This window comes from Methylorubrum sp. B1-46 (assembly GCF_021117295.1).
Lineage (GTDB): Bacteria > Pseudomonadota > Alphaproteobacteria > Rhizobiales > Beijerinckiaceae > Methylobacterium.
Genome location: NZ_CP088247.1, coordinates 1,902,338 through 2,014,566, shown reverse-complemented (window position 1 = coordinate 2,014,566; position 112,229 = coordinate 1,902,338). Strand labels below are relative to the sequence as shown.

Annotated in this window: 106 protein-coding genes (2 of these 106 running past the window's edge); 59 read left to right on the top strand and 47 right to left on the bottom strand. The window is 69.5% G+C overall.

All coding sequences use genetic code 11. The annotated features are described in order from the left end of the window. Together LPC10_RS09420 and LPC10_RS09415 are read left to right on the top strand one after the other, a co-directional pair. Window positions 1-729, top strand: the 3' portion of a protein-coding gene (locus tag LPC10_RS09420) for a glycosyltransferase family 1 protein (RefSeq protein ID WP_231346442.1). It extends 336 nt beyond the left edge of the window; only the last 729 of its 1,065 coding nucleotides appear in the window; the start codon falls outside the window, past its left edge; its stop codon occupies window positions 727-729. Window positions 730-814: 85 nt separating this feature from the next. Continuing rightward, window positions 815-1,465, top strand: a complete 651-nt coding sequence (locus LPC10_RS09415) for a ribonuclease HII (protein ID WP_231346441.1) — start codon at window positions 815-817, stop codon at window positions 1,463-1,465. 89 nt (window positions 1,466-1,554) lie between these two features. Here LPC10_RS09415 and LPC10_RS09410 read toward each other — a convergent pair whose 3' ends face one another. After that, the gene (locus LPC10_RS09410) at window positions 1,555-2,691 is read right to left on the bottom strand and encodes a PA0069 family radical SAM protein (protein ID WP_231346440.1); all 1,137 of its coding nucleotides are present in this window, start codon (window positions 2,689-2,691) and stop codon (window positions 1,555-1,557) included. A gap of 172 nt (window positions 2,692-2,863) precedes the next feature. Between LPC10_RS09410 and LPC10_RS09405 the strand changes: the two genes are divergently transcribed. Continuing rightward, window positions 2,864-3,385, top strand: coding sequence for a hypothetical protein (locus LPC10_RS09405; RefSeq protein ID WP_231346439.1), 522 nt, complete (start codon window positions 2,864-2,866; stop codon window positions 3,383-3,385). 33 nt (window positions 3,386-3,418) lie between these two features. On the opposite strand, the gene LPC10_RS09400 is transcribed toward LPC10_RS09405, so the two are convergent. Both LPC10_RS09400 and rpmG read right to left on the bottom strand, forming a co-directional pair. Further along, a complete protein-coding gene (locus tag LPC10_RS09400; RefSeq protein ID WP_108939791.1) occupies window positions 3,419-3,601 on the bottom strand; it encodes a hypothetical protein in 183 nt (60 codons plus the stop codon). A 162-nt stretch (window positions 3,602-3,763) separates the two neighbouring features. Further along, window positions 3,764-3,931: a 50S ribosomal protein L33 gene (rpmG, locus tag LPC10_RS09395; RefSeq protein ID WP_003602581.1), complete on the bottom strand. Its 168-nt coding sequence runs from the start codon at window positions 3,929-3,931 to the stop codon at window positions 3,764-3,766. Between the two features lie 270 nt (window positions 3,932-4,201). Here rpmG and LPC10_RS09390 point away from each other — a divergent pair, with 270 nt between their 5' ends. Further along, a complete protein-coding gene (locus LPC10_RS09390; protein WP_231346438.1) occupies window positions 4,202-4,798 on the top strand; it encodes a hypothetical protein in 597 nt (198 codons plus the stop codon). A 125-nt stretch (window positions 4,799-4,923) separates the two neighbouring features. Here LPC10_RS09390 and panB read toward each other — a convergent pair whose 3' ends face one another. The 5 genes from panB to LPC10_RS09365 form a co-directional block, all read right to left on the bottom strand. Further along, window positions 4,924-5,748, bottom strand: a complete 825-nt coding sequence (gene panB / locus LPC10_RS09385; RefSeq protein WP_231346437.1) for a 3-methyl-2-oxobutanoate hydroxymethyltransferase — start codon at window positions 5,746-5,748, stop codon at window positions 4,924-4,926. Between the two features lie 413 nt (window positions 5,749-6,161). Then, window positions 6,162-6,557 (bottom strand): thioredoxin family protein, encoded by a 396-nt coding sequence (locus LPC10_RS09380; protein ID WP_231347008.1) that lies wholly within the window; start codon window positions 6,555-6,557, stop codon window positions 6,162-6,164. A gap of 47 nt (window positions 6,558-6,604) precedes the next feature. Then, window positions 6,605-7,195 carry a rhodanese-like domain-containing protein gene (locus LPC10_RS09375; protein WP_231347007.1) on the bottom strand — a complete coding sequence of 197 codons (591 nt, stop codon included), beginning with the start codon at window positions 7,193-7,195 and terminating at the stop codon, window positions 6,605-6,607. A 17-nt stretch (window positions 7,196-7,212) separates the two neighbouring features. Then, window positions 7,213-8,028 carry a quinoprotein dehydrogenase-associated SoxYZ-like carrier gene (locus LPC10_RS09370; protein WP_231346436.1) on the bottom strand — a complete coding sequence of 272 codons (816 nt, stop codon included), beginning with the start codon at window positions 8,026-8,028 and terminating at the stop codon, window positions 7,213-7,215. A 35-nt stretch (window positions 8,029-8,063) separates the two neighbouring features. Beyond that, window positions 8,064-9,008: a quinoprotein relay system zinc metallohydrolase 2 gene (locus LPC10_RS09365; RefSeq protein ID WP_370644689.1), complete on the bottom strand. Its 945-nt coding sequence runs from the start codon at window positions 9,006-9,008 to the stop codon at window positions 8,064-8,066. Between the two features lie 186 nt (window positions 9,009-9,194). Here LPC10_RS09365 and LPC10_RS09360 point away from each other — a divergent pair, with 186 nt between their 5' ends. The 4 genes from LPC10_RS09360 to LPC10_RS09345 are packed head-to-tail and all read left to right on the top strand — an operon-like array spanning window position 9,195 to window position 11,502. Further along, a complete protein-coding gene (locus tag LPC10_RS09360; protein WP_231346435.1) occupies window positions 9,195-9,770 on the top strand; it encodes a TetR/AcrR family transcriptional regulator in 576 nt (191 codons plus the stop codon). A 29-nt stretch (window positions 9,771-9,799) separates the two neighbouring features. Further along, window positions 9,800-10,096, top strand: a complete 297-nt coding sequence (locus LPC10_RS09355) for a nucleotidyltransferase family protein (protein WP_231346434.1) — start codon at window positions 9,800-9,802, stop codon at window positions 10,094-10,096. Beyond that, the gene (locus tag LPC10_RS09350) at window positions 10,096-10,470 is read left to right on the top strand and encodes a DUF86 domain-containing protein (RefSeq protein ID WP_231346433.1); all 375 of its coding nucleotides are present in this window, start codon (window positions 10,096-10,098) and stop codon (window positions 10,468-10,470) included. Before LPC10_RS09355 ends, LPC10_RS09350 begins: the two co-directional genes overlap by 1 nt. Window positions 10,471-10,512: 42 nt before the next feature. After that, complete coding sequence (locus tag LPC10_RS09345) at window positions 10,513-11,502, top strand: GTP-binding protein (RefSeq protein ID WP_231346432.1); 990 nt, start codon at window positions 10,513-10,515, stop codon at window positions 11,500-11,502. Between the two features lie 310 nt (window positions 11,503-11,812). Here the strand turns inward: LPC10_RS09345 and LPC10_RS09340 are convergent, their stop codons facing one another. Next, a complete protein-coding gene (locus LPC10_RS09340; protein ID WP_231346431.1) occupies window positions 11,813-12,064 on the bottom strand; it encodes a hypothetical protein in 252 nt (83 codons plus the stop codon). A 442-nt stretch (window positions 12,065-12,506) separates the two neighbouring features. Between LPC10_RS09340 and LPC10_RS09335 the strand changes: the two genes are divergently transcribed. The 4 genes from LPC10_RS09335 (at window position 12,507) to LPC10_RS09320 (ending at window position 19,840) form a co-directional block, all read left to right on the top strand. After that, a complete protein-coding gene (locus LPC10_RS09335; protein ID WP_231346430.1) occupies window positions 12,507-13,898 on the top strand; it encodes an O-antigen ligase in 1,392 nt (463 codons plus the stop codon). Continuing rightward, window positions 13,895-17,266 carry a PAS domain-containing protein gene (locus tag LPC10_RS09330; RefSeq protein ID WP_231346429.1) on the top strand — a complete coding sequence of 1,124 codons (3,372 nt, stop codon included), beginning with the start codon at window positions 13,895-13,897 and terminating at the stop codon, window positions 17,264-17,266. The genes LPC10_RS09335 and LPC10_RS09330 overlap by 4 nt, the downstream gene beginning before the upstream one ends. A 100-nt stretch (window positions 17,267-17,366) precedes the next feature. After that, on the top strand, window positions 17,367-18,815 hold the full coding sequence (locus LPC10_RS09325) for a YcjX family protein (RefSeq protein WP_231346428.1): 1,449 nt from the start codon (window positions 17,367-17,369) through the stop codon (window positions 18,813-18,815). Further along, a complete protein-coding gene (locus LPC10_RS09320; RefSeq protein ID WP_231346427.1) occupies window positions 18,812-19,840 on the top strand; it encodes a YcjF family protein in 1,029 nt (342 codons plus the stop codon). Before LPC10_RS09325 ends, LPC10_RS09320 begins: the two co-directional genes overlap by 4 nt. A gap of 113 nt (window positions 19,841-19,953) precedes the next feature. Here LPC10_RS09320 and LPC10_RS09315 read toward each other — a convergent pair whose 3' ends face one another. The 8 genes from LPC10_RS09315 to LPC10_RS09280 form a co-directional block, all read right to left on the bottom strand. Next, the gene (locus tag LPC10_RS09315; protein WP_108939778.1) at window positions 19,954-20,340 is read right to left on the bottom strand and encodes an exopolysaccharide production protein YjbE; all 387 of its coding nucleotides are present in this window, start codon (window positions 20,338-20,340) and stop codon (window positions 19,954-19,956) included. A 208-nt stretch (window positions 20,341-20,548) separates the two neighbouring features. After that, on the bottom strand, window positions 20,549-21,100 hold the full coding sequence (locus LPC10_RS09310) for an alpha/beta hydrolase (protein ID WP_108939777.1): 552 nt from the start codon (window positions 21,098-21,100) through the stop codon (window positions 20,549-20,551). A 59-nt stretch (window positions 21,101-21,159) separates the two neighbouring features. After that, window positions 21,160-22,428: a diaminopimelate decarboxylase gene (gene lysA / locus LPC10_RS09305; protein ID WP_231346426.1), complete on the bottom strand. Its 1,269-nt coding sequence runs from the start codon at window positions 22,426-22,428 to the stop codon at window positions 21,160-21,162. 117 nt (window positions 22,429-22,545) lie between these two features. Beyond that, window positions 22,546-22,899, bottom strand: a complete 354-nt coding sequence (locus tag LPC10_RS09300) for a hypothetical protein (RefSeq protein ID WP_231346425.1) — start codon at window positions 22,897-22,899, stop codon at window positions 22,546-22,548. Between the two features lie 155 nt (window positions 22,900-23,054). Further along, the gene (locus tag LPC10_RS09295; protein ID WP_108939774.1) at window positions 23,055-23,333 is read right to left on the bottom strand and encodes a 3',5'-cyclic-nucleotide phosphodiesterase; all 279 of its coding nucleotides are present in this window, start codon (window positions 23,331-23,333) and stop codon (window positions 23,055-23,057) included. A gap of 188 nt (window positions 23,334-23,521) precedes the next feature. Beyond that, window positions 23,522-24,226 (bottom strand): hypothetical protein, encoded by a 705-nt coding sequence (locus LPC10_RS09290; RefSeq protein ID WP_231347005.1) that lies wholly within the window; start codon window positions 24,224-24,226, stop codon window positions 23,522-23,524. 127 nt (window positions 24,227-24,353) lie between these two features. After that, window positions 24,354-24,956 (bottom strand): DUF1134 domain-containing protein, encoded by a 603-nt coding sequence (locus tag LPC10_RS09285; protein WP_108939773.1) that lies wholly within the window; start codon window positions 24,954-24,956, stop codon window positions 24,354-24,356. A gap of 153 nt (window positions 24,957-25,109) precedes the next feature. Next, window positions 25,110-26,042: a 3'(2'),5'-bisphosphate nucleotidase CysQ gene (locus LPC10_RS09280; RefSeq protein ID WP_231346424.1), complete on the bottom strand. Its 933-nt coding sequence runs from the start codon at window positions 26,040-26,042 to the stop codon at window positions 25,110-25,112. A gap of 371 nt (window positions 26,043-26,413) precedes the next feature. Between LPC10_RS09280 and chpT the strand changes: the two genes are divergently transcribed. From chpT to LPC10_RS09225, 11 genes are all read left to right on the top strand, one after another. After that, a complete protein-coding gene (gene chpT, locus LPC10_RS09275; RefSeq protein ID WP_231347004.1) occupies window positions 26,414-27,154 on the top strand; it encodes a histidine phosphotransferase ChpT in 741 nt (246 codons plus the stop codon). Between the two features lie 169 nt (window positions 27,155-27,323). Further along, on the top strand, window positions 27,324-30,056 hold the full coding sequence (locus tag LPC10_RS09270) for a hybrid sensor histidine kinase/response regulator (protein WP_231346423.1): 2,733 nt from the start codon (window positions 27,324-27,326) through the stop codon (window positions 30,054-30,056). Between the two features lie 32 nt (window positions 30,057-30,088). Beyond that, complete coding sequence (locus tag LPC10_RS09265; RefSeq protein WP_108939769.1) at window positions 30,089-30,568, top strand: chemotaxis protein CheW; 480 nt, start codon at window positions 30,089-30,091, stop codon at window positions 30,566-30,568. A 19-nt stretch (window positions 30,569-30,587) separates the two neighbouring features. Continuing rightward, entirely contained in the window at window positions 30,588-31,025 is a 438-nt protein-coding gene (locus LPC10_RS09260) for a PleD family two-component system response regulator (protein ID WP_370644688.1), read from the top strand. A gap of 255 nt (window positions 31,026-31,280) precedes the next feature. After that, the gene (locus LPC10_RS09255) at window positions 31,281-32,435 is read left to right on the top strand and encodes a chemotaxis response regulator protein-glutamate methylesterase (RefSeq protein WP_231346422.1); all 1,155 of its coding nucleotides are present in this window, start codon (window positions 31,281-31,283) and stop codon (window positions 32,433-32,435) included. After that, complete coding sequence (locus tag LPC10_RS09250; protein WP_231346421.1) at window positions 32,435-33,292, top strand: protein-glutamate O-methyltransferase CheR; 858 nt, start codon at window positions 32,435-32,437, stop codon at window positions 33,290-33,292. Before LPC10_RS09255 ends, LPC10_RS09250 begins: the two co-directional genes overlap by 1 nt. Before the next feature lie 202 nt (window positions 33,293-33,494). Next, window positions 33,495-34,235, top strand: a complete 741-nt coding sequence (pxpB, locus tag LPC10_RS09245) for a 5-oxoprolinase subunit PxpB (RefSeq protein WP_231346420.1) — start codon at window positions 33,495-33,497, stop codon at window positions 34,233-34,235. Further along, a complete protein-coding gene (locus LPC10_RS09240) occupies window positions 34,232-35,251 on the top strand; it encodes a biotin-dependent carboxyltransferase family protein (RefSeq protein ID WP_231346419.1) in 1,020 nt (339 codons plus the stop codon). Before pxpB ends, LPC10_RS09240 begins: the two co-directional genes overlap by 4 nt. A 46-nt stretch (window positions 35,252-35,297) precedes the next feature. Next, window positions 35,298-36,392: a UV damage endonuclease UvsE gene (locus LPC10_RS09235; RefSeq protein WP_231346418.1), complete on the top strand. Its 1,095-nt coding sequence runs from the start codon at window positions 35,298-35,300 to the stop codon at window positions 36,390-36,392. Between the two features lie 120 nt (window positions 36,393-36,512). Continuing rightward, complete coding sequence (locus LPC10_RS09230) at window positions 36,513-39,200, top strand: TIGR02302 family protein (protein WP_231346417.1); 2,688 nt, start codon at window positions 36,513-36,515, stop codon at window positions 39,198-39,200. A 65-nt stretch (window positions 39,201-39,265) separates the two neighbouring features. After that, window positions 39,266-39,451, top strand: coding sequence for a twin transmembrane helix small protein (locus LPC10_RS09225; protein ID WP_017485169.1), 186 nt, complete (start codon window positions 39,266-39,268; stop codon window positions 39,449-39,451). Between the two features lie 111 nt (window positions 39,452-39,562). Here LPC10_RS09225 and LPC10_RS09220 read toward each other — a convergent pair whose 3' ends face one another. Next, window positions 39,563-40,054: a lipocalin-like domain-containing protein gene (locus LPC10_RS09220; RefSeq protein WP_231346416.1), complete on the bottom strand. Its 492-nt coding sequence runs from the start codon at window positions 40,052-40,054 to the stop codon at window positions 39,563-39,565. 267 nt (window positions 40,055-40,321) lie between these two features. Between LPC10_RS09220 and LPC10_RS09215 the strand changes: the two genes are divergently transcribed. The 5 genes from LPC10_RS09215 to LPC10_RS09195 all read left to right on the top strand — a co-directional run bounded on the left by LPC10_RS09215 (window position 40,322) and on the right by LPC10_RS09195 (window position 44,626). Continuing rightward, window positions 40,322-40,960, top strand: coding sequence for an acyloxyacyl hydrolase (locus LPC10_RS09215; protein ID WP_231346415.1), 639 nt, complete (start codon window positions 40,322-40,324; stop codon window positions 40,958-40,960). A 117-nt stretch (window positions 40,961-41,077) separates the two neighbouring features. After that, the gene (locus tag LPC10_RS09210) at window positions 41,078-41,650 is read left to right on the top strand and encodes a cob(I)yrinic acid a,c-diamide adenosyltransferase (protein WP_231346414.1); all 573 of its coding nucleotides are present in this window, start codon (window positions 41,078-41,080) and stop codon (window positions 41,648-41,650) included. A gap of 162 nt (window positions 41,651-41,812) precedes the next feature. Further along, on the top strand, window positions 41,813-42,562 hold the full coding sequence (locus LPC10_RS09205; RefSeq protein WP_231346413.1) for an electron transfer flavoprotein subunit beta/FixA family protein: 750 nt from the start codon (window positions 41,813-41,815) through the stop codon (window positions 42,560-42,562). A gap of 70 nt (window positions 42,563-42,632) precedes the next feature. Further along, window positions 42,633-43,586 carry an electron transfer flavoprotein subunit alpha/FixB family protein gene (locus tag LPC10_RS09200; RefSeq protein WP_231346412.1) on the top strand — a complete coding sequence of 318 codons (954 nt, stop codon included), beginning with the start codon at window positions 42,633-42,635 and terminating at the stop codon, window positions 43,584-43,586. 158 nt (window positions 43,587-43,744) lie between these two features. Then, a complete protein-coding gene (locus tag LPC10_RS09195; RefSeq protein WP_108939758.1) occupies window positions 43,745-44,626 on the top strand; it encodes a 3-hydroxybutyryl-CoA dehydrogenase in 882 nt (293 codons plus the stop codon). Between the two features lie 78 nt (window positions 44,627-44,704). On the opposite strand, the gene LPC10_RS09190 is transcribed toward LPC10_RS09195, so the two are convergent. Then, window positions 44,705-44,983 carry a hypothetical protein gene (locus LPC10_RS09190; protein WP_108939757.1) on the bottom strand — a complete coding sequence of 93 codons (279 nt, stop codon included), beginning with the start codon at window positions 44,981-44,983 and terminating at the stop codon, window positions 44,705-44,707. 101 nt (window positions 44,984-45,084) lie between these two features. After that, on the bottom strand, window positions 45,085-46,095 hold the full coding sequence (locus LPC10_RS09185; protein WP_231346411.1) for an NAD(P)H-quinone oxidoreductase: 1,011 nt from the start codon (window positions 46,093-46,095) through the stop codon (window positions 45,085-45,087). A 113-nt stretch (window positions 46,096-46,208) separates the two neighbouring features. Between LPC10_RS09185 and LPC10_RS09180 the strand changes: the two genes are divergently transcribed. Beyond that, window positions 46,209-46,433, top strand: a complete 225-nt coding sequence (locus LPC10_RS09180; protein WP_231346410.1) for a hypothetical protein — start codon at window positions 46,209-46,211, stop codon at window positions 46,431-46,433. After that, window positions 46,430-46,711 carry a type II toxin-antitoxin system RelE/ParE family toxin gene (locus tag LPC10_RS09175; RefSeq protein ID WP_231346409.1) on the top strand — a complete coding sequence of 94 codons (282 nt, stop codon included), beginning with the start codon at window positions 46,430-46,432 and terminating at the stop codon, window positions 46,709-46,711. Before LPC10_RS09180 ends, LPC10_RS09175 begins: the two co-directional genes overlap by 4 nt. Window positions 46,712-46,720: 9 nt before the next feature. Here LPC10_RS09175 and upp read toward each other — a convergent pair whose 3' ends face one another. From upp to LPC10_RS09160, 3 genes are all read right to left on the bottom strand, one after another. Further along, complete coding sequence (gene upp, locus LPC10_RS09170; RefSeq protein ID WP_133088112.1) at window positions 46,721-47,371, bottom strand: uracil phosphoribosyltransferase; 651 nt, start codon at window positions 47,369-47,371, stop codon at window positions 46,721-46,723. 148 nt (window positions 47,372-47,519) lie between these two features. Beyond that, the gene (gene glgX, locus LPC10_RS09165; protein WP_231346408.1) at window positions 47,520-49,613 is read right to left on the bottom strand and encodes a glycogen debranching protein GlgX; all 2,094 of its coding nucleotides are present in this window, start codon (window positions 49,611-49,613) and stop codon (window positions 47,520-47,522) included. Window positions 49,614-49,776: 163 nt separating this feature from the next. Next, entirely contained in the window at window positions 49,777-51,201 is a 1,425-nt protein-coding gene (locus tag LPC10_RS09160) for a trehalose-6-phosphate synthase (protein WP_231346407.1), read from the bottom strand. 515 nt (window positions 51,202-51,716) lie between these two features. Here LPC10_RS09160 and LPC10_RS09155 point away from each other — a divergent pair. From LPC10_RS09155 to LPC10_RS09140, 4 genes are read left to right on the top strand one after another with little or no spacing between them, the layout of a single operon-like run. Beyond that, window positions 51,717-52,232: a hypothetical protein gene (locus tag LPC10_RS09155; RefSeq protein ID WP_231346406.1), complete on the top strand. Its 516-nt coding sequence runs from the start codon at window positions 51,717-51,719 to the stop codon at window positions 52,230-52,232. Window positions 52,233-52,244: 12 nt separating this feature from the next. Next, on the top strand, window positions 52,245-52,667 hold the full coding sequence (locus tag LPC10_RS09150) for a phage holin family protein (protein WP_231346405.1): 423 nt from the start codon (window positions 52,245-52,247) through the stop codon (window positions 52,665-52,667). Beyond that, the gene (locus LPC10_RS09145) at window positions 52,664-53,047 is read left to right on the top strand and encodes a DUF3618 domain-containing protein (protein WP_231346404.1); all 384 of its coding nucleotides are present in this window, start codon (window positions 52,664-52,666) and stop codon (window positions 53,045-53,047) included. Before LPC10_RS09150 ends, LPC10_RS09145 begins: the two co-directional genes overlap by 4 nt. Window positions 53,048-53,105: 58 nt before the next feature. Further along, entirely contained in the window at window positions 53,106-53,906 is an 801-nt protein-coding gene (locus tag LPC10_RS09140) for an apolipoprotein A1/A4/E family protein (protein WP_231346403.1), read from the top strand. Window positions 53,907-54,158: 252 nt separating this feature from the next. On the opposite strand, the gene hisS is transcribed toward LPC10_RS09140, so the two are convergent. The 5 genes from hisS to secB all read right to left on the bottom strand — a co-directional run bounded on the left by hisS (window position 54,159) and on the right by secB (window position 58,769). After that, a complete protein-coding gene (gene hisS, locus LPC10_RS09135; protein WP_231346402.1) occupies window positions 54,159-55,670 on the bottom strand; it encodes a histidine--tRNA ligase in 1,512 nt (503 codons plus the stop codon). A gap of 81 nt (window positions 55,671-55,751) precedes the next feature. Further along, the gene (locus LPC10_RS09130; protein ID WP_231346401.1) at window positions 55,752-56,123 is read right to left on the bottom strand and encodes a tRNA-binding protein; all 372 of its coding nucleotides are present in this window, start codon (window positions 56,121-56,123) and stop codon (window positions 55,752-55,754) included. A 40-nt stretch (window positions 56,124-56,163) separates the two neighbouring features. Next, a complete protein-coding gene (locus LPC10_RS09125) occupies window positions 56,164-56,667 on the bottom strand; it encodes a DUF3429 domain-containing protein (protein WP_231346400.1) in 504 nt (167 codons plus the stop codon). Between the two features lie 76 nt (window positions 56,668-56,743). Further along, complete coding sequence (locus LPC10_RS09120; protein WP_231346399.1) at window positions 56,744-57,997, bottom strand: MFS transporter; 1,254 nt, start codon at window positions 57,995-57,997, stop codon at window positions 56,744-56,746. A gap of 265 nt (window positions 57,998-58,262) precedes the next feature. Next, entirely contained in the window at window positions 58,263-58,769 is a 507-nt protein-coding gene (gene secB / locus LPC10_RS09115) for a protein-export chaperone SecB (RefSeq protein ID WP_108939744.1), read from the bottom strand. Between the two features lie 497 nt (window positions 58,770-59,266). On the opposite strand from secB, the gene LPC10_RS09110 reads away from it, so the two are divergent. The 7 genes from LPC10_RS09110 to fhuF all read left to right on the top strand — a co-directional run bounded on the left by LPC10_RS09110 (window position 59,267) and on the right by fhuF (window position 66,897). Next, window positions 59,267-59,983 carry a Tim44/TimA family putative adaptor protein gene (locus LPC10_RS09110; RefSeq protein WP_108939743.1) on the top strand — a complete coding sequence of 239 codons (717 nt, stop codon included), beginning with the start codon at window positions 59,267-59,269 and terminating at the stop codon, window positions 59,981-59,983. 12 nt (window positions 59,984-59,995) lie between these two features. Further along, window positions 59,996-61,258 (top strand): murein transglycosylase A, encoded by a 1,263-nt coding sequence (locus LPC10_RS09105; RefSeq protein ID WP_231346398.1) that lies wholly within the window; start codon window positions 59,996-59,998, stop codon window positions 61,256-61,258. Further along, complete coding sequence (locus tag LPC10_RS09100; protein ID WP_231346397.1) at window positions 61,255-62,004, top strand: Smr/MutS family protein; 750 nt, start codon at window positions 61,255-61,257, stop codon at window positions 62,002-62,004. Before LPC10_RS09105 ends, LPC10_RS09100 begins: the two co-directional genes overlap by 4 nt. Window positions 62,005-62,280: 276 nt before the next feature. Further along, a complete protein-coding gene (rho, locus tag LPC10_RS09095) occupies window positions 62,281-63,624 on the top strand; it encodes a transcription termination factor Rho (protein WP_108939741.1) in 1,344 nt (447 codons plus the stop codon). A 311-nt stretch (window positions 63,625-63,935) separates the two neighbouring features. After that, complete coding sequence (gene poxB, locus LPC10_RS09090) at window positions 63,936-65,669, top strand: ubiquinone-dependent pyruvate dehydrogenase (protein WP_231346396.1); 1,734 nt, start codon at window positions 63,936-63,938, stop codon at window positions 65,667-65,669. 253 nt (window positions 65,670-65,922) lie between these two features. Continuing rightward, a complete protein-coding gene (locus LPC10_RS09085) occupies window positions 65,923-66,159 on the top strand; it encodes a hypothetical protein (RefSeq protein WP_231346395.1) in 237 nt (78 codons plus the stop codon). Between the two features lie 219 nt (window positions 66,160-66,378). Continuing rightward, complete coding sequence (fhuF, locus tag LPC10_RS09080; RefSeq protein WP_231346394.1) at window positions 66,379-66,897, top strand: siderophore-iron reductase FhuF; 519 nt, start codon at window positions 66,379-66,381, stop codon at window positions 66,895-66,897. A gap of 173 nt (window positions 66,898-67,070) precedes the next feature. Here the strand turns inward: fhuF and LPC10_RS09075 are convergent, their stop codons facing one another. The 3 genes from LPC10_RS09075 to LPC10_RS09065 form a co-directional block, all read right to left on the bottom strand. Next, complete coding sequence (locus LPC10_RS09075; RefSeq protein WP_231346393.1) at window positions 67,071-68,048, bottom strand: hypothetical protein; 978 nt, start codon at window positions 68,046-68,048, stop codon at window positions 67,071-67,073. Window positions 68,049-68,333: 285 nt separating this feature from the next. After that, window positions 68,334-69,080 carry a TerC family protein gene (locus LPC10_RS09070; protein ID WP_231347002.1) on the bottom strand — a complete coding sequence of 249 codons (747 nt, stop codon included), beginning with the start codon at window positions 69,078-69,080 and terminating at the stop codon, window positions 68,334-68,336. Between the two features lie 27 nt (window positions 69,081-69,107). Continuing rightward, window positions 69,108-70,037 carry a lipid kinase gene (locus LPC10_RS09065; RefSeq protein WP_231346392.1) on the bottom strand — a complete coding sequence of 310 codons (930 nt, stop codon included), beginning with the start codon at window positions 70,035-70,037 and terminating at the stop codon, window positions 69,108-69,110. 601 nt (window positions 70,038-70,638) lie between these two features. On the opposite strand from LPC10_RS09065, the gene LPC10_RS09060 reads away from it, so the two are divergent. After that, a complete protein-coding gene (locus LPC10_RS09060) occupies window positions 70,639-71,442 on the top strand; it encodes a hypothetical protein (protein ID WP_231346391.1) in 804 nt (267 codons plus the stop codon). 222 nt (window positions 71,443-71,664) lie between these two features. Further along, on the top strand, window positions 71,665-72,975 hold the full coding sequence (locus LPC10_RS09055) for a thermonuclease family protein (protein WP_231346390.1): 1,311 nt from the start codon (window positions 71,665-71,667) through the stop codon (window positions 72,973-72,975). Between the two features lie 137 nt (window positions 72,976-73,112). Here LPC10_RS09055 and LPC10_RS09050 read toward each other — a convergent pair whose 3' ends face one another. The 5 genes from LPC10_RS09050 to LPC10_RS09030 all read right to left on the bottom strand — a co-directional run bounded on the left by LPC10_RS09050 (window position 73,113) and on the right by LPC10_RS09030 (window position 77,385). Beyond that, complete coding sequence (locus LPC10_RS09050; protein ID WP_231346389.1) at window positions 73,113-73,991, bottom strand: phosphatase PAP2 family protein; 879 nt, start codon at window positions 73,989-73,991, stop codon at window positions 73,113-73,115. A 225-nt stretch (window positions 73,992-74,216) separates the two neighbouring features. After that, window positions 74,217-75,095 carry an alpha/beta fold hydrolase gene (locus LPC10_RS09045; RefSeq protein WP_231346388.1) on the bottom strand — a complete coding sequence of 293 codons (879 nt, stop codon included), beginning with the start codon at window positions 75,093-75,095 and terminating at the stop codon, window positions 74,217-74,219. Next, window positions 75,095-75,937, bottom strand: coding sequence for a 2,3,4,5-tetrahydropyridine-2,6-dicarboxylate N-succinyltransferase (gene dapD / locus LPC10_RS09040; RefSeq protein ID WP_231346387.1), 843 nt, complete (start codon window positions 75,935-75,937; stop codon window positions 75,095-75,097). The genes LPC10_RS09045 and dapD overlap by 1 nt, the downstream gene beginning before the upstream one ends. Window positions 75,938-76,099: 162 nt before the next feature. After that, a complete protein-coding gene (locus LPC10_RS09035) occupies window positions 76,100-76,567 on the bottom strand; it encodes a Crp/Fnr family transcriptional regulator (RefSeq protein ID WP_133088096.1) in 468 nt (155 codons plus the stop codon). A gap of 131 nt (window positions 76,568-76,698) precedes the next feature. Beyond that, the gene (locus LPC10_RS09030; RefSeq protein WP_108939729.1) at window positions 76,699-77,385 is read right to left on the bottom strand and encodes a response regulator transcription factor; all 687 of its coding nucleotides are present in this window, start codon (window positions 77,383-77,385) and stop codon (window positions 76,699-76,701) included. A gap of 290 nt (window positions 77,386-77,675) precedes the next feature. Here LPC10_RS09030 and LPC10_RS09025 point away from each other — a divergent pair, with 290 nt between their 5' ends. Further along, on the top strand, window positions 77,676-78,266 hold the full coding sequence (locus LPC10_RS09025; RefSeq protein WP_231346386.1) for a L,D-transpeptidase: 591 nt from the start codon (window positions 77,676-77,678) through the stop codon (window positions 78,264-78,266). Window positions 78,267-78,288: 22 nt separating this feature from the next. On the opposite strand, the gene LPC10_RS09020 is transcribed toward LPC10_RS09025, so the two are convergent. Further along, on the bottom strand, window positions 78,289-79,053 hold the full coding sequence (locus LPC10_RS09020; RefSeq protein WP_231346385.1) for a YggS family pyridoxal phosphate-dependent enzyme: 765 nt from the start codon (window positions 79,051-79,053) through the stop codon (window positions 78,289-78,291). A 111-nt stretch (window positions 79,054-79,164) separates the two neighbouring features. Here LPC10_RS09020 and LPC10_RS09015 point away from each other — a divergent pair, with 111 nt between their 5' ends. The 8 genes from LPC10_RS09015 to LPC10_RS08980 all read left to right on the top strand — a co-directional run bounded on the left by LPC10_RS09015 (window position 79,165) and on the right by LPC10_RS08980 (window position 89,831). After that, on the top strand, window positions 79,165-80,232 hold the full coding sequence (locus LPC10_RS09015) for a DUF1963 domain-containing protein (protein ID WP_231346384.1): 1,068 nt from the start codon (window positions 79,165-79,167) through the stop codon (window positions 80,230-80,232). 112 nt (window positions 80,233-80,344) lie between these two features. After that, on the top strand, window positions 80,345-82,960 hold the full coding sequence (leuS, locus tag LPC10_RS09010) for a leucine--tRNA ligase (RefSeq protein WP_231346383.1): 2,616 nt from the start codon (window positions 80,345-80,347) through the stop codon (window positions 82,958-82,960). Between the two features lie 79 nt (window positions 82,961-83,039). After that, window positions 83,040-84,374 (top strand): tRNA uridine-5-carboxymethylaminomethyl(34) synthesis GTPase MnmE, encoded by a 1,335-nt coding sequence (gene mnmE / locus LPC10_RS09005; protein ID WP_231346382.1) that lies wholly within the window; start codon window positions 83,040-83,042, stop codon window positions 84,372-84,374. Window positions 84,375-84,998: 624 nt separating this feature from the next. Continuing rightward, on the top strand, window positions 84,999-85,298 hold the full coding sequence (locus tag LPC10_RS09000) for a hypothetical protein (RefSeq protein WP_231346381.1): 300 nt from the start codon (window positions 84,999-85,001) through the stop codon (window positions 85,296-85,298). Between the two features lie 202 nt (window positions 85,299-85,500). Then, window positions 85,501-87,375, top strand: coding sequence for a tRNA uridine-5-carboxymethylaminomethyl(34) synthesis enzyme MnmG (gene mnmG, locus LPC10_RS08995; RefSeq protein WP_231346380.1), 1,875 nt, complete (start codon window positions 85,501-85,503; stop codon window positions 87,373-87,375). Window positions 87,376-87,393: 18 nt separating this feature from the next. Continuing rightward, a complete protein-coding gene (gene rsmG / locus LPC10_RS08990; RefSeq protein WP_231346379.1) occupies window positions 87,394-88,029 on the top strand; it encodes a 16S rRNA (guanine(527)-N(7))-methyltransferase RsmG in 636 nt (211 codons plus the stop codon). Beyond that, entirely contained in the window at window positions 88,026-88,901 is an 876-nt protein-coding gene (locus tag LPC10_RS08985; RefSeq protein WP_231346378.1) for a ParA family protein, read from the top strand. The genes rsmG and LPC10_RS08985 overlap by 4 nt, the downstream gene beginning before the upstream one ends. Before the next feature lie 33 nt (window positions 88,902-88,934). Beyond that, on the top strand, window positions 88,935-89,831 hold the full coding sequence (locus LPC10_RS08980) for a ParB/RepB/Spo0J family partition protein (RefSeq protein ID WP_231347001.1): 897 nt from the start codon (window positions 88,935-88,937) through the stop codon (window positions 89,829-89,831). Between the two features lie 58 nt (window positions 89,832-89,889). On the opposite strand, the gene holA is transcribed toward LPC10_RS08980, so the two are convergent. Then, window positions 89,890-90,921 carry a DNA polymerase III subunit delta gene (holA, locus tag LPC10_RS08975; RefSeq protein ID WP_231346377.1) on the bottom strand — a complete coding sequence of 344 codons (1,032 nt, stop codon included), beginning with the start codon at window positions 90,919-90,921 and terminating at the stop codon, window positions 89,890-89,892. A 10-nt stretch (window positions 90,922-90,931) separates the two neighbouring features. Beyond that, a complete protein-coding gene (gene lptE, locus LPC10_RS08970; RefSeq protein WP_231347000.1) occupies window positions 90,932-91,486 on the bottom strand; it encodes an LPS assembly lipoprotein LptE in 555 nt (184 codons plus the stop codon). 432 nt (window positions 91,487-91,918) lie between these two features. On the opposite strand from lptE, the gene LPC10_RS08965 reads away from it, so the two are divergent. Further along, on the top strand, window positions 91,919-92,260 hold the full coding sequence (locus LPC10_RS08965; RefSeq protein WP_231346376.1) for a hypothetical protein: 342 nt from the start codon (window positions 91,919-91,921) through the stop codon (window positions 92,258-92,260). A 145-nt stretch (window positions 92,261-92,405) separates the two neighbouring features. Further along, window positions 92,406-93,509 (top strand): DUF2125 domain-containing protein, encoded by a 1,104-nt coding sequence (locus LPC10_RS08960; protein ID WP_231346375.1) that lies wholly within the window; start codon window positions 92,406-92,408, stop codon window positions 93,507-93,509. 519 nt (window positions 93,510-94,028) lie between these two features. On the opposite strand, the gene LPC10_RS08955 is transcribed toward LPC10_RS08960, so the two are convergent. The 7 genes from LPC10_RS08955 to ispG form a co-directional block, all read right to left on the bottom strand. Beyond that, window positions 94,029-94,967: a glycosyltransferase family 2 protein gene (locus LPC10_RS08955; RefSeq protein WP_231346374.1), complete on the bottom strand. Its 939-nt coding sequence runs from the start codon at window positions 94,965-94,967 to the stop codon at window positions 94,029-94,031. Window positions 94,968-94,984: 17 nt separating this feature from the next. Next, a complete protein-coding gene (locus LPC10_RS08950) occupies window positions 94,985-95,923 on the bottom strand; it encodes a prephenate/arogenate dehydrogenase family protein (RefSeq protein WP_231346373.1) in 939 nt (312 codons plus the stop codon). Then, window positions 95,920-97,050, bottom strand: a complete 1,131-nt coding sequence (locus LPC10_RS08945; RefSeq protein ID WP_231346372.1) for a histidinol-phosphate transaminase — start codon at window positions 97,048-97,050, stop codon at window positions 95,920-95,922. Before LPC10_RS08945 ends, LPC10_RS08950 begins: the two co-directional genes overlap by 4 nt. Before the next feature lie 146 nt (window positions 97,051-97,196). Continuing rightward, window positions 97,197-97,673 carry a hypothetical protein gene (locus LPC10_RS08940; protein ID WP_231346371.1) on the bottom strand — a complete coding sequence of 159 codons (477 nt, stop codon included), beginning with the start codon at window positions 97,671-97,673 and terminating at the stop codon, window positions 97,197-97,199. 119 nt (window positions 97,674-97,792) lie between these two features. Next, window positions 97,793-100,024, bottom strand: a complete 2,232-nt coding sequence (locus LPC10_RS08935; protein WP_231346370.1) for a TonB-dependent siderophore receptor — start codon at window positions 100,022-100,024, stop codon at window positions 97,793-97,795. 285 nt (window positions 100,025-100,309) lie between these two features. Next, window positions 100,310-102,352 carry a potassium transporter Kup gene (locus LPC10_RS08930; protein ID WP_231346369.1) on the bottom strand — a complete coding sequence of 681 codons (2,043 nt, stop codon included), beginning with the start codon at window positions 102,350-102,352 and terminating at the stop codon, window positions 100,310-100,312. Window positions 102,353-102,641: 289 nt separating this feature from the next. After that, entirely contained in the window at window positions 102,642-103,970 is a 1,329-nt protein-coding gene (gene ispG / locus LPC10_RS08925; RefSeq protein WP_108939711.1) for a flavodoxin-dependent (E)-4-hydroxy-3-methylbut-2-enyl-diphosphate synthase, read from the bottom strand. Between the two features lie 326 nt (window positions 103,971-104,296). On the opposite strand from ispG, the gene LPC10_RS08920 reads away from it, so the two are divergent. The 5 genes from LPC10_RS08920 (at window position 104,297) to LPC10_RS08900 (ending at window position 112,054) form a co-directional block, all read left to right on the top strand. Further along, window positions 104,297-105,445 (top strand): patatin-like phospholipase family protein, encoded by a 1,149-nt coding sequence (locus tag LPC10_RS08920; protein ID WP_231346367.1) that lies wholly within the window; start codon window positions 104,297-104,299, stop codon window positions 105,443-105,445. A gap of 277 nt (window positions 105,446-105,722) precedes the next feature. Then, window positions 105,723-106,751: a metalloregulator ArsR/SmtB family transcription factor gene (locus LPC10_RS08915; RefSeq protein ID WP_231346366.1), complete on the top strand. Its 1,029-nt coding sequence runs from the start codon at window positions 105,723-105,725 to the stop codon at window positions 106,749-106,751. 45 nt (window positions 106,752-106,796) lie between these two features. Then, the gene (gene metF / locus LPC10_RS08910; protein WP_231346365.1) at window positions 106,797-107,717 is read left to right on the top strand and encodes a methylenetetrahydrofolate reductase [NAD(P)H]; all 921 of its coding nucleotides are present in this window, start codon (window positions 106,797-106,799) and stop codon (window positions 107,715-107,717) included. A gap of 222 nt (window positions 107,718-107,939) precedes the next feature. Beyond that, window positions 107,940-111,692 carry a methionine synthase gene (metH, locus tag LPC10_RS08905; RefSeq protein WP_231346364.1) on the top strand — a complete coding sequence of 1,251 codons (3,753 nt, stop codon included), beginning with the start codon at window positions 107,940-107,942 and terminating at the stop codon, window positions 111,690-111,692. A gap of 146 nt (window positions 111,693-111,838) precedes the next feature. Further along, window positions 111,839-112,054, top strand: coding sequence for a hypothetical protein (locus tag LPC10_RS08900; RefSeq protein ID WP_231346363.1), 216 nt, complete (start codon window positions 111,839-111,841; stop codon window positions 112,052-112,054). Between the two features lie 12 nt (window positions 112,055-112,066). Here the strand turns inward: LPC10_RS08900 and LPC10_RS08895 are convergent, their stop codons facing one another. Beyond that, a protein-coding gene (locus tag LPC10_RS08895; RefSeq protein WP_231346362.1) for a GNAT family N-acetyltransferase crosses the window boundary here: on the bottom strand, window positions 112,067-112,229 show its 3' end. 1,028 nt of this gene lie beyond the right edge of the window; 163 of the gene's 1,191 nt are visible here — the last part of the coding sequence; its start codon lies off the right edge, out of view — the gene reads right to left on this strand; the stop codon is at window positions 112,067-112,069.

Sequence of the window (112,229 nt, the reverse complement as noted above, 5' to 3'; positions counted from 1 at the left end):
GCCCGCGCGCCGGTGCCGGAAGCCTGGAGCTACGCGTGGCTGCGCCGCTTCCACGCGGCGGCGAGCGGCACCATGGTCAGCACGCCCTCGCTGGAGCGCGAGCTTTCGGGGCGCGGCTTCACCCACCTGATGCGCTGGACGCGGGGCGTCGATACCGAGCTGTTTCGGCCTCGCGACCTCGACGCCTTCCCCGATCTGCCGCACCCGATCTTTCTCTCGGTCGGGCGGCTTGCGGTCGAGAAAAACCTTGCCGCCTTCCTCGCCCTCGACCTGCCGGGCTCCAAGGTGGTGGTCGGCGACGGGCCGGACCGGGCCCGGCTCCAGGCCCTGGCGCCCGACGCGCATTTCCTCGGCGCGCTGACCGGCGAGGCGCTGGCGCGGGTCTATGCCGGCGCCGACGTCTTCGTCTTCCCGAGCGTGACCGACACCTTCGGCATCGTGCTGCTCGAAGCCCTGGCCTCCGGCCTGCCGGTGGCGGCCTTCCCCGTCACCGGCCCCCTCGACGTCATCGGCGGCACCGATGCAGGCGTCCTCGATGCCGATCTGCGCACCGCCGCGCTCGCCGCACTCACGATCCCGCGGGAGCGCTGCCGGGCGGAGGCCCTCCGCTACACCTGGGCCGAGAGCGCGCGTCAGTTCTACGACAACATCGCGACCGCGCACGCGCTCGGGCCGATGCAGCGCCCCGACCGCCGTCCGAGCGCGGCCGCGCTGCCCCGCCCCGGCTGATTTTACGATCATCGGGCGCCTTGTCCGCAGGGCTTTCGCCGGCCTCGGGATGACGGAGGCGCGCGGGAATGCGAGGGTCGGCGCCATGCCCCCCCGCTCGAAACCCGCCAAAGCCGCGCGCCCCTTCGACCCTGCCCTCGCCGCGACCTATCCGGCGGTGATCGGCTGTGACGAGGTCGGGCGCGGCGCGCTGTGCGGGCCGGTGATGGTGGCCGCCGTCTGGTTCGATCCCCTCGCCTTTCCCCCCGAGATCCTGGCCCGCCTCGACGACAGCAAGCGCCTCGACCGCGCGACGCGCGAGGCCCTGACGCCGCTGATCCGGGCGCATGCGCGGGTCTCGCTCGCGGGCGGCTCGCGGGCGCTGGTAGACCGGGTGAACGTGCGCGGGGCGACCCTCGACGCCATGCGCCGGGCGGTCGCCGGCCTGAGGCTCGATGCGACCGTGCTGGTGGACGGGCGCGACGCGATCCCCGGCCTGACGCAAGCCTGCCGCGCGGTGGTCGGCGGCGACCGCCTCGTGCCGCAGATCGCCGCCGCCTCCATCGTCGCCAAGACCTTTCGCGACGAGATCATGCGCCGGCTCGCGCTGCGCCACCCGGCCTATGCTTGGGAGCGCAACGCCGGCTACGGCACCGCTGCCCACCTCGCCGGGCTGCTGGCGCAGGGGCGCTCCCCGCATCACCGGGTGAGCTTTACGGGGCGGTTCGAGGCCGCGGGCGCCGTCTCAGGGACATGACGCGGTGCTGCCGGCTCGATCGCGGCGGGCGCCGTTGAGTCGCCTTCTCCCGCAGACGAAGCGAGGGATGCGCTCTCCGTACGCCCCCCTCAGAACAACGCGAGTTGATCCCCGGCGCGCGGCGGCACGCGGAAAAGCTCCGTCGTCTGGCGGACCGGCTCCTCCGGAAAGCCGAGGCGGCGCTTGGCGAGCGCGAAGCGGCGGCGGATCAGGTCGGCGTAGGGGCCCTGGCCGATCATGCGGGTGCCGAAGGCGGCATCGTAGGTCTTGCCGCCGCGGGCCGCGCTCAGCAGGGAAAACACGTGCGCCTTGCGCCCCGGATAATGCTCCGTGAACCAGTCGCCGACGAGGTCGTCGAGTTCGTGCGGCAGGCGCAGCAGCACGTAGTTCGCCTCCCGCGCGCCGGCCGAACGGGCGGCTTCGAGGATGGCCTCGATTTCGTGGTCGTTGAGCGAGGGAATGACGGGGGCGGCGATCACCATCACCGGTACCCCCGCCTCGCTCAAAGCCCGGATCGCCTCCAGGCGCTTGCGGGGATGCGGCGCGCGCGGCTCCAGGCGCCGGGCCAGATCGGGATCGAGGGTGGTGACCGAGATCGCCACCTTCACGAGCCCCTGCGCCGCTATCTCGGCCAACAGGTCGCGGTCGCGCAGGATCAGGTTCGACTTGGTGACGATCCCGACCGGGTGGCGGAAGCGCGCGAGCACCTCCAGCACGGCGCGGGTGAGGCCGTGCGTGCGCTCGATCGGCTGGTAGGGATCGGTCGCGGTACCGAGCGCGATGGTCCGCGGACGATAGCCCGGCGCCGACAATTCCCGCTCCAGAAGCGCCGCGGCATCGGGCTTGGAGAACAGCCGCGTCTCGAAATCGAGGCCCGGCGACAGACCGACATAGCCGTGGTTCGGCCGGGCGAAGCAGTAGATGCAGCCGTGCTCGCAGCCGCGGTACGGGTTGATCGAGCGATCGAAGGGGATGTCCGGCGAGGCGTTGCGGGTGATGATGTGGCGGGCGCGCTCCGCCGTCACCTCGGTGCGCCGGGACCGCTCCGCTTCGTCCGGCCAGCCGTCGTCGAAGCTCTCGCGCCGGGTCGCTTCGAAGCGTCCGTCCGGGTTCGCGGTCGCCCCGCGTCCGCGGCGGGCCTCGGGCGCGATCTGGGACGTCTCGCAGCGGCGTCCACCCGGCCCGCCTCGCATTGGCTTTCGCCTGTCACCCACTCCGACGCCCATCGCATCCCCGCCGCCCTATCGACTGTCGGCTTAGGAACATATCAAGAACATTGAAAGTCCGAATGCACAAGTTTCATGCACCAGCAGACTTTCCCCCTCATTCGGGGGCGTCCACGGGATCGGCTGCGCGAGGAAGGCTTTGCGAGGGCGTAAAATCGGTTATTCGCGCGGCATGATCTCCGGCCTCATCCACGTGGCACGATCCTCCGACCCGGTCGCGATCGAGTGCCTCGCCGATACGCTGAGCGCGCTCGTCGCGGGCGTGGCGGCCGGCCTCGTGGGCGATGCGGTAATCGTCACGGCGGAGAGCTGCTCGGCCCTCGAGACGATGGCCGAAGGCAGCGGCGCCACCCTGGTGGTGCGCCCGCCCGGCGCCAATCCCTGGGGCGCGGGCGCGCGGGCGGCGCGGCGCGAGTGGCTGCTCTGCCTGGAGCCGGGCGACATCCCGGCGGAGGGCTGGATCCGCAGCCTCGACCGCTTCGTCGGCACGGCCCGTCCGGACATGGCGCTCGGCCGGATGCGCCGCGCGCACGCGGCCCTGCCGGCTCGGATCGCCGCACGGGGGGAAAGCGTCGTCGGTGCACGGGGTCCGCGACCGGGCGACGTGGTTCGGCGCGAGCGACTGCTCGCGGGCCTGCCCTTCTCGCCCCGGCTCAAGGTGCGGATGCTGTCGGCCCGCCTCGACCGCGCCTGACGAAAGCCGGTCCGGTGCCCCGACGCTTCGGGATCAGCCGACCCGGAACCACGCGGGCGCGGCGCGCATCAGCACCATCACCGCGGTGGCCGCGAGCGCTGCGCCGATGGTCGTCTCGGCCGAATGCGCGTATCCGGCCCGTTCGAGGACCGTAGCGGCGGAAGCGATCGTCAGCGCGATGCCGGCGGGAACAAGATGCGAGGCAGAGGCGTTCATACCTCTGGCTCTACACGATTTGGCTTGCGCGGGGATGATGCCGCCGCCTCGGCGTGCCGACAAAATTCCGCGAGCCCGCCCCACGCCGTGCCCCAAACGCGAAAGGCCGCCCCGTTGCCGGGACGGCCTTGTCACATCCGCGAAGGGATGGAAGCGGGACGCTTACTTGATCTTGGCTTCCTTGAACTCGACGTGCTTGCGCGCGACCGGGTCATACTTCTTCATGACCATCTTCTCGGTCTGCGTGCGGGAGTTCTTCTTCGTGACGTAGAAGTAGCCCGTATCGGCGGTCGAGACGAGGCGGATCTTGACGGTAACGGCCTTGGCCATGGCGGGGCGCTCCTAAAGCGGGTCGAGGGGCGATTCGCTGGTGGCGCGCCAGCGCGGGCGAAACGCAAAAGGCCGGGAAGCCCCGGCCGAATTCCGGCGCGGTCAATGCCCGATGGGGGCCATTTCGTCAAGCCGCAAGAACGAAACGGCGCGGTCACATGCTAAGTGGCTCCGTCTCGCACCGACATGACCGCAGTCGGGCGGCGAAACCGTACGGTTGTCGTCCTGAAGCGCTGTGCGCCCATTGACGACTGAGCCATGATCAAAAGGATGATCGCATTCGTCGAATCAGGCCAGAAATCACAACCGGTGACCGCTTCCTCCCTCGCAGGCCGGACGATCCGCGGTGCGCTTCTCGGCCTCTTCGGCCTCCTGTGCTTGGTCGGTCTCGGCATCGGTGCAATCTTGATCTACTGGGCGAGCGGCCTCGGCAGTCAGTCGATTAGACCCGACCTGGCCTTCCATGTGGCCTGCGATGACCCGGACTCTACAAACATCGACAAGCAGGCCGAAGCATTTCTGCGTCAACGCGGATTCGTAGTTCTCGATAAGGTCGAGGCGGTCCGAAAACTGGGCCAGCCGGCTCTCCTATTGCGCGACATTCTCGCTGTCGATGCGCAGAGCCGCGAAGTGACGCTGATACAGATCCCGTTTGACAATCGCTTGATGTCTATGGGGCTACGAACCCCTCCGCCGACCCGGCACGACGTGGAGCTGGAAGAGGCGCTGCTCTCATTCGCAGAGTCCGTACCCGGCTGCCACGCGCATCAGGTGACACGCAACGATAACGGACCGGAACTGCGTTCCTTCCACGATGCGCTGATCAAGATGGATGCGCGCCTCTTACGGAAATTCGGGGGGCAATAAGCCATCGTGAGGGTCGCAATCCCCGATGAGCCGGCCCAACGGAAGCCTCTGACGAGGTCGAACCAATCACTCTTAACCCGACCCGAGTCACGGACGCGGTAGGGGCGTCGGCACGGCGACACCGGCTACCGCGGCGGGTAGGTGTGCCCTTCGGCCGGGAAGCGGCCCGCCTGCACCTCGTCGGCGTAGGCGCGCACCGCCTCCTCGATATGGGTGCGCAGCGAGCCGAAGCTTTTCACGAATTTCGGCACCCGGTCGCTGAGGCCCAACATGTCCTCGAGCACGAGGATCTGCCCGTCGCAGGCGGCGGTCGCGCCGATGCCGATGGTTGCCGCGCGGATCGCGGGATCGGTGGCGATGGCCCGCGCCACCGGCTCGACGATGCCCTCCATGACGATGGAGAAGGCGCCCGCATCGCTGATCGCGCGGGCATCGGCCCGCAGCCGGTCCTCGTCGCCGGCCCCGTGCCCCTGCACCTTGAAGCCGCCCATCGTGTTCACCGATTGCGGGGTGAGGCCGATATGCCCCATCACCGGCACCCCCCGCTCGGTCAGGAAGGCGACCGTCTCGGCGAAGCGCGCGCCGCCCTCGAGCTTGACCGCGCCAGCGCCCGTCTCCTTGAGCACGCGGGCGGCGTTGAGGAAGGCCTGCTCGCGGCTCGCCTCGTAGGAGCCGAACGGCATGTCGACCACGACCAGGGCGCGCGAGGTCCCGCGCATCACCGCCTGGGCCTGGAGAATCATCATCTCAAGGGTCACCGGCAGGGTCGATTCCATGCCGTGCATGACCATGCCGAGGGAGTCGCCCACCAGCACGAAATCGCAATAGGCATCGACGATGCGGGCGGTGTGCGCGTGGTAGGCCGTGAGCGCGATGATCTTGCGCCTCTCGGCCTTGCGCTTGATCAGATCGACCGCCTGGAGACGACGGGTTTGAACGACCTGCGACATGGCTCGTGATCCGGAAGGCTGGCATTCCCGGGGTGCCCGGCGGGCCGGGCACGGGGTGCGGAACGCCTCTATAGGCCCGTTCGCGCTGCCTCGCAGGGGGCCGAGGGGCCGGTTCCGGTGGATCGGAAGAGAAGTGTCACCCGGAGGGGCTCGGCCTTCTCCTGCGGGGGCGTCCCGGTTCCTCACGCGACGGCCGCCGACCAGAGGCCGACGGACAATGTGAAGTTTAACGCGATCGCCCCGTCTGCCCTTTTGCGGGCGTTTCCTCCCAAGACTTCGGACCACCTCCGGGCGTGCCGTTTTTCTGCCACATCTTGATCGGTGTCAATGGCGCGGCTTGATCATGAAGAGACTTGAGATTGCTCGAAATTCAGGCGCGTGAACCGGCCCAGCCAAATGATGGCAACAATGTGTCAGAGCGCTTTTTCGAGGAGTTGCTCGATCCATTCGGGCTGAGTCTCACCGACTGAGCGGGCCACTTCGGTCTTGCCCTTGTAGACGATGAGCGTGCTCTGCATCTGCGCCCCGAAGCGGCGCACGAGGTCACGCTGCGTGTCGAAATCGATCGTGAAGACGGCGAGCGCCTTGAAGCGCGGATCGGCCGAGAGCGCCGCCAGGATCGGCTTCTGCACTCGACAGATCGGACACCAGGGCGCCGAGATCTGCACGAGGATCGGCCGCCCCTCGCCCTGGGCCGCCTCGAAGGCCTGCGCGTCGTAGGCGACCGGCTCCGTTGCGAGACCGGGACCGGGCAAGCCGAAGGCCAAGAACGCGGGTGCGAAGGCGAGGAGATGGCGGCGGGTCGTCATCGGCACGTCCTCATCGCGCTTGTCCATGGCCCTCAGTCCTCGCGACCTCAGCGCTCGGCCGCGCGCGCTCCAGTGGCCGCCGTCCAGGCCGGATCGGGCTTGGCGACGGCGGTGTCATGGTCGTCCTGCCAGCCCTCGACGCCGAGGGGGAACCAGTGGACGCGGCTGTAGCCGGCCGCGACCAGCCGCTTGCCGGCATTCCAACTGCCCCAGCATTCCGGCCGGCAGAAGGTCACCACCGGCTTGGCCCGATCGCCGCCGGTCAGCTCGGCCACCCGCCGCAGGAAGGCCTCCTCCTTCTCAGGGCTGAGCGGCGCGCCGCCGGCCCCCGGCATCCAGACCGCGCCGGGAATCGAGCGGTGGGTCGGCAACCAGGGCCGGTCGGCGGGCAGGCCGGCCGGCCGGTGGTCGGCGAGCACCACGTCGATGAGAACCGGAGCTTCCGGCAGCAAGGCTTCGAGCCCCTTCCGATCGATGACCGTCGCGCCCCTGAGGGTCGCCGGGGTGTAGCCCCGCGGTGGCCCGGTATAGAGGCCCTCGGGCTCCGGCACGTTGACCGGCGAGTCGGCGGGCCCGGCCGCGCCGAGCAGAAGCACGAGGAGGGGCCCGATGGCCGCGGCCCTGGCGATGACTCGCACGCTCCGTTCCCTCGCCATCAGTTGCTCGCCGACGGAAGCGGGAAGCTCTGCTCCCAGCGTCCGCCCTGGTTGTCGGAGGCCACGACCTTGACCGGGCCCCGGATGTCGGGCCGCATGGCAAAGTTGATGACCGGGTTCGAGGCGATCGAGATGTCGCCGGCGAGGTGGAACACCAGCGTGTCGCCCGCGGTCACGTCGAGCTTCTCGATGTAGCGGGCGGGCGTGTAGTCGCGGGTGAGCTGGTTCATCTGCATGCCCGAGAAATTCGGGTGGCGGACCATCAGCGTCGCCTCGATCGGCTTGCCGGCCTGAGGCTCCCCGGCGAACTTCATGCGCATCTCGCCCATGCCCTTCATCGCCTCCTCGTCGCTCATGCCCATCGGCGCCGAGCAACCACCCGACGCCTTGACGAACTTGGCGGATTCGAGAAGCCGGCCGTCCTTGGTCTCCACCACGGCGTGGACGTTGGTGTAGTTGTTCACCCGCACCCGGAGCTTGATCTCGCCCGGATCGGCGGCCGGGCCGAAGGTGAAGCTTGCCGCGTAGGGCGAGGGGTTGTCATCGATGACGAAGGAGAGGGCCTTGACGCTGTCCTTGTCGGCGAGCGTCAGGCCGATCGGCACCAGGGCGGCATCAAGCGCGCGGGCGGGGGCGTCGATGGCGACCGCGCTCGGGCTGGCCTCGACCTTCCGATCGCCGAAGATCGACGCCTTGATCTCGCTCCAGCGGGCGGCACGCTCCTCGTCGGTATCGGTGGCGCCGGCCATGCCGGGGACGGGCGCGAGTGCCGCCGCGGAGAGCGTCAGGCCAAGGGCGAGCATCAGGCGTTTCATGGTCGTCTCCTTCTAGCCCCCGAGCGTGCGGCGGGTCATTCCCACTCGAGTTCTTGGTAGGCCTGCGTGACGTTGCGGCCGTTATAGGTGTCGAACAGGGCCCAGTTGTCCCGCTCGCCCTGCGCCACCGTCCGCACCGCAGCCTCGATCGGCACGCTACCGGCCACCGCCTTGCGGGTCTCGTCGCGCAGCGCCGAGAGATAACGCGCGAGATCGTCCATCGCCGGCGCGAAGGCCACCCGCGTCGGGCCGTGGCCCGGCACGGCGTCGGTGGCGCCGGCCGCCTTCAGCTGCTCGATCGCCTTGAACCAGCCGAGCAGGCTGCCATCGAGCGAAGGAACGCGGCCGACGAAGAGAAGGTCGGCGGGAAACAGGAGCCCGCTGCCGGTGTCGAGCATCGACAGGTCGCACGTCGTATGCGCGCTGCCGTGGGCGGTGAGCCGGAGCGTGCGGTCGCCGAGATCGATCTCCGCCGTGTCCCGCACCTCCATCGTCGGGTAGACGACCTCCCCCGCCTTGTCCGCCCCGAGGATCTCGGCGAGGCGCTGGCGGTAGAATTCACCGCGGGCATCGAGCGCGCCGCGCAAGCCCGCATGGCCGACGAAGGTCGGGTTGTCGCCCCGGAAGGCGGCGGCGCCGAAGACGTGGTCGGGATGCACGTGGGTGAGCATCACGTAACGGATCGGCTTGTCGGTGCGCCGGGCGATCTCCCGGCGCAGCCACTGCCCGTCGGCGAGGCTACCGCCGGATTCGGTGACGAGCACCCCGTCGCGTCCGATGATGAAGCCGATATTGGCGATGCCGTCGGCGTTCTCGGGCGTCGCTTCGGCGTCCGGGCCCCGGCGGATGAAGACGCCCGGCGCGACCTCGTCCATGGACAGCGCGTCGGCGGCAAAGCCGGGCCGCGGCACGCAGCACAGGCACAGACCCCCGAACAGGGCCGCACGGCGCGTGAGGGACGAGCCCACAGCCGCGTTCATCGCCCGCCCCCGCCGGACTCGTGACCCAGGCACGTCCGTGCCGACATCGGCCGCGTCCTCCCGCTGATTTTATCGATATAGTGCAAACCATCTAGTAGGTAGATTTTTCGGTCGTCAAGTGCCACCCTCGCGAAACGAAGGGGGCCGTCGCGAGCACGTGATCGGTCCGACACGAACGGACGGACGATGAGAGACACGCGCGCGTCCCTCCTCAGCGAGGCCGAGATCTTGGTGCGCGGCCGGGGCTATTCCGGCTTCAGCTACGCCGACCTCGCCGAGGCGGTCGGCATCCGCAAGGCCAGCATCCATCACCATTTCCGCACCAAGGAAGCGCTCGCTCAGGCGCTGATCGAGGCCTACGATGCGCGCTACGACGCGGCGCTCGACGCGATCTCGGACGCGACCCATGACGGGGTCGCTCGGATCGAGGCCTATGGGCGGCTCTATCTCGGCGGAGTCGAGCAGGGGCTCGGCTGCCTATGCGCGGCGCTCGCCGTCGAGCTGGAAACGCTCCCAGAGACCCTGCGCCGGGCCATCACCGCCTTCTTCGACAAGCACATCGCTTGGCTCGCCGGGGTGATCGAGGAGGGGCAGGTCGACGGCAGCGTCCGCGCCGGCCTCGACCCGCAGGCCCAGGCCCGGCTGATCGTGGCAGCGCTGGAGGGAGCACTCCTGCTGGAGCGCTTCCTCGCCGGTCCGGAAGGCTTCGAGCGGACGCTGGCGGCGCTGGGCGAAGGGCTGCAGCCGGCGCGCAAGAGTTGATAGGGTGCGGAGGACGGAGCGCGCGACCGATGAACAGGATGGACGCCATCAACCGGCTTCGCGACAACGCCGATGCCGTGCGCACCATGGGCGCCACATCGCTCTACCTGTTCGGCTCCACGGCTCGGGGCGAGGCACGCGCGGACAGCGATCTCGATCTCTTCATTGATTACGATCCGGCGAGCCGCTTCAACGCCTTCGATCTCGTCGGCATCAAGCTGCTCTTGGAAGACCGGCTCGGGACCGTGATCGACATCACGACCCGCGACGGGCTGCACCCTCGGCTGCGCGATCGGATCGAGACCACGGCGCTGCGTGTGTTCTGATGGCGCGGCGCGACTATCGGCATGCCCTGGACGACATGCTGGCTGCCCTCGACGGGATCGCCGAAGCGACGGCGGGACAGGACTTCGATGCCTTTTGCCGGAACTGGCTGCTGAAGCACGGCGTCGAGCGGGGCATCGAGATCATCTCGGAAGCGAGCCGCGCCGTCCCGGACGACATCAAGGCGCTGCGATCCGAGATCACCTGGCATCAGGTACGCGCCATCGGCAACATCCTGCGCCACGAATATCACGGTCTGTCCGAGCGGATTGTCTGGAACGTCGTGGTCGATGGGCTGCCGCGCCTTCGTATCGCCGTCGAAGCGCTTCGCGGGCAGGCCGGCGACCTTCCATCCGACCCGGATGATACAATATGACAGCCTGACATCCCCTCACCATACACGCTGCCCAGGCCCTCCATGTCCGACGCCTCCCCCCTCGCTGCCTCGTCCGAGAAGATCCCGGTGACGGTGCTCACCGGCTATCTCGGAGCGGGCAAGACGACGCTGCTCAACCGCATCCTCACCGAACAGCACGGCAAGCGCTACGCCGTGATCGTCAACGAGTTCGGCGAGATCGGCATCGACAACGATCTCGTGGTCGGCGCCGACGAGGAAGTGTTCGAGATGAACAACGGCTGCGTCTGCTGCACCGTGCGCGGCGACCTGATCCGCATCATGGACGGGCTGGTGAAGCGGCGCGGCAAGTTCGACGCGATCATCGTCGAGACCACCGGGCTCGCCGATCCCGCCCCCGTCGCCCAGACCTTCTTCGTCGATCAGGATGTCGGCGAGGCCGCCCGGCTCGACGCGGTGGTGACGGTGGCCGACGCCAAATGGCTCACGGATCGGCTCGCCGACGCGCCCGAGGCCAAGAACCAGATCGCGTTTGCCGACGTGATCCTGCTCAACAAGTCCGATCTCGTCTCGGGCGAAGACCTCGACCGGGTCGAGGGCCAGATCCGCGCGATCAACCCGTGGGCCAAGATCCACCGCACCGAGCGTTGCGCGATCCCGCTCGATCAGGTGCTCGACCGCAACGCCTTCGACCTCTCGCGCATCCTCGACGTGGAGCCCGACTTCCTGGAAGAAGGCCACCACCATCACCACGACGAGCAGATGCAGTCTGTCTCCGCCAAGATCGACGGCCCGGTCGATCCGGAGAAGTTCATGCCCTGGATCTCGAACCTGACCCAGGTTCAGGGACCGGACATCCTGCGCTGCAAGGGCATCGTCGCCTTCCCCGACGAGCCGAAGCGCTTCGTCTTCCAGGGCGTGCACATGATCCTCGACGGCGACGTCCAGGGGGAGTGGGGCGCCGACGAGCCGCGTGTCTCTCGCGTCGTGTTCATCGGCCGCAACCTCGACCCGGAGGCCATCCGCGAGGGCTTTTTCGCCTGCAAGGTGTGAGGCGGCCTTCCGCCCGGCGGTTTCGGCTTCGATCGGGACCGTGCACGAAAATTGGGCCGCCCTCGCGGGCGGCCCTTGCTGCGACCGGTCTATGGGTCGGGCGTCATGGGTTGAACAACAGGCTCGTGGTGCCGAACACGGCGGTCGCGATTCCGACCACAAGCGCACCGATCATTCCGTAAGAAAACGCCTTCATCATCCTTCAATCCGTTTGATCCGCGCGCCTGTCGCCGACCGGATGTCGGGTCGGCGAAGCAGTCCGCATCCAGTCAGGGAAGGGGGGTGTGGCACCGGCCCCGATCCGGTGGGATCAGCAGCGATTGCCGCCGGCGGTCTGGCCGTACTGCTTGACCGGGAAGTTCTGCTGGTTGGCGTTGCCTTCAGCTGCCGAATTCATCGGGCAGGCGGCGTAGAACGGGCTGTCATAGGTGCCGAGCGGAGCCGACCAGCCGGACACCACCGGAGCCCGGTACGCATGGGCATGCGGGAGGGCCATGGCAGACGTGAGCGGAGCGACGCCGAGAACAAGTCCGGCAACAGCAGCAGCGATACGGTTTTTCATCAATTTCTCCGATCTGAATATCAGTGGGACCAGGCCATCACGGCTCGCCTCGTCTTCGATAGACTGAATATGGGAAGCGCCTGCCCGGCGTGCCGTGCCGTGGCGCACCCGCTGATAGGGAACCAAAACGCTGCGGCGTCCGCGGCTCCAGTCATGGGCACGAGAGCCGCGCCGTTCGACCTGTATCCCTCGAGAGATTGATCCTGCGCCGGATCGAAGATCGGATCGGTACGGGTGCTGGCGAAAGTCGGGGCGCCGCGGCACGGGCGCGGCGTCACGCCCTGACAGGGGCGCCTGGAGCGCTTTTCGGGCCGTTGGTTAAAACGCAACCTTTCGGTGGTTCGATCAGCCCGGTTGAGGGGTCCGCAATCCTGTCGGATGCCGCGTCGAGCGGCTCGGGCAGGTGGCGTGCGCGGCACCCCGCGAGAGTTCGAGTTCGCCGATGTCCTCCACGACAGCCGCGCTGACGGGCGCGACGGCCGCCGCGTCGCCGTCGCGTTGGGCCGCGGGCGCCTGGGGCCGCATTCCGGCCCTGCGCGTCATCCAGGGGCTGGCGACCCTCCTCCACGCGGCCTTCATCTTCTTCGCCTGCTTCGCCTTCTCGGATGCCTCGCCCTACGACCTCGTGGCGATCCCGACGATCGTGCTGTGGCTGGCGCTCGGCATCCGCCTGCACCGGGGGGCGGTGCCCCTCGTGCTCCTGCTCCTCGTCTACCTCACGGGGATCGGGATCGCGTTGCTGCCCTACCTCAACGAGCCCCTCTCGGTGACGTGGACGGTGCAGCTCGCCTACCTGATCGTGACCTGCCTCTTCTTCGCGATGCTCTATGCCGACGACACGCGGGCGCGCATCGAGGTCGCGCTCAAGGCCTATACGGCGAGTTGCGTGCTCTCGGCGGCGCTGGGCATCGTCGGCTACCTGCAACTCCTCGGCATCGAGGACCTGTTCTACAAGTACGGCCGGGCCTCGGGCACCTTCCAGGACCCGAACGTGTTCGGCTCCTTCCTGACGCTGGGCGCGCTCTACCTGATCCACGGCCTCCTCTCGGGCTCGACCCGGTGGCCGCTCCTGTCGCTGGCGAGTCTCGTCGTCGTGATGGCGGGCATCTTCCTGTCGTTCTCCCGCGGCTCCTGGGGCGGCACGGTGATCGCGGTCACCGTGATGATTGGGGCGCTCTACGTGACGAGCCGCTCGCGGGCCCTGCGGCGGCGGATCGTGACCCTCGGCCTCGTCACCGTCGGATTCGGCGCGGTCGCCCTCGCGGGGCTCCTCTCGATCGACAGCGTCGCCCAGACCTTCCAGACCCGCGCCGCGGTCACGCAGGATTACGACGAGGGCGAGACCGGCCGCTTCGGCAACCAGATCCGCGGCATGGGGATGATGCTGGAGGAGCCGCTCGGGCTTGGCCCGCTGCGCTGGCGCCAGATTTTCAACCTGGAGCCGCATAACTCCTACATCGGCAGCTTCGCCAACGGCGGCTGGCTCGCGGGCGCCACCTTCATCGCCCTGGTGGCGGCCACTTGCTTCGTCGGCTTCCGGCTGATGCTGCGCCCCTCGCCCTACCGGGCCTATGCACAGATCGTGTTCCCGGCGCTGCTGATGTTCTTCGTCCAGGCGATGCAGATCGACGTGGAAAAGTGGCGGCACGTCTACATGATGCTCGGAATGGTCTGGGCATTGGAGGCAGCCCGTCTGCGCGGGGCGAATCCACCCTTGACCCTCCCCCTCCCGCGGCGCATCGAAGGACATCCGAGCGTTGCATCACGGGCCGGGACGGGCGGGGCTATGATCGGAGGCGGATACGCGGCGTTCGGAACGAAGGTGACACCGTGACCACGGGATCGGCGAGCGAGGCCGAGCGCCTCGCAGCCCTGCACGCCCTGCGCATCCTGGACAGTGATCCGGAGGCGCAGTTCGATGCCGTCTGCCGGACGGCGCAGCGCCTGTTCGGCGTCGCGGCCGCCTATATCTCCCTGGTCGATGCCGAGCGGCAATGGCTGAAGGCCTGCGCGGGCACCATGCCGACCCAGACGCCGCGCAAAGACTCCTTCTGCGACCGGACGATCGAGCAGGATGCGCTGCTGGTCGTGTCCGACGCCCGTCGCGACCCGCGCTTTTCCGGACTCGGGATCGTCACCGGCCCGCCCCACATCGTGTTCTACGCCGGCGCCCCGCTGACCCTGCGGCCGGGTGTGCGGCTCGGCTCCCTCTGCCTCGTCGATCCGCAACCGCGAGCCTTCACGCCCGACGACGAGGCGGCCCTGCGCGACCTCGCCGAGATCGTGACGGACCAGTTGCGGCTGCGGCGCGACAACCTCGCCTTCGCCACCGAGCGGGCGCTGCGCCAGATCCACGAAAGCACCATCCGCGCCCAGGGCGCGGAGATCGAGCGGCGGGCGAGCGCCAACTCCCTCCTCACCATGGCCGAGCAGATCGCCCAGGTCGGCCACTGGCGCATCAACTTCGCCAGCGGCCACCCGATCTACTCGGAAAGCCTCCTGCGCATTGCCGGCCTCGACCCGGCGGCCCCCGCGAGTCGGCATCCCGGGCTCGCCCAGTTGTGCCATCCCGCCGATCGCGGACGCGTGGAGGCCGTCATCGCCGCGGCGATCACGGGCTGCCAGGATTTCGAGTTCGAAGCGCGGTTCGCGCGGCCCGACGGAACGGTCCGCGACGTGATGGTGCGGGGCACCTGCAAGACCGACGAGGCGGGCCGGACGATCGGGCTGTTCGGCATCCTGATGGATGTGACCGACCGGGTGCAGATCCAGGCGGAGATGCGCCGCAGCGAGTTGCGCTACCGCAGCCTCGCCGACGCCCTCCCGCTCCTGGTTTGGACCGTCGATCCGGACAGCGGCGAGGCGACCTACGCCAACACGCGCTTTGAGGAATATTACGGACCGATCGGCGCGGCGCGGGAGCAGCGGCTGTCCCGCAACCATCCCGACGACGCCGCGGCCATGGAGGCGGCGTGGCAGACGGCCCAAGCCAGCGGCCAGGGTTACGACGGGCAGTGGCGCCTGAAGGCACGGGACGGCTCCTACCGCTGGCACAAGCTGTCGGTGACCCCGATTCGCAACGCGGCCGAGCCGGCCAAGGTGGCCGAGTGGATCGGCACCGCCCTCGACATCGACGAGATCGTCTCCGCGCGGCTCGCCGTGGAGGATACGAGCCGCCTGCTCGGCATCGCCCTCGAAGGCGCGGAAGCCGGAACCTTCGACTGGAACCTGCGCACCGGCATCACCGTGCTCTCGCCGGAGAGCGTGCGCCTCTACGGCCTGCCGGAAACCGGCGGACCGCGCGCCCTGGCACCGACGGAATGGACCGCGACCATCCACCCCGACGACGTCGTCGAGGCCTGGAACCGGATCCACCACGCCGTCGATAGCCAGAGCCGCTTCATCGCCGAATATCGGGTGGGTGGGCGCTGGCTCTATACCTCCGGCCGCACGCTCTACGACGGTGACGGCCGGCCCTACCGGATGCTCGGGCTGCATCTCGACATCACCGAGCGCAAGGCGGCCGAGGCGGCCCTGCGCGCGGCCACCGCCGAAGCCCGCGCCGCCACGGTGGAGGCCGAGCGGGCGAGCGCGGCCAAGAGCGAGTTCCTCGCGGCCATGAGCCACGAGATCCGCACGCCGCTCAACGGCATCCTCGGCTATGCCGACCTGCTGCTCGACCGGCCCGGCCGGGATGCAGAGGATCAGCGCCGTCTGGAACTGATCCGCGTGTCGGGCGAAGCCTTGCTCACCGTGGTCAACGACGTTCTCGACGTCTCCAAGATCGAGGCCGGCCAGCTCGAACTCGATCCGCTTCCCTTCGGTCTCGCCAAGCTGATCGACGACACCGTCGCGATCATGCGCGGCAGCGCCCTCAAGAGCGCGCTCACCGTCGAGGCGCGGATCGACCCCAACCTGCCCGCGAGCGTGATCGGCGACGCGAACCGCCTGCGGCAGGTGCTGTTCAACCTGCTCAACAACGCGGTCAAGTTCACGCCGGCGGGCTCGGTCACGCTCAGCGTCCGCTACGAGGGCGCCGTCCGCGGCGCCGACGGCCTTCCCCTGGAAGCCCTGCGCTTCGAGATCAGCGATACCGGCATCGGCATCGCGCCCTCGCAGCGACACCGGCTGTTCAAACCCTTCAGCCAGGTCGACGGCTCGATCAGCCGGCGCTTCGGCGGGTCGGGGCTCGGCCTCGCGATCTGCCACCGCCTCGTCACCATGATGGGGGGCGAGATCGGGGTCGAGAGCCTGGAGGGCGTCGGCTCGACGTTCTGGTTCACCCTGGCCCTGCCGCGCGGCGCCGCGCCACCCGTGGCCGAGGCCTCCATCCTGACCCGCCGCCCGGATGCGGCGGAAGGCGTCCGTCTGCTGCTCGTGGAAGATGTCCCGATCAACCAGACGCTGGCTCGCGCCGTGCTGGAGGCGGAGGGCTATCGCGTCGATGTGGCGGGCGACGGGCACGCGGCGCTCGCGGCCGTCGAGGCGGCCTACGGCCCGGACGGCGGCGCCGCCCCCTACGCCGTCGTGCTGATGGACGTGCAGATGCCGGGGATGGACGGCCTGACCGCCACCCGCCGGATCCGAGCCATGGCGGGCCCCGCCGCCCGCCTGCCGATCGTGGCGATGACGGCGAACGTCCTCGACGGACAGATCCACGACCTGATCGCGGCGGGCATGGACGACCATATCGGCAAGCCCTTCAAGCGCGCCCAGCTCCGCGCCGTGATCGAGCGCTGGCGGCCCGTCGGCGCGGAGCGGGTGCGCGAAGAGGCGGCGGTCACCGCGGCGCCCCGGCAGGACGACAGGCCTTCCCCCTTCCGCCCTCAGCCCGTGCTCGGCGCCGGCGAGCCCGGTGAGGGTCCCGTGCTCGATCGGGCTGCCTTCGCCGCCGTGCAGGATACGATGGGCCGCGAGCGCGTGCTGTCACTCCTCTCGCTGCTCGAGCTCGATCTCGAACTGCGCTTCCTCCCGGAGGGCGTCGAGCCGAACCGGATCGATTTCGACCGGGAGCAGCTCGCCTACGACGCCCACGCCATGGTCGCCGCAGCGGGCGCCCTCGGCTTTGTCGCCCTGTCCGATCTGTGCCGCGAGATCGAGGCGGCCTGCCGGGACGGCGGCGACCTGCCCGGCCTGATCCACCGCCTCGCGACGCTGCGGATGGATACGCTCGGCGCGATCCGAGCGCTGCGGGCGGCGTGAGGGAGCAACAAGGATCTTCCGCGTCTTGAGATCGCCGCTCCGCCGCGCCACCTGACAGCCCGTCCCGCTTCCCCCTCGAAGCCCGCCGCCAGAGCCCGCCTTGCCGCCTCTCTTCGACTACGCCGCGCAAGCGGGTTCCGCGATCAAGGCCTTCGCGGAAGCCTCCAGCGATCTGCTGATCCAGCCGACGCTGCGCCTCGGCGTCACCGGTCTCGCCCGCTCGGGCAAGACGGTGTTCACCACCGCCTTGATCCACCATCTCGTGGAGGGCCACGCGCTGCCCGCCTTCGAGCCGGCGCAAGCCGGGCGCCTGCGCCGGGCGCGGCTCGTACCGCAGCCCGACGACGACGTGCCGCGCTTTCCCTTCGAGGAGAATTTCTCGGCGCTGACCGAGACGCGGCGCTGGCCGGGCTCGACCGACCGGATCAGCCAATTCCGCCTCGCCATCGAGTACGAACGCGCGGGCGGCTGGCGCAGCGGCCCGGCGACGCTGATGCTCGACGTGGTGGACTATCCGGGCGAGTGGCTGCTCGATCTGGCGCTGGTCGATCAGAGTTACGTGGCATGGTCGCGCGCCACCATCGCCGGCACCCGCCGGGCGGGCCGGGCCGAGATCGCCGCGCCCTGGCTCGCGCTGATGCGGGACCTCGATCCCACTGCTCCCCTCGACGAGGTGCTGGCCGAGCGCGCCGCCAACGCCTTCAAAGCCTATCTCGCCGCGCTGCGCGCCGGTGCGGAATCGGTAGCCACCACGCCGCCGGGGCGCTTCCTGATGCCGGGCGACCTCGCCGGCTCGCCGATGCTGACCTTCGCCCCCCTCGACCGCCTGGAGGAGACACAAGTTCCCGGCAGCCTCGGCGCGCTGATGGAGCGGCGGTTCGAGGCCTACAAGAGCAAGGTGGTGGAGCCGTTCTTCCGCGAGCATTTCCAGCGGGTCGACCGGCAGATCGTCCTGGTCGACGTGCTCTCGGCGGTTGATTCCGGCCCGGCGGCTCTGGCCGAGCTGGAGGAGGCGCTCGACGCCGTGCTGCTCGCCTTCCGGATCGGCCGCAACAGCCTGCTCTCGCGCTTCTTCGCGCCGCGGGCCGACCGGATCATGTTCGCCGCCACCAAGGCCGATCATCTCCACCAGTCGAGCCACGACCGGCTGGACGCGCTGCTGCGCCTCCTCGTCTCCCGCGCCATGCGCCGGACCGAGGCCGCGGGTGCGCGGGTCGGCACCGTGGCGCTGGCCTCGGTACGGGCCACCCGCGAGACCACGGTGCATGATGGCGGCGAGGTCCTGCGCGCCGTCTCCGGCACGCCGGAGGCGGGCGAGCATGTCGGCGACGAGATCTTCGACGGGCTCTGCGAGGCCGCGGTGTTTCCCGGCGAGCTGCCGGCCGACCCGCAGGCGGTGCTCGACGGGGCAGTCCCGCCAGGCTCGTTCCGCTTCCCGCGCTTCCGCCCGCCGCCGGTCAAGCCCGACGCGCTCGGGCGGCCGGGCCACCTGCCGCAGATCCGGCTCGACCGGGCCATGCAGTTCCTGATCGGGGATCGGCTGACGTGACCAACCCGCAGCGCCCGCGCGCCTTCCGCCTCCCCTCCGGAGATCAGCCCCCGCCGGAAGCGGCCACCGCCGAGGCGCCGCCCCCGCCGCGGCCGGATGTGCGCTTCGTCGAGGAGCCCTACGAGATCGTGGATGCCGCCGACGGCGTCGCGGTGCCGGTGGCGCCCAAGCGCCGGGCGCCGTGGCTGTCGATCCTGTTCAGCGCGCTCGGCGGCCTCGTCACCATCGCCGTCGGGCTCTCGGTCGAACGGTTGATCGCCGACCTGTTCGCCACGGCGCCCTGGCTCGGCTGGGTCGCGCTGGCGCTGCTGCTCGTCGCCGTGATCGCACTGACCGCCATCGTCGCCCGCGAGGCACTCGGCGTCTGGCGTGAGCGCAAGATCGAGGCTTTGCGTGAACGGGCGCTCGCCGCGCTCTCGACCCGCGACCACACCGCGGCGCAGGAGGTGGTGCAGGCGTTGCGGGGCTTCTACGCCGACCGGCCGGCACTGGCCGGCGGCGTTCGCCGCCTCGATGCGGTGGGCGACGCGATCCTCGACGTCGACGACCGGCTGGCGCTGGCCGAGGGCGAGCTGCTCGCACCCCTCGACCGACAGGCCAAGGCGGCCATCGCCCAGGCGGCAAGCCAGGTCTCAGCCGTCACCGCGCTCAGCCCGCGGGCCATCGTCGATGTCGCCTTCGTGGTCTTTTCCGCCGCCCGGCTGCTGCGCCGGATCGCGGCAATCTATGGCGGGCGGCCCGGCCTGCTCGGCTTCCTCCGGCTCGCGCGCGCGGCGTTCGCCCATCTCACCGTCACCGGCGGCATGGCCGTAGGCGAGGGCATGTTGCACCAAGTGCTCGGCCTCGGGCTTGCTGCTCGCGTCTCGGCCAAATTGGGCGAGGGCGTGCTCAACGGCCTGATGACCGCCCGCTTCGGCCTCGCGGCGCTCGCCGTGTGCCGGCCCCTCCCCTTCGTTCGCGCCACGCCGCCCACGGTCAACGATGTGGCCGGCCAGCTCTTCCGCAGTGGAGAGGACAAGCCCTAGCGGGATTCCAAAGGGATCATCCCTTTGACGGAGTTCGGAGCAGCGTCCAAAATAGAAGGCTCCCGCACCGGCCGGTGCGGGAGCCTTCGTTCTTTACGGGTGAGGCGCCGCGATCAGCAGTCGTCGCCGCCCTTCTTCTCGCCGAGCTTCTGGTCGTGACCGGCGGCGTTCATCGCGCCGACCGTACCCGGCGCGGCCGGCTGGTCGCCGCCGGCGGTGTTCTTGGCCGAGGACGTCTGATCCGAGCCCGGCTTGTTGCCGACGCCCTGACCGGCGCCGACATTGTTCATCGCACCCACGGTGCCGGGGGAAGCCGGCTGCTGGCCGCCCGCGAGGTTCTTCGAACCCGCATCGGCGCCGCTGCCGGTGCTGCTGTTGGCAGCCGTGGAGTCGCCCGGCGCCTTGGCGTTGGTGCTGCCGGTGTTGCACGGGGCGGCGAGCGCGGAACCGGCGATGAAGGCGAAAGCGGTGGCAGTAGCGATGGTCTTCGTGAGCGTCACGTTTGCGTCCCTCCGAAATTTTCCGATCGGCTTTGCCGTCCGGTCTGCCCGAGGAAAGCAATTAAGGAAATTTAAGTTCCCGATTTATCCTGCATCAAAGAATCTTTTTGGGACCGCATCTCCTTACATTCGATAGGAATCGCCCCAAGTCGCTGATGCGAAATACACTATTTTTCCGGATCCGCTCCGTTCGGGCCGGCTCGCACGGTCAAAGCGGCGCGAGGAAGCCGGCCAGCCGCATCAAGCCCTCCGGCCAGGGGCCGTGTCCGCTCGCGACGTTGATGTGGCCGGCCTCGCCCGCATCCACCAGGGCCGAGCCCCAGGCATAGGCATAGTCTTCCGCCCGCTCGTAGGTGCAGTGCGGGTCGGTGCGGCTCGCCACCAGCAGCGAGGGAAAGGGCAGCGGATCACGCGGCACCGGCGCGAAGGCGCGCACACTCTCGGGGAGATCAGCGCCTGCCTCGATGTCGGGGAAGGCGACCAGCAGGGCGCCGCGCACCACACCTGCGGGAAAGCGGGGTGCCGCCTCCACCGCCGCGACGACGCCGAGGCTGTGGGCGATGAGGATCACCGGCCGGGTCGCCGCCTCGACGGCCTCGACGACACGCTTGCGCCACGCCTCGGGATCGGGCCGGTGCCAATCGTCCTGCGCGACGATCCGCGCGGTCTTGAGCCGCGCCGCCCAGCGCGCTTGCCAGTGGTCCTCCTCGGAGCCGGCATAGCCGGGAAGGATCAGGATGTCGCAATCGGCAGTCTTCATGGAAGTCTTCTCGGATGGTCGCCCCGATCCAACGGGCGGCGGACCGCCCGGCTCCCCTGTCACGCGAGCCAGTCGGGCAGACGGTCGAGGCGGATCAGGTCGTCGTAGCTGGGGCGTGGGCGCACGACCGCGGACCGGTCGCCGGTCACCAGCACCTCCGGTACGAGGCGGCGGCTGTTGTAGGTGCCGGCCTGGACCGCACCGTAGGCGCCCGCGCTCATCACCGCGATCAGGTCGCCCGGCGCCACCGCCGGCATCTCCCGCCCGAGGGCGAGGTAGTCGCCGCTCTCGCAGACCGGGCCGACCACGTCCGCCGTCAGCCGGGGCGTGTCGGGGGCCGGCTCGCGCACGGGACGCAGGGCGTGGAACGCCTCGTAGAGCGTCGGGCGGATCAGATCGTTCATCGCCCCGTCGACGATGACGAAGGTCTTCTCCTCCGTCGGCTTCACGTAGATCACGCGGGTGACGAGGATGCCGGCATTGCCCGCGATCATCCGCCCGATCTCGAAGACTGGACGCAGGCCGAGCGGCCGGAAATGCGGGCGCAGAATCGCGGCGAGGGCCGCCGGATCGGGCGGAGGGGCGTTGTCGTCCCGATAGGGGATGCCGAGCCCACCGCCGAAATCAACGTGGTGCAGCCGGTGCCCGTCGGCCAGCAGATCGCGGGCGAGTTCGCAGAGCAGGCGCGCGGCGTTGTCGAACGGGGTGAGATCCGTGATCTGGCTGCCGATATGCGCGTCGACGCCGACGATCTCGAGGCCCGGCAGCCGGGCGGCCCCGGCATAGACCGCGCGGGCGCGGGAGATCGGGATGCCGAACTTGTTGTCGGACTTGCCGGTCGAGATCTTGGCATGCGTCAGCGCATCGACGTCCGGGTTCACCCGGATCGAGACCGGTGCCTTGCGCCCCCGCGCGGCGGCGACCTCGGACAGGGCGGCGAGCTCGGGCTCGCTCTCGACGTTGAAGCAGAGGATGTTCGCATCGAGCGCGGCGGCCATCTCCTCGCGGGTCTTGCCGACGCCGGAGAAGACGATGCGCTCCCCCGGTACGCCCGCGGCGAGCGCCCGGCGCAGTTCGCCTTCGGAGACGATGTCCATGCCCGCGCCCTGGCGCGCGAGGGTGGAGAGCACGGCCTGGTTCGAATTCGCCTTCATGGCAAAGCAGACCAGCGCGTCGTCGCCGGAAAAGGCCTCGGCGAAGACGCGGTAATGCCGCTCCAAGGTGGCGGTGCTGTAGCAATAGAACGGCGTGCCGACCGCGTCCGCCAGCGCCGTCAGGTCGACGTCCTCGGCGTGGAGACGCCCGTCCCGGTAGTGGAAGTGGTGCATGTCAGGATCATCCGCCGCGCGGAAAAAGGGGCGGCACGCCCGAATGCCCCCGCCCGCGGTGCGCTGTCTACCGCGAACCGAGCCTGCGGTGCAGCTCTCGCTCGAGCCTCGGCTCCGCTACAGGATCGAATCGAGGATGAACGGCTCCTTGGGAACCCTGTAGCCGCGCTTCGATCCGCGGGTGGTCGTGACCGGAACGCCGTCGCCCCCGGCGGGGATCGCCGCGGCGCTCAGTTCGTCGCCCGCTTGCACTGCCTCCGGATCGGGAGCGGCCCCGCGATCGCCGACGGAGACCGTGCTGCCCGGCAGGCTGCGCGCCGAGGCCGGCGCACCGGTTCGCGGGCCCGTCGGAGCGGTCGGCGACACGGCGCCCCCCGGCGGTTCCAGGCTGCCGCGCCGGCCGCAGGCCGTGCAGGCCAGGACAAGGCCGAGCGCGATCAGGATCGAGAGGCGGGCGGAGCGGGCGGGCATCGGGATTTCCGGCAGTCTTTCCGGCAGGTCTGCGCCAGCTTAGCCGTTGCAGCCTCGTCCCGAAAGGTGGCCGTCGGCGTCTCGGGCGAGGACGATGGCGCCGGAGCGGGGAACCGCCGGGCGCGCCCGAAACCGGGACGGCCCGGCTTGCGATCTCAGCTCTTCTTGTTGCCGCGCTGGGAGTCCTTCGGCGGCGTGTAGGCGTCGATCGCCCGGCGGCAATTCTCGGAGAGCTTCGCCCAGTTGGTCTTGAAGCACTGATCGGTCGCCGGATCGTCCGGGTCGAGATTGCCGCAATAGCTGAGGTAATCGCCGGTGCAGTACTTCTTGAGCGTCTCGTTGCCGCGCTTCGACTGCTGGGCCTGTGCCGGAGCGGCCAGCAGGGCGGCCGCGCCGGTCAGTGCGAGAACCAGGGGCGTCAGCTTCAAGGCCATGATGTTCGCTCGATCGCGGTTCGTGGGAGGATTCGTGTGAGGAGATCCGGGCGCGATGATGCCCCCGCATGTCCGAAACGAGGCGGGTCCGGGGCAAACGCAAGGTGGTTCGGTGCTTACGGTCTCGTGCGGGGCATCGCAAGGGATGCCGGTACGTTAGGCCGTTCCCCCACGCCGCTCGGTGCGTTTCAGCTCTCGGCGAGCGCCGCCGAGGCGGCCGGGAAGCTTCCGGTCTGAGGCAGACGGTCGCGCCGGGCCAGGGCGTCGGCCACCTCGCCGATGCGGCGGCGCAGCTCGGCGGTGTCCTCGCCCGCGGGCGTGGCGAGGGGCGCGGTCTGGGCGGCCCGGGCGGCCGCCAGTTCCGCGCGCAGCGTCTCGATCTCGGTGCGCTGGGGCACGGCCCCATCGACGGCGCCCTCGGCCGTCGAGGGTAGGTTGCCCGCCTGCGCGCGGCGCGCCGCCTTGAGATCGTCGAGGATGGCGCGGTGGGCCTCCTCCAGGGCGTGCAGAGTGTCAAGCCCCGTCTCACCCTCGGCATGAGCCTTGGCGAGATCTCGGTCGAGCCCGGCGATGCGTTCGAGGGCGCGGGCGACCTCCGCCTCACTCAGGATACGCGCGGCGACCGCGGCTTCCGCCTCCATGGTGCGGGCGCCGATGGCGGCCATGTCGGCGTGGCGCCGGGCGGCAATGGCCTCGGCCTTCCGCTCGAGCCGGCGCTGCACCACGGCGAACTCCGCCCGGAGGTGGTCGCGCTCGGCCACGACCTCGGACACGCTCACCGGCAGGGTCGCCTCGATCCGCCGCCGGGCGAGACGGCCGGCGCGGGCGTTCACGGTCGGCAGGATCGTCAGGGCGCACAGGCTCGCCAGGAGGAAGCCGAGCCCGAAGATCATCACGGTCTCGATCACGAACGGGCCCTCACGCCGCCTCGGCCGGGCAGGTCCGGCCGCTGCGTCTTTTGCCCGTCTTGCCCGCGCGGAAGCAAGCGCCCTCGCGCGCCAGCGATGGTTCGGAGGCAGATCAGAACGGATTCCAGGTCGGGCGACCGGTGAATTTCAGGTACCCGATATTGATGCCGAGCCGGGCTCCAACGCCGGAGCGGATCGGCACGACGACGATGCCGCCATCGGTCACGGCGGTCATGCCGAAGCCGCCGATGAAGTAGGCCGAGCCGTCGACGCCGCCGAAGCGGCGGTAGAGGTCGCGCACGGCCGGCAGGTTGTAGACGAGCATCATGGTGCGCGCCCCGTCGCCGCCGACATCGAATCCGAGCGTCGGCCCCTGCCAGTAGATCCGGCGCTGCCCGGCATTGCGGGTATAGAGCGTGCCCTCGCCGAAGCGCAGCCCGCCGACGATGGCGCCGGACGCCTCCTGGCCGAGGATGTAGCCGTTGGGCTCGCCCCAGCGGCGGGTCGCTTCCTCGACGGTCAGTGCGAGGCCGCGCGACACGCTGCCGAAGAAGCGGTGCCCATTCTCGACCATCTCGGCGGCCCGGAACGAGTCCGGACGCACGTTGTCGTCGCTGTAGGCGAGCGCCGGGAAGGCACCGGCCAGCAGGCCACCGGAGAGCCCCAGCAGGGCGGCGCGGCGGGTCGTCGCCGTGCGGATGGGATCGTGCGGCATGTCGGTCTCCCTCACCGGCTCCCCCGTCGCTCGCCGCCCGCGCCCGTCCAAGTCGGCGCGCGGAGGCTTCCGTGAGCGGAAGCCATCGGATCGAGGCACGCAGGGAGCGCGCAGTCTCGCGACCGATCAAGTCAAGATTGGGTTAACGGGCGGTTAAGCGCCCGGACCTGCATCCGGCGGGGAGACCGCCTCCCCCGCCCGGCGCCGGTCGAAATAGGAGACGGCGCTCTCCCGCGGCAGATCGAGCCCGTCGCGGTAGGCCGGCGAGGCCAGCGCCGCGAAGGGGCCGTTGCGGTAGTAGCGGGCGTGGTGACCGTAGGTGATTGTCTTGCCGCCCGGGCCGACGACCCGCCCGCCGGCCATGGTCAGCACATGGTCGCCGGCCGCGGTGTCCCACTCCATGGTGGGAACGCACCGCACGTAGATGTCCGCCTCGCCCGCCGCGATCAGGCAGAACTTGAGGGCCGAGGAGGTGACCCGGCGCTCGCCGATGGGCATCCGCTCCAGGCAGGCATCGGTGAGGCTGTCGCCGTGCAGGCGGCTGACCAGGGCGACGAGTCCCTCGGCGGGCGCCGCGCGCACGTGAACCTCCCGGAATGCGCCCGGCCGCCCCTCGCGGATCGGCGCCTCGCGGGCGGTGGTGCCCGCCGCCCAGACCCGGCCGAGGCCCGGCGCCGCCAGGGCGGCGGCGATCGGGCGGTCTCCCTGAATCAGGCCGATATTGACGCAATACTGGTCGTTGCCGGCCAGGAAGTCGCGCGTTCCGTCGAGCGGATCGACGAGAAAGAACAGGGGTGCGGGCCGCGCATGGCCCGTCGTCTCCTCGGCAATCACCGGGATGCCGGGAAAGGCGCGCGCCAGCGCGGCGACGATCAGTTCCTCGGATCGGGTGTCGGCGAGGCTCGCGGGCGAGCCGTCCGGCTTGATGACGTGCGGGCAATCGCCGCCCTGATAGCCCCGCAGGATGCGTCCCGCCTCGCAGGCGATCCCGGCAAGCTGCTCCGCGATGGCATCGCGCATCGGGGCCGGAACGGGAACCGTCGGGGCCGCCGACGAGGCGGCCGGAATGGAGGCGGGGGCGGTCATCACTTTGTCATCAATGACGGAAGGGAGCTTGTCGATCCGCAACTCGAGCGAATTCGGTGCGCAAGCTTGGCGCCCCGCTCCCTGCACGCCGGTTGCGGCGAATTCGGGACATTCGGGTCTTTGCAACGCTCCCTTGACCAAGTCTTTACCAAGAATTGGGATCGAAGATCGGGCCGGGATCCATCCATTGCCGGCGACCGGCAAGACCGGGCCGATCGACCTCCGCGGCTTTCCAAAGCGGCCGCCGGTGACTATTCGCTTGGCCCGATCCGGCACCCGCCCTATCCGAGGGAGGCGGGCCGCCCCTGAACGACGACACCTCGCGAAACCCCTTTCGACAGCCGGGAACGGAGCGCCCCATGAGCGGTAGTATGAGCGGTACCACGAGCCTCACCCTCGACGCCCTCGACCTCTCGGCCCTGCTGTGCTCGCGCGTGTGCCACGACGTGATCAGTCCGATCGGCGCGATCGTGAACGGCCTCGAAGTGCTGGAGGACGACGACGACCCCTCGATGCGTGAATTCGCGCTCGAACTGATCCGCAAGAGCGCCCGCACCGCCTCGGCCCGGATCCAGTTCGCCCGCATCGCCTTCGGCGCGGCGGGCTCGGCCGGCGCCTCGATCGATCTGGCCGATGCCGAGAAGGTCTCGAAGGCCATGTTCGCCGACGAGAAGACGCAGATCGCCTGGAGCGCGCCGCAGGCCCTGTTCCCGAAGAACAAGGTCAAGCTCCTGCTCAACCTCGTGGTGATCGCCTCGAGCGCGATTCCCCGCGGCGGGCTGATCGACGTGGCGGTGACCGGCGGCGGCGACGCCCCGCGCTTCGTCCTGCGCGCCAAGGGCAGCCATGCCCGCATCCCGCCCCATGTCGAGGCGCTGATCGCCGGCACGCCCGAGGGCGGCAGCGTCGATGCCCACGGCATCCTGCCCTTCTATGCCGGCCTCGTCGCGCGCGCGGCGGCGATGGACGTGCGCTTCGCCATTGAGGGCGACGAGGTGACGGTCACCGCCACGCCCACCGAGGCCGCGGTCGGGCTGCCCGGCGCCCCCGCCCCCAGCGTCGAGGACGAGCGCCCCTCCGACAGCGCCCCGCCGGACACGCAGCTCGCCTAAGGCGCCGGCTTCTTGCGCCGGCAAGCGAGGCGGGGCGCTTCATCTCAAACTCTTCGCGTTTCTTTCTAAAAACAATTGTGAAGCCGGCCCCGCCCTCAACGCTTCACTAACTTTCCAAGGCGAGAGTGCTCGTCGCACGTCCCTTAGTGCGCGTAGACGAGTACCCCCCATGGACGATCTGCTTCGCGAGTTTCTGGTCGAGAGCGCCGAGCATCTGGACACGGTCGATGCGGAGCTTGTCCGTTTCGAGCAAGATCCCAATAATCAGCAGATCCTGCGCAACATCTTCCGGCTCGTCCACACCATCAAGGGGACCTGCGGCTTCCTCGGGCTGCCGCGGCTGGAAGCGCTGGCCCACGCCGCCGAGACCCTGATGGGGCGCTTCCGCGACGGCTATCCCGTCAGCGGCGCCTCGGTCACGCTGATCCTCGCCACCCTCGACCGGCTCAAGGCGATCCTCGCCGATCTCGAAGCCACCGGCTCCGAGCCGGCCGGCGCCGACGCCGACCTGATCGGTGCGCTGGAAGCGATGGCCTCCGACGAGGCGCCCGCCGCCGCCGCGCCGCCGCCCCCGCCGGCCCTGCCCGAATTGCCGCCGATCGTCGAGCGTGAGCTCAAGCCCGGCGAAGTCTCGCTGGAGGATCTGGAGCGCGCCTTCATGGAGGCGCCCGGCCCCGACGACGTCCCCGCCGCGCCGACCATCGAAGCCCCCGAGCCCATCCTCGAAGCCCCCGAACCCGTGTTCGAGAGCGCGCACGAGCCGGAAGCCCCCGCCGCGGCCCCAGACCGTCCCGCCGCGCCCGCCGCCGAAGGCGGCGAGGGGCCGATCGCCAAGGTGCAGACGATCCGCGTGAACGTCGACACCATCGAGCACCTGATGACGATGGTCTCGGAGCTGGTGCTGACCCGCAATCAGCTCCTCGAGATTGCCCGCCGCCACGAGGATTCCGGCTACAAGGTCCCGCTGCAGCGCCTCAGCCACGTCACGGCCGAGCTGCAGGAAGGCGTGATGAAGACGCGCATGCAGCCGATCGGCAATGCGTGGCAGAAGCTGCCCCGCGTCGTGCGCGACCTCTCGGCCGAACTCGGCAAGGGCATCGACCTCGTGATGTCGGGCGCCGAGACCGAGCTCGACCGCCAGGTGCTCGACGTCATCAAGGACCCGCTCACCCACATGGTGCGCAACTCGGCCGACCACGGCATCGAGGCCACCAAGGACCGCCTCAAGGCCGGCAAGCCGGCCCGCGGCTCGATCCGCCTCTCGGCCTATCACGAGGGCGGCACGATCACGATCGAGATCGCCGACGACGGCAAGGGTCTCGACCTGGCCGCGATCCGTAAAAAGGCGATCGAGCGCAGCTTCGCGCCCGCCGCCGACATCGAGCGGATGACCGACGCGCAGGTCGCGAAGTTCATCTTCCACGCCGGCTTCTCCACCGCCAAGGCGATCACCTCGGTCTCGGGCCGCGGCGTCGGCATGGATGTGGTCAAGACCAACATCGAGACCATCGGCGGCGTGGTCGACATCGCCACGGAACTGGGCAAGGGCACCACCTTCACCATCAAGATCCCGCTGACGCTCGCCATCGTCTCGGCGCTGATCGTCAAAGCCGGCGAGCAGCGCTACGCCGTGCCGCAGATCGCGGTGCTCGAACTGGTCCGGGTCGATCCCAAGGGCGAGAACAAGAGCGCCAATTCGATCGAACGCATTCACGGCGCGCCGGTGCTGCGCCTGCGCGAGCGGCTTCTGCCGATCGTCACCCTCGACGGGCTGATGCGCGGTCAGGCGACCGTCGAGGAGGGCGAGATCGTCGAGTCCGGCTTCGTCGTGGTGGCCCAGGTCGGCCGGCAGCGCTTCGGCGTGCTCGTGGACGAGGTCTTCCACACGGAAGAGATCGTGGTGAAGCCGATGTCGTCGAAGCTGCGGCACATCCCGCTGTTCGCCGGCAACACGATCCTCGGCGACGGCGCCGTGGTGCTGATCGTCGATCCCAACGGCGTGGCCAAGCTGGTCGGCCAGAGCGCCCAGTCCGGTGCCGCGACCGAGACCGAAGCCGAGGAGGTCGAGGCCGGCGACGCCAAGGCGACGCTCCTGGTGTTCAAGGGCGGTGCCGGCGGCTTCAAGGCGGTGCCGCTCTCCCTCGTCACCCGCCTCGAGGAGGTCGATGCCTCGAAGATCGAGCATCTCGGCGGGCGCCCGCTGATCCAGTACCGCGGCCGCCTGATGCCGCTGGTGCCGGCCGACCCGGGCATCACGATCCGCTCCGAGGGCAACCAGGCGCTGGTCGTGTTCTCCGACGGCGACCGGGCGATGGGCCTCGTCGTGGACGAGATCGTCGACATCGTCGAGGAGCGCCTTGACATCGAGATCTCGGCCGACCGCTCCGACCTGATCGGCTCGGCGGTGCTGCGGGGTCGGGCCACCGACATCATCAACATCGCCCACTTCCTGCCGCTCGCCTACGACGACTGGGCGCGCGGGCCCCGCAAGACCGTGGTCAAGGCGCCCTCGCTCCTGCTCGTGGACGACTCGGCCTTCTTCCGCGACATGCTCACCCCCGTGCTGAAGGCGGCGGGCTACGGCGTGACCACCGCGTCCTCCGCCGAGGAGGCGCTCGGCCTGCTCAAGGGTACGGCCGGCATCGATCTCGTGGTCAGCGACCTCGACATGCCCGGCCGTAGCGGCTTCGACCTCGTGGCCGCCATGCGCAAGAGCGGCGGGCGGCTGGCTGAGATGCCGGTGGTGGCGCTCACCGGCACGGTGGCCGCCGATGCCATCGAGCAGGCGCGCCGCCTCGCGATCAGCGACCTCGTCGCCAAGTTCGACCGCAGCGGCCTGCTCGCGGCACTCGCCGAGATCGGCGAGACCAGCCAGCCCGCCGACGCCCGCGCCGCCGCCTGAGACCTGAACGGACCGGAAAAGGACACGCCGCCATGCAGGCCGCCAACGGCAACGCCGTTCCCACCGACACCACCGACTACGTGACCGTCTTCGTCGGCGAGACGATGTTCGGGCTCACCATCGACCGGGTGCACGACGTGTTCGTGCCCGCGGGCATCACTCCGGTGCCGCTGGCGCCGCGTGAGATCGTCGGCCTTCTGAACCTGCGCGGACGGGTCGTGACCGCGCTCTGCCTGCGCCGCCGCCTCGGCATTCCGGGGCGCGAGTCCGGTGCGGCCGAGATGGCCATCGGCCTGGAGCAGGCCGGCGAGACCTTCGCCCTCATCGTCGACGGCGTCGGCGAGGTTCTGAAGCTCGGCGCCGACACGCAGGAGCCGGTGCCGATCAACCTCGATGCCCGCTGGCGCGACATCTCGCTCGGCGTCCACCGTCTCGACGGACGCCTCCTCGTCATCCTCGACGTCGATGCGCTGCTCGCCTTCGGCGACGCCCGCGAGTCGAAGGTCGCCTGAAGCCCCGAGAGATGCGCCCATGATGACCAGCTCGGCCAACACGTCCACCAAAACGTCGACCGGGGACGCGGCGAAGACGGCCCTGATCGTCGATGACTCGGCGGTGATCCGCAAGGTTGCCCGCCGCATCCTCGAAACCCTCGACTTCACCGTTCGCGACGCGGAGGACGGCGCCACGGCGCTGGCGATGTGCGCGGAGGCGATGCCGACGGTGATCCTGCTCGACTGGAACATGCCGAACATGGACGGCTACGAGGTGCTGCGGCATCTTCGGAAGTCCCCCCTCGGCGACCGGCCGAAGGTGCTGTTCTGCACCACGGAGAACGATCTCGGCGCCATCGCCCGCGCCCTGCACGCGGGCGCCGACGAGTACATCATGAAGCCCTTCGACCGGGACATCATGATCGCCAAGCTCGATCAGGTCGGCTTCGCGATGCGCTCATCCGAGGCCGCCTAAGTGTCTCTCACAAAACGCCCGTCGCGCTGTCCTCGCCAGAGCGAGAACGGTCGGTGACCGGGCGTTTTGTGAGGCACTCTGGACGCCTCGCATATCAGGCCCGGTGCACCGTCCTCGCCGGAGCGAGAACGGTCGCGGATCGGGCGTCTCGTGAGCATTCCAAACCGTTCCGGGATCCTGCCGGCCCCCTCCGACGTCCTCGGACGGGGCCGTGAGGTCCCCGCCCCTTTCTCGCTCCGCGGAAACGAGTCTTCCATGTCGGCAATTCCAGCCGTCGCGCACGCTTCCCCGGCGCGTAGCCCGATCAAGGTGCTCGTCGCCGACGATTCGGCGGTGGTGCGCGGGCTCGTTTCCCGCTGGCTCAGCGAGGCCGGTCACGAGGTGGTCGCCACCGCCCCCAACGGCCGCGCTGCCGTCGACGCGCTCGCCCGCTGCAATCCGGACGTGGTGCTCCTCGACATCGAGATGCCGGAACTCGACGGCATCCAGGCCCTGCCCCTCATCCTTGCCAAGCAGCCGGGGGTGCAGGTCGTGATGATGTCGACGCTGACCCAGCGCAACGCCGACGTCTCGCTGCGCTGCCTCTCGCTCGGCGCGGTCGATTACATCCCCAAGCCCGAGAGCAACCGCGGCGTCACCACCTCCGACGGCTTCCGCAACGACCTGCTCGAACGCATCCGGGTGTTCGGTGCCGCCCGTGCCCGGCGCCGGCCGGCCCCGACCGCGGTGGAGGCCGCCGCATCCCCGTCCGCGGCGCCCGCCGCACCGCCGGTCTCGCGCCTCTCCGGCACGGTGACGCTGCGCCCGAAGCCCCGCACCGTGGCCCCGCCCCGCGTCCTTCTGGTCGGTTCCTCCACCGGCGGCCCGCGGGCGGTTGGCGAGGTTCTGGAGAAGATCGGCGCGACGACGCTCCGGCGCCTGCCGGTTCTGATCGTGCAGCACATGCCGCCGGTCTTCACCGCCGTCTTCGCCGAGCATCTCGGCGCGCGGATCGGCCTGCCGGCGGCCGAGGGCAAGGCCGACGAGCGGATCCAGCCCGGCCGCATCTACGTCGCCCCCGGCGGGCGCCACATGCGGCTGTCGGGCTCGGCGGCGGAGACCGTGATCCGCCTCGACGACGGGCCTCCTGTGAACTTCTGCCGCCCGGCGGTGGACGTGATGTTCCTCGACGCCGCCGCCCTCTACGGCGGAGCGACGCTGAGCGTCATCCTCACCGGCATGGGCTCGGACGGCACGGCCGGCGCCCGCGCGCTGGTCGAGGCCGGCGGCACCTTGCTCGCCCAGGACGAGGCGACCAGCACGGTGTGGGGCATGCCCGGCAGCGTCGCCAAGGCCGGCCTGTGTCACGCCGTCCTGCCGCTCCCCGAGATCGGACCGGCCCTGCGCAGCGCGATCGGGGAGCGGGTCTGATGACCGAAGCGGATTTCGCCTTCCTGCGCGACTACCTGAAGAAGCGATCCGGGCTGAGCCTCGGCGCGGAGAAGCGCTATCTGGTGGAGAGCCGGCTCACTCCGGTCTGCCGCCGCTTCGGGATCAACACGCTGAGCGACCTCGTCGGCACCTTGCGCCTGTCGCGGGAGGGCCCGCTGGAGCGGGCGGTGGTCGAGGCGATGACCACCAACGAGACGTTCTTCTTCCGCGACCGGGCGCCGTTCGACCTGTTCCGCGACGTGCTGTTGCCCAAGGCCATCGCCGCCCGCGGCGCCCAGCGCCGGTTGCGGATCTGGTCGGCGGCGGCCTCCACGGGACAGGAGCCGTACTCGCTGGCGATGATGATCCAGGACGCCGCGGCGCAGCTCGCCGGCTGGCAGATCGAGATCGTCGGCACCGACCTCTCGACGGAGGTGCTGGAGAAGGCGCGCCTCGGCCTCTACAGCCATTTCGAGGTGCAGCGCGGCCTCCCCGTCCAGCTTCTCGTGAAGCACTTCACCCAGGTCGGCGAGCAGTGGCGGATCAGCCCGGCGCTGGCCAACATGGTGAGCTTCAGGCCGCTCAACCTGCTGAGCCCGTTCGAGCATCTCGGCCAGTTCGACATCGTCTACTGCCGCAACGTGCTGATCTACTTCGACGCGCCGACCAAGACCGACGTGCTGGAGCGGATCGCCAAGACGCTCACCCCCGACGGTGCGCTTCTGCTGGGGGCGGCCGAGACCGTGATCGGCCTGACCGAGGCCCTCGTGCCGGATTCCCAGCACCGCGGCCTCTACCGCCAGTCCGCGGCCACCGGGCGCGCGGCGACGCCCCACCGCCTCGCGGCGGGGTTCTGATACGGTCTCCGCTCGATCAGAGCGGGGCGCGGATCAGCAAGCCCGCGCGGCGCTTGAGGAGGCCCCCATCGCGCGGGCGCGATGGGATCCTGCCGAAGCCCAAATCCGCCATCCCGAAGGGATTGAACGGATTTGGTATGAACGCATCGCCTCGCGGCAAGCCGCCGGATCGGTTAGCCTGCCGGCCAAGATGCCATCGGTCATGACGCAATCGATCAGGGCGGACCCCGTGCCGCGGCTTCTCGCCTGCGGGGACACCGCCTTCACCATTGAGTTCGGCGCATCGATCGACGCGGGTCTCAGCGCCCGCGTTCTCGCCCTTGACGCGGCGCTCGCCGCGCGTGCGCTGCCCGGCATCGTGGAGACGGTGCCGACCTACCGCTCGCTGACCGTCCATCTCGATCCGCTGTGCGCCGACCCGGCCGAGCTCGGCCGTGCCGTCCTGGCGCTCGCGGGTGAGCCGCTCGCGGCGGTGCCGAGTTCGCGGCTGTGGCGCATTCCCGTGGTCTATGGCGGTGAGTTCGGGATCGATCTCGAGGCGGTCGCCGCCCATCACGGGCTCGCGCCCGACGCGGTAATCGAGCGACACAGCGCACCCGAGTACCGGGTCGCGATGATCGGCTTCATGCCGGGCTACGCCTATCTCGAAGGGCTCGACCCCGGTCTCGCCCTCACGCGCCGCCCGAGCCCGCGCCCGGTGACGCCGGCCGGCACCATTTCCATCGGCGGCGCTCAGGCGCTGGTGGCGAGCATCGCGGCCCCGAGCGGCTGGCATCTTCTCGGGCGAACCCCCGAAAAGACCTTCGTGCCGGAGCGCGACCCCGTCTTCCTGCTCCGCCCCGGCGACCGGGTCCGCTTCGTCCCGATACCGGCCCGGCGCTGGGACGCGCTCGCTGCCGCAGCGGAGGCCGGTGAGCCGGTGGCCGAACTGTGCGAGGTGTGAGCGCCCGCCTTCACCTCATCCGCCTCACCGGCGCAGCCTCGATCCAGGATGGCGGCCGGCGCGGCTACCTGCGCTTCGGGCTCTCGGCGTCGGGGCCGATGGACCCGCTCGCCCACGCCGCGGCCAACGTCCTCGTCGGCAATCCGCCCGATGCGGCGGCGCTCGAACTCGGCCTCGCCGGGGCGCGCCTGCGGATTGAAGGCGGCGCGGCGCGCCTCGCGCTGGCCGGCGCGCCGAGCGGGCTGCGCCTCGACGGCGAGCCGGTGGCCGGGCACCGCTCCTTCATCCTGCGGGAGGGCTCCGAGCTGACGGTCGAGCGCCCGCGCGAGGGCGTGTTCGCCGCGCTCGCGATCTCCGGTGGATTCACCGTCCGCAGCGTGATGGGAAGCCGCGCCCTGCATCAGCGCGCGGCGCTCGGCGGTCTCGACGGACGCGCCCTGCGCGAGGGCGACCGCCTGCCTCTCACCCCCTCGAATCACGGCGAGGCGGAGATCGGCCTCGACGCGATCGCGCTGGAGCGCGAGGCGCCGATCCGCGTCGTCCTCGGCCCCCAGGACGATCATTTTTCGCGAGCCGGCCTCGCGACCTTCCTCGGCCAGGCCTTCACCGTCTCGAACCGCGCCGACCGGATGGGCTACCAGCTCGACGGTCCGGAGATCGCCCACGGTCCCACCGGCTTCAACATCGTCTCCGACGCCACCGTGGCGGGCTCGGTGCAGGTGCCGGGCTCGGGGCGCCCCATCGTCCTGCTCGCCGACCGCCAGACCACCGGCGGCTATCCGAAGATCGCCACCGTGATCTCCGCCGACCTCCGGCGGATCGCCCAGCGTCGCCCCGGCGAGACCGTTCGGTTCGAGGCGGTCGATCTCGCCACGGCCACCCGCCTCGCCCGCGAACAGGCGGCCCGGATCGCGGCACTCCACGCCCGCGTCAGGCCGGTCGAGAGCGAGGCCGAGCGGCTGATGGCGGCCAACCTTGCGGGCGCGGCGGTGGACGCCCTACGCGCGGAGGATTGATGTTTTCCGCCGGGGGCCGAAGCCTGCCCTGACGCGTTATCGGCCCATGTCGCGCAAACCGAACCGTTCCGAGCCGAACCCGCCCGAGCCGCCCCGCCTCGGCTTCTGCTGCACCTTCATCCCCGATCCGGACCCGGCCCACAAAACCCTGAAGGCCGCCAAAGACGCGGCCAAGCTGATGAATCTCGGCACGGTGACGATGGCGCATCTGGAGCGCCTCGGCCCGGCCGCGCGCTATGAGAAGCTGGAGAGCGTGGTGCGCCATAATCTCGCGGCGCTTGAGCGTCAGATCGCCTGGGTTTCGGCCAGACCGCCCTTGGAGCGTCTCCTGCGCATGGCGAGCTCGGTCCTACCCGGCTACACCCATCCGGTGGCCGCGCCGCTCTACGCGCAGGTTCCGATGCGCACCCTGATCGAGACCGGCCTCGCCCGGATCGGCGAGCAGGCGCGGGCGGGGGATGTGCGGCTCAGCATGCACCCCGGCCCGTTCTGTATCATCGCCTCGCGCAACCCGAACGCGCAGACGAACGGTATCGCCGAACTGGAATATCATGCCGAGGTGATGGCGATGCTGGGCTACGGCTCGGGTTGGCACCCGTTCGGCGCGCACGTGAACATCCACATCGGCGGACGCGAGCCCGGCATCGAAGGTTTCCGCGAGAGCCTGTCGCTGATCTCGGAAACCGCACGCAACCTTCTCACCGTCGAGAACGACGAGTCGCTGTTCGGCCTCGACGCGGTCCTACGGCTCGGCGACCGAGTCCCGGTGGTGCTCGACCTGCACCACCACTGGGTCGAGAGCCGTGGCGAATACATCGAGCCCGGCGATCCCCGCATCCAGGCGGTGATCGCCTCCTGGCGCGGCGTGCGGCCGGTGAGCCACATCAGTGTTTCACGGGAAACACTGCTGCCGGAGCATGACCCGGCCGCGCTGCCGGATTATCCGGCCCTCTCCGACGAGGGTCATTCCTGGCGGGATCTCGCGGCGCATTCCGACCTGATGTGGAACGAGGCGGTCAACGCTCTGGTCGCTCGCCACCTCGCCTGGACCGATTTCGAGATCGAGGCCAAGGGCAAGAACCAAGCGAGCGTGCCGCTGGCCGCACGGATCGGCCGTGACCTCTCGCGCGCCGCGGCATGAGCGGCCCGAGCGCGACTGGGCGGATTTGACCCGGCGGAGCCTGCCCGTCACCATGCTAGCTTCCTCATTCGTGCGCGGGGCGCCTCTGCCCGGCGCCCGTGGGAGCCGCGACCGGACACGATGAGCGAGGCCGAACGGACGATCTCCGCGAGCGATAACCGCCAGGGCGCGGCGCGCCGCCGCCTCGACCAGCTGGTAGCGCGGGCGCGGGCGGCAGGATTGTGGGAGCGGGCTTGGCCGGTGCTCTGGCGCGGCCTCGGCGTCGTCCTCGCCTTTCTGGCTGTCTCGTGGCTCGGGGTGTGGCTCGATCTGTCGCCGCTCTGGCGGATCGTTGGGCTCGGGCTGTTCGCCCTCCTGTTCGTCGCGGCGCTGCTGCCGGCCCTTCGCCTGCGCCCCTTGAGCCGCCGCGAGGCGCTCGCCCGCATCGACCGGGAAGCCACCCGGCAGGGCGGAAGCGCGCACGACCCGGCCTCGTCCATCGAGGACACCCTGGCTGTCGGCCAGAGCGACCCGGTCACCCGCGCCCTGTGGGCCCTGCATCAGTCGCGGGCCGCCGCGGCGGTCGCGCGACTGAAGGCCGGGCGCCCGCGCCCGCATATGCCCGGCCACGATCCCCTGGCGCTCCGCGCCGGCGTTCTCGTCGCGGCGCTCGCCGCCCTGTTCGTTGCCGGCCCGGAATGGCGCGGGCGCGTCGCCGCCGCCTTCGACTGGCGCACGCCGCAGGCCGCCGCGCCGAGCTTCCGTGTCGATGGCTGGATCGACCCGCCGATCTACACCCGCGTGCCGCCGTTGATCGTGACGATGTCGGGCGCAGCCAAGGACGCGGTGCAGCACCTGCGCGCGCCGGTCAATTCCACCTTGATCGTGCGCATCGCCGGCCAGGGCGAGGCGGAGCTGACCCCGAACGCCGCCCTGGTACCGATCCCGAAGGACGAGAAAGCCGCCTCCAGCCGGCCGGCGCCGCAGAGCGGTGCTCAGGCGAGCGAGACCCGCGCCAGCCTGCAGGAGGAACGCTTCCGGCTCACTGGGGGCACCGCCGAGCTCGGCATCGCCGCCTCCGGTTCGGAGCCGCAGCGCCTCGTGATCGAGACCATCCCCGACCGCGCCCCGGAAGTGAGCCGGGTCGGTGAGCTGGAGGTCAACGGCCGCGGCACCTTCAACCTCACTTATCGCGCCAAGGACGATTACGGCATCGCCTCTGCCGAAGGGCTGGTCGAGCCGCTGAAGGCCGGCCGCTCACTCGTGCCCGTGCCCAAGATCGGGCTGGCGCTTCCCACCGACGCCACCGGCGAGACCGAGACCAAGACGCTGGTCGATCTCACCGACAATCCCTGGTCCGGCGCGCGGGTGAAGCTCACCCTCGTGGTCCGCGACGAGGCCGGGCAGGAGGGCCGCACCGAGACCGCCGAGATCGTGCTGCCAGCGCGCCCCTTCACCCAGCCGCTCGCCCGCGCGCTCGCCGAGGAGCGCCGCCGCCTCGTGACCGCGCCCGACGCGGATCGTGCCCGCGTCCAGACCGCTCTTGATGCCCTGCGGATCGCCCCGGAGCGTTTCACGCCGCAGCCCGGCATCTTCCTCGGGCTCACCACCGCCGCCAACCGCCTGCGCGTGGCGAAGTCGGACGAGGATCTCACAAGCGTCGCCGACCTCCTGTGGGAAATGGCCCTCAAGATCGAGGACGGCGACCTCTCGGATGCCGAGAAAACCCTGCGCGCCGCCCAGGACCGCCTCAAGGAGGCGATCGAGCGCAACGCGCCGGACGAGGAGATCAAGAAGCTGACCGAGGATCTGAAACAGGCCCTCGACAAATTCATGAAGGAGTTCGCCCAGCGGGCGAAGCCGCAGAACCGGCAGCAATCGGAGCGTCAGCAACAGCAGCAGAACGGCCAGACCGTCACGCCCGACGATCTCGAGAAGATGATCAAGGACATGCAGGAGGCGATGCAGCGCGGCGACACGGCAGAAGCCCAGCGTCTGCTCGAACAGCTCCGCAACGTGCTCGAAAACCTCCAGAACGCCGAGGGCGGCCAGAAGCCCGATGGCGGCATGGCCGAGATGAACCGGCAGCTCGACGAGCTCGATAAGATGTCCCGCGAGCAGCAGGAGCTGCGCGACGAGACCTACAAGGAAGGCCAGCAGGGCCAGCAGCGCCCCGGCCAGCGCCAGCGGCCGCAGCCGGGCCAGCAGCAGGGGCAACAGGGCCAGCGCGGTCAGCAGGGCGAGGGACAACAGGGGCAGCGGGGCCAGGGGCAACAGGGCCAGCAAGGTCAAGGCCAGCAGGGGCAGGGCGGCGGGCAGCAGGGCCAGAGCATGGGCCAGCGCCAGCAGGGGCTGCGCGAGCAGCTCCAGGATCTCAAGAACCGGATGAAGCAGCAGGGGCTTCAGGGCGAGGAAGGTCTCGCCGATGCCGAGGAGGCGATGCGCGAGGCCGAGGAGGCGCTCGGCCGCGGCCGCAGCGGTGACGCGGTGGACGCCCAGGGCCGCGCCCTCGACGGCTTGAAGCGCGGCGCCGAGGGCATGCAGAAGCAGATGCAGCAGATGGCCGAGGGCGAGGGACAGGGCGAGGGCGAGAAGGACGGGCAGTCGCCGGGCCGGCAGGGCCGCTCGGGCTCCGCCGACGACGATCCCCTCGGCCGCCCGACCCGCGGGCGCGACCTCTCCAACGGCAATGTCAGGGTGCCCAATGCCGACGAATCCGCGGTGCAGCGCGCCCGGCGGATCATGGAGGAGTTGCGGCGCAAGCTCGGCGACCCCTCGCGTCCGCAGGAGGAACTCGATTATTTCGAGCGCCTGCTGCGCCGGAACTGACGCTGTAACGAACCACCCTTCGGACCGTCCTCGCGTGAGCACGGTCCTCACGAGATCACCGACCCATGTCCGCCAACCAGCTCGTCCTTCTCGCCTGCCTCGCCGTGGCCGTGGTGCTCCTCCTCGGCCTCGTCAACATGATGCGGGGCGGCAGCGCCAACCTCTCGCAGAAGCTGATGCGCCTGCGCGTGCTCCTGCAGTTCGTGGCGATCATCGTCATCATGGGCGTGGTGTGGTGGCGGGCGGCCTGAGCGCCGCCCCCTCTCGAGCATCGTCCCGAAAGGCGGCCGCCGGCTTTCGGCACGATGCAATGACAAGAGGAGCGCGTTGCCCCGGATTCCATATCCTGGGCAGCGTTCCGGTCACTCCTTGCCGCGTTCGAAGGTGACGATGCTGCGGGTTTCGCCCCGATCAGCCCAGTTCGGCATGACGCGCCAGGGGGTCAGCACCTGAAGCCGGTCGCCCTCGATCTTGAACATCCGGGTCTGTTTCGTGCCGACCCATTTCGGATCCCAGGCAACGTCGACATCGGCCGTCCAGCTGTCACCGTCGAGGCTGATCTTCCCGGAATAGGAGACGAGGGTGCTCATCAGGGCGGCACGCTGCGCCTCGGTCTCGGCGGGCTTGCGGCCCTCCCCGGTCAGGATGAAGAAGATGCGCTTCTCCGGCGTGACGTAGGCGTAGCCGGTCGGCTGCTTGCCCATCACCGGCAGCTTCTCGCCGTTCTGGCGCACCTCGACCTCGTAGGAGACGAGCTTCCACAGCCCGTTCAGCCGGGTATCGTCCTCGGCCTGGGCCGGCCCCATGCCGGCAGCCAGCACCATCGCACCCACCATGCCCGTCGTCGTCCGCATCGCTTCCTCCAGCTCCGGTCTATCGCCGAGATGAGACCGTTCAGCTCAACGCGAGAGGGTGCCAGCGGATGCACGGGAGCGAAGACTGCACCTTGCGCGATCACCGCCGCGTCGCGGACGCGCATGAGGGCTGAGAAGAGGCACGCTCAGAGTGTGGCGTCCACGCCCCACCGCGGCGGCAAAAGCGGCGGAGCCGGATGAATCCGCGGGCTGTGCCTCAGGCGCCGTGATATTCGAGGCGGGTTGAAACGGACGGATCGACCGCCGATGAAGTCACCTCTTGCCCGGATTCTCGTCGGCGTCCTCGCCGGCACGGCCGTCACGGCCACGCAGGCCGCCGATCTCCGCGCCGCCCGGGCTCCCGCACCGCCGCCCTACTTCGCTCCCGTCCAGCCCTACTCCATCGTGTCCGAGGTTCGCATCGGCGGCTCGGTTCAGGATCCGGGCAGCGCCGAGGGCAAGCTTCCGGGCTTCAGCACCGCGAACGTCAACGGCGAAATCCTGTTCGCCAAGCCGCAGATCACCACCGACCCGTTCTGGCAGGCCTTCGTGCCGCGTCCGACGGTGGGCGGCAGCTACAACACCGGCGGCCGCACCAGCTACGCCTATATCGGCGCGACATGGACCGTGGACCTCTTCCCCGAGACCCTGAACCGGCGCGTCTTCCTCGAAGGCTTCTTCGGCGGCGCAGCGCATAACGGCTATACCGGCCTGAAGGCGAACGCGCCCTACGGCTTCAATGCTTTGGGCTGCAACCCGCTGTTCCGCGAGGCGGCCGCGCTCGGCTTCCGCATCGACGAGCACTGGAGCGTGATGGCCACCGTCGAGCACATGTCGAATGCCGGCCTGTGCGGCGACAACCGCGGCCTGACCAATTTCGGCGGCAAGCTCGGCTACACCTTCTGACCGCCGGCCGCTTTCGCGGCCTGTCGGACTTTTACGGCTTGCAAAGACCCGCCGGGCGCGAAACATCGCCCGGCGGGTCTTTCACTTCGAGAACAGCGGGCCCGCGGGAGGGACGCCTTGGTCAAGCTCAACCGCATCTACACCCGCACCGGCGACCAGGGCACGACCGGGCTGGCCAACGGCGAGCGCCGCTCGAAGGCGGATCTGCGGGTGGAGGCCTACGGCACCGTCGACGAGACCAATGCCTGCATTGGGCTCGCCCGCCTCACCGCCGAACCCGCCCTCGACGCGATGCTGGCGCGCATCCAGAACGACCTGTTCGATCTCGGCGCCGATCTCGCCACCCCGCCGAGCGACAAGCCGCTGGGCTATGAGCCCCTGCGCGTCGTCGCCGCCCAGGTGCAGCGGCTGGAGACGGAGATCGACACGCTCAACGCCAATATCCCGCCGCTGAAATCCTTCGTCCTGCCCGGCGGGTCGGCCACGGCCGCCGCGCTCCACCTCGCCCGCACCGTCTGCCGCCGCGCCGAGCGGCTGGTGGTGGCGCTGTCGGGCATCGAGAGCGAGGCGATCTCGGCGGAAGCCCTGCAATATCTCAACCGGCTCTCGGACTTCCTGTTCGTGGCCTCCCGCGCGGCCAACCGCGACGGCGCCGACGACGTGCTCTGGGTGCCTGGCCAGAACCGGTGAATATCCGTAAGTCACGCCCCCGATAAGGCGCGTTGACAATCGGGAAATCGCCTCGTTACGGTCCCGCCGCCCCGACAATCCCATCAAACGCGGTCAAGCGGGTCCGAGAGCTGTCCGTCAAGTGACGCCGGGACCTCGCAGGAGCGGAGGAAAGCGACAGCCATGAAGGTTCTGGTGCCCGTCAAGCGGGTCGTCGATTACAACGTGAAGATCCGCGTCAAGGCCGACGGGTCGGGCGTGGAACTGGCCAACGTCAAGATGTCGATGAACCCCTTCGACGAGATCGCCGTCGAGGAGGCGATCCGTCTGAAGGAGAAGGGCAAGGTCAGCGAGATCGTCGCCGTCTCGATCGGCCCGCAGCAGGCGCAGGAGACGCTTCGCACCGCGCTCGCCATGGGCGCCGACCGGGCGATCCTCGTGAAGACCGATGTGAATTGCGAGCCGCTCGCCGTCGCCAAGGTGCTGAAGGCCGTGGTGGAAAAGGAGAGCCCGAACCTCGTCATCCTCGGCAAGCAGGCGATCGACGACGATTCGAACCAGACCGGCCAGATGCTCGCGGCGCTGCTGGGTTGGCCGCAGGGCACCTTCGCGTTCAAGCTCGACTTCGGCGATGGAAGCATCGACGTGACGCGCGAGGTCGATGGCGGTCTCCAGACCGTGTCGCTGAAGCTGCCGGCGATCGTCACGACGGACCTGCGCCTCAACGAGCCGCGCTACGCATCGCTGCCCAACATCATGAAGGCGAAGAAGAAGCCGCTGGAAGAGCTGTCCCCGGAAGGCCTCGGGATCGACGTCACGCCGAAGCTGACCGTGCTCAAGGTCGCCGAGCCGCCGGGCCGGCAGGCCGGCGTCAAGGTCGGCTCCGCGGCCGAGCTGGTGCAGAAGCTCAAGGTCGAAGCCGGCGTGCTCTGACGTCTTTTAGGCCGCGTCGCTCCCGATTTCGGTCGAGCGACGCCCCCTCCCCTCTTCGAAAGTTTTGCCGATGACCACGCTCCTCTACGTCGAGCACGCCAACGGACAGATCAAGGACGGTACGCTGAAGGCGCTGACCGCGGCCAAGGAACTGGGCGCGCCCATCCACGCCCTGGTGCTCGGCACTGGCTCCAAGGCGGCGGCCGAGGCCGCGGCCAAGCTCGACGGCGTCGAGAAGGTGCTGAACGCCGAGGACGGCACCTACGACCACGACCTCGCCGAGCCGAGCGCCGCGCTGATCGCCGCAATTGCCGAGCCCTACGATGCGATCGTGGCCGCCGCCACGACCACGGGCAAGAACACCCTGCCGCGGGTGGCCGCGCTCCTCGACGTCGCGCAGATCTCCGACATCATCAAGGTCGTCTCGCCCGACACGTTCGAGCGGCCGATCTACGCCGGCAACGCGATCCAGACCGTGCAGGCCGGTGCCGGCAAGCGCGTCATCACCGTGCGCACCGCCGCCTTCAAGCCGGCCGAAGCGGGCGGTTCCGCTGCCCCGGTCGAATCCGTCTCGGCCGCGACGCCGGACGCACTGGGTGCCGCCTACAAGTCGGAAGAGATCGCCAAGTCCGACCGGCCGGAGCTGGCCTCGGCCAAGTTCATCGTCTCCGGCGGCCGCTCGCTCGGCTCGGCGGAGAAGTTCAAGGAGCTGATCGAGCCGCTGGCCGACGCGCTCGGCGCTGCGGTCGGCGCCTCCCGCGCGGCGGTCGATGCAGGCTACGCCCCGAACGACTGGCAGGTCGGCCAGACCGGCAAGGTGGTGGCACCCGACCTCTACGTGGCGGTGGGCATCTCCGGCGCGATCCAGCACTTGGCCGGCATGAAGGATTCGAAGGTCATCGTCGCCGTCAACAAGGACGAGGATGCGCCGATCTTCCAGGTGGCGGATTACGGACTGGTCGGCGACCTGTTTCAGGTCGTGCCGGACTTGCAGGCCGAGATTGCCAAGGCCAAGGACCGGTAGAAGGATCGGTAACGGACTGCACGGTACGCGTCGAACCAGCCTCGGGACACTCTCCCGCACCTGCGGCTTGAGGCCGGTTTGACGCATTTGTTGCAGTGCCGCATTCTAGGGATGCGGTCGAGAGGACGATGCCGCAGCAGGTAGGACGCGATACGGGTATGGGCATCGAGATCAAGACGGTCGGCATCGTCGGTGCCGGCCAGATGGGGAACGGCATCGCGCATGTCTGCGCGGCCTCCGGCCTCGACGTTCGGCTGCACGACCGGGATCCCGAGCGGATCGCGGCCGGGCTCGGTCTCATCGACGCGAACCTCACGCGTCAGGTCCAGAAGGGCACGCTGAGCGACGAGCAGCGCCGCAGCGCCCTGGCGCGCATCGCGGCGGCGCGCAGCTTCGACGATCTCGGCCCCTGCGACCTCGTCATCGAGGCCGCCACCGAGGACGAGGCGACCAAGCGCAAGATCTTCCAGACGCTCTGTCCCTCGCTCAAGCCCGACGCGCTGGTCGCGACCAACACCTCCTCGATCTCGATTACCCGGCTCGCGGCCGCGACCGACCGGCCGGACCGCTTCATCGGCATCCACTTCATGAACCCGGTGCCGGTGATGCAGCTCGTCGAGTTGATCCGCGGCATCGCCACCGAGGATCCGACCTACGAATCGGCCAAGGCCTTCATCGCCAAGCTCGGCAAGACCTCGACCATGTCGGAGGACTTCCCGGCCTTCATCGTCAACCGCATCCTGCTGCCGATGATCAACGAGGCGATCTACACCCTCTATGAGGGCGTCGGCTCGGTGGAATCAATCGACACCGCGATGCGGCTCGGGGCGAACCATCCGATGGGCCCGCTGCAGCTCGCCGACTTCATCGGCCTCGATACCTGCCTGTCGGTGATGCAGGTGCTCTACGAGGGGCTGGCCGATTCGAAGTACCGGCCCTGCCCGCTCTTGGTGAAATATGTCGAGGCCGGCTGGCTCGGCCGCAAGACCAAGCGCGGCTTCTACGATTACCGCGGCGAGACGCCGGTCCCGACCCGCTGAGGCGGAATGCCCTAAAAACGAAAAGGCCGCCCGAGACAGGGTCTCGGGCGGCCTTTTCGTGATCGGGGATGTGAGGCCTTACTGAGCCGACTTCTGCGACGGCTGCGGATAGGCCGGGTTCTCGGCCGGCACGTTGCCGCTGTTGGAGGACGGAGCCTTGTTGACGGACCCGGTCGTCATCTCGCGGGCCGATTCCTGGCTCTTGCCGGCATGGTCGGCGGGTGACTCGGCCCGGTTCCAGCTCAGGAGGCCGACGGTCGCCACCGCCAGCAGGGCGAGGCTCGCCACCAGCACGTAAAGGACCGGCTTGCCCTTCGCACCCTGGCGGGCATCGGTCTGGTTCTCGATCTGGGCCATGAAACTCCCTCTCTTCCGCCCGGCAAAGGGGCGGCGTCAGCATCGGTTATGCTTGGCCAACGCCGCTCCGGCTTCGAGAGTTCCTGCTGAAACCTGTGGCCTCAGCGCCCGGTGACAAGCAGGATCTTGCCCGTGTGGCTGCTCGTCTCCATCAGCTCATGCGCCTTGCGCGCCTCTTCCAGCGGGAAGGTGGCGTGGACGATCGGCCGGATCTTGCCCGCCTCGACCAGCGGCCAGACATCCCGCTTCAGCCCTTCGGCGATGGCGGCCTTGGCCTCCTTGGCCTGGGCCCGCAGGGTCGCGCCGGTGATCGTCAGGCGCTTGAGCATGATCGGGGTCAAGGTCAGGCTCTCGGCCTTGTAGCCCTGCATGAAGGCGATCTGCACGAAGCGTCCCTCGACGGCGAGCGAAGCGATGTTCTTCTGGAGATAGGCCGCGCCCACCATGTCGAGGATGACATCGACGCCCTTGCCGTCGGTGAGGCGTTTCACCTCCTCGGCGAAATCCGCCTCGCGGTAGTTGATGGCGGCATCCGCCCCCAGCTCCTCGCAGAACCGGCACTTCTCGGCCGAGCCCGCTGTGGTGAGGACGCGGGCGCCGTGCTGCTTGGCGATCTGGATCGCGGTGGTGCCGATGCCGCTCGACCCGCCATGGACGAGGAAGGTCTCGCCCTTCTGCAGCCGCCCGCGCTGGATCACCGTGGAATAGACCGTGAAGACCGTCTCCGGCAGCCCCGCCGCCTCCACCAGCGAGAGCGGCCCCGGCCGCTTCAGCACCTGCCCCGCCTCGGCGACGGCGAACTCGGCATAGCCGCCGCTGATGACGAGGGCGCAGACCTCGTCGCCCACGGAGAGATCCGTCACGCCCTCGCCCAGCGCGGCGATGCGGCCCGCGATCTCAAGGCCGGGAATCTCGGTCGCGCCCTTGGGCGGCGGGTAGCTGCCCTGGCGCTGCATAATGTCGGGCCGGTTGACGCCCGCCGCGACCACCTCGACCAGCACCTGCCCGGCGGCAGGCTTCGGCAGCGGCACGGTCTCGACCGCGATGACCTCCGGTCCGCCCGCGCCGGTGAAGCGGATCTGGCGCATGGTGTCGGGCAGGCTTTTTGTCATGGGGCTTCCTCGGGGTTCACGCGGCGGGTTGATCGCTCGTACGCCCGGCTCAGATGGCGCATGGGACGAGGCGCGTCGAGCCGTGTTACAACTCGGATGCTGAAGGTGACCTCATGACGAAGCTGCTCGAACTAGCCGTCGAAACCGTCCGCCGGCTCCCCGCCGCCGATCAGAACACAATCGCCGAGGCCATGCTCGGCCTCGCACGCGTCGGCGCAGCGGAGGACATCGATCCCGAGCACCTGGAAGATGTACTGGCCGGGCTGGCCGAGATCGAGAGGGGCGAGTTGGCCTCGCCGAAAGAGATCGAAGCCGCCTTCCGCAGTTTCGAGCGATGAAGCTCGAAGTCTCCCGGCGCGCAACCCGGCGCCTGCGCGAGATCGCTGACCACATCCATCGAGAAAACCCTTCAGCCGCCCTCCATGTACAGAAGACGATCCGAGACGCCTTTGCGCTTCTGACGGTGTATCCGGATGCCGGGCGCGTCGTGCGGCCGAAGGTGCGCCGCTTCGTCGTGCCGAGGCTTCCTTACCTGATCTACTACACCGTCGATGAGACGGCCGATGCCGTCATCATCGTCACGATCCGCCATGCGGCCCAAGCCCGGCAAAGCTGAGCGGAAAACTCACCGCGTGCCGTACATCCGGTCGCCGGCATCCCCTAGACCCGGCACGATGTAGCCGTGGTCGTTGAGGTGGCTGTCGATCGCCGCGGTCCAGACCGGCACGTCGGGATGCGCCTCCTGGAAGCGGGCGATGCCCTCGGGGGCGGCGAGCAGGCAGACGAAGCGGAGATCCTTCGCGCCCCGGCTCTTGAGCCGCTCCACCGCCGCGACCGCGGAATTGGCGGTGGCGAGCATGGGGTCGAGCACCAGCACCGTGCGGTCGGCCAGATCCGACGGGCTCTTGAAATAGTACTCCACTGCCTGGAGCGTGTCGGGATCGCGGTAGAGCCCGACATGGGCGACGCGAGCCGAGGGCATCAGCGAGAGCATACCGTCGAGGAAGCCGACGCCGGCGCGCAGGATCGGAGCCAGCACCAGCTTCTTGCCGGCGATCCGGCGTCCCTCCATCGCCTGAATCGGCGTCTGGATGGTGACCGGTTCGAGCGGCAGATCGCGGGTCACCTCGTAGGCCAGCAGCATGCCGATCTCGTTGAGGAGTTCGCGGAATCCCTTGGTCGAGCGCTCGCCGTCGCGCATCATCGTCAGCTTGTGCTGGACGAGGGGGTGATCGACCACCGTCACCCGCGCCGCGCCACCGCTCTCCGCCTGCATCGAACCCGTCTCCATGGCTGTCGCGATCGGAGAGCACGATGCCACGGGGAGCGGCGGAAACCGAGACGCGCGCGGCGTTTTCTGGAGCATCGTCTTCTTCCGAAAGCCGGTGACCACCTTTCGGGACCCTACACCTAAGGCCGGCGGCTCAGTCGAGGATCGGCGGTGACTTCAGCACCAGCACCGCCCGCTCGGGCAGATCGACGGTGCCGCCGGCCCGCACCGGCGGACGGGTGCCGTCGGGAACCGCACCGGTGGCGAGGGTGGTGTCGAAGACCGGGCGCCAGGGGCCGCCCAGCTCCGGCGGCAGGGCGAAGGGGCAGGGCTCCGGCGCCGCGTTCATGAGGATAAGGACGCGTTCCGAACCCTCGATGTCGTTGCTCATCTGCATGCCGAAGGCGCGGCGCTCACCGTCGCCCCAGGCGGCTTCATCCATCTCGGTCCCGTCCGGGGAGAGCCAGTGGACGTCCTTCAGGTCGGTCTCGCCGACGCGGCTGCCGAGAAGGAAGTGGCGACGCCGCAAGGAGCGGCAGGCCCGGCGCAGGGCCGCGAGGTTGCCGACGAATTCGCTCAGCGTCGGATCGGGATCGGCCTCCCAATCCATCCAGCTCACGGCGTTGTCCTGGCAATAGGCGTTGTTGTTGCCGGACTGCGTGCGCGAGCGCTCGTCACCCATCAGCAGCATCGGCACGCCTTGCGCGAAGAACACGCAGGCCAGCATGTTGCGCTTCTGCCGGGCGCGTAACGCCAGGATGCGGGAATCGTCGGTCGGGCCCTCGATCCCGTAATTGGCCGAGAGATTGTGGCCGTGGCCGTCGCGGTTCTCCTCGCCGTTGGCGTCGTTGTGCTTCTCCGCGTAGGCGACGACGTCAGCCAGCGTGTAGCCGTCATGCGAGGCGACGAAGTTGATGCTGGCCAAGGGCGAGCGGCCGGACGGCAGGAAGATTTCGCGCGAGCCCGAGAGCCCCTGGGTCAGCTTGGCCAGCGTGCCGGCATCCCCCCGCCAGAAGCCGCGCAGATTGTCGCGGAACTGGTCGTTCCACTCACTCCAGCCATAAGGATAGCCGCCGAGCTGGTAGCCGCCCCCGCCGATGTCCCAGGGCTCGGCGATGAGCTTGACCCGCGAGAGCACAGGATCCTGCTGCACCGCCTGGAAGAAGGCGGCCTGCGGGGAGAAGTCAGCGGGCGTGCGGCCGAGGCTGGTGGCGAGGTCGAAGCGGAAGCCCGCGACACCGTAGGCGGTCACCCAGTGGCGCAGGCTATCGAGCACCATCCGCATCACCCGCGGATGGGCGACGTTGAGGGTGTTGCCGCAGCCGGTGCAGTCGATGTTGCGGCGCCGGTTCTCGGGATCGAGCTTGTAGTAGCTCGCATTGTCGATGCCGCGGAAGGCGAGCGTCGGCCCGAGATGGTCGCCTTCCGCCGTGTGGTTGTAGACCACGTCGATCAGGGTCTCGATGCCGGCCGAGGCGAGTTCGCGGATGGCGAAGCGCAGACCGCTCGCGCCGCCCTCGCCGAGATAGCGCGGCTCGGGGGCGAAGTAGTTGTAGGGCTGGTAGCCCCAGAAATTGACGAGCCCCTTGTCGACGAGGAAACGGTCGTCGGCAAACGCCTGGATCGGCAGGAGTTCGAGGGCGGTGACGCCGAGCTTCAACAGGTGCTCGATGATCGCCGGATGGGCGAGCCCGAGATAAGTGCCCCGCTCGGCCTCCGAGAGCGCCGGATGCGTCCGGGTCAGTGCCTTGACGTGGGCCTCGTAGATCACCGTCTCGTGGAGCGGGCGCGGCGCCGGCAGGGCGACGGCATCGGGTGTCTCGGGCCGGGTGACGACGCCGCGAGGCAGGAAAGGGGCGCTGTCGCGCCGGTCGATCTGATCCTCGCGGGCACCGCCGCGGCGGTGGCTGTAGAGCGCGTCGTGCCAACGGATGCGGCCGGCGATCTCGCGGGCATAGGGATCGAGGACGAGCTTGGCCGGGTTGAAGCGATGCCCCGCCGCTGGGTCCCAGGGGCCGAACACCCGGTAGGCGTATTGCTGGCCCGGCAGCAAACCGTGCAGATAGCCGTGGAAGACGTCGTCGGTCCGGCAGGGCAAGCGGATCGTGCGCGATTCGTGCCTGGCGCCCGGCTCGAACAGGCAGAGATCGACCCGCGTCGCGTTCTGCGAGAAGAGGGCGAAGTTGACACCGCGGCCGTCGAAATGCGCGCCGAGCGGCGTCGGCAGGCCCTCCTCGATGACGATCATCCCAGTCCTTCGTGAAGCGGGGCCCGTCGATTCAGGGTCCCGTCAAAGCGCATGCTCCCGCCTGCGGCCCCTCAGGATGAGGCCGCGGGCGGGAGCATGCCTCGATCGATTCTGAAAAACTCAACCGGCTCGGACAATCAACCGCTTCGCCATTCGGGCAAAACTACTCCGCCGCTGCGGCCGTCGTGCTCGGCGGCTCGCGCTCGACAGTGCGGAAGGTTTCCAGCTCCACCATGAAGTTGCGTGCCCACCAATCGACATCCTCGCGCAGCATGCGCTCGGCCATCGGCTTCCAGCGTTCCAGGCGCTCGCCGCGGGGCATGTAGAGCGCCTGCCGGATCGCCTCGGCGACCTCGAAGCGGTCGTAGGGGTTCACGAGCAGCGCCTCGGGCAATTGCCGGGCGGCACCCGCGAACTTGGACAGCACGAGGACGCCGGGGTCCTCCTCGCTCTGGGCGACGACGTATTCTTTGGCGACCAGATTCATGCCGTCGCGCATCGGCGTGACGAGGCCGACGCGGGCAGCGCGGTAGAGGCCGGCGAGCACGGGCCGCGGATAGGCCTTGGTGACGTACTGGATCGGCGTCCAGGCCGGCTCGCCGAGCATGCCGTTGATGTCGCCGACCTTCTCGTTCACCTCGCGGGCGAGCTGCTCGTATTCTGGCACCTCGCTGCGGGATTTCGGGGTGATCTGGATGTAGACGACGTTGCCGCGCTGATCGGGATTCGAGGCGAAGAAGCGATCCACCGCCTCCATCCGCTCAGGGACGCCCTTCGAATAGTCGAGCCGGTCGACACCGATGAGCAGCTTGCGGGTGCGCAGACCGGCCATGGTCTCGCGCACGACCTTGTTGGAGCCGGCCTTGTCGGCAGCTTCCTTGAAGCCCGCCACGTCGATGCCGATGGGGAAGGAGCGGATCCGGGTGCGGCGGCCGTCCACCATCATCGAGCCGCCGCCGAGCGGAATCGCCCGCATCGTGTCGATGAAGTTGCGCGAGAGGTTCTGCACGTCCGAATCGGTCTGCAGACCGATCAGGTCGTAATCGGCCATGGCGCGCAGCAATTCGCTGCTGGCCGGCAGAGTGTTGAACACGTCGGCCGCCGGCCACGGGATGTGGTGGAAGTAGCCGATCGGGTTGGCGATGCCCTGGCCGCGCAGCTCGGAGGCCAGCGGCAGCAGGTGGTAATCGTGCACCCAGATCAGGTCGTCGGGCTCGACCAGTTTGGCGAGCGCTTGGGCAAAGGTCTGGTTGACGCGCTGGTAGCCGGCATAATCCGAGCGGGAGAAGGTCCCCAGCCCGATCCGGTAATGCATGATCGGCCAGAGCGCCCGGTTGGCGAAGCCGGCATAGTACTCGCGGTGGTCCTGCGGCGAGAGATCAAGCACGGCGTACTGGATCGGCCCGCGGTCGATCAGCTCCGGCTCGGTGCTCGGATTGTCGCAGATGTTTCCGCTCCAGCCGAACCACAGCCCCTCGTAGGAGGAAAACGCCTCCTTGACTGCGACGGCGAGCCCCCCTGCGGAGACCGCATCCTTGCCCTCGGCGGGCACGGCGACACGGTTGGAGACGATGATCAGACGTGCCACGAACCCGGCTCCGGTCCTCGCTGGAGCCGGCACGCGGGGCGCGCCGGCCAAAGGGTCTTGAGGGTCTTGCGTCTGGGGGAAAACGCGCGGAAGCCTGGCGCGATCCGTCGGACGGCAGCCAAGCGCATCGCCACCGGCGGGTCAAGCAGGCGGCCTGACGATGTCACCGCTGTTCCATCTCGCATCCGCCCGCCCGGCCCCCGTGCACGCCCGCGTTCTCGGCAGTGCAGCAGAGCGGTGACCACCATGCAAGGGCTAAGCTGAACGGGCGCTGACATCCAGCCCCGGAGCAGAACCCGCCCACGGCGTACGATCGATGGAAACGTCGACATGGGAGTGGCGGTGCTTCCTCGCATTTTCTCATTACGCCCGAGCCCTCTCCATCCGGCGCAACGCCGCGCGGAAGGGGCTCTGAAAGCGGAACCCCACGAGGCGGCAAACGGTTCTCCGGCCGAGTTCATCACAGATCGAAGCGCAATCCGCGCCGATCAGAGAGTCCAGCCGGAGACACGCCCATGACATCGTCCGCGTCCCCAGATCCCGTCGGCGGCCCCAAGCCGGCCGAGACCAAGGCCGATTTGGAGGATCTGCGCCACGACGTGGAGGACACTGCCAGCCTCGCGGCCGAGCGCAGCAAGGGACTCGCCGCGGCCGCCCGCCAGCAGGCGCTCGCCTATGTCGACGACCGCAAGGGCGAGGCCGCCCGCTCCGTTTCGGACCTTGCCAAGTCCCTGCGCGATTCCGGGAAGACCTTCGATGACCGCCCCAACATCCGCGCCTTCTTCGACAGCGCGGCTGAGGGCCTCGACGATCTCGCCGGCTCGATCGAGCGGCGCAGCCTCGACGATTTCTACCGCGAGGCCGAAGCCTATGCCCGCCGCTCCCCGGTGACCGTCGCAGTGGGCGCCTTCGCGGCAGGCTTCCTGCTGTCGCGCTTCGTCAAGGCGTCGGGCGAGGCGGAGACGGATCGTGCCCATGGCCGCGCCCATGGCCGCGCCCGTGACCGCGCCTTCGACGGCTACCGGGCCTGAGGGGCGGGAACCATGGCAAGCCCCCATAATCCCTCCTCCTCACCCCCTCCGCCCCCCTCGTCGATCCAGTCCCTCGTCGCGGACGCCCTGCGCGAGGCGAGCGAGCTTGCCAGCAAGGAGATCGCCCTCTTCCGCACGGAGATGACGAACAACGTCCGCTCGTTGTTCGTCGGCCTGGCGATGATGGTGGTCGCCGCCGTGTTCGCGGTGACGGCGATGCTGGTGCTGATCGGCGCTCTGGTGAAGTACGTCGCGACGCTGGTGGGCTCCGAATGGCTCGCGGCGCTGCTGGTCGGCGGCGGCCTGCTGCTCGTGGCGGTGGTGCTCGGTATCATCGGCGCCCGGTCGATGTCGCTGTCGAATCTCGCGCCGACTCGGACCACGCGGCAGGTCCGGCAGGATGCCCGCGCACTGACGGAAAGGGTTTCGGGATGAGCGAATCGATCTCGGACCTGGAGAAGGACATCGAGCAGAGCCGCGCCCGGCTCGACGAGACGATCGACCGGATCCAGGGGCGCCTCAACGCATCGAGCCTCGTCGACGAGATGCTCGGTTCGGCTCGGCAGACACCCTATAGCGGTTTCTACGACGACGCCCTGCTGGCGGTGCGGCGCAACCCCTTGCCGGTGCTGCTGATCGCGGCGGGTGTCGGCCTGCTGCTCAACAGCATGCGGACGGTTCGCCGCCCGAACTCACGTGCGCTGGTACCGGTCGATTCCAAACCGGTGACGGTGACTGGCGCCGACCGCACCTACGATCCCGACGCCCCCGGCGGACGCCCTCCCCACGATCTGCCGCCCGAGCGTCAGGTCTGATCCCTTACGGGCCGCGCGCGAATCCCCGCGCCGACGGCCGCACACAACGGAGCCCATCATGAGCCAAGGCCCCAACCATCAAGGCCCCATCACCACACCGCCCGTCGGCGCGCCGGTAGAGACCCTGCCGGAGAACATCGCCGCCCGCTCCGGCATGCCCCGCGAGGCCGGCGTCGATCACAGCCTGCACGACATCGCCGACCGGGCGACTGCGCAGGGTCGCGACGCCAATGCCCGCCTCCAGGCCGGCCTGGAGGACACGACCGAACAGGCGCGGGAAGGCGCGCGCAACCTGCGTGATCAGGCGGCAGACCGCGCCTCAGAGGTCAAGAACCGGGTGAGCGAGGCGGCCGATTCCGCCCGCAGCCAAGCCGGTGACACGGTCCGCGCGGTCCGCGAGCGGGCGAGCGAAACCTACGAGGATGCCCGTTCCTGGGCGGAGGATCGCTACGAGACGCAACGTCGGCGCGCGGCCGACCTCGCCGATCGCGGCACCCGCCGCCTGCACGAGGGCCGCACCGCGACCGAGCAGTTCGTCTCCGAGAACCCGCTCCTCGTCGGCGTGGTCGGTCTTGCCGCCGGCCTGCTGCTCGGCGCGCTCCTGCCGCGCACCCGCCAGGAAGACCGGGCGCTCGGCCCCTATGCCGACGACCTGCGCGACCAGGGCATCCGCTACGCTCGCGACCTGACCCATCGCGGCCGCGCCTTCGTCGAGACGGCGCTCGACCCCGAAAACCTCGACGCGGCGGTCAAGCGGGCGAGCGCGGAAGGGGGCCCGCAGGGCGGGCCGGCGACGGGTCAAGCGACCGGCACACGGCCGGATTTCGACCCGGCCGAGCGGACGGCCCACCGTCTGTAAGGGATCTCACCGGATCTTTCCCTCTCCCCGCAAGCGGGGAGAGGTCGGCCTGCCCCTGGTCGTGCAGGCCGGAAGCGGAGGCGAAGCCGGAGCGAAGGTGACGGGGCGGCTCAGGAAGAGCCTTCTTCGGCCAAGCTCCCTCACCTTCGGCTGCCGCCGCGCTTTGCCGACGACAAGGTCGGCAAAGCCCTTTCCCCGCAAGCGGGGCAAGGGGATTGGCTCAGACGGACTGAGCTTTCGACTCGGAACACCTCACCCGAAATGCCGGGCCAGCGTCTCGCGGACCGTCTCGACCATCCGCTCCACCGGCACCGAGACCTGGGCAGGGCGCGCCGCCTTCCACTCGGCGTTGCTGGCGATCGCGTCCGCCGCGCGGGCACCCTCGATCAGGTCCTTGATCTGGACCTCGCCGGCCTCGCGCTCGTTCGAGCCCTGGATCACCACCGCGGGCGCGCGACGGCGGTCGGCATATTTCATCTGCGCCTTCATCCCGGCGGCACCGAGATAGAGTTCGGCCCGGATGTTTTCGGCCCGCAGCCGGGCGACCAGCGCCTGGTACTCGGCAATGTTCTCGCGATCGAGCACCAGCACGACGACCGGGCCGGGCTTAGCCGCGCCCTCGACCAGCGGACTCTTGGTGAGCCGCAGGGCCGAGAACAGCCGCGAGACACCGATCGAGAAGCCAGTCGCCGGCACCGGCTCGCTGCGGAAGCGCCCGACGAGGCCGTCGTAGCGCCCGCCGCCGGCCACCGAGCCGAAGCGGACGGTCTGGCCGTCCTCGTTGGTGACGGGGAAGGTCAACTCGGCCTCGTAGACGGGACCGGTGTAGTATTCGAGCCCGCGCACCACGCTCGGATCGGCGCGCACGCGGTCGTGGCCGTAGCCAGCCGCCTCGCACAGCCGCATGATCGCGTGGAGCTCGGCGATGCCCTCGCGGCCGGTCTCAGAATCGCCGACCACCGCGTGCCAGGAGCCGAAGAACTTCTCCCAGAACGCCATCCGGTCGGCGCCCTCGTGCGGGCTCGCCTCGAAGCCGACATAGGCCAGGATGCGCTCGATCGCGTCGTCCGCGAGACCAGCGCCCTTGGTGAAGTCACCGCTCTCGTCCTTGCGGCCAGGGCCGAGCAGGAGGCGCACGCCGTCGGCGCCGAGACGGTCGAGCTTGTCGATGGCGCGCAGCACGGTGAGCCGCTGGCCAGCCTTGTCGGGACCGGCGAGGCCGATCGCCTCCATGACGCCGTCGAGCACCTTGCGGTTGTTGACCTTGACCACGTACTGGCCGGCGAGCCCGAGCCGCTCCAGCGTGTCGGCCATCAGCATGCAGGTCTCGGCATCCGCGGCGACGGAAGCCGCGCCGACGATGTCGGCATCGAACTGCATGAACTGGCGGAAGCGCCCCGGCCCCGGCTTTTCGTTGCGGAAGACGTAGCCCGCCCGGTAGCTGCGATACGGCTTCGGGATTGCGTCGAAATTCTCCGCGACATGGCGGGCGAGCGGCGCGGTGAGGTCGTAGCGCAAGCTGAGCCACTGCTCGTCGTCGTCCTGGAACGAGAACACGCCCTCGTTCGGCCGGTCGAGGTCCGGCAGGAACTTGCCGAGCGTCTCGGTGTACTCGACGAAGGGCGTCTCCAGCGCCTCGAAGCCGTAGAGCTCGAAGGTCTGCCGGATCGTATCCAGCATCCGGCCCTGGGCCAGGAGGTCGGCCTCGGTGCGGTCGGGAAAGCCGCGCGGCAGGCGGGGTTTCAGAGTGTCGGCCTTGGCCATGTCGTCGCCGATCGGAGCGGTTCTTTGAAGGGAAGCCCGGCTCTATCGCAGGCGGCCGTGAGGCGGCAACCCGAGGAGGTGTCAGAACAGCCGGCTGCCGTCCGGCACCGGCTGGTCAGGGGCGAACAGCACGACGGCGCCGGCCGTGTCGGCAAAGCCCAGGGTCAGCACCTCCGACAGGAACTTCCCGATCTGGCGCGGCGGGAAGTTCACCACCGCCGCGACCTGCCGGCCGACCAGGGTCTCGGGCGTGTAATGCTCGGTGATCTGCGCGCTGGAGCGCTTGAGGCCGATCACCGGCCCAAAATCGATGACGAGCTTGATCGCGGGCTTGTGCGCCTCGGGGAAGGGCTCGGCCGAGACGACGGTGCCGACGCGGATATCGACGGCGAGGAAGGCGTCGAACCCGATTTTTTCGGATTCCGGGGCCGTGGGGTCGTGGCTGACATGCATGGGCCGGTCCAAGCGCGCGGGAATTTCCCGCTAAGTCCTCTCACAGCGTCAGGCGGTAGGCCAGCAGCGCGGCGAGGCCGAGGACGGCAAGCGGGATCTGCGCCGGCCGCAGGCGCTCGAAGAACAGGGGCGCCTCGCCCCGGCGCGCAGCGATCGGATCGAGGATCGTGATCTCGGTGAAGCCGACGATCAGCAGGCCGAGGGCGATCGCCGGCTTGCCCAGCGCGAAGGCGATGAGGGCGCCGTAGCCGAGCAGGAAGAGGCTCAGCATCGTGGCGATCTGGGTGAGCGTCGCCCCGCCCTCGGTGCGGAAGCTGACGCCCCGGCGCACGCCGGAGAGGAACAGCAGGATCGCGCAGGCCCAGAGCAGCGTCAGGGTGAAGACCGCCTCGGCCAGGGCGGCGGGCAGCAACCAGACCAGCACCGCCCCGGCGATGAAGGGCAGCATCGGGCCGTAGCCGAACACGACGCTGAGCCAGGGCACCGTGCGGGGCTCGTAGGCGCGGATCGTGCGGCCGGTCTCGTCGTCCAGGGTTTCGGCCATGCGCGCCTCGCGACCGGGGAGAAACGCCCGGTGAACGGTTGGCGCGCCGGCCTGTTCCGTGCCGGTCAGACGCGGCTCAGGCCGGCTTCTCGGCGGAAGGCGCGGCGCGGCGGCGCGCCTCGCGGCGGCTGCGACGATGCTGGGAGCGGCTGTCCTCGGTGGTGGCGGCGAGCCACCAGACCAGGGCGAGTGCGAGAACGCCCGCCGCGCCGAGCGCCAGGAAGGATCCGCTCCAGCCGAACCATTCCTGGGCAAGCCCCCCATACCAGGCCGAGAGTGCGCCGCCGGCCCCCTGCACGGCGTTGACGGAGCCGAGCGCGGTCTGAGTGCGGCCCGAGCCCCAGGTCAGGTCGGCCACCACCACCGGCACCGCGACGCCGATGATGCCCGAGGCCACGCCGTCGAGGATCTCGGCCGAGATGAGCCAGACGGGGTCGTCGATGAAGGCGGAGAGCGCCGCCCGGACCGGCAGGGCGAGGCAGGCGGCGATGAGGAGCTGGCGGCGGCCCCGCCGGTCGGCGAGCGAGCCGGCGGCGAGCGCCACCGGCACCATCACGAGCTGAGCCACCATGACGTAGCGGGCGGTCCAGGCCGTGGGGTTGTCCGCCGTGTGGACGAGCTTCTGCCCGAGCAGGGTCAGCATGCCGCCATTGCCGAGCTGGAACAGGGCCAGCGCCACGGCAAGCACCAGCAGCCGCCGGTTGGTGAAGATCTGCGCGTAGGAGGAGCGCGCCGGCTCCGCCTCGTCCTCCTCCTTGAAGCCCACCGCCCGGCGCCGGTTGAAGGCGCGGGCCGGCATCGCCAGCGTGGCGGCGATGGCCGCCGCCGCCATGCCGCCCAGCACCCAGAAGGCGATCTCCGGCCCGAAATGCGCGGTGCCGAAGGTGATGAGCCCGGCAGCGATCAGGATGCCGACATGGTTGAAGGCCTGGTTGCGCCCCTGCTGGCGCGGGAACGCCTCCTTGCCGACGACGCCGAGCGTCAGCCCCGTGACGGCGAGCAGCAGCAGCGTTCCGCCGGCGGCCGCCAGGAACTGCGCCGCCAACACCGGCACGAAGGAATGGGCCGGCATCAGGAGCAGCGTGCCGGCGAGGATCGCGGCGCACGAGATCACGATGAGCAGGCGCGGTCGCCCAAGCCGGTCGACCAGCGCGCCGAAGGGGCCGCTCAACAGCAGCACGCCCGCGCCCACCAGCGTGGTGACGAGCCCGACCTGCGAGGGACTCCACTGCCGCATCTGCGCGAGCCACGTGCCGAGGAACGGCCCGAGCCCGCCCTGGATGTCGCCGATGAAGACGTTGATCAGGGCGAGGTGGGTGGTGGGCGCCATGCTGTCCTTGGAGCTGAGCCGGCCGGGAAGCCGGGGGCGGCCCCCTAACGCAGCGCCGATCGAGGAGCAATGCAGGAGGCGATCACAGGGGCGGGACGCCCTGCCCCGCTTCAACGCCGCAAACCGCCTGCGCGTGGCCGCGACCGCTCGGCGCGGCGGGGCCGAACGTGGCCGATGAAAAAACCCCGGCGCCATCGGCACCGGGGTCTCATTCACAACAATCCGCAAGACCTTCCGGGTAGAGGGAAGGCCTCGAAGCTCCGCCTCAGGAGGCGAGCGGGGCGCCCGAGCCCTGGCCGGCCGCCTGGGCTTCCATCATCTTCTGCTGATAGAGGCCGACGAAATCGATCGGATCGATGTAGAGGGGCGGGAAGCCGCCATTGCGCACCGCCTCGGCGACGATCTGGCGCGCGAAGGGGAAGAGCAGGCGCGGGCACTCGATCATCACCGCCGGGTGGATCTGCTCCTGCGGGATGTTCCGCATGCGGAAGATGCCGGCATATTTCAGCTCGAAGGCGAACAGCACCTCGTTCTGGATCTTGGCATCGCCCTCCAGCGTCAGCTCGACCTCGAAATCGGCCTCGGCGATCTGCTGGGCGTTGACGTTGACCTGGATGTTGATCTGGGGCCCGCCCTCCTGCGGCTGCAGGGAGCGCGGCGCGTTCGGGTTCTCGAAGGAGAGATCCTTGGCGTATTGCGCCAGCGCGTTGATCGCGGGCGCGAGATCCTGGGACTGCGCGCCGTTGCCGTTCGGTGCCGCGGTATCGGCCATGGCGTCTCTCCTTACTTGCGTCGTCTTGCGCGCACGTGTTCCGCGCGAAGAGCGCCCCTCCGGCGCGGGCTGCGGCTACCATGCCCGTATGCGGCGAACAAGCCGAACCCGAGCGAGACGCCGTCGGCTCCGAGGGCAAGGTCCGGAACCTCAGCCCCCACACGGACGGGGCGCGCGCGAATGGGACGCGGAGCCTCGTCTCATTCGTTTGCCTGGAATAGCTCGCAGGTGCGCCCATATCACGATAAGGTCACGCACTTCGAACAGTCGGAGACACTCAGACCCAAGCGCCTATCAAGACGCCCGTTTCCGGCTCGATCCCCGCGCCGCCCTCGGCTAAGAGCCGGTTTTGCGAACCCTTTTCCGGTGACGGGCGGGGACCTCGCAAGATCATCTGCCGGAGCACGGTGGGCGGGATCTCAGGAACGGCCCTTCTCGTCCGGGCAGCCTCGCGGGCGCCGGATTTATATGTGCGACGGTCACGATTCGGATCGGTGATGCAGGATTCCTTCGACGCAACCACTCTGATTTTCCTGGCGCTGGCCGTCTTCGTGATCTGGCGGCTGCGCTCGGTCCTCGGCCAGAAGACCGGCACCGAGCGCTCGCCGTTCCGGCCGGTCGAGCGCAACCGCACCGAGCCGCCGGCCGCCGGCCGCGGCGAGGGCGACAACGTGGTGCGCCTGCCCGGCGCCGACCGCGGACAGGCCGCGGCGGTGCAGACCGCGCCCCGCGACTGGCGCGGCATCGCCGAACCGGGCTCGGCGGTTGCCCGCGGCCTTGAGCAGGTGGTTCAGGTCGAGCCGGGCTTCGAGCCGCGCGCCTTTCTGGAGGGCGCCAAGGGGGCCTACGAGGCGATCGTCATCGCCTTCGCCAAGGGCGATCGTAAAACTCTGCGCGCACTGCTCTCGCGCGAGGTCTGCGAGGGGTTCGAGCGGGCGATCTCGGAGCGCGAGAAGCGCCGCGAGACCGTCGAGACCACCTTCATCTCCATCGACAAGGCGGAGATGGTCGCCGTCGAGGTGAAGAACCGGGTGGCGCAGGTCACCGTGCGCTTCCTCTCCAACCTCATCACCGCCACCCGCGACGCGGACGGCAAGGTGATCGACGGCAATGCCGAGACCGGCGTCGAGGTGCCCGACGTGTGGACCTTCGCCCGCACGCTGGGCTCCCGCGACCCGAACTGGCAGCTCGTCGCCACCGACGCGGGCGGCTGATCGATCCGCGTCATGCCGCGTTCCCGCGTTTCCCTTCCGGCCGCAGCGGTCCTCGCCGCTGCGGCCGTTTCCGTTCCCGCCGCGTCGCAACCCGCGGCCGAACCACCGCGTGTGCCGCCGCAGGGGGCTCCCCAAGTGCCGGGCGCCGTACTGGAGCCGGTCGCGCTCGCCGCCCTCCCCGGCTGGCGCGAGGACGATGGCGCGGCGGCGCTCGACGCCTTCCGCCGGACCTGCGCCGGGCCCGGCCCCAACCCGCCGCAGGCCCCGGCGGTGACGGGCTCGCCCGCCGACCTCGCGGCCGCCTGCGCCGCCGCTGCCGCGGTGAAGCCGGAAGGCACGAAAAAATTCTTCGAGGCCCGCTTTTCCGCCTACCGCATCGTGCGCCCGGCTTCCGCGACGGAGCCGGAGCGCCGGGTCGGCTTCCTCACCGGCTATTTCGAGCCGGAGCTGACGGGGTCGCTCACGCCGGGCCCCGGCTACACCGCCCCCGTGCTGGCCCGGCCCGACGACCTCGTCAGCCTCGCCCCCGGTGAGACCGCGCCGGGGCTCGATCCGATCTACCGGGCGGGCCGGCGCACCGAGACCGGCCTCGTGCCCTATCCCGACCGCGCCGCGATCGAGGACGGGGCGCTCGGCGAGCGGACCCGGCCGCTCCTGTGGCTGCGCGATCCCGTCGATCTGTTCGTGCTGCAGGTGCAGGGGTCCGGCCGGGTGCGGCTTCCCGACGGAAGCGGGATGCGGGTGCTCTACGACGGCAAGAACGGCCAGCCCTATACCTCGATCGGCAAGCTCCTCGTCGCCGAAGGCCACCTGCCCCTCAACGGCCTGAGCCTGGAGCGCTGGACCTCCTGGCTGCGGGCCAATCCGGACCACGCCCGGCGGCTGATGCGGATGAACGCGTCCTACATCTTCTTTCGCACCGAGCCGGTGACGGACCCGGCCCTTGGCCCGCCCGGCGCGGCCGGCGTGCCGCTCAGTCCGGGGCGCAGCATGGCCGTCGACGGCAACCTGTGGCGCTACGGGCTGCCGTTCTGGCTCGAAGGCAAGCTACCGGGCCAGCCCGGACGCGGCCACCTCGTCGTCGCCGCCGATACCGGCTCGGCCATCGTCGGCCCGGCCCGCGGCGATCTCTATGTCGGCACCGGCGCCGCCGCGGGCCGGGCGGCGGGTGACCTGCACGACCGCATGGGGTTCGTCGTGCTGATCCCGAAGCCGGCGCCCGCCGCGAAGGACGCGGCCGTGCCGGAGGCCGCCGCCGGGGAGCCGCGGCCGTGAGGGAGCGGCCACCGCGGCGCCCTCGCCTGCTCTCACGCGAGGAGGCCCATCTCTGGGGCGAGATCGCCAAACTGATCACGCCGCTGCGGGGCCGGGCCCGGCCGCGGAAGGCGGCGGCGAAAGCACCGGCCGGCGAGGCGGAGAAGCCTGCCGTGCCGCCGGCGGTCGCGAGGCCGGCCGCGAAATCGGCTGCAAAACCGACAACCAAACCTACCCCGAAAACCGCACCGAAACCCGCCTCCCCTCCTCCGGCGCGACCGGCACCGGCCGTCCCGCTGCCGCGCACCGCCTCGAAGCCGCTCAAGCTCGGCGACCTCGCGCCCGAGATCGCTCGCGCTTCCGCCACGCCGGTGCCCGCTGCCGCACCGGGCGCGCCGGGCGCGCCGGGGCTCGAACGGCGCGAGCGGCGCGGATTGGAGCGCGGCACCCTGACGATCGAGGCCCGCATCGACCTGCACGGGCTCTATCAGGCCGAGGCGCACGCCGCCCTGGTCGGCTTCCTGCTGCGCTCCCGCGCCGCGGGGCATGCCCGCGTGCTCGTGGTGACCGGCAAGGGCGGCCAAGGTTTCGGCGGCGAGGGCTTCAGCGGTCCTGATCGCGGCTTCTCCGAGCGCGGCGTACTCCGGCGCAGCGTGCCCCACTGGCTGCGGGGCCCGGAACTGCGTGGTCTCGTGATCGGCTTCGAGGAGGCGGCGCGTCACCACGGCGGAGCCGGCGCCCTCTATGTGCGGCTGCGGCGGCGCTGAGCCCGACGATGAAACACCGGCCGATCCCGGCTCGGCGGCACCTGAGGTAAAATCAGCAAACGGGGTCTTGAGCCAGGTGGCGAAACGCGCTACGGAACCATGCTTTCCCATTGCAGCCGTGTCGCATTCCTCGGTCTCTTCGGCCCAGCGGAACCGATGCGTGGGCCGGGCCGCGCGCCCGCGACGGCTACGGATCCTGGGGCGCTTCCCCGGCGCCCGGCCCTGCTCCCGAACCGGCCGACTTCTTCCCGCCCTTCGTTGGTTGCATCTCTCCACATGACGTCACAGAACGACGCTCTCGCCCCCGTCGAAGCTCCGGCCGAAGCCGCCGTCGCGCCGGCCGATCTCGCCGCCCGACGCGAGGTGAAGCTCCAGGACCTCAAGTCCAAATCGCCGACCGAACTCATCACCTTCGCGGAGGAGGTCGAGGTCGAGAACGCCTCGACCATGCGCAAGCAGGAGTTGATGTTCGCGATCCTCAAGCAGCTCGCGGCCAACGAGACCGAGATCATCGGCGCCGGCACGGTCGAGGTGCTCCAGGACGGGTTCGGCTTCCTGCGTTCGAGCGACTCGAACTATCTGCCGGGCCCGGACGACATCTACATCTCGCCCACGCAAATCCGCCGCTTCGGCCTGCGCACGGGCGACACGGTGGAAGGCCCGATCCGCGGCCCCAAGGACGGCGAGCGCTACTTTGCGCTGATCAAGGTCAACACGATCAACTTCGAGAGCCCGGAGAAGATCAAGCACAAGGTCCACTTCGACAACCTGACCCCGCTGTTCCCGACGAAGCGGTTCAAGCTCGAACTGGACAACCCGACCAAGAAAGATTTCTCGCCCCGCATCATCGACATCGTCTCGCCGATCGGTAAGGGCCAGCGCGCGCTGATCGTCGCGCCGCCGCGCACCGGCAAGACCGTGCTGATGCAGAACATCGCGCAGTCGATCACCCTCAACCACCCCGAATGCTACCTCATCGTGCTGCTCATCGACGAGCGCCCGGAAGAGGTGACCGACATGATCCGCTCGGTGAAGGGCGAGGTCATCGCCTCGACCTTCGACGAACCGGCCACCCGCCACGTGCAGGTCGCCGAGATGGTGATCGAGAAAGCCAAGCGGCTGGTCGAGCACGGCCGCGACGTGGTGATCCTCCTCGACTCGATCACCCGCCTCGGCCGCGCCTACAACACCGTCGTGCCGTCCTCCGGCAAGGTGCTGACCGGCGGCGTCGATGCCAACGCCCTGCAGCGGCCCAAGCGCTTCTTCGGCGCAGCCCGCAATATCGAGGAAGGCGGCTCGCTCTCCATCATCGCCACCGCGCTGATCGACACCGGATCGCGCATGGACGAGGTGATCTTCGAGGAGTTCAAGGGCACCGGCAACTCCGAGATCATTCTCGACCGCAAGGTCTCGGACAAGCGCATCTTCCCGGCCATCGATATCACCCGCTCCGGCACCCGTAAGGAAGAGCTGCTGGTGCCGCCGGATTCGCTCAAGAAGACCTATGTGCTGCGCCGCATCCTCAACCCGATGGGCGTCACCGACGCGATCGAGTTCCTCATGGACAAGCTGCGTCAGACCAAGAGCAACAGCGATTTCTTCGACTCGATGAACACGTAAGGCGATCTGCCCTACGCAGCGGCTTTCCGGGACATCCCGGCGAGAGGCCGGCCGAGATGATCGGCCGGCCTCTTTTCGTGTCGGCCGCCCCTCGCATGATCCGTTCGGTTCCGCACCATCATCGCGAGGCGGAGCCGAAGCGCTCCAAGCGGCGCTCCCGATGACGAAGGACAATCCTGCCGGGAGCCGTGCTCCTTTCATGCGAAATTGTGCAGCAATCACAAAATCTTCGCGCCATCCGAACCTTCGGTGGAGTGTGACGTTGGCACGCCGTCACCGCCTCTCGGGGCGGTTCTATTGGGAGACGGCGCATGGCAACCCGCAACGTATCGGATCTCGTAGTCGAGACGCTCCAGCAGGCGGGGGTGCGCCGCGTCTACGGCCTCGTCGGCGACAGCCTGAACGGGATCACGGAAGCGATCCGCAGCCGCGGCGTCATCGACTGGGTCCATGTCCGTCACGAGGAGGTCGCGGCGTTTGCCGCCGCGGGCGAGGCGCAGATCACCGGCGAACTCGCGGTCTGCGCCGGCTCGTGCGGGCCCGGCAACCTCCACCTCATCAACGGCCTGTTCGACGCCCACCGCACCCGCACGCCAGTGCTGGCGATCGCCGCGCACATCCCGTCGAGCGAGATCGGCCTCAACTACTTCCAGGCGACGCGGCCCGAAGAGCTGTTTCGCGATTGCAGTCATTTCTGCGAGCTGGTCTCGGACCCCGAGCAATTGCCCAACGTCCTTGAGACCGCGATCCGCACGGCGGTGGGTCAGCGCGGCGTCGCCGTGGTGGTCATACCCGGCACCGTAGCGCTGAAGGAGGCGCCCAAGCGCGCCCTTGCCGCTCCGGCGACCCTGCGCCCTCGCGCGCCTGTCACCGTGCCGCCGGCGGACGAGCTCGAGCGCCTCGCCGACCTTCTCAACACCTCCAAGAAGATCACGCTGCTGTGCGGGCGCGGTTGCGCCGGAGCGCACGCGCCGCTGATGCGGTTGGCGGAGCGGCTCAAGAGCCCGATCGTCCACGCGCTCGGCGGCAAGGAGCATGTCGAGCACGACAACCCCTACGATGTCGGCATGACCGGCCTGATCGGCTTCTCCTCGGGCTACGCGGCGATGGAGGCCTGCGAGACCCTGCTGATGCTCGGCACCGACTTCCCCTACCGCCAGTTCTACCCCGAGCACGCGAAGATCGCGCAGGTCGATCTGCGGCCGGAGAACCTGGGCAAGCGCTGCCGGCTCGAACTCGGCCTCGTCGGGGATGTCGCCGCCACGATCGAGGCGCTGCTGCCGCTTCTCACCGGCAACGACAGCGCCCGCCACCTGGAGGCCAGCCTCAAGCACTACGCCAAGGCGCGCGAAGACCTCGACGACCTCGCCACCGGCAAGCCGGGGCGCAAGCCGATCCATCCGCAATACCTCACCCGGCTCCTCAGCGAGGCGGCGCACGAAGACGCTGCGTTCACGGCCGATGTCGGCACGCCCACGGTCTGGGCGGCGCGCTACCTCCGCATGACGGCCGGCCGGCGCCTGATCGGCTCCTGGGCGCACGGCTCGATGGCCAACGCCCTGCCCCACGCCATCGGCATCCAGGCGGCGAGCCCCGGCCGGCAGGTGATCTCGCTGTCGGGCGACGGGGGCTTCGCCATGCTGATGGGCGACATCCTCACCCTCCGCCAAGAGACGCTGCCGGTGAAGGTCGTCATCTTCAACAACGGCACGCTCGGCTTTGTCGAGCTGGAAATGAAGGCTGCGGGCTACCTCGAGACCGGCGTGACGCTCGAAAATCCCGATTTCGCCGCCATGGCCAACGCCATCGGCATCCATGCCCGCCGGGTTGAGGATCCGGGTGATCTGGAAGGCGCGATCCGTGACGTGCTGGCTCATCCCGGCCCCGCCCTCCTCGATGTGGTGACGAATCGCCAGGAGCTGGCCATGCCGCCCAAGCTCCAGGCCGAGCAGGTGAAGGGCTTCAGCCTCTACGCCCTCCAGGCGGTGATGAACGGACGCGGCGACGCCATCCTCGATCTGGCCAAGACCAACCTGCTCCGCTGAACCGGAACGGCACCGGCGCGGCTCTCCGGAGAGAGCCGCGCCGTATCGCCCGAAGCGGATGCCCGCGCATCGCCGGGCTGCTCCTGACCTGACCGGATCGACGCTGGCCGGACTGCCCCACGCCCAGCAGGCGAGCACGACGCTGAAACCCATTTCGGTCGAGGGCTGTCGTGGACCAGCCGGTGGGACGGGGCTGGCGCAGACCGCACCGCGTCCGGCGGCCCTGCTGGGTTCAGGTCGGCGACCAGCAGGAATGGCAGCCTCCGCTCCGCCGACACCGGCTCAGCCCGAGGAAGTGCCGGGCAGCGTCCGCAACTTGACCGTGATGCTGTTCGACGCGGTGGCGGCCGACGACTTCGCCAAGGTTGATCCATCGCTGGCGGGCATGCGACGTCAGGTCAACGTGAACAACGGGCTCGACCGCCGCTATCTCAACGCCAAGCGGGTGGCTGCTGTCGCGGCCGGCCCCGCCGGTTCACCGCAAGCCTGATCGATCGCTGGTGAGGCGAAGCCCGCCCTGACCCTCGTTACGCAAGATCTCCTCGATAGCGCCCTGACCGGGGCCTTCGCCTCCTATTCCGGCCGGCTTCGCCGCGACCGCGATCCGCGGGCCTGCGCGCTGCCGGAACTCGCGCGCGGCGCGATCCCCGACGGGATCGCCCTCTTCGCGGATGCCTATCCCGGAGCCGAGCGCAAGGCGGTCGCCTCGGTGTGGAGCGCCTACCTCTTCGCCGCGCTGATCGCGCCGACGCTGGCCGTGGGGGCGCGGCTCGGGGTCGCCGTGGCCGTGGAGGCGATCCGCTTCGCACCGGATTCGGGCTTGCCGGACACCCTCCATCTCGCACCGGACCTCGCTCTCCCCACCCCTCTCCCGGCCCAGGTCGACCGGCTGCTCGCCGAGGGCGTGATGCCGGTGATTCGGGCTCTGCGGGCCGAGACGGGGCTGTCGCACCGTCTGCTGTGGGAGAATGCCGGCGGTCATCTGATCTGGACGCTGAAGACGATCGCGCGGGAAAACGCGGACCGGGCCGACGAGGCGGCTGAGGCGCTGCAGGCTCTGCGCTGGCCGCGCGAAGCCTGCGCGGCGCTCACCCTGATGCGCAGCGACGCGTTGGCGGGCCTCGAGGCGCCGCGTCGCCGGGTCTGCTGCCTGCGGAACGGATTGCCCGGATTCTCCAAATGCGAGGGGATCTGTCCCCTTCTCAGGCAGTGTGAGAGGGGCGGCTGATTTCATCCTCCCTTGTCCTGAGGTGAATGCCGACATCGGCGGCGCCGAGGGGCTGTGAGCGCCCTTGGAGCGCGTTCCGGCGAAGGGGATACCGGTTCGTCGGAAGAAGGCACGACGGGCCATGAGGAACGAACATCGCCTCGGACCCGATATCGGGGAGGATGGTTGAGCGCTCAGCCGCCGCGCCCGGCTTCCGCGCCGAGGCCGCGCTGGACCTTCGAGCGCAGGCGCTTGTTCTGGAAGACCAGCGTGACGGTGGCGCTGCTGCCGCGGTCGGACCAGAGATAGGTCTCGAAGGTGCCGAGTCCGGGGATCGCCGCGGTGGCGTCGAGGGTGCCGCGGCAGCCAAGCAGGCGCTCGACCTCGGCAAGACGCATCTCGGCCTGGAGCAGCTCGAAGGTGCCGACGCTGATCGGACACTGCGTGCGCTCCGTCGGCGGCCGGTGCGCGGCGACCTGTGCCAGCGCCGGGCGGGGTAGGGCGGCGGGCTCGGGATCGGCGGCCGGCGGTTCCCCCCAGGTGCGGGCGGGCGGTATGTCACTCCAAGCATCGGGTAAGGCGGCCGGGACTGCTGCGGCGACCGTACGCGGCACGCCCGCAGGAAGGGCGCTACCGGCAGTTCCAGCGGTCCGCAGGGCGCTCGGCGCGCTGCCGCCGCTGCGCAGGCCCGGGATGACGGCCGGGGTGAAGGCGGGGCCCTGCCGCAGCCGGCCGCCTCCGGCAGGGGCATCCCCGCGGCCGGAGCCGTGCGATGCGCGTTCCTCGCCCGCGTCGAGCGGGGCTTGGGCATGCCCGGCGACGATGGCTCGACGCAGGGCCGCATCCAGGCCGCGCAGCTCGCGTGCGAGCCGCTCGCTTCGCGCGGTGCCGGCCGGGCCGGATCGGATCTCGCAATCCGCGTAGGCGGCGAGGGCGTCGCGGATCTCGGCGTCGGTCCACCGCCCGGCGGGCTTGCCGAACAGGTCGGCATCGCCCTTCGGCACAGCGGTCGCCGAGACGGTGCCGAGCCGGCCGAGCCGCTCCTCCGCGAGGGCACGGTGCGCGCCGCAGCCGCCCGCCGCGTCGAGGGTCACGCGGAACGGCGAGGGCGCGGCGGCAAGGGCAGGACCGCACGCGGCGGCGAGCAGGGCCGGTGCGAGGAGGAAGCGCATGGGGCGGTCGCCTGGGATCAGGTCAATCCGCCCAAGCGACCGGTTCGGCGTGAACGGACCCTTACCGCGCGGGCTGGAGCAGCCGAGATTCGGCCCCTATCCCTGACTGTTCGTTGACTGCTTCGTTCGGATCGACCGTATTCGGTCCCCGTGCATCATCCCAACAGGTGATCCCGGGCTTTCGGAGTGTTGCAAGAAGAGCGGGCCCTTGCGCATCGCGCTCGCTATCGAGTTCAGCGCGATGCTCCACCCCGTCGGCAGTTTTCACGGGAAAACAGCCGCGCTTCAGGTCCGCCCTGCCGGGGTCTTCGCCCGCTTGCGGCGGCGGACCAGCATGTTGAGAATCTCCACGCCCGCCGAGAAGGCCATGGCAGTGTAGATGTAGCCCTTCGGCACATGCGCCCCGAACCCCTCGGCCAGCAGCGTCATGCCGATCATGATGAGGAAGCCGAGGGCCAGCATCACCACGGTGGGGTTGGCGGCAATGAAGCGCGAGAGCGGGTCGGCGGCGAGCAGCATCACGGTCACGGCGGAGACGACGGCGATGACCATGATCGCGACGTGATCGGTCATGCCGACGGCGGTGATGATCGAATCGATCGAGAAGACGAGATCGAGGATCAGGATCTGGACGATGGCCGAGCCGAAGGTGATCGCCACCTGACTGCCGGGCTTGTCCTCCGGGTTCGGATCGACGCTGTGGTGGATCTCCTTGGTCGCCTTCCACAAGAGGAACAGGCCGCCCGCGATCAGGATGAGGTCGCGCCAGGAGAAGCCCTTCCCGAACACCTCGAAGACCGGCTCGGTCAGGTGGACGATCCAGGCCACGGTGCCGAGCAGGGCGAGCCGGAGGATCAGCGCGAGGCCGATGCCGATGCGCCGGGCCCGGCTCTGCTGCTCAGCCGGCAGCTTGTTGGTGATGATCGAGATGAAGATCAGGTTGTCGATGCCGAGCACGACCTCCATCACCACGAGGGTCGCCAGAGCGGCCCAGGCGGTCGGATCGGCGGCGAGTTGCAGCAGGCTGTCCAAGGGGAAGTCCACCCGTCGTCGGTCGGTTCAGAAGGGAAGAGGAAAGCGGCTCGTGGCGCCGGGTGCGGCGTTCGGCGGCGCGAGCACGCGCACCGCCTTCGGCACGACCTTGAAATGGGCCGGCGTCCAGGTGGTGAGTTCGCCGTCGGTGTTGACCGCCCGCGGCTTGCGGGTCGTCAGCACCAATTCCGTCGTCTCGAAGGCACGCACGTCCGCGGCCTTGCCGTGGGTGCCCCGGCGCAGGGCCGGTAGCAGCGCGATCAGCCGCCACCAATGGGCGACCTCCAGGCTGTAGAAATCGAGCCGCCCATCATCGACGGTGGCGTCTTCCTGCACTGTCATGCCGCCGCCGTAATGGCGGCCGTTGCCGACCGAAGCCTGGATCGTCGTCACCTTCTCGGTGCGGCCGTCATGCTCGATCGTCACCGTGAAGGGGCGCGCGCGGCGCAGCAGGCGAATCGCAGCGATGGCGTATCCCACCGTGCCCCAGGCCTTCTTGGCATCCGCCGTCAGTTCGCTGGCGAGGTCGGCGGAGAAGCCGACGCTCGCCACGTTGAAATAGTAGTGCCCGTTGACCCAGCCGAGGTCGATCGCCTTCTCCGGCGCCGTGGGGATCAGCCCCGCGGCCGCCTCCGGTTCAAGGGGCAGGCCCAGCGAGCGGGCGAGATCGTTGGCGGTGCCGAGCGGCAGGATGCCGAAGGGCAGCTTCGTCTCGACCAGGGCCGGCGCCGCCGCGTTCATGGTGCCGTCGCCACCGCCGAGGATGACCAGATCGACCGCGCCGGCATGGCGCCCGATCACTTCTTTGCAGTCGGTGCTGCCTTGAGGCTCGATGAGGTCGAGGCCGCCCTCGCGGAGGATCGTCCGGATTGCATCCAGCGGCGCGGAGCCGCTCCGGGCCTTGCCGTTCACGAGAAGGAGCGCGCGGCGCTTCTTCGGATTCGGGGTCGCGCTCACGCGCCCGCTCCGCTCGTGACCGGACGGAACAGGGAAACCACCATGGCCGGCAAAAGGCTGTCCTCACACGCTCAAGCGCCGCGTTCGCGCCAGCGTCGATAAGGATCCGACATCACGATCGACGCCTCGACCGTCAGAGGGGCCCGGACCCGTCCTCGGCAATCCCACCCAACGCCCCCGCCAGGAACGCTCGGCCTGTTCCGCCCTGCGGACAGGAGGAGCCGGGGACCGCCACGCTCAAGGTGGGAACTTCCCGCCTGTTGGCAAGGGGCCGGGAATCGGGACGTGCAGACGCACGCTGAGGGTGCAAGAGCACGCAAAGGGACCAAGAGGGGCACCCCCGTGTCGGGATCGCACCGGGGAGGGACAGCGGGGGTAACGGGCGCTCCGGCGCTGCGCCTGTCGCAAAGGGGAGCGGACACGGTATAGGAATGCGATCGGTGGCGAAGAGCGTGGAACCGTCGCGGTGCGGTCAAGCGTTCCGTCCCACCGACCGCCTCCCGCGGAATGCCCGCCGCCGTCATCCGTCCGAGGTGAGAACCGACGGTCGCCGGGCGCTTCGTGAGGCACCTTCAGGCCTGCTCGCCCGATCGGTCCCGTCATGCGCCCCGTCCTGTTTCTGACCCTCCTCCTTTCCTCGGCCTGCGCGACCGGAACCGTTCTGGCGCAGTCGGGATCGAACTGGGTCGATCCACCGGCGAAGTCCGACGCCTCCACGGAGGGCGAGCGGGCGAAGCCGTCGGCCAAGCCGGGCCCTCGCTTCGAGGCGGAAGCGGATGGGCGGGCCCACGCGCACCGGTCGGCCGCCCCCTCCCCGGCCCGGCGGGAGACACGCCGTCACGACCGCACCCGCGCGGCCGAGATGCGCCGCGAACGCCGGGCCGCCCTCCGCGAGCGGGCGCGCGAGCAGGGTCATGCCCATACCACGCGGACGGATCGCCTTGCCGAGCGCCCTGCCCCGCCGCCCGCCCGAACGGCGCGGAGCGAGCCGGATCCGCGCTTCTCGGACTGGGCCGTGACCGCACGGCGCCTGAGCCTCGACTATCTCGACAGCGTCTCGGCGCCCAACGGTGCGATGCTGGCCTCCGCGCCGCACTTCTACGGCGGAACGGTTCGCTTCCACGGGCGCGTCATGTCGATCGGGGCGCTCCTTGCCGAGAAGCGGCGCTTCGCCCGGCGCTGGCCGGAGCGGCGCTACGAGCCGCAGGGGGAGCCGCGGGTCGCCTGCGACGGGGCGAGCGCCACCTGCCTCGTGCGGGTCGTCCACGATTTCACGGCGCTGAGCCCGTCCCGCGGCGGACGCTCGCAGGGTGTCGCGGAACTCACCCTGACCGTGAGCTTCGCTGGCGGGGCTCCGGTCATCGTCGCGGAGTCGAGCCGCGTCCTGAGCCGCGCAGGCGCCTGAGACGGTCTCCGCTTGATCAAAGCGGGGATCGTCTCAGCAAGCCCGCGCGGCGCTTGAGCGAAGCCAAATCCGCCATCCCGAAGGGATCAATCGGATTTGGTATGACACGCGGGTTCAGCCGCCGCATCGACCGGATACTCAGGCCGGTCCATGCTGTAGAAGCCACCGACGGCGCCTCGAGAGGGGGCGCCTCGGAACGATCGAGAACAGGGCATCGCGCGCGTGAAGGGATCGGCAAAGGCCGCAGGCCGGAGCAAGGAGGAAACGGCGGCACCGCCCGAGTCGCCGGTCTCCGAGGACGACCGCCGCATCCGTGCGCTGATCCTGGCCGAACTCGACCGGCGCGGGGCGCGGCCGGTGGCACGCCGCACCCTGGCGCTCATCGCCGAAGGCTTCGTCGAGCCCGCCGACGGCGTGCCCGGCTACCGGATCGTCGACCGGACCGGCGCGGTGCGCCTGCGGGGCGAGGCCGGGACCGGCGTGCCGCTGACGCTGCACGACCTCGTCGAGGAACTGCGCGCGCAGCACGCCCCGTTGTTCCTCCCCCCTGCCCCCGAGCCGGAGCCGGAACCGGCCCGCGACACCATCGCCGACGTGCGGGCCGCGGGCGCCCGCTTCGTGGAGACGCAATCGGCCCTGGCGCGCTCCCTGGCCAACAGCTCCGCCGAACGCAGTCGGGCGCTCGCCAGCGCCGCGAGCGAGACCGTCGAGGGCTGGCGCAGCCGGCTCGCCGAGCGCCTGAAGGCGCGGCCGCGGCCCGCACCGGTCGGGACTTCCGTCGATCCAGCCGAAGCTGGGCAGACGGTGATTGGGCCGACGGCGGCGGAGCGCCTGACCGAGGCGCGCGCCCGCGTCGAGGAGGGCTGGCGGCGCGTGGCGGGCGGGGTCGAGCCGCGCCGGACCGCGGCGCGTCTGCGCGACCTGACGGAGGACGCGCTGGCCGCCGGCAGCCGCCGCCCGGTCGCGCTGATGGCGCTCGGCGCCCTGGCCGGCGCCGGCCTTGTCGCCGCGCTCTCGCTGAGTGGGCGCGATGCGGAGGAATCAGGGCGCCCCACACAGCAGACCACCGAGGCTCAGCCGCCGCAAACCGTTCCGAACGAGACGTCGCCGGCCGGGGGCCGCGCTCCGGCGAAGGATCCGGCGCCCGATGCCTCCACGGAGATGCCGCCGGCCGAAACCGAGCAGCCGCCCGAGCCGCAGCCGCCGCGCAAGGAGGCCAACGCCATCGTCGGCGTGCCCGAGGTGATCGATACCGCGACTCTGAGGGTCGGCGGCAAGGTCGTGCGCCTGTTCGGCGTCGAGTGGGTCCGCGGCGGTCAGGCCGACGAACTGAGCAAATACCTGCGTAAGCGCACGGTGACCTGCCAGCCGGCCCCCGGCAGCAGCGCGTATATCTGCACGGTCGAGGGGCGCGACCTGTCCGAGGTGGTGCTGTTCAACGGCGGCGGCCGCGCCTCGTCCGAGGCGACGCCGGATCTCGTCGCCGCCGAGGACCATGCCCGCACCGAGCGGCTCGGCGTCTGGAAGCGGTGAGGCGCTGAAGGCGAGAGCATCAGCCTGGAGATCGGATCCAGGCGGATGCGCCCTCCCCTTGGTTTCACATCGTCTTCTTTGCGAAAGCCGGGGACCATCTTTCGGGACAATGCTCCGGCCGGCCCTGGCCGGTCCCCTCAGAGCAGGGGCTGGCGCGCGGCGGCGTCCTCGCGGGCGCAGATCGTGGGGTCGGGCTTCATCCCCTCCCCGCCCAGGACACGCTTCAGGTCGGCGCGGGCGCGCTCGAGGTCGGCGCGGAAGCCGGCATCCGCGAGGAGCACCGACATCAGCGCCGAGGCACCGGTGCGGGCGGCCTCCACGTCGCTGAGCCAGTGGACGCCGCACACCACCCGGCTCTCGCCGTAGAGCCGGCTGCGCACCAGAAACTGCGTCGCCTTTTCCGGCATGAGGCTCGCCATGATCATCCCATAGGCCCAACCCTGCCCGGCGTGACCGGACGGATAGCTGAAGCTGTCGGCGAGTTCGGGTGAGCGGGCGACGCAGATCGGCGCCTCGTTGCCGACGAAGGGGCGCAGGCGGCGGTAGCGCCGCTTGGCCACGCGGGTGGCGCGGGCGACGTCGATGCGGGCCCGGTCGAGCAGCCGCATCAGATCGGGCACCCGGGTTTGGTCGATGCGTTGGCCGAGCACGCAGGCATAGTCCTCCAGCAGCGCCGCCCCGCCATCGGCGACATCGTTGGTGGCAAGCGCCCAGCGCGCCGTGCCCTGGTAGGCCCGCGTGGCATTGTAGATTGCCCGGTCCGCAGCCTCCGCCGCCGAGTGCCCGGCGGGCGGCGGCGGCAGGATCGCCGCGAGGTTCGGCGTCGCCTCCTCGCTGAGATAGCCCTTCGGGGCGGCGGTCGTGAGTTTGTCCTTCTCTAGCGAAGGCGCGGCGGTCGCCGGGCCGGACGATCCCGACGGCTGGGCATGGACGGCCCCGAGATGGAGCGGTCCGGTCGCGAGGATCAGCGTCAGCAGGGCGGCGCGGCGCACCGGCGCACGGGTCGGGCGGGACATCGGAGAAGCAGCTTTCGGGCGCCGGATCGAAAGACCGGGACGGAGGAGACGAGACGGGGCACCAGTCTCGAACCGATGCTTCGGGCCTGTCTAGAAGGGACGTGCGACAGATGCGTCACAGTCCGATCCCCCTGTCATACCAAACCCGTCCGTTTGCCTCGCAATCGGGATTTCGCGCTCCGGTGCCGTGCGCGTCCGCCGATCCTGTCCGTCTTCGCGAGCGGATCAGGCGGACCGGATCGCGGCGGCAACGTCGCCCGAGAATTCCTCGTGGGCGCTGAGGGCCCCCGGCACGGGGAGGGCGGTGACGCGGCCCGTGGCGATCAGCGCGTCCATCTCGGCACCGGAGCGGCGTGGTACCTTGTCCGGGCGCAGCACCTGCACCGGCGGCAGGCCGTGTCCGAACAGGGCGAGGAAATCTTCGCGCGACGTGGCCGGATCGAGCCCGCCCGTCACGAAGGCCGCGGTTCCGAAGCGGCCCCGGCTCTGGCGGGTGATGCGGTGCTTGGCGGCCACCACGGCCTGCGTGACATGAGCCGGCTCGGCATAGACGTGGGCGCGCATCATCCGTCCGATGATCGGCGGGCTGATGTTGATCCGGTAGAGCGCTTCACCAACGAGCGGCATCTCGACGGCGCGGCGGATTCGGCCGAACCACGCGGCACGCTCCGGCCCCATCGCCGTCGGCAGCGGCCCGCGCCAGGTCGGCGCCACGAGCACCAGCCGCGCAAAGGCGCCAGGATGACGGCGCGCCGCCGCGACGAGGTAGGGAGCGGCATGGCCCGCCGCGACGCCGAGGGCGTAGGGGCCGGACGCGGCGGCCAGCAGCGCATCGAGGAAGGCGTGCAGGTTGGCCGGGTTCAGCGGCAGCCGCGTCCGAGGATGCGCACCGAAGCCCGGCCAGTCGGGCACGAGGCAGCGATAGGTGTCGCCGAGTTCGCGGGCGAGCGGCAGCATCTCCTCGCGGGCCGAGATCGAGGAGAGGGCGGGCAGGAGCAGCGCGTCGGCGCCCTCCCCGACCACGGCCGAGGGCGTCGCCACCCGATGCCCCGCGACGGTGAGGTCGAGGGTCCGGGTGGCGACCGAGGAGCGCTCCGGCGCCATCAGGTCCGCAGCAGTTCGTTGATGCCGGTCTTGGCGCGGGTGCCGGCATCGACGCGCTTGACGATCACGGCGCAGTAGAGGCCGGGGCCGGGGGTGCCGTCGGGGAGCGGCTTGCCGGGCGTCGTGCCGGAGACGACCACCGAGTAGGGCGGCACGCGTCCGAAAAAGGTCTCGCCGGTGGTGCGGTCGATGATGCGGGTCGAGGCACCGATATAGACGCCCATCGACAGGACCGAGCCCTCGCCGATGATCACGCCCTCGGCGACCTCGGCGCGGGCGCCGACGAAGCAGTTGTCCTCGATGATGACCGGGTTGGCCTGGAGCGGTTCCAGCACGCCGGCGATGCCGGCACCGCCCGAGATGTGGCAGTTCTTGCCGACCTGGGCGCAGGAGCCGATCGTCACCCAGGTGTCGACCATGGTGCCCTCGCCGACATGCGCGCCGAGATTGATGAAGCTCGGCATCAGCACCGCACCCGGCGCGATGTAGGAGCCGCGGCGCACGAAGCAGCCCGGTACGGCGCGGAAGCCCGCGGCGCGGAACTCGGTCTCGCCCCAGCCGGAGAACTTCGAGGGCACCTTGTCCCACCATGCCGACGAGCCGGGACCACCCTCGATCGGTACCATGTCGTTGAGGCGGAAGGAGAGCAGCACCGCTTTTTTAAGCCACTGGTTCACCTGCCAGCTGTCGCCGGCCTTCTCGGCGACGCGGGCCCGACCGGAATCGAGCAGGTTCAGCGCCTCGTCCACCGCCTCGCGCACGGCGCCGGTAGTCGCGGTCGAGATGCCCGCGCGCTCTTCCCAGGCTGCTTCGATGGTCTTTTCGAGATCGGCGTGTGACATCGGGACTTTCCGGACTGGACTGCATTCCGACGACGGGGCGAACGATTCGCCGAGAGAATGCACGGTGACACAAAGACCTGAAGACGCCGGTTCGCTGCGGCCGGGCCGGCGTTTCGCGACGGCGCGAAAGGTGGTTGTGCTTACAAAAGCCGCCCGGCCCTGTCACCGTTTGCGTGGCGCGAGGCCAACAAGCCGCTCGCGCACGCCGGACAAGCCTTGCACGAGGCCGAGAAGCTCCTCGGCCATCCCGTCATGGATCGCGGCGGCGGCATCGGGAAACTCCCGCAGGACGCGGCTCATCAGGGAGGGCGTGACCCGCATCACCTCCGAGGCCTCGCACGCCCGCGCATCGGCCGGCCGCGGAAGGGTGCGGAACAGGGCGTTGCGTCCGATCACGCCGGAGCGGGCGACGGTGACCGGCGGGACATCCTGCCGTGCGGGCGCAAGGGCGATGGAGCCGGACATGACGACGTAGCCGCCATCGGACGGCGCGCCGCGGGTGAACAGCACCTCGCCGTCCTCCAGAAGGCGCCGCTCGCCGGCGAAGGAGAGCAGGCGCAGGGCATCGCGCCCGAACCGCTCGAACACGGGCGCTGCGGCGAGGATCGCGATGTCGTCGTCGAGCCCCAACGCCTGTCCGTCCCCCCGGCCGCGATCCGCTCTATCCTTCGGAGGGCCAAGCTTAACCGATGCGCGGGCCACGCGATATGCCGTGCGGCCGCCGGCTGTGCGCGGAGGTGGATAGCGGCTCCGGCCGAGGATCAGGGCAGCAGCTTGTAGCCGCCGCCCTCGGTGACGAGAATCGCCGCGACCGCCGGGTTCGGCTCGATCTTCTGGCGCAGCCGGTAGATATGCGTCTCGAGGGTGTGGGTGGTGACGTGGGCGTTGTAGCCCCACACCTCGGCGAGCAGCGTGTCGCGCCCCACCACCTCACGGCCTGCCCGGTAGAGGTAGCGCAGGATCGCCGTCTCCTTCTCGGTCAGCTTCAGCTTGGAGCCGCGCTCACCCACCAGCAGCTTGGCACCGGGACGGAAGGTGTAGGGGCCGATGCGGAACACCGCATCCTCGCTCGCCTCGTGCTGGCGCAATTGCACCCGGATGCGGGCGAGCAGCACGGCGAACTTGAACGGCTTGACCACGTAGTCGTTGGCGCCCGCCTCCAAGCCCTCGACCATGTCGTCGTCGGATTCCTGCGCCGTCAGCATGATGATCGGACCGCGATAGCCGTTGCGGCGCAGGGTCCGCACCGCTTCGCGCCCGTCCATGTCGGGTAGGGCGACATCCATCACGACGAGATCGACCGGCTCCTGCGTGACGCGGGTCAGCGCCCCGGACGCGGTCGGCTCGCCGAGGACCGAGAATTCCTCGTAGGCGTCGAGTTGCTCCGTCAATGCCTCACGCAGGGCGTCGTCGTCGTCACAGACGAGGAGGCAATAGGGGTTGGACATCGACGCAGCGGCTCTCGACAAGCTTTCCGGCCACCTGGACTTCGCGGAACGATCAGGCAGGCAGCCAAGACGATTTCATGACGGCACACCCATCCGAAGGGGCATATTGCCCGCTGGCTGGCCGCAAACGGAACCCGGACGGTTCCCCTTGGCGACAAACCTAGTTCGTTTTACGCGCCGGGAAATCCGGATTGCGCGCTTATGCAGAATTTTCGCCATGTTCCACCGCTCTCTGCCGCGACATGACGTCGGACCCGGCGCTATTCGAGACAGGTTGGGACGAACCGGCAATGCCACGCCCTCAGGTTGCGAAGCGGAGCGGCGGCAAGGCCGTGGGGCAGGGGAAGACCGGCTCTCTTACCCTGTTACGGGTGCGCCCGCTGCCGGGTGACGCGACGCGCGGCACGCTGCTCGCGGGCGGGGCCGTGATCCCCTGTGCCCTCGGGCGCTCCGGCATCACGAGCCGCAAGCGGGAGGGGGACGGCGCCTCGCCGCAGGGCGTGTTCCGCCTGCGCAGCGGGTTCTATCGGCCCGACCGCTTCCCCGTCCGGCCGATCAGCGCCCTTCCCCTCCGGGCGACGCGGCGCGACGACGGCTGGTGCGATGCGTCCCAGGACCGTCGCTACAACCGGCCGATCCGGTTTCCGAGCGATACGGTCAGCGCCGAACGGCTCTGGCGCGACGACGGCCTCTACGATCTTGTGATCGATCTCGATTACAACCGTGGGCCGATCCGGCCGGGCCGGGGGTCGGCGATCTTCCTGCACATCGCCCGCAGCGGCTACCGCCCGACGGAGGGCTGCGTCGCCCTGAAACCCTCTGATCTGCTGCGCCTGCTCCGCCGCCTCGGACCGAGGACGCGGATGAAGATCGGTCGTTAAGCGGCGCAGCGGACGGCTGGCCTCAGCCGCGCTTCGCCCGCTGCCCGAAGATGGCGGTGCCGACGCGGACATGGGTCGCGCCCATCTGGATCGCCGCTGGAAAGTCCGCACTCATGCCCATCGACAGGATCGGGAGGCCGTGACGCTCGGCGAGGCGAGCGAGCAGGGCGAAGTGGGGGGAGGGTGGGTCCTCGGCCGGCGGGATGCACATCAGGCCATGGATCGCCAGGCCGTGGGTCTCGCGGCATTCCGAGAGCAGGACATCGACCTGATCGGGGGCGACGCCCGCCTTCTGCGCCTCGTCGCCGGTATTGACCTGGATCAGGAGCTTGGGTGCCCGGCCGCTCCGCTCGATCTCCTTGGCGAGCGCCGCGGCGAGCGAGAGCCGGTCGAGGGAGTGGATCACGTCGAACAGCTCGACCGCTTCGCGCGCCTTGTTCGATTGCAGCGGGCCGACGAGGTGCAGCTCGACATCCGGATAGCGCTCGCGCAGGGCCGGCCACTTGGCCCGCGATTCCTGCACGTAGTTCTCGCCGAAAAGCCGCTGACCCGCCTCAAGCGCCGGCAGGATGCCCTCTTCCGGCACCGTCTTCGAGACGGCGATGAGGTGGACGCTGTCCGGATCGCGCTCGTTGTCCTCGGCCGCCCGGCGGATGCTCGCGCGCACCTCCGCGAGACCCGCGGCGACATCGGCCTCGCCGACCGGCGGCTTGGTGTCGAGGGGCTCGATATCGGTGGGCTGGTTCGGGGTGCGGCTCGGGTCGGTGGTCTGGCTTGGGTCGATCATGGCCCCTCCTTGCGGCGGCACTGCCGCGACTTCAAGGGCGGCGGCGCCTTTCCATCGCCCCCACCCGCGATATGCTGACTTCTCTCGAGACAAACGGAGAAGCCCGGCCCGATGTTCGATACGCCCGCCGACGCCCAGGCCCAGCTCGCGCAACAGTTGACGCGCCCGCAGGTCGCGATGGTCGTCGAGGCGCTGGTGCCGACGCTGGTGTTCCGGCCTGTTCCGAAGGGCAAGGCCCACCTTGGCGGAACGCGGATCGGCGGGACGCCCGATCTCCCGCCGGACCTTGCGTGGCCGCGCCGGGCCAAGCCCGCCGATATCGAGGCGATCGCCAAGCGCGGCAACGCGGAGGCCGGGGAGGAGATGCGGCGGCACTTCCACAAGGAGCTGCCCTACGCGTTCTTCGCGCAGGTCGATCTCGGGGAGGCGAAAGAGAAGACGAGAGGGCAGGGCGCTCTCGCCGACGCCTTGCCGGGGCAGGGGCGGCTCCTGTTCTTCTACGATCTCTCCGCCGGGCCCTGGGACAACGGCACCGAGTCCGCCCGCGTGATCTGGGACGAGAGCCCGCGCGAGGGGCTGGCCGCTCACGTCCCGCCGCCCGACCTTGCGGCGGCGGCCGAGAGCCACCGGGCGGAGATCGCCAAGGTCAACCGGGAGTTCAAGCTGCCCCTGCCGAAGCCCGATTCCGGCACGCCCTATGGCGGCCCGGCCCGGCCGATGACCCTGCACGCCACCCTGCGTCCCCCGGCGATCGAGAGCCTGGAGATGGAGACGCGGCCGGCCCTGAAGGCAGCCCTGGCACCGCGTGACGATGGCGAGGAGAGCTTTCGCGACGCCTACGAAGACCTCCTCACAAGGGCATTCGACAAGTATCGCGGCGCCGCCCAGGCGGGCCGGCGCAACCAGCTCCTCGGCTCACCGCTGCCGGAGCAGAGTGATCCGCGCTTCGAGGCGGAGGTCGTCAGCCGTTTTGGCGTGCAGCATCTCAGCCAGGACCAATGGAAGGCGCACAAGGCCGAGATCGAGGCCGGCGCCCGTTCCTGGCGTCTCCTGCTCCAGATCGATGTCGGCGACTTCCTGCGGGAGAACGGGGAGGGCACCGTCTACTTCCTGATCCGCGCCTCCGATCTCTCGGAGCGCCGTTTCAAGCGGGTGGTGGCGGTCTACCAGCAGACCTGAGCCGCCCTCATCGTTGACCCTTCGCGGTGCGGATATGCTAGGTGCCGGGTTCCGGCCGCTGCGACAACCTCGCGGGCGGTCCACCCTTTTCTCGCTGATCCCGGCGCCCACGATGACCGATCCCGCACAGCCCTCCCCGACGGCCCACGAGCGCTACAACGCGAAGGACGCCGAGCCGCGCTGGCAGCAGGCCTGGGACGCGGCCAAGCTGTTCGAAACCAAGAACGACGATCCGCGCCCGAAATACTACGTGCTGGAGATGTTCCCCTATCCTTCGGGGCGCATCCATATCGGCCACGTGCGCAACTACGCCATGGGCGACGTGGTGGCCCGCTACAAGCGCGCCAAGGGCCACAACGTGCTGCACCCGATGGGCTGGGACGCCTTCGGCCTGCCGGCCGAGAACGCGGCCATGGAGCGCAAGGTCAACCCGCGCGACTGGACCTACGCGAACATCGCGACCATGCGCGGGCAACTCCAGAGCATGGGCCTGTCGCTCGACTGGAGCCGGGAGATCGCGACCTGCGATCCCGACTACTACAAGCACCAGCAGCGGATGTTCCTCGACTTCCTCGCCAAGGGTCTCGTCACCCGCCGCACGGCGAAGGTGAACTGGGACCCGGTCGATCACACCGTGCTCGCCAACGAGCAGGTCATCGACGGACGCGGCTGGCGCTCGGGTGCGCTCGTCGAGCAGCGTGAGCTGACCCAGTGGTTCTTCAAGATCACCGATTTCGCGCAGGATCTGCACGACGCCCTCGACGGGCTGGAGCGCTGGCCGGAGAAGGTCCGGCTGATGCAGCGCAACTGGATCGGCCGCTCGGAAGGGTTGGAGGTGCGCTTCGCCCTCGCGCAGCCGTTTGCCGGCACGGATGAGCTGACGGTCTACACCACCCGACCCGACACGCTGTTCGGCGCCCGGTTCCTGGCGATCTCCGTCGATCATCCGCTTGCCAAAGCGCTCGCCGCATCCGGCCCGCGTGCCGCGGAACTGCAGGCCTTTGCCGAGGAGTGCCGCCGCATCGGCACGGCGCAGGAGGCGATCGACACGGCGGAGAAGCTCGGGTTCGATACCGGGCTCACCGTGCGCCACCCCCTCGATCCGTCCTGGGAGCTGCCTGTCTACGTCGCGAACTTCGTGCTGATGGAATACGGCACCGGCGCCGTATTCGGCTGTCCGGCTCACGACCAGCGCGACCTCGACTTTTCCAACAAGTACGGGCTCGGCAACACGCCGGTGGTCTGCCCCGAGGGCCAGGACCCGAACACCTTCATCATCACCGACACCGCCTATGACGGCGACGGACGGATGATCCATTCGCGCTTCCTCGACGGCATGAGCACCGACGAGGCCTTCAGAACCGTCGCCGACCGCTTGGAGGGTGAGACACTGAACGGCGCCCCCGTCGGGCGTCGCAAGGTGCAGTTCCGCCTGCGCGATTGGGGCGTGTCGCGCCAGCGCTACTGGGGCTGCCCGATCCCGATCATCCACTGCGAGGCCTGCGGCCCGGTGCCCGTGCCGGTGGAAGACCTGCCGGTGAAGCTGCCGGACGAGGTCTCGTTCGATCAGCCCGGCAACCCGTTGGAGCGGGACCATGCCTGGCGGCAGGTGCCGTGCCCGCGCTGCGGACAAGCCGCCCGTCGCGAGACCGACACCATGGACACCTTCGTCGATTCGTCCTGGTACTACGCCCGCTTCACCGCGCCCTGGCTCACGGACGCGCCGACGGTCCGCAACACCGTCGATCACTGGCTCCCCGTCGATCAGTATATCGGCGGCGTCGAGCACGCGATCCTGCACCTGCTCTATTCGCGTTTCTTCATGCGGGCGATGCGGGAGACCGGGTGGGCCGGCGTGTCGGAGCCCTTCGCCGGCTTGTTCACGCAGGGCATGGTCGTCCACGAGACCTACAAGGATCCTTCCGGCGCCTGGGTGTCGCCGGCCGAGATCCGCTTCGAGAGCGAGGGTGGGGGGCGCAAGGCTTTTCACGTGAAAACCGGCTTGGCCGTCGAGGTCGGCCCAACCGAGAAGATGTCGAAGTCGAAGAAGAACGTCGTCGATCCCGACGACATCATAGCGAGCTACGGCGCCGACACCGCCCGCTGGTTCATGCTCTCCGACTCTCCGCCTGAGCGCGACGTGATCTGGACCGAGGAGGGCGTGCAGGGCGCCGCCCGCTTCGTCCAGCGCGTCTGGCGCCTCGTCCACGGCGCGGCCGCGGCGCACGGGCCCGGCGGCCCCGGTGACGCAGCCCTGCGCAAGGCCGCGCACAAGGCGCTCGCCGCGGTCGGCGAGGATATCGAGCGCCTTCGCTTCAACCGCTGCGTCGCCCACATCTACACGCTGGCCAACGCCCTCGACGAGGGTCTGCGCGGCGGCGCCTCGGCGATTGGGGCAGGAGAGGCGGCACGCATCCTGGTGCAGCTCATCGCGCCGATGATGCCGCATCTGGCCGAGGAAAGCTGGCGCGTGCTTGGCGGGGAGGGGCTCGTTGCCGAGGCGTCCTGGCCGCAAGCCGATCAGGCGCTGCTGGTCGAGGATGAGATCACCCTGCCGGTGCAGATCAACGGCAAGAAGCGAGCGGACGTCACCGTACCGCGCGATGCCGACGTGAAGGCCGTCGAGGCGGCGACGCTGGCCCTGGAGCCGGTGCAGCGGGCCCTCGAAGGCCGCCCCCCGAAGAAGGTCATCGTCGTGCCGGGCCGGATCGTGAATCTGGTGGTGTGATCCGTTCTGCCGGAAAGCTCCCATCGAGACGCCCGCTTCCCCGCGCCGAGAAGGGAGGCGGGCGGAAGGGATTGAAGCCATGACCGACGCCCTCCCCGACCGCGGCGGCACTATCTTCGCTCCGGCAAGCGGCTTCGGTCGCGCGGCGGTGGCGGTGGTGCGGATCAGCGGGCCGGCGGCGGGGCCGGTGCTCGACCTCTTGGCCAGCGGGCGTCCGGAGCCGCGCCGGCTCGCCCTGCGCCGCCTGCGCGATCCCGACACGCGCGCCCTCCTCGATCAAGCCCTCGTCGCGTGGCTCCCTGGCCCCACCACCGCCACCGGCGAGGACATGGCCGAACTGCACCTTCATGGCGGTCTGGCCGTGCGGGCCGCGGTGCTGCGAGCCCTCGCATCCGTACCGGGCTGCCGACCGGCGGAGGCCGGGGCATTCAGCCGCCGCGCCTTCCTCAACGGACGCATCGATCTCACCGAGGCGGAAGGCATCGCCGATCTCATCGACGCCGAGACCGAGGCACAGCGCGTCCAGGCCTTGCGCCAGCTCGAGGGCGCCCTCGGCCGTCAGGTCACGGCCTGGCGCGAGACCGGCATCGACTTGCTCGCAAATGCCGAGGCGGCCCTCGACTTCGCCGACGAGGGCGACGTGGACGCGGACGAGCTCGACGCCGCCCTCTCCGGCCGCGCCGCCGCCCTGCGCGACGCGATCCAGGGTGCTCTCGCCGATGGGCGTCGGGGTGAGCGCCTGCGCGAGGGCTTCTGCGTCGTGCTGGCCGGTGCCCCCAATGCCGGAAAGTCGACCCTGCTCAACGCCCTGAGTGGGCGCGATGCGGCCATCGTCTCGGACATTCCAGGCACGACCCGCGATGCCATCGAGGTCCGGTGCGACCTTGGTGGCCTGCCGGTGATCCTGGTCGATACGGCGGGCCTGCGCGCAACGGAGGATGTGATCGAGGCCGAGGGCGTAAGGCGCACGCACCGTCGCATACGGAGCGCCGACCTCGTGCTCCACCTCGTGCCGGCCGATGCCCCGGCTGTCGCCGACGGTCTCGGGGATATCCCTACCCTTCGCGTCCGCACCAAGAGCGACCTCGCGCCCGAAGCGGGGGGTGGAAGGGATCTCGCCGTCTCGGCCGTAAACGGCGCCGGTCTTGATACGCTCCTCGATGCGGTACAGGCAGCAGCCTTCGCCTCTCTCGGCCAAGGCGATGCGCTCGTCACCCGCGAGCGCCATCGGGCGGCTCTGACTCGGGCAGCGGGCCACCTCGACCGCGTCTGCACCGCGCCGGCCGGCTTTCCGCCGGAACTGGTCGCGGAGGATCTGCGCCTCGCTGTCCGGGCACTGGGCGAGGTCGGCGGCCATGTCGGGGTCGAGGAGATGCTCGATCGCCTCTTTTCCGGATTCTGTATCGGCAAGTAGGAGAGGCAGACGGGGCGTCCGGGCGCGACCGCCTGAAGATGGCGTTCCGATTGCCCTCGCGATCCGGAACCCGATCACGGCCCGCTGAACGGCGGCGATGGCCCTCTCGTGACTACGGGTGCGGCGCCCGCTCTTCTCAACCGGGCGCCATATCGCAGCTTCGAAAGCGAGCAGGCGAGAGAGCGTCAGCGACCACACCTCCTCACCCGTGGCAAACGTCCAGCCTGAGGTTCCGGTGGTGCCGAAACTTCCCATCAGTTGCCGCAAGTCGGATGACGAGTATCCGAGACCGATGGCATTCATGGATGGCGCGCGGCAGCGGGTAGAAGCGAGATTGAGCGATACCTGCTCACTCTACATTCGATGCGTCAACGCTGCAGCGAAGACGGTGACCAAGCACGCAATATTCTGCTGCAGATCCGATTGAACCGATCTCAAATAGCGTCCGAATTCGACGATCTCACGCGCACGATCGTATCGCTTCGGAGAATTTTGCGGGCCCCAACCTCCTACGAAACTGAGCAAATTTTGCCAGGCAATAGAGATGACATGTATCGATTGCGCACAAAGTGCTCAATAAATCGTTAGATTTTTCCTTTATTCGCGAGACATCATGAGGCATGATTGCTTGGGTATACGCTCAAACCCGAACTCACCATGCCAAGATACTTCTTCAATGTGAATGACGGCCTCAACATCACGGATGACGACGGGCTCGAATGCGCAAGCTTGGATGCGGCCCTGCGCGAGGCCGTCCGCTATGCGGGATCGCTCCTCCAAGAATCGGGCAACCGTCTGGGTCTCGGTGACACTTGGTCCCTGGAGGTAACGGAGGAGGCAACCGCGTCGACCATCTGCATCGACCTGCAGATCCGCCCGTGTGTCGCCTCGGCTGCCGACGAGCATCGCCGGTCTGCTGCCTAGACACGCCGCCCGTGACTTGTTCGCCGCGCCCTCTCGGGCCAAGGGGCAGTATGCGGCCGATGCGTTGCGGCGCCACCGATACGGTGCTGGCACTGATGGTCGGTGCGGAAATGGGATCTTGAACCCTCCCCTCTCCCGCTGCGCTCGGCGAGGGACCGGCTTTGCGTTGACCTCGTCCATGGCACGCGCATAAGCACGGGTCATGCACACCCCTTCTTCCAGCTACGACGTCCTCGTCGTCGGCGGTGGCCATGCCGGCGTTGAGGCGGCGGCCGCCGCCGCACGAGTCGGCGCCCGTACGGCTCTGGTCACGCATCGCGCGGCCACCATCGGCGCCATGTCCTGCAACCCAGCCATTGGCGGTCTCGGCAAGGGGCATCTGGTGCGCGAGGTGGATGCCCTGGACGGGTTGATGGGGCGCGTCGCGGATGCGGCCGGCATTCAGTTCCGCCTGCTCAACCGCCGCAAGGGCCCGGCCGTGCGCGGCCCCCGGACCCAGGCCGACCGCGCACTCTATGCCCGCGCCATGCAGGCGGCGGTCGCGGAGACGCCGGGGCTCACCGTGATCGAGGGTGAGGCCGACGACCTGATCATCGAATCGGGCCGCATCGCGGGTGCCGTGCTCGCGGATGGGCGCCGCCTTGCCGCCGCGGCCGTGGTCATCACGACAGGCACCTTCCTGCGTGGGCTGATCCATATCGGCGAGCGGCAGATCCCCGCGGGCCGCGTCGACGAGGCGCCGGCCATGGGGTTGGCGCAGACCCTCGACCGCCACGGCTTCCGCCTTGGCCGCCTGAAGACCGGCACGCCGCCGCGTCTCGACGGGCGCAGCATCGATTGGGCCGCGCTGGAGATGCAGCACGCCGACGCCGAGCCCGTGCCGTTCTCGACCCTGACCGAGCGGATCACCACGCCGCAGATCGCCTGCGGCATCACCCGCACCACGACGGCCGTCCACGACCTGATTCGAGCCAACCTTCACCGCTCGCCAATGTATTCCGGCGGCATCAGCAGCCGGGGCCCCCGTTACTGCCCCTCGATCGAGGACAAGGTGGTGCGCTTCGGCGATCGCGAGGGCCACCAGATCTTCCTCGAGCCGGAAGGGCTCGACGATCCGACCGTCTACCCCAACGGCATCTCGACGGCGCTGCCCGAGGAGGTTCAGGCCGGCATCATCGCCGCCATTCCGGGCCTTGAGCGCACCCGCATCCTGCGGCCCGGCTACGCCATCGAGTACGACTATGTCGATCCGCGCGAACTCGATGCCACGCTGCAGGCCAAGCGTCTGCCCGGCCTGTTCTTGGCGGGACAGATCAACGGCACCACCGGCTACGAGGAGGCGGCAGGGCAGGGGTTGGTCGCGGGCCTCAACGCGGCGCGGCTGGCGGGCGGCTGCGATCTCGCGATCTTCGACCGGGCCGAATCCTATCTCGGGGTGATGATCGACGACCTCGTCACCCATGGGGTGAGCGAGCCCTATCGCATGTTCACCTCGCGCTCGGAATATCGGCTGAGCCTGCGGGTGGACAATGCCGACGAGCGGCTCACGCCCCGCGGCGCGGCCCTCGGCTGCGTCGGCTCAACCCGCGCCGCACATTTCGCGGCCTCGCAGGCGGCGCTCTCCGAGGCACGGGCCCGGCTCGATGCCCTGAGCCTGACCCCGAACGAGGCGGCTGGTTACGGCCTGTCCCTCAACCGCGATGGCCTGCGCCGCAGTGCGTTCCAGCTCCTGTCCTATCCAGAAATCGGCTGGGACCGGCTCGCGACGGTCTGGCCGGAATTGGGATCGGTGCCGCCGCGGGTCGCCGAGCGGCTGTGCACGGACGCGACCTACGCCGTCTATCTCGACCGGCAGCAGGCCGATATATCCGCGTTCCGTCGCGACGAAGCGGTGCGCCTGCCGCCCTCCCTCGATTACGGTGCGATCCCCGGCCTCTCTAACGAGATGCGGTTGAAACTCGACTCCGTGCGCCCGATCACGCTCGGGCAGGCAGCCCGCATCGAAGGTGTGACGCCAGCGGCTCTGACGCTGCTCGCCGCCCACGCCCGCCGCGGCCGGGCGCAGGTGACGGCGTAAGGTTAGAGCTAAATTGAGATGAGCACTGACCTGCGCGCACGCGTCCTCATTGAGCACAATGTTTCACGTGAAACAGCTGAGACTCTCGACCTCTACGTTGCACAACTCAAACGCTGGCAGACCGTCAAAAACCTCGTGGGGCCGGCAACGCTGAGTGAAGTCTGGCATCGTCATATCGCCGATGCGCTGCAATTGTTCGCCCTGGCACCGGACGCCAAACGCTGGCTCGATCTCGGATCCGGCGCCGGTATCCCTGGTCTGATCCTGGCAATCGCCGGAAAGGGCCGCCCGGACTTCCACGTCAGCCTTGTCGAGAGCAATGCGCGCAAATGCGCCTTCCTTTCGGAGACGGCCCGCCTTACCGGCGCTCCCGTTACCGTCCACAACGCGCGCATCGAGGCGACCGTCCATTCGTTGACCGAAATCGACGTCGTGTGCGCGCGAGCCCTGGCTCCGCTCACTCAGCTTCTCACTTGGACCGAACCTTTGTTGACAAGCGGCACTGTCGGGCTCTTTCCGAAGGGGCGTGATGCAGCCGCGGAATTGACCGAGGCCGAGGATGCGTGGACATTCACCCGCGACCTGATTCCGAGCCGCACCGACTCGCAGGCACGGATCGTGCGCGTCACGTCGCTTTCCCGCGTGGACCCATGACCGATCTCTCCACGGCCGCACGGCCTCAGGCCACCCCCGCCCAGGCCGCTCCGGTGCAAGCCAAGCCGCTTCGCGTGCTTGCACTCGCCAACCAGAAGGGCGGCGTCGGCAAGACCACCACAGCGATCAATCTCGGCACGGCTCTGGCTGCCATCGGTGAGCAGGTGCTGGTGATCGACCTCGATCCGCAGGGCAACGCCTCGACCGGTCTCGGTATCGACCGCCGCCGCCGCAAGGTCTCGACCTATCATGTCATGGCGGGGGAGGCCCCACTGGCGGACGCCATCACGCCGACCGCCGTGCCGCGCCTCTCCGTGGCGCCCTCAACCATGGACCTGCTCGGTCTCGAACTCGAATTGGCGAGTGCGCCGGACCGGGCCCACCGCCTGCGCAACATCCTGCGCGAACTCACGACGCCCGAGGGCATCGAGCCGATCACCTACGTGCTGATCGATTGCCCGCCCTCACTGAACCTGCTGACGATCAACGCGCTCGCCGCCGCCGACGCGGTGATGGTGCCGCTGCAATGCGAGTTCTTCGCCCTTGAAGGTCTGAGCCAGTTGCTGCGCACCGTCGAGCAGGTGCGCGGGGCGCTGAACCCCAAGCTCCAGATCCAGGGCGTCGTGCTGACCATGTACGACCCGCGCAACAACCTCTCGACCCAGGTCGTCGCCGACGTGCGCGGCTTCATGGGCGACAAGGTGTACGAGACCATGATTCCGCGCAACGTGCGCGTGTCCGAGGCTCCCTCGCACGGCAAGCCGGTGCTGCTTTACGACCTCAAATGCGCCGGCTCGCAGGCCTATCTGCGCCTTGCCTCCGAAGTGATTCAGCGCGAGGGCCGCGCGCCCCCGCCCGCCGCCGCCGCTTAAGTCATTCAAAAGTTTGGAGTTTCGATCGTGGCAATGGCGGATGATGCGGCGCGGCCGCGGCTCGGACGCGGCCTCGCGGCGCTGATCGGCGACTTTTCCGACGACGCGCCCGAGGAGACGGCTCGCAGCACCGGGCACCCGCAGCGCAAGGTGGCGGTCGAGTTCCTGCGCCCGAACCCGCGCAATCCGCGCCGCCGCTTCTCGGAGCCAGAGCTCGACGAACTCGCCGCCTCGATTCGTCAGCGCGGTGTGATCCAGCCGATCGTCGCCCGTGCGCTGACAGGGGTGCCCGGCACCTTCGAGATCGTGGCCGGCGAGCGGCGCTGGCGCGCGGCCCAGCGGGCGGGCCTCAACGAGGTGCCGGTGGTGGTGGTCGAGATCGACGACCGCACTTCGCTCGAATACGCGATCTTGGAGAACGTCCAGCGCGCCGACCTGAACGCCATCGAGGAGGCGGCGGGCTACGAGCGGCTGATGGGCGAGTTCAAGTACACTCAGGCCGAACTCGCCGACCTGCTCGGCAAGAGCCGCAGCCATCTCGCCAACACCCTGCGCCTGCTCCAGCTTCCGCCGGGGATCCAGGATCGGGTCATCGCCAGCGAGATCACCGCCGGCCATGCCCGGGCGCTGCTCTCCGTGCGCGATCCGGAGGCGGTGGCACGCCGCATCGTGGCCGAAGGGCTGTCGGTGCGCGAGGTCGAGGCACTGGCCGCGGCGGAAGCCCCGCAGGATGACACGCCCCGCCCGGGCCGCCCGCGGCGCTCGGCGGAAGGTGACGCCGCCCTGCGCTCCCTGGAAGACGTGCTCGGCCGAGCTTTGGGCTACAGCGTGGCAGTGAAGGCCAAGGCGAGCGGGGAGGGCGAGATCCGCATCCGCTATGCCACGGCCGAGGAGCGCGACGCACTCTGCCGCAAGCTCGGCGGAGCCTGATCGAGCGATCCCCCGCCGCGCCGGATAGCGGCGTGGCGAGGCCGACATTTGGACCGTCTTAGCCGCGCCGCCGTGCCGCCTCCACGGCGATGCGCAGGAACACGCCTTGCGCCTGCGCATGGGCGAGATCCGGCTCGGAGCGGCGGCAGGCGAGCACCGCGTCCTGGAGCCAAGCGACCGCCTGTTGCAGCCCTGGCACCGACCAGCGGGCGAGCTGGGCCTCGGCCAGCGCCTTGCGGCGGAAATGCAGGCCGCGCCAATTGGCGACGAGTTGGCTCGCGCTGCCGCGCGGATTGTCGAGGCGCAGGGACAGCAGGGTGAGCGCGTGCCTCAGCCCGGCGCCGAGCATTGCCGAGGGGTCCATCCCCTCATGGCGGAAGCGGCGATACTCGCGCTCGGCCTCGCTCGCACGGCCGGCGAAGGCGGCATCGATCAGCGCGTTGAGCACGCTCGCGCCGACATCGCTGACGATCGCCTCGACGTCATCCACGCCGATGCTGCCCTGGCCGCGGGCATAGAGGGCGAGCTTGCCGATCTCCGACAGGCTAGCGCGGCGGTCGCTGCCGAGGCTGCCCGCCAGCAGGTCGCGGGCGTCGCGGTCGATGCGCAGACCCTCCTCCTGCAGCGTGCGCTCGATCAGGTCGGCGAGCGTGCGCTCGTCGTCGGGGTAGCAGGGCAGGGCGAGCGCCTTGGGCGAGCCCTCGCACAGGGTGCGCAGGGGCGCGGAGCGGGCAAGGTCGCCGGCCTCCACCACGATGCGCGCGCCCTCGGTCGGCGCCTTCAGGACGGCATCGACGGCAGGCGCGTAGTTGCGGCTGCCCGAGCGCACCCAGATCGTGCGGCTGCCGCCGAACAGGCCGACGGTGCCGGCCTCGTCCACGAGTCGGCCCGGATCGGAGGCAAGGGTATCGCCATCGATCTTGATCAGCGCGAAGGGGTCGTCGGGGCCCGCCACCATGCCCCGCACCAGCCGCGCCGCGCGGTCGGCGACGAGCCCGGTATCGGGCCCGTAGACCAGGGTCACCGCGATGCGCGGATCGGGGCCGCGCCGGACCAGCCCCTCGACGTCGCCGGCCTTGACCGCCGTCATGTCGCCGCCGTCAGGGGTTCGGCTTGACGGCGAGGACGGAGGCGATCCGGGTCTTGATCTGTTCGGCCAACAGCTTGGCAAGCCGAATCTCCGCGTCGCGCGCCGCGCGCAGCGAGGCGAAGCGCTGGATCGAGCGATCGTAGGTCGCGGTGCCCGTCGCGACGCCCTCGGTGAGGATGCGGCGCCCGTCGAGGCTCTCCAGCGAGAACTTCACCGTTCCGACGATCGTACCAGCTTCCGCCCGCGCCGTGGTCGAGGAGACGATTGGCGTCTGGACCTGTTCCGAACCCTGCATCTTGAGCCGGTAGCGCTTCGGCACCGCAGACTGGCCGGAGCCGTCGAGGTCGAAGATCAGCTCGCTGCGCAGGTAATGTCCGAGACGCTCCTGATCCTGCGCCATGTTGACGTCATCGACTTGGATCGCGGCGAGCAGCCCCTGCATCGACTCGCCCGAGGCGGTCGGCCCGTAGAGCGGACGGAAGCAGGCGCCGAGATTCAGCGCGAGGCCGGCAGCGAGCACGAGCCGCGCAATTCGAACCCCCGCCCCCTTGGTCGCCACACCCATCACCCGCCTCAAGGCTGTTCCTCGCCGCGCCACCCCGATCCGTCGGAGAACCAAGTCTCGTCAAGCCGGGCCGGCACACGGTTCCGCTTGTACGGCAGGCCCCGCGCCCGGTCACCCTGCCAGACCCATGCTTTAAGAAGGCTGTGCGGCGAGAGGATGTTCGAATGCTCGAATCGGGACGCCACGCGGAGTGCGAATCGAGACGCGGCAGCCCTCCCGACGGTGCCGGTTTCTTGCGGAACCGGAGGGCGATTCCCACCTTCTGCAGACCCATGAACCTGTTCCGAAACAGCGCCTTGACGGCGATCGGACGAGCGGCGTAGAACAGAACAAATGGCGAACAAAAGAGCCCTGTCCTGGTCGGTCGCGCTCCGCGATCTGAAGGACGATCGATCCCGGAGAGCGGATGTGCGCGAGGAGCGTCTCCGAACCATGGCGGGCCTGCGTGGCGCCGCTCCTGCCCTGAGTGCGTGGCGCGGACGTTCCGGCCGCCGCTACGTCGTCGGCGTCCACGATCTGGCCGAGCCCGATCTCGACGAGGTCGACGAGGCGGTGGTGATCGCCGTGCGGCGCGACGATGCCGGCATCGCGCAAGCCGTCTCGATCGCTGCTTCCGGCAAGGGACCGCGCGAGCGCCTGCACCGAAACTGGCTGGCCCGCGCCCGCCAGAAGGGTGCGACCGAGATGCATGTCCACCGCCTCGCCGAGGGCGAGGACGAGCGTCGCGCGGTCGTCGCCGACCTTGCCATCGAGCCGGAGAAGGCGAGCGCCTGATCTCCTGAGCCTGATCTCCTCCGCGCTTCGCCCGCCCCCCGGTCCGTGACGGCCGGGATGGGTCAAGCCCTTGCCTTGCGCCGCCCCTCTCTCCAAACACGGGGGCGTCCGGCCGGTCCTGCCGGACCGCGCAGGAACGAGGCCGATGGCGCAGACACCCGAACTGATTCCCGGCGGACCGCTCCCGCGGCGGCGCAGGCGGATCGGCCTGTTCCTTCCCTACATCCTGCTCGCTACCGTCGTCCTCGCCTGGACCACCGCGTGGTTCTTCATCCGCGGCAAGGCCGAGAGCGAGATGGACGCTTGGCTCGCCCGCGAGGCCCAGGCTGGGCGCCAGTGGACCTGCGCCGACCGCTCGATCACCGGGTTTCCCTTCCGCCTCGAACTGCGCTGCGCGTCCGTCCGCTTCGCCCGCTCCGATGGCAACTTCACCCTCGGGCCGACCACCGCCGTGGTGCAGGTCTACGACCCGCGCCACGTCGTGCTCGAGGTCGGCGGACCGTTCCATGTCGAGCAGGGCGACCTGACCGGCGACGTCACGTGGTCCTCGCTGGAAGCGAGCTTCCACGCCGCCGCGAACGGGTTCAGCCGCGCCTCCCTCGTCGTCGATGCTCCGAAGGGCATGATCCAGTCCCCCGATCCGGGGCCGGTGGACTTCGCCGCTCAGCATCTCGAACTCCACGCCCGCCCCACGCCCGGCCGCTTCGAGAGCGACGGCGCCGTCGATGTCAGCCTGCGCCTCGCCAAGGCCGCCGTGCCGCGGCTCGACGCGCTGGTCGGCAGCAGCGACCCCGCCGACATCGACCTCGACACGACCATTGAGCGGGCCACGGTGCTGCGCACCGGCACGGTGGCGCGGGAATTGGAGAAGTGGCGTCGGGCTGAGGGCCGCCTCGACGTGAACCGCCTGTCGATCGCCAAGGGCGAGCGCCGTCTCCAGGCCAAGGGCGAAGTCGGCCTCGACGAGGCGCATCGCCCCGAGGGCCGCTTCGAGTTGCGCGCCGTGGGACTTGAAGCCCTGGTCGGGCAGGTGATGGGCCAGCGCTTCGGCTCGGACAAGGGCGCGTTGATCGGCAATCTCGTCGGCCAGTTCCTCGGCGGCCTGCGCAAGCGCGAGGACGCCTCCGGAGAGGCACAGGCGGACAACCCCAACGGCCTCAAACCCCTGCCGACCCTGCGGCTGGGTGACGGGCGCCTGATGCTCGGCCCGCTCGCCGTGCCGAACGTGGCGCTGCCGGCCTTGTACTGAGGTTGCTCTCGCGGCGGGGGACCGGAACCGCTGACGCTTCGGCGCCGGCCTCAACACCCCGTCGCTGACGACGCCGGCATGTGCACCATCTCCGCGCGCGCGAAAAGCTGGCACGGCCTGCCCGACGCCGAGGCGGCCAAACCCACGGGCGGAAGTGGTGCGTCCGTGCGGAAGACCGGGACAGCCAGGGACATGAAGGCGGGGGCCTCGTCGCGAGCATCGACGAGGCGATCCGGCCGGATGATCCCGTTCGCGGCTGATGGGGTCAGCTCCGCCCTCCGTCAGTCCGGCTCGCTGATCAGCGAACGGGGAAGCCACGCATGGCCTGAACGTCGGGCTGCCCATCGCATCACGGGTGGATCCCGGCTTCCGCGGCGCGGCCCCGGGATGACGGAACGCGGCACGGCAGCGACCAGGCGGCGACCGTTCGATACCTCGGGAGAGGTCGAGGACGGGTCCGTTTGCGCCGCACCCGGCCGGACCGATCCAAACCGGCGGTGAACCGGATCGGCCGCCCCTCTACCAGGGGCGCGGCGCCCCGAAGAGCTTGCGCTGGACGAACCGACCGGCGGCCTCGACCCGCGGCCGGTGCAGATGGCGCAACCGCCAGAGGCGGTGGTCCCGCGGCGAGACCGGCCGCGCCAGTTCCGGTACGGCGCCGGCCCGCGCCCGCAGCCGCAGAGCCCCGGCCGGCGTGACGCCCTCCAAGTAGGCGAGAACGTGGCGCATCGCGTCGAGCGTCGGCCCGACCCAGCTCTGCGTCCGGAAGCACGGCTCGGCTTCCACGCCGTTCGCAGCGCGAGCCGGGGCGGGACGGGGATAGTGGTTGAGACGAATCTCACCCTGCCGCACGCCGAGGACGGCGTCGGGCCGCGTCGGGTCCGGCGCGGCGGGGCTGAAATCGCTCATCAGCCGCTCGCCCTGCACCAGGGGCGCCAGACCCGCATCGGTGATCGCGGCGACGGCGCCCTGCCGGTAGATCGCCGTGACGGGGCGGTTCGCCTCGTCCTCCGGGTCCGCCAGCGCGTAGGGGAAGCGGCGCAGCACGAGCCCGGACGGATCGCCGCTCGGCTCCGCGGTGTCGAAGACACGCCGGTTGACCACAACCGCGCCGGCATGCGGCGGGATGCGGGCGATCCAGTCCTGGATCGAGCGGCCGGGCGCCGGCACCAGGAATTCGTCGAGCGAGAGGAAGGCGGCGAAGCGGAACAGCCGCGCCCGCGAGGCGAGGAAGTGATTGTAGGCGGCAAACCGCGGCGTCATGTCGATGCGGGTCGGGCAGGGCAGGGTGGTGACCCCGATGCCCTCGTGCGCCTTCAGGAGAGCCGCCGCCTCGCTGTCGAGGCCGTTGTCGTAGATCACGAAATGGCGCACGCCGACGGCGCGGTGGAAGGAGAGCCACTCGAACAGGTCGGGCGCCGCGCCCTCGACGACGGCAACGATGGCGAATGTCCGCATCTCGGGCGCTCTCTCCCTCAGCTCTGCTTGGTCGCGGGCGCCGCCGCGTTGCGGGCGCGGCCGAAATCCGGCTCGGCCGTCTCCTGACCCATGGCGACGATGCCGCGGCGGATCGCGCGGGTGCGCGTGAACAGGTCGTGCAGGGCCTCGCCGTCGCCCCAACGGATCGCCCGCGACAGGGCCGACAGATCCTCGTTGAAGCGCCCGAGCATCTCCAGCACCGCCTCGCGGTTGGTCAGGAAGATGTCGCGCCACATCGTCGGATCGGAGGCGGCGATGCGGGTGAAGTCGCGAAAGCCGCCGGCGGAGAACTTGATGACCTCCGACTGCGTGACGGCTTCGAGATCGGCCGCCGTGCCGACGATGTTGTAGGCGATCAGGTGCGGCACGTGGCTGGTGATGGCGAGCACGAGGTCGTGGTGCTCGGGCGTCATGGTCTCGACGATGGCGCCGAGACCCTGCCACAGGCCCTGCACCCGCTCGACCGCCGCCGGGTCGGCCCCCTCTGGTGGGGTGAGGATGCACCAGCGGTTCGAGAACAGGGTGGCAAAGCCCGAATCCGGCCCCGAATACTCGGTGCCCGCCACCGGATGCGCTGGTACGAACGGATTTCTTTCAGAAAGATGCGGAGTCACCGCCGCGACGACGGCGGCCTTGACCGAGCCGACGTCTGAGACGACGGCGCCCGGCTTCAGGTGCGGCGCGATCTGCGCCGCCACCTCGCCGATGGCGCCGACCGGCACGCAGAGGATGACGAGGTCGGCGTCTGCGACCGCCGAGGCCTCGGTACTCACCGTCTCGGCCAGTCCCAGCGCCCTCACCCGCTCGATCACGCCGGCATCGCGGTCGATCGCCACGATCTCGCGGGCGAGCCCGTAGGTCCGGGCGCCGCGGGCGATCGAGGAGCCGATCAGACCGAGCCCAACGATGGCGAGGCGCTCCACGACCGCGGTCACGAGCGCTGCGGTCCCAGGAAGTCGGTCAGCGCATCGACGAAGGCGCGGTTGGCCTCCGCGCTGCCGACGCTCACCCGCAGGGCGTTGGGCAGGCCATAGGAGGAGACCCGCCGAACGATCACGCCGGCGCGCGTCAGGTGCGCATCCGCCTCCGCCGCCGTGCGGCCCGGCGCGTCGGAGAAGTGGACGAGCAGGAAGTTGCCGACGCTCGGCGTCACGGTGAGCCCCAGCGCCTCGACCGCGCGGGTGAGCCAGGCGAGCCACTCGTCGTTGTGGGCGATCGCCGCCGCGACATGGGCCTCGTCGGCGATCGCCGCCGCGCCGGCCGCGATGCCGCCCGCGGACAGGTTGAACGGCCCGCGGATGCGGTTGACCGCATCGACCACGACTTCGGACCCGACCATCCAGCCGATGCGCTGCGCCGCCAGACCGTGGATCTTCGAGAAGGTGCGCGTCATCACGACGTTGGGCGCGTCGAGGGCGAGTTCGAGGCCGGCGGTGTAGTCGTTGGCCCGCACGTACTCGGCATAGGCCCCGTCGAGCACCAGCACCACGTTGCCGGGCAGGCCGGCCTGCAGGCGGCGGACCTCCTCGAACGGCAGGTAGGTGCCGGTCGGGTTGTTGGGGTTGGCGAGGTAGACGATCCGGGTGCGCGGCGTCACCGCGGCGAGGATCGCGTCCACATCCGCCGTGAGGTTCGTCTCCGGCGCCACCACCGGCGTGCCGCCGGCCGTCAGGATCGCGATGCGGTACACGAGGAAGCCGTGCTCGCAGAAGATGCCCTCGTCGCCCGGCCCGACGAAGGCGAGCGCCAGCAGGGTCAGCAGCTCGTCCGAGCCCGCGCCGCAGACGATGCGGGCGGGGTCGAGCCCGTAGCGGGCGCCGATCGCCGCACGCAGGCGGGTGGCGCTGCCGTCGGGATAGAGGGCCAGCGTCGCGGCCTCCGCCCGCAGGGCCTCGATCGCCCGCGGGCTCGGGCCCAGCGGAGTCTCGTTGGAGGAGAGCTTGTGGATCTTCGCGACGCCCGGCGCGGCGCTCTTGCCGGGCACGTAGGCCTCGATGGCGAGCACGCCGGGGCGCGGCTGAGGGCGCAAGGCGGATCGGGACGCGGGGTCGATTGCGGACATGGGCCTAAAAGATCAGCAGACGAGTCGAACGGGTCTCGCCCGTCCCTCTACAGCATTTCGCGGGAACGGGGAGCCGCCGACATCGCGGCGTGCCGATCGGCCTTCGGGCCCACGATGGGGCGGGCCCGACGTTCGAATGGGGACGGCTAAGGCTGTGCCGGCTTGCCTGCGGGCGGCGCGTCGGAGCCCGGCGGCAGCAGGACGTTCTTCACCACGCTCCCCTCGGGCCCGTACTCGCCGGCCACCGCGAGGCAGGACTGCTCGCGGTTGAGGTTCATCTGGTTGGACATGAGCGTGAAGATGCCGATCACCCGGTTGCCGAAGGGCCCGCGGGGGCTGACATCCTCGGGCCGCGTGTTCTGCTTGGCGAGCAGCGCCTCGAATTCCGAGGTGTTGAGCCGGTAGCCGCAAACATTGACCGCCGAGAAGATGTAGGCGGCAAATTCCAGTGCCCGCGGGCTCGGCGCGTTGCGGATCGGCCGCGGCGGCGCGGCCTCCTTCGACGATTCCTGCGCTGCGGGAGGGGTTGGTGCCGGGGTTGGCGAAGGGGCGGTGTCCTGCGCGGTGGCGGGAAGGACGAGGCCGCCGATCAACAGGGCGGCGAGAAGCGGACGGATGGTCATGACGGCAGGCGTTCCTCGAGCGAGCGGATTCTCATGATCCGCTTAAGCTCATGCGAGATAGCCCGGCCGCCGGCCGCCTCCAAGGTGATGCAGGGCCCGCAGGCGGGCCCTGCGGCGACTCACCACTTGTAGCTCACGCTCGCCAGCACGCGGCGGGCCTCGCCGTAGAAGCAGGAATTGGCCGACTGGCACGAGGTGACGAAGCGCCGGTCGCCGATGTTGGCGGCGGTGATCGCCATGCGCCAGCGGTCCCAATTGTAGTGCACGGTCGCGTCGAACAGGACGTATTCCGGGACCTTCAGATTGTTGAGCTGGTCGGCGTAGGAGCGGCCGACATAGCGCACGCCGCCGCCGAAGCCGAAGCCGCGCCAATCGCCGAACGGGATCGTGTAATCGGCAAAGACCGAGGCGAAAGTCTCCGGCACATTGGTCGGGGTCTTGCCGACGAGGTCGCCGAGCGCGGCATCCCGGACCCGGGTGTATTCGAGGTCGTAGTGGGTCACCGCCGCGACGAGGTTCAAGCCTTCCGCGAGGTTCGCGACGAACTGCCCCTCGATGCCGCGCGAGCGCACGGTGCCGAGCTGCGTGCTGCCGAAGCCGATCAGGACCGGGAAGGGCGGGTTGTCGCGCACGAGATCGAAGGCGGCGATGTTGAGGGAGAAGCGCTCGCCGACCGGCTCGATCTTCAGGCCGACCTCGATCTGCTCGCCGCGATCCGGCGCGAGGGAGGCTCCGGTGATCGCATCGACGCCGATCTGCGGCTGGAACGAGGTCGAGTAGGCGACGTAGGGGGCGATGCCGGGATCGAAATTGTAGAGAAGCGCGATACGGCCGGTGAGCGCCGTATCGGTGCGGGACGTGCTCGTGTCCGGCGCGAGCTTCTTGAGCACGTCGCTGTTGGCGATGTCGTAGCGCAGGCCGCCGATCAGGCTCAGGCGGTCGGTGAGCTTGATCTGGTCCTGGGCGTAGAAGCCGAGCTGCCGGAAGCTGTTGACGTCGACCTGATAGGGCAGGGGCCGGCCGACGATCTGCCCGTAGAGCGGGTTGATGATGCTGAGGTTCGGGCCGGGGAAGAGCGAGGCCTGATTGTCGTAGAGCGAGTAGTTCTTGTAGTCGACGCCGAACAAGAGGTCGTGGGCGACGAATCCGTCGGAGAAGCGGGCCTCGGCCTGGTTGTCGACCTGGAACAGGCTGACCTTGTCGGCGTACTGGAACTGGTAGCGGGCAAGCTGCGTCTGAGGCAGGTCGGCGTAGCCGAGCTGGCCGATATACGAGTTCTGCTTCGCGTCCGAGAACGAGTAGCGGAAGTTCTGACGCACGGTCCACACGTCGTCGACCGCGTGCTCGAACTCGTAGCCGGCGAAGACCTGTTCGCGCTGGAAGCTGTTGATGCGCGGATCGCCCACGTTGAGGGAGCGGTCGATGCGCAGGCCGCTCAGGTTCGGGCGCACGGTGCCGGAATAGGGCAGGAAGTTCGCGGTCACGGCCGTGGAATCGCGCTGGTAGCTCGTCAGCACCGTGAAGGTGGTGCCGGCATCCGGCCGCCACGTGAAGGCCGGTGCGATGTAGGCGCGGTCGGAATCCGCGCCGACGACCTGGGTGCCGCCCTGCCGGCCGATGCCGGTGAGGCGATAGAACAGGTGACCCGACTCGTCGGCCGGCCCACCAACATCGAAGGCGCCGTAGACCTGCCCGAACGAGCCGCCGGCGATCTCGACATAGCCGAAGGGCGCCAGCGTCGGTCGCTTGGTGATCTGGTTGACGATGCCGCCGGGATTGCCCGCACCGAACAGCACCGCGGCCGGGCCGCGCAGAACCTCGATCCGCTCCAGGCCGAAGGTCTCGGTCTTGAGCGTGCCGAAGCCGTAATTCAGGAGTTGCAGGCCGTCCTTGTAGATCCCGTAATCGCTCGCCACGAAGCCGCGCAGGGTGAAGAAATCGACCCGCTCATCGGCGCCGTAGACGCCGGAATAGATGCCGGCTGTGTACTGCGTCGCCTGGGTCAGCGTCTGTGCGCCCTGCGCATCGATCTGCTCACGGCCGATGACGGTGATCGCCTGCGGCGTCTCGATCAGCGGCGTGTTGGTCTTGGTCGCAGTGGCCGAACGGGTTGCGACGTAGCCGGTGACCGGCCCGCGCGGATCCTCGGGGGCCGCACGTCCATCGGCGCCGCGCTGGGCGGATTGCCCGCCACCGGCGGCCCCCCGGCCGCTGCCTTCGACCGACAGCTCTTCCAGGCGCGCGGTCGCCTGCTGCGCCGCGGCGCCCACGGTGAGAGCGAGCAATGAGGCGCCTGCCAGCGCCATCGTCCGCAGGGCGCGGACGCCGACGAGAGTGCGAACCGAGCCCATACGCCTGACTCCATCTGTCCGGCACAGCCGACGGCCTCCGCTACCATGCGCGGAACGAGACCGGTCGGTTGTTTGGAATTATGCTAAACTATTGTTGTTGCTTGCTTTTCGTAAGCTCAGCCGTACGGGACGATGTGCGGGGACACAAGATCATCGCGCGCAAATCATCGTCCTGTAGCGAGTCGGCCACAGAACGTTTCGCAACTTTACGCTGTTCGCTCTAAACGAATACCCGTTCGTCGCTGCCGCCCATGGGACCGAGCACCGGGTGCCGGCCCGTTGGGTCTAGACGGTGACCTGGGTGCCCACCTCGACGACGCGGCCGGTCGGGATCTGGAAGAAGTCCGTGGCGTCGTTGGCGTTCTTGGCGAGCGTGATGAAGATCCGATCCTGCCACAGCGGCATGCCGGAATGGGCGGCCGGGCGGATCGAGCGGCGCGACAGGAAGAACGAGGTCGACATGATGTCGAACTTGAAGCCCTCGCGCTTGAGCAGGGTCAGGGTGCGCGGGATGTTGGGCGTCTCCATGAAGCCGAAGCGCATCACCACCCGGTAGAAGCCGAAGCCCACGGGCTCGATCCGCACCCGCTCGGCCTGGCTCGCGCGGGGCCGGTCCATGGTCTCGACGGTGAGCACCACGTTCTTCTCGTGGATCACCTTGTTGTGCTTCATGTTGTGCAGCAGCGCGGCGGGCGCGATCTCGGGGTCGCTCGTCAGGAAGACCGCCGTGCCCTTCACCCGCTGATAGGAGGTGCTCTTCTCCAGCATGCCGACAAGCTCGATCAGCGGCACGTCGGTCTTGCGGGTCTTGTTGAACAGGATCGTGACACCCCGCACCCAGGTCCACATCATCAGCATCAGGCCGCCGGCCAGCATCAGGGGCACGTAGCCACCCTCGTGCAGCTTCAGCAGGTTCGAGAGCAGGAACAGGGTTTCCAGCACGATGAAGGGCATGATGATCGCCGCCGACACGAGCGGCGAGAGGCGCACCACCTTCCACAGCACCACGTAGGCCATGGAGGCGGTGAGCAGCATCGTGCCCGTCACGGCGATGCCGTAGGCTGAGGCGAGCGCGGAGGAGGAGCGGAAGGTCACCGCCAGGACCACCACGCCGAGGGCGAGCAGAGTGTTGATCTGCGGCAGGTAGATCTGGCCCGAATGCGCCTCGGAGGTGTGGCGGATCTCCATGCGCGGCAGCATGCCGAGCTGGATCGCCTGCCGCGACAGGGAGAAGGCGCCGGTGATGACCGCCTGGCTCGCCGTCACCGTGGCGAGTGTGGCCAGCAGCACCATCGGGATCAGACCCCATTCCGGCACGAGCTGGTAGAACGGATCGGTCGTCTCGGGCTTGGCCAGCACCAGGGCGGTCTGGCCGAGATAGTTCAGGACGAGGCAGGGCGCGACGAGGCCGAGCCACGCCACCTGGATCGGGCGGCGCCCGAAATGGCCGAGATCGGCGAACAGGGCCTCGGCTCCGGTCACTGCCAGGAACACCGCGCCGAGCGCCACCAGCGCGCCGGTGCCGTGGCCGAGCAGGTAATGCACCGCGTACCAGGGATTGAAGGCAGCGAGCACGCCGGGATTACCGGCGATGTGGGGCAGGGCGGCGGCGGCCATGGCCAGGAACCACACCACCATGGCCGGCCCGAAGAAGGTCGCGACGCGGGCCGTGCCGTGGCTCTGGACCGCGAACAGGCCGAGGATGATCGCCACCGTGATCGGCAGGACGTAGTCGTCGAAGGCCGGCGTGACGAGTTTGAGCCCTTCCACCGCCGAGAGCACCGAGATCGCCGGGGTGATGACGGAATCGCCGTAGAACAGCGAGGCGCCGAGCAGCCCCAGCATGAACACGATCTTGGAGCCGCCCAGCGCGTGGCGGGCCTGGGCCATCAGCGAGAGGATCCCGCCCTCGCCGTTGTTGTCCATCCGCAGCAGGATCGCGACGTACTTGATCGTGACGATCAGCAGCAGCGCCCAGATGATGAGCGAGGCGGTGCCGATCACCTCCTCGGCGAGCAGGATGCCGTCGCTGCGCGAGGGGGCGAGCGCCTCGCGGAAGGCGTAGAGCGGGCTCGTGCCGATATCGCCGTAGACCACGCCGACGGAGCCGATCGTCAGCGCCCAAAAGCCCGCCTTGGCGTGGCCCTCGGCCGCCGCGTCGGAGGGATCATGCGCGCCGGCGGACGCCGCGACCGGGCCCCCTTCGCCGGGCGCCGGACCGCCCGCGGCGGAAGCGCCTGACGGAATCGGGCTCGCCGGACTTGTGCCGGCCGAACTTGTGCCGTCCGAATTTGGACTCGCGCCATTTGGGCTGGCAGGCTGGGTCATCGGGCAGGCTTGCCTGGGCTCGCGCGTCGTCCGGCCGGGTGTGCCGGAGTCGCATGAAGGGAATGCGTCAGTCGTGCGGATCGGTCGTGCCGGAGCGGACACCCGGTCGTGACGGAGCGGCTCGCCGGAGGCGGGGTGGCGCGTGTTCGGATCGCGAAACGCGGACCGGACATCACGGCGGCCGGAAAGGCGGAAGGCAGGTCGGAGCGGGCGACCCGTCCTGGAACGGAAAGACGGCCGCCCCATCCACCCGCGCGGGCGATGAAGGCGGCCGTCTCACCGAAAGAACTCACTCGGCGGCGTCGCGCTTGCCCTGGCCGAAGCGGCGCTCGATGTAGTCGATCACGATCGCCTCGAAATCCTTGGCGAGCGTCGCGCCCCGCAGGGTCATCGCCTTCTTGCCGTCGATGAAGACCGGGGCGCTCGGGCTCTCACCGGTGCCGGGCAGTGAGATGCCGATATCGGCGTGCTTCGACTCGCCCGGTCCGTTGACGATGCAGCCCATCACCGCGACGTTGAGCCCCTCGACACCCGGATAAGACTTCTTCCACTCCGGCATGGAGGTGGAGATCCAGTTCTGGATGTCGCGGGCCAGTTCCTGGAACGTCGTCGAGGTGGTGCGGCCACAGCCGGGGCAGGCGGCGACCAACGGCACGAACGTCCGAAAACCCATGGTCTGCAGCAGTTCCTGCGCCGCCTTCACCTCGACCGTCCGGTCGCCGCCGGGCTCGGGCGTCAGCGAGTAGCGGATCGTGTCGCCAATGCCCTCCTGCAGCAGGACGCCGATGGCGGCGGAGGCGGCGACGATGCCCTTCGAGCCCATGCCGGCCTCGGTCAGGCCGAGATGGATCGCGTAGTCGGAGCGGCGCGCCACCTCGCGGTAGACGGCGATGAGGTCCTGCACCGCCGAGACTTTGGCCGAGAGGATGATGCGGTCCTTCGGCAGGCCGAGCGACACCGCACGGTCTGCCGAGGTCAGAGCCGACTGCACCATCGCCTCACGCATCACCGCGCGAGCGTCGATCGGCGTCGGCGACTTGGCGTTCTCGTCCATCAGGTGGGTCAGGAGCTCGCCGTCGAGCGAGCCCCAGTTGGCACCGATGCGCACGGTCTTGCCGTACTTGATGGCCTGCTCGACGATGGTCGAGAACTGGGTGTCCTTCTTCTCCTTGAAGCCGACATTGCCCGGATTGATCCGGTACTTGGCCAGCGCCTCGGCGCAGGCCGGATGGTCGGACAGGAGCTTGTGGCCGATATAGTGGAAGTCGCCCACCAGCGGCACGTGCACGCCGATGCGGTCGAGCCGCTCGCGGATCTTCGGCACGGCCGCCGCCGCCTCGTCGCGATCGACCGTGATGCGCACCAGCTCCGAGCCGGCGCGGGCGAGCTGGGCGACCTGGGCCACGGTGCCGTCGATATCGGCCGTGTCGGTGTTGGTCATCGACTGCACGACGATCGGGGCGCCGCCGCCGACGGTGACCGCGCCTTCACCCTGTCCGATCTGCACGCCGACGGTGCGGTGGCGCGGTGCCGGCCCGGCGATCTCCGGGCCCTTCATGTTCGGGCTCTGAGAATCGAGCGGGTTTGCCAGGGCGTCGGGAGCTTCCATGACTTCCATCGTGCCTTCGCGGGTCAATTATCGTCCGCGCGTGCCGGCTTTCGGCGTCCCGCAGGCGCGGGCATGATCTTATCCGAATCCGGTGCGATCCGCGACCTGCCGCCGCGCCCGCGCGAACGGATGCGCAGCATGCCTCGATACAAGGCCGCTTCCATGTCGCATCCCGAGCCAGATGTCGAGCGTGCGCCGTCTCGATGCAAGGAGACCGATGCCGCCATGCTCGTTCTCTCCTATGGCATCGACGGCGCACGAGGCAAAGGACCGCACGAGCCATTCTATCGCAACGCATCATCTATGAGTGCATTGCAACAACCGCGCGAGCCACCATGGATACGCCTGTCTCCGAGCAAGCCGCCGAAACCGATCGGCCGGACACGCCGCACGATGACGCCCACAATCCGGCGACCGTCGTGCCCGTCCCGATCGCCGATTCGACGCGCGTCGGACACGGCTTCCGGGGGCTGGCCGGACCGCGGGCCGAAAAGGCGGTCTCGCTCGCTCTGCAGGGCGGCGGCTCGCACGGCGCCTTCACCTGGGGCGTGCTCGACGCGTTGATCGAGGATGGGCGCATCGCCTTCGAGGCGGTGACCGGGGCGAGCGCGGGGGCGATGAACGCCGTCGTGCTCGTGGACGGCTGGCTCGCCGGCGGCCCCGACGGGGCGCGGGCGGCGCTTGAGAAGTTCTGGCGGGAGGCGAGCCTGGATGCCGACCTGAAGCCCGCGCAGCAGAGCTGGATCGACGGCCTCTTCCATGTCTGGAAGGGCAATCCCTTCATCGAGATGTGGCTGAAGGCCGTCAATCCCGGCCCTTACACGGCCAATCCGCTCAACATCAATCCGCTGCGCGGGGCGCTGGAGCGCACGGTCGATTTCGACCGCCTGCGCGAGGCCGACACCGCCAACGTGTTCGTCTCCGCCACCAATGTCTGGACCGGCAAGCTCGCCGTGTTCGAGCGCGAGCATCTCACGCCCGACCACCTCATGGCCTCGGCCTGCCTGCCCACCGTGTTCCAGGCGGTCGAGATTGAGGGCGTGCCCTACTGGGACGGCGGCTATCTCGGCAATCCGGCCCTTTATCCCCTGCACGGGGCGAGCACCCGCGACATCCTGCTGGTGCAGATCAACCCGGTGGAGCGCCGCGAGACGCCGCGCTCGTCCCGCGACATCCAGAACCGGCTCAACGAGATCACCTTCAACGCCAACCTGATGCGGGAACTGCGCGCCATCGACTTCGTGCACGGCCTGATCGAGGAGGGCGGACAGGAGGTTCCGGGTCTGGAGCGGGTCTTCCTCCACCGCATCGACGGCACCGATGAGCTCGACGATTATGCCGCCTCCACACGTCTCGATGCCCGCTGGCGCGTCCTCGAGCGTCTGCGCGACCGGGGCCGCAGCGCGGCCAAGGCTTGGCTCGATGCGGGCTATGCCGAGGTTGGTGTGCGCTGCTCCGTCGATCTGAAAAAGGCCTATCAGTAGCGGCCGGCAACACTCCGAACGCCGGAGGGCCAAGTCACGGGTGGCCTCACCGCTCCATCGTCATTCCGGGCGCCGCAGGCGAACCCGGAACCGATGGCGGTCCGCCACGTCTCGACTGAGGCCGCGCCCGACGCATCACGGGTGGCTTCGAGCCTCGGCTCCGCGGCCCCGGAATGACGGACCTCGGTGAGAGCGACGATGACGAACCGCGCGTGTCGTATCAACGGCTCACAAAACCCTCTTGCGCCAAACCCGCTACGCACATAAAGATATCTTTATGTCTAGCGAGAGCAGTTCCAGGCAAAGTCTCGACCCCGCCCCGGTGCCCTTCGCCGAAGCGCTCGCCGTGCTGCGGGCAGCGGCGGAGGAGACGCGGCTGCGCATCCTCGCCCTGCTCGCCGAGGGGGAATTGTCGGTCTCCGACCTCACCGACATCCTCGGCCAGTCGCAGCCGCGTATCTCGCGCCATCTCAAGCTCTTGGTGGAATCGGGCCTAATCGAGCGCCACCGCGAGGGCGCCTGGGCCTTCTTCCGCCTGCGCGAGGCGGCCATCGGTTTCGTCGAGCCGCTGATCGCGGCTTTGGACCACGATGCCCCGCCGCTCTCGGAAGACCGTGCCCGCCTCGAATCGGTCCGGGCCCAGCGCGCCGAGGCGGCACAGGCCTTCTTCGCCCGGCTCGCCCCCAAATGGGATGGCCTGCGCTCCCTCCACGTGCCCGAGGCTGCCGTCGAGGCCGCGGTGCTCGACGCGCTCGGAGACCGGCCGATCCGTCACGTGGTCGATCTCGGTACCGGCACCGGCAAGATGCTCGGCCTGCTGGCGCCGCTGGCCGGCCGCGCCACCGGGCTCGATTCGAGCCATGCCATGCTCTCGGTCGCCCGCGCCAACCTCGAGCGGCTCGGCCTGTCGCGGGTCGACCTGCGCCAGGGCGACCTGCATGCGCCGCCCTTCGGCCGCGGCGGCTTCGACCTCGTGGTGCTGCACCAGGTGTTGCACTACCTCGACGATCCGGCACGCGCGCTTCGCGAGGCGGCGCGCCTCGTGGCGCCGGGCGGTCGCCTTCTCGTCGTCGATTTTGCACCGCACAATCTCGAACACTTGCGCGAAAGCCAAGCGCATCGCCGCCTCGGCTTCGGTGCCGATCAGGTTGCGGGCTGGCTGGTCCAGGCGGGCTTGTCCGACGTCGAGAGCCGCGACCTCGCCCCCGAGGACGGCACCGAACTGCCTCTCACTGTCACGCTCTGGCTGGCGCACGACGCCTCCGCCGGCATCGGGGCGGCCGAATCCGAACGCGCCGTGGCCTGAGCCGCGGCACCGCACGACGAAATGACTTCAAGAAGGGGACGACAGATGCCCAGCGCTTCCCGGCACCGCGCCAGCCGCGACGGCTTCCGCCCGATCCGCGTCTCGATCGAGTTCTTCCCGCCCAAGACCGAGGAGATGGAGAAGATCCTCTGGTCCTCGATCGAGCGTCTCGCGCCGCTCCAGCCGAAATTCGTCTCGGTGACCTACGGGGCCGGCGGCTCTACCCGCGAGCGCACCCACAACACCGTGGCGCGGATGGTGCGCGAGACCAATCTCAAGCCGGCCGCCCACCTCACCTGCGTGAACGCCACGCGGGAAGAAATCGACGCCGTCGTGCAATCCTACTGGGATGCGGGCGTGCGCCACATCGTGGCCCTGCGTGGCGATCCGGCGGAGGGCGTCGGCCACACCTACCGGCCCCATCCCGGCGGCTACGCCCAGACCTGCGACCTCGTGGCCGGCATCAAGCGGATCGGCGACTTCAAGGTCTCGGTCTCGGCCTACCCCGAGAAGCATCCGGAGGCTGCCTCGCTCGATGCCGATATCGACGCGCTGAAGGCCAAAGTCGATGCCGGCGCCGATCAGGCGATCACTCAGTTCTTCTTCGATAACGAGATCTATCTGCGCTACCTCGACAAGGTGCGCGCGGCCGGCATCGACATCCCGATCATCCCGGGCATCCTGCCGGTGCAGAACTTCAAGCAGGCGGCCAGCTTCGCCCGCCGCACCGGCGCCTCGGTGCCCTACTGGCTTGCCGCCCGCTTCGAGGGCCTCGACAACGACATCGAGACCCGCCGCCTCGTCGCCGCGGCGGTGGCCGCCGAGCAGGTGCTCGACCTCGTCGACGAGGGCGTGGAGGACTTCCACTTCTACTCGATGAACCGCTCGGATCTCGTCTACGCGATCTGCCATCTGCTCGGCCTGCGCTCGCAGGCCCCGGCCAAGCCGGCGGCGAAGGCGGCGTAAGGCACCTCGCGCTGCGTGGCGAAGCGAAGGCCATCCGAGGCAATCCGGCCACAGGCTGCGCCAACCAGGCGGGTTGGATGGCTTCGCCCACGCCCGCGATGACGGCACGAGGCCAAAAGAGGTATCGAGGCGTCGCCTCGAATCGCACACCCGACAGACAGAGCCCAAACCGCCTCCGGTCATCGGCATCGCGGCTTCTGGGATCACTGCGAGATAGCAAGAATGACCGCTTTCCCCCCCGTCGACGGCACCGAGATCGAGCGCGCGCTGCGCCAGCGCGCCTCGGAAAAGATCCTCGTCCTCGACGGGGCGATGGGTACGGTGATCCAGCGCCTCAAGTTCACGGAAGAGGATTTCCGGGGTGAGCGCTTCAAGGATCACGGCCACGATCAGAAGGGCAACAACGACCTCCTGATCCTGACGCAGCCCGACGCGATCCGGCAGATCCACCTCGACTACTTCCTCGCCGGCGCCGATGTCTGCGAAACGAACACGTTCTCCGGCACCACGATCGCCCAGGCCGATTACGGCATGGAATCGATCATCCACGAGTTGAACGCGGAAGGTGCACGCCTCGCCCGCGAGGCGGCGAAGCTCGCGGAAGAGCGGGACGGCCGCCGCCGGTTCGTCGCCGGCGCCATCGGCCCGACCAACCGCACGCTATCGATCTCGCCGGACGTCAACAATCCCGGCTACCGCGCCGTCACCTTCGATCAGGTCAAACAGGCCTATGTCGAGCAGGTGCGCGGCCTGATCGACGGCGGCGCCGAGCTGATCCTGATCGAGACGATCTTCGACACGCTCAACGCCAAGGCGGCCATCGCCGCCGCGTGGCAGGTGTTCGACGAGACCGGCATCCGCCTGCCGATCCAGATCTCGGGCACCATCACCGATCTCTCCGGCCGCACCCTGTCGGGCCAGACGCCGGCGGCGTTCTGGAACTCGCTGCGCCATTCGAGCCCGCTCACCTTCGGCCTCAACTGCGCGCTCGGCGCCAAGGAGATGCGCGGCCACATCGCCGAGCTGTCGCGCATCTGCGACACGCTGGTCTGCGCCTATCCGAATGCGGGTCTCCCCAACGAATTCGGCCTCTACGACGAGAGCCCGGAGGCGATGGGCAAGCTGGTGGGCGAGTTCGCCGCCTCAGGGCTCGTCAACATGGTCGGCGGCTGCTGCGGCACCACGCCGGACCACATCCGCGCCATCGCGGAAGCCGTTGCCGACAAGACGCCGCGCAAGATCCCGGAAATCCCGCGCCTGATGCGCCTGTCGGGCCTGGAGCCCTTCGTGCTCACGAAGGAGATTCCCTTCGTCAACGTCGGCGAGCGCACCAACGTCACCGGCTCGGCCAAGTTCAGGAAGCTCATCACCAACGGCGATTACGCCGCGGCGCTCGACGTCGCCCGCGATCAGGTCGCTGCCGGCGCCCAGGTCATCGACGTCAACATGGACGAGGGCCTGCTCGACTCGCAGAAGGCGATGGTCGAGTTCCTCAATCTGGTGGCCGCCGAGCCCGACATCGCCCGCGTGCCGGTGATGGTCGATTCCTCGAAGTTCGAGGTGATCGAGGCCGGCCTTAAATGCCTGCAGGGCAAGCCGATCGTGAACTCGATCTCCATGAAGGAGGGCGAGGAGAAGTTTATCGAGACCGCCAGGATCTGCCGCTCCTACGGCGCGGCGGTGGTCGTGATGGCCTTCGACGAGCAGGGGCAGGCTGATTCCTACGAGCGCAAGGTCGAGATCTGCACCAAGGCCTACAAGATCCTGACCGAGCAGGTCGGCTTCCCGCCGGAAGACATCATCTTCGACCCGAACATCTTCGCGGTCGCCACCGGCATCGAGGAGCACAACCCCTACGGCGTCGCCTTCATCGAGGCGACCCGCACCATCCGCGAGACCCTGCCGCACGCCCACGTCTCAGGCGGAGTCTCGAACCTGTCGTTCGCCTTCCGCGGCAACGAGCCGGTGCGCGAGGCGATGCACGCGGTGTTCCTGTTCCACTGCATCAAGGCGGGCATGGACATGGGCATCGTCAATGCCGGCCAGCTCGCCGTCTACGACGAGATCCCGGCCGAACTCCGCGAACTCTGCGAGGACGTGGTCCTCAACCGGCGCGAGGATTCCACCGAGCGCCTGCTGGAGGCCGCCGAGCGGTTCAAGACCGGCGCCTCGGCGCAGGCCAAGACCGCCGACCTCTCCTGGCGCGAGGCCCCGGTCGCGAAGCGCATCGAGCACGCGCTGGTCAACGGCATCACCGAGTACATCGTCGCCGACACCGAGGAGGCGCGCAAAGAGGCCGAGCGTCCGCTCCACGTCATCGAGGGCCCGCTGATGGCCGGCATGAACGTGGTCGGCGACCTGTTCGGGTCGGGCAAGATGTTCCTGCCCCAGGTCGTGAAGTCCGCCCGCGTGATGAAGCAGGCGGTGGCCTATCTCGAACCCTTCATGGAGGAGGAGAAGCGGGCCAATGGCGGCGACGGCAAGCGCCAGGCCGCCGGCAAGGTGCTGATGGCGACCGTGAAGGGCGACGTCCACGACATCGGCAAGAACATCGTCGGCGTGGTTCTGGCCTGCAACAACTACGAGATCATCGATCTCGGCGTGATGGTGCCGGCCGCCAAGATCCTCGAGACGGCGAAAAAAGAAAATGTCGACATCATCGGCCTCTCCGGCCTGATCACGCCCTCCCTCGACGAGATGGTGCATGTGGCCGCCGAGATGGAGCGCGAGGGCATGGAGATGCCGCTGCTGATCGGCGGCGCCACCACCAGCCGCGTCCACACGGCGGTGAAGATCCACCCGGCCTACGAGCGGGGCCAAGCGGTCTACGTGACCGATGCGAGCCGCGCCGTCGGCGTGGTGTCGAGCCTGATCTCGAAGGAGACCCGCGGAACGACCATCGAGCGGGTGCGGGCCGAGTACGCCAAGGTGGCGGATGCCCATCGCCGCTCCGAGGCCGACAAGCAGCGCCTGCCGCTCGCCAAGGCGCGCGCGAACGCCTTCAAGATCGACTGGTCGGGCTACGCTCCGAAGAAGCCGACCTTCACCGGCACCCGCGTTTACGGCTCTTACGAGGTGGCGGACCTCGTCCCCTACATCGACTGGACGCCGTTCCTGCAGACCTACGAGTTCAAGGGCCGCTACCCCGCGATCCTCGACGATCCGGAGCAGGGCCCGGCGGCCCGCGCCCTGTTCGAGGACGCGCAGGTGATGCTCAAGCAGATCGTGGAGGAGCGCTGGTTCAACCCGAAGGCGGTGATCGGCTTCTGGCCGGCCAACAGCGTCGGCGACGATATCCGCCTCTTCACCGGCGAGAGCCGCTCCGAGACGCTCGCGACCTTCCACGGCCTGCGCCAACAGCTGTCGAAGCGCGACGGACGCCCCAACACCTCGATCTCGGACTTCGTCGCGCCGGCCGAGACGGGGATTGCCGACTATGTCGGCGCCTTCGTGGTGACAGCCGGGCTCGAAGAGGTGCGCATCGCGGAGCGCTTCGAGCGAGCCAACGACGATTACCGCTCGATCCTCGTCAAGGCGCTGGCCGACCGCATCGCCGAGGCCTTCGCCGAGCGCATGCACGAGCGCGTCCGCCGGGAGTTCTGGGGCTACGCACCCGAAGAGAACTTCACCCCGGATGAGTTGGTGCACGAGAAGTACGACGGCATCCGTCCGGCGCCGGGCTACCCGGCCCAGCCCGATCATACGGAAAAGGTCACGCTGTTCGATCTGCTCAAGGCCGAGAGCCGCATCGGCGTGAAGCTCACCGAATCCTACGCCATGTGGCCGGGCTCCTCGGTCTCGGGCCTCTATCTCGCCCATCCGGAGGCGCATTACTTCGGCGTCGCCAAGGTCGAGCGCGATCAGGTCGAGGATTATGCCGGGCGCAAGGGGATGGACATCGCCGAGGTCGAGCGTTGGCTCGGACCGATCCTCAACTACGATCCGGTCCGCTACCTCAAGGCCGCGGCCGAGTAATCACGCCGAACGGGCGAGGTTGATTAGGTCACACCCGGCGCGGGATCGCTCCCGCGCCGCCACTTTCCCCTTGCCGAGGGGCGGTGGAGCACGGCACGCCTTCCGTTCGACCCGCGGGGCTGCCCCGCCTTCGACAGGAAGTCCCGATGCGTCCCACCCTGATTGTCCTCGCCGCCGCCCTTCTCACGGGCGGGCTCTCGGCCTGCAACAGCACCGATTCCGGCGGCCCCGGCCTGTCCTCCGCCTTCGAGGCGAGCAACTTCCGCCGGTCCTCCGACACCAACGGCACCCAGACCCGCCGGGACGTGAACCGCGCCTACACGCAGCCCTCGCTGCCCTCGATCGCCAACCGCGGCTTCTGACCCCGAACGGCGTCAGCGCCGCCGCAGCCGCCGCAGGCTCTGGGCTGCCGCCCAGAGCCGCGGCGAGCGCTTGATCCGGTGCTTGAGCCGCACCGCGACCCGTGAGGCGAGGGCCAGCGCATGGCTCGCCGGGCTCACCGGCACGGTCTGCTCCACGAGTTCGATGGTCTCGTCG

Excerpts from the sequence above, each read along its gene's own strand:
- LPC10_RS08900 (WP_231346363.1), top strand. The coding sequence starts at position 111,839 with ATGCGTCCCACCCTGATTGTCCTCGCCGCCGCCCTTCTCACGGGCGGG.
- LPC10_RS09030 (WP_108939729.1), bottom strand. The coding sequence starts at position 77,385 with ATGTCCAACCCCTATTGCCTCCTCGTCTGTGACGACGACGACGCCCTG.
- LPC10_RS08930 (WP_231346369.1), bottom strand. The coding sequence starts at position 102,352 with ATGACCCAGCCTGCCAGCCCAAATGGCGCGAGTCCAAATTCGGACGGC.
- LPC10_RS09020 (WP_231346385.1), bottom strand. The coding sequence starts at position 79,053 with ATGATCGACCCAAGCCAGACCACCGACCCGAGCCGCACCCCGAACCAG.
- LPC10_RS08960 (WP_231346375.1), top strand. The coding sequence starts at position 92,406 with ATGGCGCAGACACCCGAACTGATTCCCGGCGGACCGCTCCCGCGGCGG.
- LPC10_RS08945 (WP_231346372.1), bottom strand. The coding sequence starts at position 97,050 with ATGTCCGCAATCGACCCCGCGTCCCGATCCGCCTTGCGCCCTCAGCCG.
- LPC10_RS09270 (WP_231346423.1), top strand. The coding sequence starts at position 27,324 with ATGGACGATCTGCTTCGCGAGTTTCTGGTCGAGAGCGCCGAGCATCTG.
- LPC10_RS08980 (WP_231347001.1), top strand. The coding sequence starts at position 88,935 with ATGGCGGATGATGCGGCGCGGCCGCGGCTCGGACGCGGCCTCGCGGCG.
- LPC10_RS09015 (WP_231346384.1), top strand. The coding sequence starts at position 79,165 with ATGTTCGATACGCCCGCCGACGCCCAGGCCCAGCTCGCGCAACAGTTG.
- LPC10_RS09125 (WP_231346400.1), bottom strand. The coding sequence starts at position 56,667 with ATGGCCGAAACCCTGGACGACGAGACCGGCCGCACGATCCGCGCCTAC.
- LPC10_RS09045 (WP_231346388.1), bottom strand. The coding sequence starts at position 75,095 with ATGGCGCCGGAGCGCTCCTCGGTCGCCACCCGGACCCTCGACCTCACC.
- LPC10_RS08915 (WP_231346366.1), top strand. The coding sequence starts at position 105,723 with ATGTCTAGCGAGAGCAGTTCCAGGCAAAGTCTCGACCCCGCCCCGGTG.
- LPC10_RS09130 (WP_231346401.1), bottom strand. The coding sequence starts at position 56,123 with ATGCATGTCAGCCACGACCCCACGGCCCCGGAATCCGAAAAAATCGGG.
- LPC10_RS08985 (WP_231346378.1), top strand. The coding sequence starts at position 88,026 with ATGACCGATCTCTCCACGGCCGCACGGCCTCAGGCCACCCCCGCCCAG.
- rpmG (WP_003602581.1), bottom strand. The coding sequence starts at position 3,931 with ATGGCCAAGGCCGTTACCGTCAAGATCCGCCTCGTCTCGACCGCCGAT.
- LPC10_RS09185 (WP_231346411.1), bottom strand. The coding sequence starts at position 46,095 with ATGACAAAAAGCCTGCCCGACACCATGCGCCAGATCCGCTTCACCGGC.
- LPC10_RS09075 (WP_231346393.1), bottom strand. The coding sequence starts at position 68,048 with ATGCGCTTCCTCCTCGCACCGGCCCTGCTCGCCGCCGCGTGCGGTCCT.
- LPC10_RS09225 (WP_017485169.1), top strand. The coding sequence starts at position 39,266 with ATGTCCGCCAACCAGCTCGTCCTTCTCGCCTGCCTCGCCGTGGCCGTG.
- LPC10_RS09345 (WP_231346432.1), top strand. The coding sequence starts at position 10,513 with ATGTCCGACGCCTCCCCCCTCGCTGCCTCGTCCGAGAAGATCCCGGTG.
- LPC10_RS09195 (WP_108939758.1), top strand. The coding sequence starts at position 43,745 with ATGGGCATCGAGATCAAGACGGTCGGCATCGTCGGTGCCGGCCAGATG.
- LPC10_RS09290 (WP_231347005.1), bottom strand. The coding sequence starts at position 24,226 with ATGATCTTCGGGCTCGGCTTCCTCCTGGCGAGCCTGTGCGCCCTGACG.
- LPC10_RS09350 (WP_231346433.1), top strand. The coding sequence starts at position 10,096 with ATGGCGCGGCGCGACTATCGGCATGCCCTGGACGACATGCTGGCTGCC.
- LPC10_RS09335 (WP_231346430.1), top strand. The coding sequence starts at position 12,507 with ATGTCCTCCACGACAGCCGCGCTGACGGGCGCGACGGCCGCCGCGTCG.
- LPC10_RS09025 (WP_231346386.1), top strand. The coding sequence starts at position 77,676 with ATGCCACGCCCTCAGGTTGCGAAGCGGAGCGGCGGCAAGGCCGTGGGG.
- LPC10_RS08955 (WP_231346374.1), bottom strand. The coding sequence starts at position 94,967 with ATGCGGACATTCGCCATCGTTGCCGTCGTCGAGGGCGCGGCGCCCGAC.
- LPC10_RS09110 (WP_108939743.1), top strand. The coding sequence starts at position 59,267 with ATGCAGGATTCCTTCGACGCAACCACTCTGATTTTCCTGGCGCTGGCC.
- LPC10_RS09085 (WP_231346395.1), top strand. The coding sequence starts at position 65,923 with ATGGCAGCCTCCGCTCCGCCGACACCGGCTCAGCCCGAGGAAGTGCCG.
- LPC10_RS09180 (WP_231346410.1), top strand. The coding sequence starts at position 46,209 with ATGACGAAGCTGCTCGAACTAGCCGTCGAAACCGTCCGCCGGCTCCCC.
- LPC10_RS09260 (WP_370644688.1), top strand. The coding sequence starts at position 30,588 with ATGATGACCAGCTCGGCCAACACGTCCACCAAAACGTCGACCGGGGAC.
- LPC10_RS09370 (WP_231346436.1), bottom strand. The coding sequence starts at position 8,028 with ATGAAACGCCTGATGCTCGCCCTTGGCCTGACGCTCTCCGCGGCGGCA.
- poxB (WP_231346396.1), top strand. The coding sequence starts at position 63,936 with ATGGCAACCCGCAACGTATCGGATCTCGTAGTCGAGACGCTCCAGCAG.
- upp (WP_133088112.1), bottom strand. The coding sequence starts at position 47,371 with ATGCAGGCGGAGAGCGGTGGCGCGGCGCGGGTGACGGTGGTCGATCAC.
- LPC10_RS09380 (WP_231347008.1), bottom strand. The coding sequence starts at position 6,557 with ATGACGACCCGCCGCCATCTCCTCGCCTTCGCACCCGCGTTCTTGGCC.
- LPC10_RS09060 (WP_231346391.1), top strand. The coding sequence starts at position 70,639 with ATGCGCCCCGTCCTGTTTCTGACCCTCCTCCTTTCCTCGGCCTGCGCG.
- LPC10_RS09295 (WP_108939774.1), bottom strand. The coding sequence starts at position 23,333 with ATGGCCTTGAAGCTGACGCCCCTGGTTCTCGCACTGACCGGCGCGGCC.
- LPC10_RS09235 (WP_231346418.1), top strand. The coding sequence starts at position 35,298 with ATGTCGCGCAAACCGAACCGTTCCGAGCCGAACCCGCCCGAGCCGCCC.
- metF (WP_231346365.1), top strand. The coding sequence starts at position 106,797 with ATGCCCAGCGCTTCCCGGCACCGCGCCAGCCGCGACGGCTTCCGCCCG.
- LPC10_RS08940 (WP_231346371.1), bottom strand. The coding sequence starts at position 97,673 with ATGACCATCCGTCCGCTTCTCGCCGCCCTGTTGATCGGCGGCCTCGTC.
- LPC10_RS09410 (WP_231346440.1), bottom strand. The coding sequence starts at position 2,691 with ATGGGCGTCGGAGTGGGTGACAGGCGAAAGCCAATGCGAGGCGGGCCG.
- LPC10_RS09205 (WP_231346413.1), top strand. The coding sequence starts at position 41,813 with ATGAAGGTTCTGGTGCCCGTCAAGCGGGTCGTCGATTACAACGTGAAG.
- hisS (WP_231346402.1), bottom strand. The coding sequence starts at position 55,670 with ATGGCCAAGGCCGACACTCTGAAACCCCGCCTGCCGCGCGGCTTTCCC.
- LPC10_RS09140 (WP_231346403.1), top strand. The coding sequence starts at position 53,106 with ATGAGCCAAGGCCCCAACCATCAAGGCCCCATCACCACACCGCCCGTC.
- LPC10_RS09310 (WP_108939777.1), bottom strand. The coding sequence starts at position 21,100 with ATGAAGACTGCCGATTGCGACATCCTGATCCTTCCCGGCTATGCCGGC.
- lptE (WP_231347000.1), bottom strand. The coding sequence starts at position 91,486 with ATGGGTGTGGCGACCAAGGGGGCGGGGGTTCGAATTGCGCGGCTCGTG.
- LPC10_RS09285 (WP_108939773.1), bottom strand. The coding sequence starts at position 24,956 with ATGCCGCACGATCCCATCCGCACGGCGACGACCCGCCGCGCCGCCCTG.
- glgX (WP_231346408.1), bottom strand. The coding sequence starts at position 49,613 with ATGATCGTCATCGAGGAGGGCCTGCCGACGCCGCTCGGCGCGCATTTC.
- holA (WP_231346377.1), bottom strand. The coding sequence starts at position 90,921 with ATGACGGCGGTCAAGGCCGGCGACGTCGAGGGGCTGGTCCGGCGCGGC.
- LPC10_RS09265 (WP_108939769.1), top strand. The coding sequence starts at position 30,089 with ATGCAGGCCGCCAACGGCAACGCCGTTCCCACCGACACCACCGACTAC.
- chpT (WP_231347004.1), top strand. The coding sequence starts at position 26,414 with ATGAGCGGTACCACGAGCCTCACCCTCGACGCCCTCGACCTCTCGGCC.
- LPC10_RS09365 (WP_370644689.1), bottom strand. The coding sequence starts at position 9,008 with ATGAACGCGGCTGTGGGCTCGTCCCTCACGCGCCGTGCGGCCCTGTTC.
- LPC10_RS09415 (WP_231346441.1), top strand. The coding sequence starts at position 815 with ATGCCCCCCCGCTCGAAACCCGCCAAAGCCGCGCGCCCCTTCGACCCT.
- LPC10_RS09280 (WP_231346424.1), bottom strand. The coding sequence starts at position 26,042 with ATGACCGCCCCCGCCTCCATTCCGGCCGCCTCGTCGGCGGCCCCGACG.
- LPC10_RS09050 (WP_231346389.1), bottom strand. The coding sequence starts at position 73,991 with ATGTCCCGCCCGACCCGTGCGCCGGTGCGCCGCGCCGCCCTGCTGACG.
- ispG (WP_108939711.1), bottom strand. The coding sequence starts at position 103,970 with ATGGAAGTCATGGAAGCTCCCGACGCCCTGGCAAACCCGCTCGATTCT.
- LPC10_RS09360 (WP_231346435.1), top strand. The coding sequence starts at position 9,195 with ATGAGAGACACGCGCGCGTCCCTCCTCAGCGAGGCCGAGATCTTGGTG.
- pxpB (WP_231346420.1), top strand. The coding sequence starts at position 33,495 with ATGACGCAATCGATCAGGGCGGACCCCGTGCCGCGGCTTCTCGCCTGC.
- lysA (WP_231346426.1), bottom strand. The coding sequence starts at position 22,428 with ATGCACCACTTCCACTACCGGGACGGGCGTCTCCACGCCGAGGACGTC.
- LPC10_RS09405 (WP_231346439.1), top strand. The coding sequence starts at position 2,864 with ATGATCTCCGGCCTCATCCACGTGGCACGATCCTCCGACCCGGTCGCG.
- LPC10_RS08920 (WP_231346367.1), top strand. The coding sequence starts at position 104,297 with ATGGATACGCCTGTCTCCGAGCAAGCCGCCGAAACCGATCGGCCGGAC.
- LPC10_RS09105 (WP_231346398.1), top strand. The coding sequence starts at position 59,996 with ATGCCGCGTTCCCGCGTTTCCCTTCCGGCCGCAGCGGTCCTCGCCGCT.
- leuS (WP_231346383.1), top strand. The coding sequence starts at position 80,345 with ATGACCGATCCCGCACAGCCCTCCCCGACGGCCCACGAGCGCTACAAC.
- mnmG (WP_231346380.1), top strand. The coding sequence starts at position 85,501 with ATGCACACCCCTTCTTCCAGCTACGACGTCCTCGTCGTCGGCGGTGGC.
- metH (WP_231346364.1), top strand. The coding sequence starts at position 107,940 with ATGACCGCTTTCCCCCCCGTCGACGGCACCGAGATCGAGCGCGCGCTG.
- LPC10_RS09150 (WP_231346405.1), top strand. The coding sequence starts at position 52,245 with ATGGCAAGCCCCCATAATCCCTCCTCCTCACCCCCTCCGCCCCCCTCG.
- LPC10_RS08935 (WP_231346370.1), bottom strand. The coding sequence starts at position 100,024 with ATGGGCTCGGTTCGCACTCTCGTCGGCGTCCGCGCCCTGCGGACGATG.
- LPC10_RS09400 (WP_108939791.1), bottom strand. The coding sequence starts at position 3,601 with ATGAACGCCTCTGCCTCGCATCTTGTTCCCGCCGGCATCGCGCTGACG.
- LPC10_RS09155 (WP_231346406.1), top strand. The coding sequence starts at position 51,717 with ATGACATCGTCCGCGTCCCCAGATCCCGTCGGCGGCCCCAAGCCGGCC.
- LPC10_RS09250 (WP_231346421.1), top strand. The coding sequence starts at position 32,435 with ATGACCGAAGCGGATTTCGCCTTCCTGCGCGACTACCTGAAGAAGCGA.
- LPC10_RS09145 (WP_231346404.1), top strand. The coding sequence starts at position 52,664 with ATGAGCGAATCGATCTCGGACCTGGAGAAGGACATCGAGCAGAGCCGC.
- LPC10_RS09255 (WP_231346422.1), top strand. The coding sequence starts at position 31,281 with ATGTCGGCAATTCCAGCCGTCGCGCACGCTTCCCCGGCGCGTAGCCCG.
- LPC10_RS09215 (WP_231346415.1), top strand. The coding sequence starts at position 40,322 with ATGAAGTCACCTCTTGCCCGGATTCTCGTCGGCGTCCTCGCCGGCACG.
- LPC10_RS09340 (WP_231346431.1), bottom strand. The coding sequence starts at position 12,064 with ATGAAAAACCGTATCGCTGCTGCTGTTGCCGGACTTGTTCTCGGCGTC.
- dapD (WP_231346387.1), bottom strand. The coding sequence starts at position 75,937 with ATGTCACACGCCGATCTCGAAAAGACCATCGAAGCAGCCTGGGAAGAG.
- LPC10_RS09230 (WP_231346417.1), top strand. The coding sequence starts at position 36,513 with ATGAGCGAGGCCGAACGGACGATCTCCGCGAGCGATAACCGCCAGGGC.
- LPC10_RS09120 (WP_231346399.1), bottom strand. The coding sequence starts at position 57,997 with ATGGCGCCCACCACCCACCTCGCCCTGATCAACGTCTTCATCGGCGAC.
- rsmG (WP_231346379.1), top strand. The coding sequence starts at position 87,394 with ATGAGCACTGACCTGCGCGCACGCGTCCTCATTGAGCACAATGTTTCA.
- panB (WP_231346437.1), bottom strand. The coding sequence starts at position 5,748 with ATGTCGCAGGTCGTTCAAACCCGTCGTCTCCAGGCGGTCGATCTGATC.
- LPC10_RS09300 (WP_231346425.1), bottom strand. The coding sequence starts at position 22,899 with ATGCCCGCCCGCTCCGCCCGCCTCTCGATCCTGATCGCGCTCGGCCTT.
- rho (WP_108939741.1), top strand. The coding sequence starts at position 62,281 with ATGACGTCACAGAACGACGCTCTCGCCCCCGTCGAAGCTCCGGCCGAA.
- LPC10_RS09355 (WP_231346434.1), top strand. The coding sequence starts at position 9,800 with ATGAACAGGATGGACGCCATCAACCGGCTTCGCGACAACGCCGATGCC.
- LPC10_RS09200 (WP_231346412.1), top strand. The coding sequence starts at position 42,633 with ATGACCACGCTCCTCTACGTCGAGCACGCCAACGGACAGATCAAGGAC.
- LPC10_RS09220 (WP_231346416.1), bottom strand. The coding sequence starts at position 40,054 with ATGCGGACGACGACGGGCATGGTGGGTGCGATGGTGCTGGCTGCCGGC.
- LPC10_RS09390 (WP_231346438.1), top strand. The coding sequence starts at position 4,202 with ATGATCGCATTCGTCGAATCAGGCCAGAAATCACAACCGGTGACCGCT.
- LPC10_RS08965 (WP_231346376.1), top strand. The coding sequence starts at position 91,919 with ATGGCGGGCCTGCGTGGCGCCGCTCCTGCCCTGAGTGCGTGGCGCGGA.
- LPC10_RS09175 (WP_231346409.1), top strand. The coding sequence starts at position 46,430 with ATGAAGCTCGAAGTCTCCCGGCGCGCAACCCGGCGCCTGCGCGAGATC.
- LPC10_RS09190 (WP_108939757.1), bottom strand. The coding sequence starts at position 44,983 with ATGGCCCAGATCGAGAACCAGACCGATGCCCGCCAGGGTGCGAAGGGC.
- mnmE (WP_231346382.1), top strand. The coding sequence starts at position 83,040 with ATGACCGACGCCCTCCCCGACCGCGGCGGCACTATCTTCGCTCCGGCA.
- secB (WP_108939744.1), bottom strand. The coding sequence starts at position 58,769 with ATGGCCGATACCGCGGCACCGAACGGCAACGGCGCGCAGTCCCAGGAT.